The following is an 82,013-nucleotide window of genomic DNA, read 5'->3' as shown; positions in this document are numbered from 1 at the left end:
TCGCAGCACTCAAGCTTGCAGCGGTAAGAATATGGATCGCTTCATATAATGAGTCCGCGTCCTAGTCAGAGAGCGATATGCCGATTTCGGTCCGACCTTAGCTCGCGAGAAGCTGATTGAGCAACACCAACTGGCGATCGGCAAGGAAACGCTGCGCCAGTGGATGACCGAGGCAGGCATCTATATCTCACGGAAAGAACGCAAGAAGCGTGTCTTTCAACCACGCGGCCGACGCGACTGCTTCGGTGAGCTGGTGCAAACCGATGGATCGCACCACTGGTGGTTCGAGAACCGAGGACCAAAATGCGCCCTTCTCGTCTACATCGATGACGCCACCGGCAAGCTGCTGCATCTGCGTTTTGCCGGATCTGAGAACACATTCGATTATCTGCATGCGACAAAAGCCTATTTGCACCAATGGGGTAAGCCGCTGGCATTTTACAGCGACAAGCACGGCGTGTTTCGCTCTACGCATGCTTCGCAGAAAGATCGTACGAGTGGGCTGACGCAGTTTGGACGCGCACTCTATGAACTGAACATCGACATCATCTGCGCCAATACCCCACAGGCCAAGGGCCGGGTTGAACGGGCCAATCAGACCCTGCAGGATCGGTTGGTCAAGGAGCTGCGGCTTCGCGGTATCGACACGATAGAGGCTGCCAATAATTATGCTCCAGAATTCATTGTCGATTTCAACGCCCGTTTCGGCAAGCCACCACGTAATCAGAAAGATATGCACCGTCCCCTCGCCGCCCATGAGAACCTCGACAGTGCCATGTGCCGCAAAGAGGTTCGCACACTGTCGCAATCCCTGACGTTGCGCTATGACAAGGTGATATTCATCCTAGATCCAACAGAACGGGCAACGTCACTGGCGGGACAGAAAGTCATCGTTTGCGATTATCCTGACGGCCGCCTGGAGATCATGCACGAGAGCTTTACGCTGCCCTACAGGACGTTTGACACGCTTCGCTCCGTCCACCGGTCGCCCGTGGTTGAGAACAAGCGACTGGATGACATGCTGTCACTCGTTGCTCAGATGCAGGAAGGCCGAGATCTACAGCGGAGCAAACGTGGTCCGCGCCGAACCGGACAAACCAACAGTATGTTCGAGATACCCGATGGTAGCCATAGCAACGGTTATCAAAAGCGCGGGCGCAAGCCTGGGAGGCGAACGGATTTCATGAACGATCCGGAGGTGATTGCGAGACGACAGAAAGCTCTCGCTCGAATTTTGGCCCAAACCGGACATTAAGTTGCTGCGACTGGAAACCCATTGGACACGCTCAACAACCTACAGGCTGGGCTAGGGATTAGGTTGTAGCAGGCTCTAGGAGGGTGAGCGAAGCATTATCGGCATCGATTTGAGCCAAGCCCCCATAAGGCAACGTGATCATTGGCTGTGTGTGCCCAAACTCCATACCAGACAAAACGGGCAAATGGATTAGGCCTTCCTCCGCCAAAACATCGATGAAGACCTGTTCAAGGCGAGATCGATAAGTGTCATTCCCGGCGGGGTCAGGCTGCGCGACGAGGATGCCCGAAAGGCGCTTCAAAATCCCTTGGGCGGCGAAATTGCGTAGCCAGTATCTTATGAAATCAGGAGATGGGGCATCTTCGGAAGTCTCGTAGAACAAGATGGCATCCGACCAATCTTCAGGCTGCGGCCACCAAGGGGTGGCCTTCAGCATTTCCAAGACCTCCGCGCACCCACCAATTAACCTGCCAGTCACAACACCTCTGCCCTGAAGGAGCTTCGGCCTAAAAGCTGCCCGTAAAGGCGCAGGCGTCAGTTGGGCTGAGACGTCAGCCCAGTCCGTTTTCTCGCACGTCCAACCCTCCAAGTTCGGCTGAATTTCTCCCAACGGCTCGGCTCGAAACAAAGCCTTACGGACTCCATCAGCCGTGTACCCATGAACTCCACCGTTTTCGGCAAAGCCAGACATAATGCTTGGCCCATAGAAAGAAGAAACACCCGCTGCCATGCATGCAAAATGCAGGGCAGTTGTGTCGGAGTAACCCAAGAGAATTTTGGGGTTATCTCTGATCACTGAGAGATCGAGATGCGGAATGAGCCTGATCGCGTCACTGCCTCCGATGGTCGCGAATACAGCATCTATTGAAGGGTCTGCGAATGCTTGCATGATATCAGCAGCTCTAGCAGCCGGATTTGATGATATCCAAGCCGCTGCTGCTAACGTGTGCGGCATCTCGATCACCTCGACACCAAATATCTGCTCTAACTGCTGCTTTCCAAACTCATATCTCGCCGGAAATACCGATGGCCCGCCCCACGATGGCGATATTGCAGCAACTCGGCTACCGCGCATCAGATGCTTGGGCTTTAAAAGTGATTTAGTTGGCAAGAGATTCCCCAATTTGAACGTCGCGCGTAAAAGATAAGCATTCAACACTTTCGCACCTCGGTCAAACGATGAGGACCAAGCACCTCCTCCAGCTACGCGTAGATTCTGGCCTCCAAGTATCGATACAAGGGTTAGCCTTCGGCATTAATCGGTCCATGCCATGCGTGAAACGAACGTCCGCTATTGGCGCAATGTAGTCGTGAGGAGTGAGGAAGCTAAAGCCGAAGGGGTGTTCCATCACCCGCCCCCTCCCTACCCCTGCAACCCGGGCCAGTCGGTCCGGTCGGGGGCTAATCCTTGGTGCCAGTGTCGCATTTCTAACGGGCCAGCGGCGTTGCATCTCTAATCAGCTTTGACACTGGATGTAGGCTGCGACAATGGAATACGCTCATCGAGAAAGACAGATGCGACCTCCTTCTACCATGACTGGATCGATGGCAACAAATCTCATTACTTCTTGTTCTTCCCCTGATCGTAATGCCACTTGATGGAGAAAAACATGCCCGTGCCCAAAACGAGAATCTTCAACGGAAAGAAGACAATCGGAAACCAATCTACCCAGTCTGACATTTTGAAAATTTCCAGCCATTACGTTGCGCTATCGATTGTGAAAAGCACTACATCGTAATTGCGGCATGCAACATCAGCTATGTTGACGCAGAGGGCATCATAAATGGACCGAGGACCACCACGAATGAGCCACTGTCGCCTTAGTCAAATGGTGTTTCTGCTCGCCTTAGGATCGTCGTCGCCCTCCTGTGCCCAGACAGCAAATTCCGAGAGCCGTCATATACAGGCAGCAATCATGCTTGATGGCACCGCTGACCCATTTTTGGGAGCGGCCATGTGTCGGATGAATGAAGAGTGTGATGTCATTTCCAATGCTGAGCCTCGTATCAAACTTTCCATCACACTCAATCAACAAGATGGCGAGCTTGGCACGATGGTTATTGAATGTTCTTCGGACTGCTCGTTTGTGTCAGGTCGATCGCGGGTGAGTTTGCAGAACCAACGGTCATTTGAAATTTTCGATGGTGCCGAACGCGGGGAAATCAAACTGGTGCTGAAGCCTCGGCGCAAGATCGGCGATGTTTTCCTGATCGTTCGATAGCTTGAACACAATAAAGCTGAGTATTCAGAAATTTCAATGATATCAAACCATTGTGGCCTTCCGCATTTCGTATAAGTTGTTCTGATCCCTTTTCTACAATGGCTCATTTCATCTCCATGCAGTTTCGCGAACGCCTTATCCTTTATGCACTCCTGACATCCTTGACCTCGCTCAGCATCGACGCCCTGTTGCCCGGCCTGCGCGCGATTGGAGCTGAGCTGGGTACGCCACCGCCGCTCTCCACCCAACACGTCATTTCGCTGTTCATTTTCGGAATGGCGTTTGGCGAGCTGTTGCTGGGGCCGATATCCGATGCGATTGGGCGGAAACGCGCGCTTCTGTTCGGGCTCGGCATCTATCTCTGTGGCACCGTCATCGCGATGCTGGCGAATTCGCTGGAGATGGTCATTGTCGGGCGATTTTTGCAGGGCATCGGTGTGTCCGGCCCGAAGATCGCAACGCGTGCCATGATCCGCGATCAGTTCGAAGGAAATGCCATGGCGCGGGTCATGTCCTTCATGTTCACCCTCTTCATTCTGGTGCCGATGATTGCGCCCGCGCTGGCGCAGGTACTGATTTCCTTTGCGGGATGGCGCAGCGTCTTCGTCGCCTATCTGGTGATTTCTCTCGCCCTTGGCCTTTGGCTGGCCATTCGGCATCCGGAAACATTGCCTGCTGCGCGGCGCATTCCATTTCGCCCGCGTCTGCTTGTGGCCAATGGCATCCGCATCCTTTCCAACCGTCGTGTCACGTTGCTGTTTGTGGCAAGCGGCCTCGTCTTCGGCGCGCAACTCCTGTATCTCAGCACAGCTGCCGACGTCTTCTATGATGCCTATGGCGTTGCAGAGACCCTGCCCTTTTATTTCGCCGGGCTTGCCATTTCCATGGCGCTGGCCTTCTTCATGAATGCGAGGCTCGTTCAGCGCTTCGGCATGGAGGCCATGGCGCGTGGGGCTTTCATCGGTCTGGCCAGCATAACATTTGTCATGATGATCGCCTCCATCGCTTACGGAAACCACCTGCCCTTTCCCGCTTTCCTCGTGATGCTCTTCATCACCTTTTTCACCATGGGCCTGCTGTTCGGCAATCTGAATGCCTTGGCCATGCAATCTCTCGGACAGATCGCCGGCTTCGGCGCATCCATCATCGCCTCGGGGTCGAGCCTTGTTTCGACGCTCTTCGCCATTGCTTTCGGTCGGCTTTATGATGGGACGGTCGTATATCTATCCGTCGGCTTTTTCGTTGCGGGTATCAGCGCGCTTGCGGTAGCGGAAGTGGCTTTGCGCAGCGACGCCTCGGCGGTGCAAGCGGCTGACTGCTGATGTCATTATGAGAGGCCGGAATGATCACGACACATGACGTCGTAGCGAGCTTGTTCTTAGCCGGTATGTATTCAGGAGCATTCCTGTTGAACCGCTTTTTGTTTCCCAACCGCTTCATATGGATTTTCCCAACCTGGAAATCGAGTTATATCGCCGCTGCCCTCATGTTCGTTACTCTATTCGTGCTCTTGCTTTTCGAATGAGCGACAACCCGCAAATAGCTCTTGGGAAATCGCGGCTGCGCTTCTAAAAGACTGTCTGAGTTCGTTTGAGAAGAAGTGTTGATGCCGCAGATTTATGTTGATGCCGATGCGTGTCCGGTGAAACCGGAGATTTTGAAGGTGGCTGAGAGGCATGGGCTGGAGGTGACGTTTGTTGCCAATTCCGGGCTGCGGCCTTCGCGCGATCCGATGGTAAAGAACGTTATCGTATCCAGCTCTTTCGACGCCGCCGACGACTGGATTGCGGAGCATGCGGGCGAAGACGATATCGTCATTACCGCCGACGTGCCATTGGCGGGGCGTTGCGTCGCCAATGGTGCGCAGGTCACCGGGCCGACTGGCCGGATTTTTGATAAAAGCAATATCGGCATGGCAACGGCGATGCGTGATCTTGGCGCGCATCTGCGGGAAACGGGTGAGAGCAAGGGCTACAACGCTGCCTTCTCGCCTCGTGACCGCTCCCAGTTTCTGGAAACGCTTGACCGCATGTGCCGTCGGGTCAAGAAATAGGCCGGTTTGGAGAACATCAATGAAAACACCGCAGCAGAAGGTCAGCAATTATTCGAGGCATCGGCCCTTTCTGATCGCTGTTGCGCTCAGCGCGCTGGTGTTGGTGGGGCTGCTGGTCGCCATACCGTCTCTGGCGGTCGAAGGCGCGGCGATCGCTTTCTTTTTGACCTATCTCGGGATTATCTGTTTTCACCTCCCTCGCCTCACCGCGGCGCATATGAAAGCGCATGCCGACAGTGACGATCTGCCGGCGATCGCAATCATCGCCATAACGTTTCTGGCGGTGGGCGTTTCCGTCGCATCGCTGTTCATTGCGCTCAATCACACGGCTGGCGAAACCGCGTGGTCTCTCACGCTCGCGTTTTTATCGGTCTTGCTCGGCTGGCTGACCATTCATACGATGACGGCGCTTCATTACGCTCATCTGTTCTGGCGGCCCTCTAGAGCTCATGAGAAGAAGCAACCGCGCGGTGGCATGGATTTTCCCGATACCGACGAGCCGGCGATTTACGAGTTTCTCTATTTTTCCGTCGTCATCGGCATGACGGCACAGACATCAGACGTCGCCGTCACCACGACGTCGATGCGCAAAGTCGTGCTTCTGCACTCCATCGTCTCGTTCTTCTTCAACACCGTTCTCGTCGCTGCGGCCGTCAACGCCGCTGTCTCGCTGGCGGGCTGAACGCGTCTTCATACAAGGAATAGCTCCATGAAAATCATCTCTCAAAACTCCGCCTTTGGCGGCATGCAGGGCGTCTTTGCGCATGATTCCAGCGTCACCAATTGCGAGATGACATTTGCCGTCTACGTGCCGCCAAAAGCGACAGAAGAGCCCTGCCCGGTTCTGTGGTATCTCTCTGGCCTGACCTGCACCCATGCCAATGTCATGGACAAGGGCGAATATCGCCGTATGGCGTCGGAGCTCGGCTTGATCGTGGTCTGCCCCGATACCAGCCCGCGCGGCAATGATGTCGCTGATGAACTGACCAATTGGCAGATGGGCAAGGGCGCTGGCTTCTACCTCGATGCAACACAAGAGCCTTGGTCCGAGCATTACCAGATGTACAGCTACATCACCGAGGAACTGCCGGCGTTGATTGCGGAACAGTTCCGGGTGGATATGAGCCGTCAGGGTATTTTCGGCCATTCCATGGGTGGCCACGGCGCCATGACGATTGCGCTGAAGAACCCGGATCGCTTCAAAAGCTGCTCGGCCTTCGCCCCTATCGTCGCGCCCTCCTCCGCCGACTGGTCTCAACCTGCGTTCGAAAAATATCTGGGTGAAGACAAGGCCGCGTGGCGCCAATACGACGCTTGCGCGCTGGTGGAAGACGGTGCGCGTTTCCCGGAATTTCTGATTGATCAGGGAAAGGCCGACAATTTCCTCGAAAAAGGCCTGCGTCCATGGCTCTTCGAGGACACGGTCAAGGAAACGGATATTGCGCTGACGCTGCGGATGCACGAGCGTTACGACCACTCCTATTATTTCATCTCGACCTTCATGGACGATCACCTGAAATGGCATGCGGAGCGGCTTGGCTGACGTCTGAGCTGGCCTAAAAACGACCGGAAGACAAAGCTGTTGCCAAGGCGGCAGGACGGTTCAGACGGAACTCTGTGATTACACGCTCTGAAATACCATAAGCGAGTTCCTCATCGATGGCAGCTTTGTCAATACCAACAATGGTAGCGGTGAATTTCGTCTCTGCCACCACCTCACCCGTTTGCACCGCCGCCGCACGCACGACCACGCGGGCCGACGCACGCTCACCGAACATGAATGTTCCCTTGCTGACGGAAAGCAGGCGAATGGTCAGGACGACGCGTGGGCGGTTTCTGTCACGGGTCGTGGAGGTGATCGCATTCGAAATGTGATAATGAACTGATTGCATCAGTTCGGCGGGAACGTCCGGCTTTGCTGCTACGAATGCGCCGCGCACGTCATACATCAACCGCTCGCTCTCGCTCATTTCAGGCTCCAGCCTGAATGACATGAGCGTGAGGGACGCCAGCAAGACGATGCCAAGGCGCTTCAGCGATCGGTGCACGATAGACGCCTCCCCTTACGTTAGGATGTGCGCCCATAATCCGCATTTACGGTTAGAAAATCGTTAAGGCGTCAGGCGTTATCCGCTCTTGGCAGCCGTCAGCACGTCTGTGGCCGCGCGCATTTCCACGAGCCTTTTGGCGCGTCGTATCTGCGCGTCCTCGTCCTCTCCCCACTGCTCGGCGGTCCAGTCCTCGTCCAGATGCGCCAGAGCCCAGACCTCCTCGAGAGAACGTTCGCCCTCTGCCAGTGCAAGCGCCAGAATAGCCGAGCCGGTGAGCGTCGTCATTGTGTGCAGAGCCGCAAGTTCAATCGCCGTATCGTATTTCCTCAGTGTTACGGCAAACGCGGCAATGGCTTCACGCGGCTGCTCCTGATGCATCACACCTTCGACAAGAACGAACCTCGCGCCCAGCGAATACGTCGCCCAGTCGATGATCGGATCCCAATGTTCGGATTGACGCGCCACGAACGCTTCAGGCTCCCCTGCCCGGTAACACAGAAGATCGGTGGACGAAAAACGAAGGATGTCCTCGAACACTGCCTGCGTATCTGCGGCAATGCCATCGATTGCCGTGTTGATATGGCGCGACACCGGCATCAGTGTTGGGTCGATGACCTCGGTCTGCGCATCCCACTCGTCGCGCAATAACTGTGCCAGCGTTCGCGTCGGCACGGTCAGTGGGCTCTTGGCAGGTGTGCGTAGGGGTTTGCCGTCAAGAAGGATGTTGAAGGAACCCTCCTCCGTCTCACCCACGGTCACATCCTTGTAGAAACGCTTCGGCAAAGGTTTCTGCATCTGGATTTGCGAACGGCGGATGGGGTCGGGATGGCTGAGACCTTCGGTCAGGTCATTCAACAGGTCACGCATGATATGTCCTTATCAGCCCGGAATGTGACCGGGAATTTCACTGGGATGCTCAACGATAGCGTCGGCGCCGGCTTTCCACAGGTCGTCGACGGACGCGTAGCCCCAGGCAACGCCGACAGCCTTCGCACCGGCAGCCTTCGCCATCTGCATATCGTAAATCGCATCGCCGATGACAATGGTATCGGCCGGGACGATGCCGGTCTGGCTGCAACATTCCGTCACCATGGCCGGATGCGGCTTGGAGGGGCAATCGTCGGCGGTGCGCGATACGATGAAATGTTGGCGGAATCCGTGTGTATCCATGATGAGATCAAGGCCGCGACGCGATTTGCCGGTGACTGCACCCATCAACAGGTTTTCGCGTTTTGCCAGTGCATCGATCATGGCAGTGATGCCGTCGAACAAAGGCTCCTGAAAACCAGCCTCGGAACGGGTATCGCCGAAAATCGCCTTATAGTGCGCGGTCATTGCCAGAGCTTCGTCGTCCACATGCGGTTTGCTCTGCATGCGGGCAATAGCGATGTCTAGCGTCAGGCCGATGATCGACTTGGTCAGCGACACATCCGGTCGGCCATGACCAAAATGGACAAAGGTGCGCGCCATCACCTCATGAATGAGGCCGACGCTGTCCACCAGCGTGCCGTCGCAGTCGAATAGGACAAGCTTCATTCGTCGTCTCTGTCGCCGTCTGCCACATCAAGGCCGAGCAGATTCCATGTCTGCACCATGTGTGGTGGCAAAGGCGCCGTCACGCGCAGGCGCCCGCCGGACGGGTGGGGAATGTCAATCTTGCGCGCATGCAGATGCAAGCGTTTCTGGACGCCGCCAGGGAAATCCCAGTTGCTGTCCTCGACGTAATACTTGGGGTCGCCGATAATCGGGTGGCCCATATGCAGAGCGTGGACGCGCAGCTGGTGCGTACGGCCCGTATAGGGTTCCATTTCCAGCCATGCCAAGTTCTGCGCGGCTGTATCGATGACGCGGTAATAGGACACGGCGTGGTCGGCACCCTCCTCACCATGCTTGGCAATGCGCATGCGGTCGCCATCCGGCGTCTGTTCCTTGACGAGCCATGTCGACAGCTTGTCCTGGTGCTTGCGCGGAACGCCCTTCACCAGCGACCAATAGGTCTTCTTGGTGTCGCGTTCGCGAAAGGCAGCCGTCAGCTTTTGCGCAGCGCCTCTAGTGCGGGCAACGACGAGAACGCCAGATGTATCGCGGTCGATACGGTGAACGAGGCGCGGCTTTTCACCCTTGGAGCTCGTCCATGCTTCCAGCAGACCATCGATATGGCGGTTTATGCCGGAGCCGCCCTGCACGGCAATGCCGGCGGGCTTGTTGAAAACGAAAACCTTGTCGTCTTCATGCAGCAGCATACGCTTCAACAGATCGACATCGTCGGAGTTCTTGAGGTCGGTCGAGCTGATCGGCCCGCCCTTGACCTTTGAATCGACATCGAGCGGCGGCACCCGGACCATCTGTCCAGCTTCGACGCGCGCATCGGTTTTCACCCGGCCGCCATCAACACGAACCTGCCCGGACCGCATGAGCTTTTGCAGCGGTCCGAAGCCAAGGCCCGGATAGTGAATCTTGAACCAGCGATCGAGACGCATCCCGCCCTCTTCGGCCTCGACCTTGATGTGCTCGATACCTGCCATGGCAATTCCAGTCTTTCTTTTCTCAACTCCGCATCATCAGCGTGCGGTATTTTCCGTTGCCTTTAGAACAAAGCGCGGCCCAAGGCCAGCCCGGCGAAGATCGCGGCGAAAGAAACGAGAAGACTTGCGCCGAGATAAAGCGCCGAAAGTCCTATTTCCCCGCGTTCGAACAGCACCACAGCGTCAAGTGTGAAAGACGACCATGTGGTGAAACCGCCAATGACCCCGGTCACGAGAAGGACCCGCATTTCCGAAGAGGCATCGAACCGACGCGCAATGACCTCTACCGTGAGGCCAATCAGAAAGGCACCGACAACGTTGACAGTCAACGTACCCCAGGGAAAATTGGGACCAGCCAACCGGACGCTCCACACACCCACAAGATACCGCGCAATTGAGCCGATTGCACCGCCTATGGCAACAAGCGCAATATTCAGCATGAGAGTCCTCCGGTTGATATGCTTTTCTCTACGACAAAGAGACGCGAAGCGGAATTCCAGAACGCCTGGGCTTTGGTAAAAATTGCATTTTTCAAATTGTTAAAACTTCACTCAAACGCAACCACTGGATTTAATTGGGAATACATTCGCCGGTGATAGCTTGGTTCAATTCAGGCATAGGAGGGTGATCGTATGGTGCAAGTTTTGACAGTTTCGGCGACCACCGCCGGTTATGTCTCAGATAGCATCAAATCCGTACAGCGCCCGTCCAGAAAAACAGAGGTCGAGCAAGCGGTGCGCGAGCTTGCGCGCAAGACCGGACGAAGTGAAGAAACTCAGATAAATGCAATGACGGCTGTGGTGGGACAGCCAGCACTCTCGCTTCATTTTCTGACTGCCGGAAAACATCAAAATCCGCAGGCCACTCTCGAAGAGGTCATAGAAGCCTATGAGGAAAACAAGACCGCATCTGAGTAGAGCGTTCAGTCTGGTGTCAGCCAGTGGGTAAAGGCTTCCAATCGATGTCAATCGGGAGCCACCTTATGAAAATCGCTTCGACACATATACTCGCCGCAACAGCTGCCTTGTTTATTGCGGTGCCCGCCTTTGCGGCAACGACAATCAAAGTCACCGAAAACGGCGAGGCTGGACAGCCGATGACGCTGATCATCGACAAACCAACCGTCAAAGCTGGCAGCGCGACATTCATCGTGCACAACGATGCCATGTCGGAAGAGCATGAGATGGTTCTCGTGAAACTGAAAACTGCTGACGAGACGATTCCAGTTGATGCGGCTAAGAACCGCGTCGATGAGAAGAAGCTCAAAAGCCTCGGCGAGGTTTCGGATTTGAAGCCCGGAAAGAACGGGACACTGAAAGCCAAGCTCACCCCAGGTAGCTATCTTCTGTTCTGCAACATCAAAGGCCATTACGCGGCTGGAATGCAGGCCAAACTCACGGTCACGAAATAAAACGGATTTCGATCAATGACTGCCGGATCATGTCATGATCCGGCAGTCTCTTTTTTTAGTTATGATTATGTGTCTGATCCCCGCCCTTGGCCGATCCGACCTCGATCACGACATCCACTTTGCCAGCCTTCTCAAAGGTCAGCGTAGCAGGAACCTTGTCGCCTTCGGCAAAGGGTTTCTTCACATTGAAGAACATGAAGTGCAGACCACCGGGCGTAAGCTCCACAGTCTTGCCAGCGGGAATGACGATACCCTCATTCAGCTTGCGCATTTTCATCACATCATTGACCATGGCCATTTCGTGAATTTCAGAACGACCGGCAAGCGGCGTTTCCACCGATATCAACCGATCATCGGACGAGCCGTCATTCTTGATCGTAACGAAACCACCACCGACGGGCTGTCCAGGCAGCATGGCCTTAGCAATAGCGCCCGAAAGCTCGAGATCGCCCGCTTTTACGACATCTGCGGCATGCTCACCCGCACCGTGATTGTGAGTGGAATGATCGTGTTCCTGCCCCTCGCCCGTTGCTTGTTTCGCAACGATCTTGATCGTCGGTGCCGGGTTCTTCAGCGAATGTGCGTCCTGCCCCTTAGCGGCAATCTCATCCCAGTTTGCCGTGCCCTTGTCTCCGCAAACTTGCGTGACCTTGAATGGTAAGTCGGTACCGGCATCCAAGCCTGAAATTTTGCCCTGCACGTTGAACGTATCGTAAAAGGCATCCGGCAGATCGCCGCCGGTCCAGCGAATTTCAATCGGCCCGCTTTTTACTTCCTTGCCGTGGTTCATATAGCTCTTCTTGTAATCATCCTTGATGATCTCGATGTCCCAACCGGCTTTCGGCTGTGGCTTTGCGGAAATGAAACCTTCCGGCAATTGTATGCGCACTTCAGTCGTAGCAAGGCCGCCATCGCAGCCATGCGGCACCTGAAGGGCAGCAACGATGGTGCTTTCCTGCTCGGCGGTCGGGTTGACGAAGCTGGTATGGGCAAAGGCCGGGACGGCGGAAACGGATGCCAGCACGGTGGCGCAGAGTGTGACGTTACGAATATTCATTTTTTGATCCTCTCGACTGGTGCTCTTCAAGCATCGCCAGTCGCGTTTTGCGGTCGTTATACGGTTGAGGGATCAAAGAATGATAGGCGGCGCACGGGCTTTGGCGGGCTGGTCATCGACGTGATGCGCGAGTGAGACGTAGCGCGCTGGCCGATTATCCAGCCAAGCAAAATGCGCCCTCATCCACGAGTTCATATCCGGTGTGGGCAGAAGAATCGATGAGGCGAGAAGGCAGGCTTCGCAAAAGAGCGATGGCATGCCCGAGTGGTCAGTGTTGCTCTTCCCGTGCGTCGCTGCTTCGAGACCCGCATGTCCCTCGCAAATCTCGGCAAAACTTCCATCCGGAAGGCGATAGGCTTCTTCGAAAGCCATGGAAGGTGCCCCGACCGCTACCATCGGCTTGTGAGCAAAACCAAGCGACAGCATCAGCGTGGCACAGAAGATGCGCAGAAGGCCTGTAGCTGATATGCTTTGCTTGCTCGTGGAAACTCTCATGACACGAAGCGATATCCCGGTTTTTGCTGTAAATCAAAGTGCAATTGCAGGCGAGCGGAACCGCTGCAATCAAAGCCACGTTCTTTCCTCAGTCAAAGACAGTGAGGAGACCATCCCATGCCTGCAAAATCCAAAGCACAACAGAAAGCTGCCGGTGCAGCGCTGGCCGCAAAACGTGGCGACATGCCGAAGTCGCGTTTACAAGGAGCTTCAAAAACCATGGCTAAGTCCATGACGGAAAGAGAACTTGAGGATATGGCATCGACCAAACACAAGAAACTGCCTGAAAAGAAAGACGGGTGATGGGCTTCACAAGCCCGCCATTTTGGAGAAGCCCTGCCAAATCGTCCAATGGCGCAAGCTGAACAAAAAACTGTTTGACTGCGTCATTTGGTCCTTGCCAAGAAACTGGCTAAGCAGATAATGAACTTCCATCCCGCTGGGAGACACCGCCTTACGGCGGGGCCGAAGGAGCAACCGCCCCGGAAACTCTCAGGCAAAAGGACCAGCGGACGAGGACGGAACTCTGGAGAGAAGCCACCCTGTATAAGGACGGCTCGCCGAAGGGATAACAATCTCAGGCGACAAGGACAGAGGGGGCTCTTGAACCCGACGCTTTAAATAGCGTCATGACATGAGCCCGCGCGACATCGCGTAACCCTGGAGGCGTCCTTGGCCGATACAGCCGAGTTACAAGTCACCCCACTTCATTCTTTGCACGTGTCCCTTGGCGCTCGCATGGTGCCCTTTGCAGGATATGACATGCCGGTGCAGTATCCTGCAGGCGTGATGAAGGAGCATTTGCACACCCGCACGTCTGCTGGCTTGTTCGACGTTTCCCATATGGGTCAGGTCCTCGTGAAGGCGAAGTCCGGCAAGGTCGAAGACGCCGCATTGGCTCTCGAAAAGCTGGTTCCCGTCGATATCCTCGGCCTGAAGGAAGGCCGTCAGCGCTACGGCTTCTTCACGGATGAGAATGGCGGCATTCTGGATGACCTGATGATCACCAACCGTGGCGATCACCTCTTCGTCGTCGTCAACGCTGCCTGCAAGGACGCCGATCTTGCGCATATGAAAGCGCATCTTTCCGATAGCTGCGATATCACGTTGCTCGAAGACCGCGCGCTCATCGCTCTTCAGGGACCACGCGCCGAGGCCGTTTTGGCGGAACTCTGGGCTGGCGTTTCGGCCATGAAATTCATGGATGTGCGTGAGATTCCGCTGCTCGACGTGCTCTGCATCGTCTCCCGTTCCGGCTATTCCGGCGAAGACGGTTTTGAAATTTCCGTTCCATCCGACAAGGCCGAGTTCATTGCGAAGGCGTTGCTGGAGCATCCCGATTGCGAAGCCATCGGTCTTGGTGCCCGCGATAGCCTCCGTCTCGAGGCGGGACTTTGCCTCTATGGCAACGACATCGACACCACGACTTCCCCCATCGAAGCCTCAATCGAGTGGGCGATCCAGAAAGCACGCCGCACCGGCGGTGATCGCGAAGGCGGTTTTCCGGGTGCGCAGCGCATTCTGGGTGAGTTTGCCAACGGAATCGCCCGCCGCCGTGTTGGCCTGAAGCCGGAAGGCAAAGCCCCGGTTCGCGGCCACGCCAAGCTTTTTGCCGATGCCGAAGGCAGCAAAGAGATCGGTGAAGTCACATCCGGCGGCTTTGGACCGACGGTCGAAGGCCCGGTCGCGATGGGTTATGTTCCGAAAGAATTCGCAACGCCCGGCACAGCCATTTTCGCGGAAGTCCGCGGCAAGTATCTGCCAATGGCTGTTGCCGCCCTGCCCTTTATCACTCCCACTTACAAACGCTAATTTCCGGAGAGACCAATGCTGAAATTTACTCAAGAACACGAGTGGCTGAAGATTGAAGGCGATGTTGCCACCGTTGGCATCACAACGCATGCTGCCGAGCAGCTGGGCGATCTGGTCTTTGTCGAGCTGCCGGAAGTTGGCGCGACCTTCTCCAAGGACGGCGATGCCGCAACCGTTGAAAGCGTAAAGGCTGCTTCCGACGTCTATTGTCCGCTGGATGGCGAGATCACCGAAATCAATCAGGCCATCGTGGATGACCCATCGCTGGTCAACTCCGACCCACAGGGTGCCGGCTGGTTCTTCAAGCTCAAGCTTTCCAACGCGTCTGACGCCGATGCGCTGCTGGATGAAGCAGCCTATAAGGAGCTTATTGCGTAATGACGACTCCCACAGAGTTCCATTTCACCGACTACCAGCCCTATGACTTTGCCAACCGGCGTCATATCGGCCCGTCGCCGTCGGAAATGACGGATATGTTGAAGGTGATCGGTTACAACAGCCTCGACGCTCTCATCGACGCGACCGTGCCATCCTCCATCCGCCAGAAGGCACCGCTTGCCTGGGGTGCTGCGCTGACGGAGCGCGAGGCGCTGGACCGTCTTCGCGAAACCGCTAACAAGAACAAGGTTCTGACATCGCTCATCGGTCAGGGCTATTACGGCACCATCACGCCGCCGGTCATCCAGCGCAACATTCTGGAAAACCCGGCCTGGTACACGGCCTATACGCCGTACCAGCCTGAAATATCGCAGGGTCGTCTGGAAGCGCTGCTAAACTTCCAGACCATGATTTCCGACCTGACCGGTCTTGACGTCGCAAATGCCTCGCTGCTGGATGAAGCAACGGCTGCCGCCGAAGCCATGGCCATGTGCCAGCGCGTGGCGAAGTCGAAGGCGACGGCCTTCTTCGTGGACGCCAATTGCCACCCGCAGACGATTGCGCTGATCGAAACCCGCGCAGCGCCGCTCGGCTGGAATGTCATCGTCGGCAATCCCTTCACAGATCTCGACCCCGTTGATGTCTTTGGTGCGCTGTTCCAATATCCCGGCACGCATGGCCATGTGAATGATTTCACCGGCCTGATTTCCCGTCTGCACCAGACTGGTGCGATTGCCGCTGTTGCAACAGACCTGCTGGCGCTGACGCTTCTGAAATCTCCCGGCGAAATGAGTGCGGATATCGCGATCGGCTCATCGCAGCGTTTCGGCGTTCCCGTTGGTTACGGCGGTCCACACGCGGCATTCATGGCCGTCAAGGACGCAATCAAGCGTTCAATGCCCGGCCGTCTCGTCGGCGTATCCGTCGATGCGCGCGGCAACCGTGCCTATCGCCTGTCGCTCCAGACGCGCGAGCAGCATATCCGCCGTGAAAAGGCGACGTCCAACATCTGCACCGCACAGGTGCTGCTGGCCGTTATGGCCTCCATGTATGGCGTATTCCACGGCCCGCAGGGCATCAAGGCCATTGCTCAGCAGACCCACCAGAAGGCCGTGCTGATGGCCAAGGGTCTGGAGAAGCTCGGCTTCGTCATCGAGCCCGAAACCTTCTTCGACACGATCACTGTCGATGTCGGCCACATGCAGGCGCTGATCCTGCGCGCAGCCGTCGCCGAAGGCGTCAACCTGCGCAAGGTCGGCTCCACCAAGATCGGCATGAGCCTTGACGAGCGCACGCGCCCGGCAACGCTAGAATCCGTCTGGCGTGCTTTCGGTGGCAACTTCTCGATTTCGGACTTTGAGCCGGACTATCGATTGCCCAAAAACCTATTGCGCACAACGCAATACATGACGCACCCGATATTCCACATGAACCGCGCCGAAAGCGAGATGACCCGTTACATCCGTCGTCTTTCGGACCGCGATCTGGCGCTCGACCGCTCCATGATCCCGCTTGGTTCCTGCACCATGAAGCTGAACGCGACAGCGGAAATGCTGCCGATCACATGGCCGGAATTTTCCGACATTCACCCCTTCGTGCCAGCCGATCAGGCGCTGGGCTACAAGGAGATGATCGATGATCTCTCCACCAAGCTTTGCCAGGTCACCGGCTACGACGCCTTCTCCATGCAGCCGAATTCCGGTGCGCAGGGCGAATATGCGGGCCTATTGACCATCCGCAACTATCACCTTGCACGCGGTGATGCCCATCGCGACGTCTGCCTCATTCCAACCTCTGCACACGGCACCAACCCTGCCTCCGCGCAGATGGTCGGCATGCGCGTGGTGCCAGTGAAGGTAAGAGAGAACGGCGATATCGATATCGAAGATTTCCGTGCAAAAGCAACACAATATGCGGAAAACCTCTCGTGCTGCATGATCACCTATCCGTCGACCCATGGCGTGTTTGAAGAGACCGTTCGCGAGATTTGTGACATCACCCACGAACACGGCGGTCAGGTCTATCTCGACGGTGCCAACATGAACGCCATGGTCGGTCTGTCCCGTCCGGGCGATATCGGCTCCGACGTGTCGCACCTTAACCTGCACAAGACCTTCTGCATTCCGCATGGCGGCGGCGGTCCGGGCATGGGTCCGATTGGCGTCAAGGCGCATCTTGCTCCTTACCTGCCCGGTCATCCGGCCAGCGACGGACGCACGGGTGCGGTTTCGGCGGCACCTTTCGGCTCGCCATCGATCCTGCCGATCTCCTGGAGCTACTGCCTGATGATGGGCGGTGAAGGACTGACGCAGGCAACCAAGGTTGCGATCCTCAACGCCAACTACATCGCCGCAAGGCTGAAGGGTGCCTACGACGTGCTCTACAAGTCCGAAGCCGGACGTGTGGCGCATGAGTGCATCATCGACACCCGCCCGCTCAACGAGAGCTGCGGTGTGACGGTGGACGATGTGGCAAAGCGTCTGATCGACTGCGGCTTCCACGCACCGACCATGAGCTGGCCAGTTGCCGGCACGCTGATGATCGAGCCGACAGAATCCGAGCCCAAGGCTGAACTCGACCGCTTCTGCGATGCCATGCTGGCCATCCGTCAGGAAGCCCGCGATATCGAGGAAGGTCGATCCGACAAGACCAACAACCCGCTGAAGAACGCGCCCCACACGGTGGAAGACCTCGTTGGAAACTGGGATCGTCCCTACTCCCGCGAACAGGCCTGTTACCCACCCGGCGCGTTCCGCGTGGACAAATATTGGTCGCCGGTCAACCGCGTCGACAACGTCTATGGCGACCGCAACCTCATCTGCACCTGCCCGCCGATGAGCGAGTATGCGGAAGCTGCGGAGTAAAGGTTGATAATACAAAAGGCCCGGGGCGATCCGGGCCTTTTTATTTGAACTCAAGTTGATGTCTTTAACGCGTCAACTGAATGTCGGCGGTAACAACCGTTGGCCCACCAGCACCATCCTTATCGGTTGTGCGCAAACGCAGACCATTGTTACCAACCTTCGTGATGGTCATTGCCGCTGCCTTGTCACCATTGATGACGCGCTTCCATGTAATAGCGAGGTTGATGGAGTTGCCGCTGCGGCTGCCAGCTAGTGCCGAAGGTATCCCGGATGGTCCAACGTAATTCCCGCGGTAGCGCGTACCGGACGCGTTCAAATCGGCGGATATGGCGCGACGGATAACGAGCAGTCCACGGCATGTCCCGTTCATACGCAATGAGGCACCTGACGTGGTTGAGTCGAAGGTGCAGTTGACGTTGATGGGCTTGGAGCCGATCTTAGTCGTAACGGTACCAGAACCCTTCCAGCTGCCTTTCAGCGAAGAAAGAAATTGGCTTTCATCAGCCATGGCCGGCGGTGCCATCAATGCTGTCGCGAGTGCTACGATAGAAATCATTTTGCATGTCATTCGCGTGTTCCTTGTGTGTGGAAACCGAACGTCCCGCCTCGCCAATTGTTCCTCTGCGCAGATTGTTATGAGCCAAAGCAACCTAAACCGGGTCGGCGCGTTTCTCGCCAGCTTCAACCACCGTCCCGGAGAGCTTTCCATGACAACGCTCACAGCGCCTATCGATGCCAGCGGTCACTCTCTCGGGAAATCCCCGGGGAGCGGCATATCTGACCGCTCGCTTTTTGCACTTGCCATTCTCAACTTCTTTCTTGCGGATGCACGGGACGGACTAGGCCCGTTTCTGGATGCATTCCTCGCCACCAATGGCTGGTCGGCCATGCAGCTCGGCGTCATCGCCACGGTCGGTGGTCTCGTTGGGTTGGCAGCGACGCCGCTTTGTGGAGCGTTGGTGGATGGCTCAACCTGGAAACGAACACTGATTGCCGTGCCTGTCGTGCTGGTTACGATCGGCGCGCTCATAACGTTGATGTTCACAAACGAAGCCGTTGTCTGGACAGGCCAGATCATGACGGCCGTCGTGGGTGCCGTTGTTGGACCCGCACTCGCAGGTCTGACACTTGGGCTCGTTGGTGAACGACTGTTCTCACATCAGATTTCGCGCAACGAGTTCTGGAACCACGGCGGCAACTTTGTCTCGCTGTTCGCGACTTATGTTGCGGTAACAGCTTTCGGCGTTTCCGGTGTTATCGGCCTGATGGTCGTTACTGCGCTTGGAGCTCTGGCGGCAATCGCCGCGATTGATCCGAAGCGGATCGACCACAAGGTGGCGCGTGGGCTTGACGAAGATAAAGGCGAGCCTGGCCCGTCCGGCGTGAAGGTTCTCTTCAAGGAAAAGGGCCTGATCTTCCTGTCCATCATCCTGCTGATTTTCCACTTCGGCAATGCCCCTATGGGCCGCCTGATTGCCCAGAACTTCGCGATAGAACTGAACACACCGTTCCGCACCACGGCGATCATCACCGGCGTTGCGCAATTTGCGATGATCTTCGTGGCCGCCGCGGCGCCCTGGCTCATTCGCCGGTTTGGGCTCTCAACGGTCTTTATAATCGCGCTTCTGGCATTGCCAATCCGCGGCCTTCTCGCCGCGTCGTTCGATCAGTTCTGGGTGATCTATCCTGTGCAGTTGCTGGATGGTATCGGCGCTGGTCTGCTCGGCATTGCCACGCCGGTCGCGGTCGAACGGATACTTAAGGGAACCGGCCGTTTCAACGTGGGCCTTGCCAGCGTCATGACCGTTCAAGGTATCGGTGCGTCTCTCAGCAACGGTGTGGCAGGCTGGTTGACAACGCAAGGCGGTTACGCGCTATCACATCTCGTCGGCGGCGGTATCGCAGCCATTGCGATCGTCCTGTTCATCCTCTTCCGTCACGACATCGCACCAAGACAGGAAACAGACGGAACCTGACAATACAAAAGGAGGCCGGTTGGCCCCCTTTTGTACATTCGAGGGTGAGTATCAGCCGACAAAGGCGCGTTCGATAACAAACTCCGCAGGCTTGTTGTTTGCACCTTCCGTCAATCCCGCCTTTTCAAGCAGAACCTTCGTATCTTTCAGCATCGCAGTCGATCCGCAGATCATGCCGCGATCCACTTCTGGATCAAGCGCCGGTACACCGAGATCTGCAAACATCTTGCCGTTTTCGATCAGGTCGGTAATGCGTCCGGTGAAGGCATAATCTTCACGGGTCACGGTGGCATAATGCTTCAGCTTGTCACCAACGACTTCACTCAGGAACTCGTGGTTCTTGATTTCCTCGACCAGATCGAAGCCATATTTCAGCTCTGCGATATCGCGGCAGGTGTGGGTGAGGATGACTTCCTCGAACTTCTCGTATGTTTCCGGATCGCGGATAAGGCTTGCGAAAGGCGCAACGCCGGTTCCGGTCGAAAACATGTAGAGTCGCTTGCTGGGGGTGAGCGCATCCAGCACCAGCGTGCCTGTCGGCTTCTTGCGCATCAACACCGTATCACCTGGCTTGATGGCCTGGAGATGCGACGTCAGCGGGCCATCGGGTACCTTGATGGAGAAGAACTCTAGCTCCTCATCCCATGCCGGGCTGGCGATGGAATAGGCACGGTAGACCGGCTTGTCGCCAACCATCAGGCCAATCATCGCGAACTCACCGGAACGGAAACGGAAGCCTGCAGGACGCGTCATGCGAAAGCGAAACAGATGGTCCGTATAGTGTTCGACAGACAGCACTGTTTCGGCATAGACGCCGTCAGGGATTTTCACCGCAAATTCTTCCGTCTTGGCTGGAGCGTTCATTCTCTATCCGTCCATTTCACATGGTGTGCGACATTTTCAGGTGGGGCAATATACCATTTGCCCCGACTTTTGAAGGTATCGGAATGTCATTGGTGCTATGCGCGTAGAAATATGTATCAAAAACTCATATTTCTAGACAAGGCCTCAATTGGCTGCACGGCGGCGCCAGCTATAGCCCGGCCCATCCGCAGCAGGTTTTGCGGTCGGCTGGTAATAGACATCGATGCCCGGCAAGCGGTTTTCAGACAGACGCCGGATTGCGGTTTCATTCGTCACCGCAAAGCTGGTGAACCCGGTGCGTAGCATCAACGGCACCTGGTCGATCAGCACATCACCCACTGCCCTTACCTCTCCCTGGTAGTTGAGGCGTGAGCGCAACAGCGACACATGGCTGAAACCACGCCCATCGCCGAATGCCGGAAAGCTGACCGCGACGAGCGCGATGCGGTCGATATAGGGTCGCAGTTTCTCAACGTCATCCGCCGGTGTAACGAGAACACCAAGACCGACATCGTTGCTTTCCTCGGCACGCGCAATGAAGGCATCGAGGCCGAGGATGGCCTGTTGGCCGTCCTGCGCCTTCACCTCTTCGGTCTCGATAACCCAAGGATCGTTTTCAACGAAACCGCTCTCATTCCAGATTTTCGTCATGATGCGGTTTCCTTATGCGGCTGCGGCTGCTGCCGGATAGAGCGCTTCCTTGAAAGGCTGCGCACCAACACGGCGATAGGCTTCAAGGAACGTCTCCTCCTTCGACAGGCGCAAACCGAGATAGGTATCGACGATGGTTTCCACCGCGTCGGTCACCTTCTCGGGCTCGAAACCGCGACCGATGATCTCGCCAATAGACGAGTTCTCGTCGCCCGAGCCACCCAGCGTGATCTGGTAGAGCTCAGCACCCTTCTTTTCCACACCCAGCAGACCGATATGGCCGACATGGTGGTGGCCGCAGGCATTGATGCAGCCGGAGATCTTGATCTTTAGCTCACCAATTTCCGCCTGACGTTCCGGCGCTCCAAAACGGGTAGAGATTTCCTGAGACAGTGGAATAGAGCGCGCATTGGCCAGCGCACAATAATCCAGCCCAGGACAGGCAATGATATCCGTGATCAGGCCAGCATTTGCCGTGGCGAGACCAGCGCCGAGCAACGCACGATAGACCGGCTCCAGATCAGCCAGGGCCACATGCGGCAGAATGATATTCTGCTCGTGACTGATACGGATTTCGTCCAGCGCGTATTCTTCTGCGATATCGGCAACGATATCCATCTGCTCGTCGGACGCGTCACCCGGAATGCCACCGATGGGCTTCAGCGACACCGTCACCATGCCATAGTCCGGGTTCTGGTGCGGCTGCACATTCTGGTCCACCCATCGGGCGAAATCCGGATCGGCCTTCTTCCAGCGTGCGAGGCTTTCCCAACCTTCGGGACGCGCCTTGAGATCGGGCGATGCAAAGTACGATGTGATGGCTGCGATATCGGCATCCGGCAGTTTCAGTTCGCCGTTTTTAAGCTGAGCGAATTCCGCTTCCACCTGACGCGCCAGCTCCTCGGCACCCGTCTCATGGACGAGGATCTTGATGCGTGCCTTGTACTTGTTATCGCGGCGACCGTGCAGATTATACACCCGCATGATGGCGGTTGTGTAGGACAGCAAATCTTCTTCTGGAAGAAAATCGTTGATCTTCTTGGCGATCATCGGTGTTCTGCCCTGCCCGCCTCCGACGTAAACGGCAAAGCCGATTTCACCCTTTTCGTTCTTTTTCAGATGCAGACCAATGTCGTGGACCTGAATGGCGGCGCGATCCTTGGCGGCACCCGTAACGGCGATCTTGAACTTGCGTGGCAGGAACGAAAATTCCGGGTGAACGGACGACCATTGCCGCAGAATTTCTGCATAGGGGCGCGGGTCAGCCACTTCATCTTCGGCTGCACCGGCGAAGTGATCTGCAGTGACGTTTCGAATGCAGTTGCCGGATGTCTGCAAGGCATGCATTTCTACGCTCGCCAGCTCGGCCAGAATATCGGGCGTGTCTGCAAGGCGCGGCCAGTTATACTGAATGTTTTGACGCGTGGTGAAATGTCCGTAACCGCGGTCATACTTGCGCGCGATATGCGCCAGCATCCGCATCTGCTTGGCGTTCAATGTGCCATAGGGGATTGCGACGCGCAGCATGTAGGCATGGAGCTGTAGATAGACGCCATTCATCAAACGTAACGGCTTGAAGGCATCTTCCGCCAACTCGCCGGAAAGGCGCCGTGCTACCTGATCGCGGAATTGCTCCACGCGGCCTTGAACGAAAGCATGGTCGAACTCGTCATAGCGGTACATGGTATTCCTCAGACTGCGATAAAGTCGGCGTCGGCTGGCTTGAAACCTGCGGCGTACTGAATGGTTGGCCCTGCGGCACGGATGCGCTCACGAAGGCGCGTCGGCCATAGACGGCCAGCCTCCTCGGTCACGTCCACGATGTTCACGTCAACCACCTTATTGGCGGAAAAATCGCGCTTGCCGATTTCTTCCAGCGAGGCCTCAGCCTCTGCATGACGGGCAACAAGCGCCGACTGGAGGTCTTCGGTCCACTCACCATTGGCGTCCAGCCAAACGGCGATGCCATCACCAAGGCGATTGGCTGTGAGAACCTTGTCAACCATTTGCATACTCCTGTTTCAGACCCTGATACGTATCCGCGAGGGACAAGGCTTCGGATCTTTCGAAATTCGCACCGGCAACCGCATCGCCAATAATGACCATGACCGGACCGGTCAGTTCATTGCGATGCTCCAGATCAGGTAAATCCTTCAATGTGCCATGCATGAGGCGGCGATAGGATCGGCTGGCGTTTTCAATAACGGCAACCGTAGTGTCCGCATTGAGACCAGCATTCATAAGGCGCGTCGCGACGGATGCTGCCACGGAGCGGCCCATGTAAACAGCGATGGTGGCACCAGACACGGCAAGCCTTGCCCAATCCGGCAGGATATCGCCGGCTAGATCATGGCCGGTGGTAAAGATGAGCGACGAGGCGACACCGCGCAACGTTAGCGGTAATTCGAAATCCGCAGCAGCCGCAAAGGCCGACGTAATGCCGGGGACGATTTCATAACCGATACCCGCTTCGCGCAATGCGGACATTTCCTCTGCTGCACGGCCATAGACCAGCGGGTCGCCGGATTTCAGGCGGACAACTCTTTTGCCGTCTTGTCCGAGCGACACTAGCAGCTTGTTGATGTCCTCCTGCGACTTGGAGTGACAGCCTTTGCGTTTGCCAACGGACAGTCGCTCTGCGTCACGACGGCCCATGTCAACGATTTCCTGTGGCACCAGCGCGTCGTAAACGATGACGTCGGCCTGCATCAAAACGCGTTGCGCACGCAAGGTCAGCAAGTCCTCGGCACCCGGGCCGGCACCCACCAGCCAGACATAGCCTTCACGGCTCTCCGGCGATTGAAGAAGTTTTGCAGCTGCAATGTGGGCAGCATCTATGTCATTCAGCGCGACGGAATCCGCCACGCTACCGGTAAAGAACCGACGCCAGAAATTACGGCGAAGCGCGCCTTTGGGCACTGCCTTCTCCGCCGCGTCACGGTATTCGACCGCAAGCCGCGCCAAACGACCAAGCGACGGCGCAAGCATCTGATCGATCCGCGCGCGGACCATTTGCCCCAAAACCGGTCCAGCACCTTCCGTGCAGATCGCGACCGCCAGAGGCGCGCGAGCAACGAGCCCCGGCGTGTAGAAATCGCAATAACCGGGCTGATCGACCGCGTTTGCTGGAATAGAGCGTGCGCGGGCGGCATCCACGATTTGCCGGTCGAGCGCTTCTTCACCGGTCGCAGCAAAGACGAGAACCATGCCGTCCACAAGTTCCGGTGAGAAGCCAAGCGGATGATGGGTCACTTTCCCCTGCGCAAGCAAGGCGGCGTAATCATCCTGCGGAGCATCAGCAAAAGCACAAATTTGCGCGCTGGTATTGAGAAGAAGCCGAACTTTCGCAAAAGCTTCATCGCCATTTCCAAAGACCGCCACAGACCGTCCTTCAACCTTGAAAAAGGCAGGAAATGTCGTCAGCCGATGATCGGCTTTATCTGCGGGGTCTTTAAGCATGCTCATACTATGTCCGATCCGTTGCCCGTGTTGAAGGTACAGAAATTCGCTTGCTATATTGCAGTAGATTTTTATTTCCCGACAAGGGTAGATTTGGAGGAAAAGAGACTGACGAAGCGAAATCGTCACACTGTTGTAATTCCACCTATTTTCTACCAATTCTCTATACTTTTATCGTGATTCTCGCCTTGGATGCGACTTGGCCGCCAGCCCCTTAACGACAGGAAAATACCTTGACTGAACTGACAATAGCATCTCGACTGCTCCACGTCATCGAGAACGATATACTGCCGCTCACCACGCGCGGCGTCTCACTCGGCAACAAGGTTTTTGGCGCAGCTATTTTGCGCAAGTCTGACCTCTCGCTGGTCATTGCCGAAACCAACAACGAGCTGGAAAATCCGCTTTGGCACGGCGAGGTTCATACGCTGAAAGGCTTCCATGAATTGGGCGAAAAACCTGATACGAAAGACCTGATCTTTTTATCGACCCATGAACCCTGCACGATGTGCATGTCGGCCATCACTTGGGCGGGTTTCGATAATTTCTATTCCTTTTTCAGCCATGAAGATTCCCGCGATGCCTTCGCCATTCCCCATGATCTGAAGATTCTGAAAGAGGTGTTCGGTCTGGAGCCGGGTGGTTATCGCCGCAGTAACGCGTTCTGGAACTCTTATTTCATTTCCGATCTGGTGGAAAACGAAGACGCGCCGTTAAAAACAGAGCTGAAAGAGCAGACGGCGCGCATCAAGGCAGCCTATGATGCCCTGTCGGTAAACTACCAGTCGTCCAAGGCTGAAAACAATATTCCACTGAACTGAAAACGCGCCAGAAAGACACATCACACATGGAAGCCTCGAAAGACATTTCCCGCCTCATCGAGATCATGGAGGCGCTGCGGCAGCCGGAGACGGGCTGCCCATGGGATATCGTGCAGACATTCGAGACCATCAAACCCTACACGGTCGAAGAAGCCTATGAAGTTGCCGACGCCATCGAGCGCAACGACATGGACGATCTTTGCGACGAGCTTGGAGATCTCCTGCTACAGGTGGTGTTCCATTCCCGTATCGCGCAGGAGATGGGCGAATTTTCATTTGGTGACGTCGTTCATGCCGTAACCTCCAAAATGATCCGCCGTCATCCCCATGTCTTTGCCAAATCGGATGCCGATACGCCTGAATCGGTGAAAATACAGTGGGACGTCATAAAGGCGCAGGAAAAACGCGACCGGGCACAACGCCGCGCTCAGCGTGGCACCGGTGAGGATACCAAGGTGGGTTTTCTGGGCTCCATCCAGCGCACACAACCGGCGCTGACCGAGGCATTGAAACTTCAGGAACAGGCCGCACGCGTCGGCTTTGACTGGTCAGCGCCAGAACCCATTCTCGATAAGATCGAGGAGGAAATCAGAGAGCTGCGCGAAGCACTTGAGGACGGAAAGCCGGAAAAGGTTTCCGACGAACTGGGCGATCTGATCTTTGCGCTTGTCAACATCGGCCGCCATGTGAAGGTCGACCCCGAAAATGCGCTGAGAGGCACCAACACGAAGTTCCGCCGTCGTTTTCGCCACATAGAAACGACACTGGCTGAAAATGGCGAGACGCTGGAAGCGGCAACGTTGGACCGCATGGAGCAACTATGGCAGGCGGCGAAGGATATCGAACGGCAGATAGTCGACTGACGGGCTCGTCAGATCATCAGCCAGCGTGACGCGCAGGGTTCAATAATGCCGGATTTCTTTCAAAGTCTTCCGCATTGTAAACCGTCAGTCGATCACGCCCCGTCGCTTTCGAAGCATAGAGCGCCGTATCGGCCATTTTCATGAGAGCATGCGGAGTGCATGTTTTATCCGTGCACACCGCAAGCCCCATGCTCAACGTCGCGGCAACTTTTTGATCGTCGATGGAGTGCTTTATGGAGCTCACGAGCTGGCGAACACTTTCGGCGAGTGTGGAAGCTTCCCCCTCGCCCGTTGCCGGCATAAACAGGATGAACTCTTCACCGCCAAAGCGCGCAAAGCTGTCATTGGGTCGAACGCGCGCAGATAGCTCCTGCGCCACCCGCGCCAGCACTTCATCACCTGCAAAATGGCCAAAGCCATCATTGATGCGTTTGAAATGATCAATGTCTATCATGACAATCGCATCGCCCTGACGCATCTGCTGCGGCAGACGGGTGGAGAACGACCGTCTGTTGAGAACGCCTGTCAGCACATCGAGATCGGCAAGCCGTTTCAACCCCTCCTCCGCGCGCTCCTTGACCAAGGCGAGAACAAAGACTGCGATTGCGAAGTGGCAAACAATGGAGACAAAAAACGCGTTTCGCGACGAGACCAACGCCACATCAGGGAAAAGAACACCAAGGACGACGAGCGCGCTCAGTAGCGCCGCAAAACCAATTGTTGCTGCGAGAGCTCGTCGAACCGGAAGCGGTTCTATAACACGATCGAAGAAAACGGTGCAGGCAGCAGCGAGAAGCAACAAGGCGGCCGTGGACTGCATGGCGGTGGTTCGAGCTGTCGTAAACTCGTAAAGACCAGTGACGAATAGCGTAACACAGACGATCACCGGAAAACACAATATCAACCATTCGCGGCGTCGGCTTGTCTGCGTGCTGATACGGCACATTCCGATCCAAAATATCGAGTACCCCACCAGACCGGCGAAGGTGCCTGCGAGTGCCAGGCTATGCTCATAATCGGTAAAAACCTTGCCGATACTGACAAGCGTTGACGCCGTTGCAACCAGGAAAAATCCAACTGCTAAAAAACCCAGTCCGACGCTCTCGCGCGATTGAGAGCGCACATAGAGAAAGCACAGTGCAGCCACGAAGAAAGATAGCTTGTGGAGCAGCAGGACTGTGGGCAGATCCAAGGGTTGAAACATTTTAGCAAGCTCGTATGAATTAGAGGACAATATCACACGGCTCTGATTACTAAACCCTAACAAAAAGGGGGCTATCGGTTGCATAAAAACGCATAACCGATATGCGCAATCCAATTTATCTAAATCAGAGAAAACATTTTCGCGATTGATGGAATGCTTTTTTTAAAAGTGCACGCAGCCGAGGTTGGGTTATTCTTCCCAGTCCTCGACTTCCGACTTCTGCACCTTGCCCAAACGACGCTCAAGTTCCAGCGCCTGCGCTTCTGACAGCCGCACGTCCAACGTTACGGAGCCGTCTTCATTGTCTTCGCGCCCGTCTACGATCGCATTGTTGTAAACCCACGACAGAAATTGCAGTTGCTCGACATTCAAGACGATTGTCGTCTCCATCAGAACGCCGGAAAGACGCCGTGATATCTCATCCATGAGGACGTCGACACCCTCGCCGGTAATGGCAGACACAGCACGCACATTCGCACGACCTTCAGCATTATGAAGGATAGCATCGTGCGCCTCCAGATCAAGCCTGTCGACCTTGTTCCAGACCTCGATCAGCCGCTCGTCCGCGACTTTCTCATCGATGCCGAGATCGTTGAGAATACGCATGACATCTGCGGACTGCGCGCTGTTATCAGGATCGGACATATCCCTGACGTGAAGGATGAGGTCGGCTTCCAGCACTTCTTCTAGCGTCGCGCGGAAAGCGGCAACCAGATGGGTCGGGAGGTCCGAGATGAAACCGACCGTATCGGAAAGGATGACAGTGCGGCCATGCGGCAGCTTCATGCGACGAAGCGTAGGATCGAGAGTGGCGAAAAGCATGTCTTCGGCCAGCACGCCTGCACCGGTAATGCGGTTGAACAGCGTCGATTTCCCTGCGTTTGTATAGCCAACAAGCGCAACAATCGGATGCGGTACTTTGCGACGTTTGGCGCGGTGAAGCTGGCGGGTTCTAACCACCTGTTCCAGCTCTTTTTCGAGCTTTACGATGCGGTCTTGCAGCAGGCGGCGGTCGGCCTCAATCTGTGTTTCACCGGGACCACCCATAAAGCCCGCACCACCGCGCTGGCGTTCAAGGTGGGTCCAGCTTCTGACCAAGCGGCCCTTCTGGTAATTCAGGTGGGCAAGATCGACCTGAAGCGTGCCTTCCTTGGTCGAAGCGCGACGGCCGAAAATTTCAAGGATAAGACCGGTGCGGTCGATGACCTTCGCGTTCCATTCTTTTTCGAGATTGCGCTGCTGAACCGGCGTCAACGGATGATCAATAATGACCAGACCGGAATTGGTTTCTTCCAGCAGGTGTTTGATTTCCTCAATCTTGCCACTGCCGAAAAGCGTGGCTGGGCGCGGCTGATTGACGGGAACGATCAGTCCCCCGGAAATATGCAGATCAATGGCGAGCGCCAGACCTTTGGCTTCCTCAAGCTTGGCTTCCATCGAACGGAGTGGCGTCGTAGCCGAGGCTTCTTTCGGGGGGCGACCCTGCTTCAGAACGGGGATGATGACCACTGCGCGCATGTCATCCCGGTGCTTTTCCTGTTCCGGGATAATGGATTCGTTCGATGTGTCGCGTGTAGAAATGTGCCCGCACCTTTCGAGTGTCAGTTGAAACCGCCAGAAAATCTCATGGCGCATAGACTGCAAAACAACGGTCCCGTCCTACGGTTCCGTTGTCTGCTACAGCATAGTGTGAATGATGGCTAAAAGACAGCCGTGCCGCCTTAAGCAGCGCCCTCTTCCGACTCGAACATCTGCATCGGCTGGCCAGGCATGATGGTCGAGATCGCGTGCTTATAGACGAGCTGGGAGTGACCATCGCGGCGAAGAAGAACGCAGAAATTGTCGAAGGATGTAACAACGCCAGTCAGCTTGACGCCGTTGATAAGGAAAATAGTCAGCGAAATCTTCTGCTTGCGAACTGTGTTCAGGAAAAGATCTTGCAGGTTTTGAGAACGTTCCGCCATGGCGCCGATTCTTTCTTTTTTGCCCGGATGGGAGACCGGGAAATAAACAATCAATAATAGGATCGGTTGAACGTAGTCCCCCTGTCAGCCGATCAGCAACTCTGGTATCAAATCACGATCTGTTCCGCAATGTCGAAAAACTTACCCGGATTTACTAAGGCGAGCTTTTTCTGTTTCATACCCAATGTTTTAGAAATATTGAATAGATACACGGAATAGCTGTTCCACATCCCGCACTGCATCCGCCGACGCAAACAGGATGACCCGGTCTTTCGCCTTGATTTTCGTGCCTCCATCAGGACGGATGACGGTCTTGTCGCGGTAGATCGCACCGATGCGTACACTGTCCGGCAGGTCGATATCACGCAAAGCCTGCCCGACAAGCGGCGACGTATCCAGCGCCTCGGCTTCGATGATTTCACCATTGCCTCTCTGCACTGCGTAGACCGAGCGAATGCGACCTTTCCTGACGTGCTGTAACACCCGCGAAATGGTGACGGCGCGTGGGTTGATATAGGCATCGAGACCAAGCGACTTGGCAACGTCATGAAAAGACGGACCGTTCAGCAATGCAAGGTTCGATTTGCAGCCCAGCTGTTTTGCCATGACGGCACCGAGAATGTTTGTCTGGTCGTTGTTGGTCAGGGTCACGATCAGATCTGCGTCCTGGATATCCGCCTGATGCAGGATTTTCTGGTCCAGCACCGAACCACAAAGCACGATTGTGGAATTGAGTTTTTCGGAGGCGGCAATGGCCCGCTCTCTATCGAACTCGATGATTTTCACCCTTGTCTTGGGCTGAAACTCCTCGATGGAGCGCGCTACGTACTGCCCGATATTACCACCACCTGCGATAACGATCCGGCTTGCTTCCTGCTCCTCGTGGCCGAAAAGACCAAGCGTTCGGCGAGCGTGGTGCTTCTGGCAGATAACGTAGGCAAGGTCGCCAGCGCGCAGTTGCTCGGAGGAATCGACGGCTTTTAGATGGCCGCCACGATAGACGCCAACGACGGTCGCGACGAGATCCGGAAAGAGTTGGCTCAGTTGTTGCAACGGCGTGTTGATGACCGGGCAATTTTCCATGCACTCGATGGCCAGCATGAAGACATTGTCATCGGCAAAACGAACCACATCCGTCGCGCCCGGAAACGCGATACGGCGCAGCACCATCTTGCCGACCTCGATTTCCGGGGAAATCGTGACGTCGATGGACATGTTCTCGCGGCTGAAAAGATCGCCATATTCAGGCTGCAGATAGGCCTGGTCGCGAATGCGGGCAACTTTGGTGGGAACGCTGAACAGCGCATGCGCCACTTCGCAGGCAACGATGTTGATCTCGTCGTAAAGCGTCACGGCGATGATCATGTCGGCCTCATCGGCACCCGCCTTGGCCAGCATGTCCGGATGCGCGCCATGCCCGACATATCCGCGCACATCCAAAGTCTCGGTGATCGCTGCAATCAGTGCGGCTGACGTATCGATGACGGAGACTTCATTGTCTTCGCGCGACAATTGCTCCGCAATGCCGTAACCCACCTGGCCTGCGCCGCAAATGATGACTTTCATACGCTCTCTCTACGGGCCAGACGGCAATTTTGGATTGTTATACGCCGAGCGACTTCAATTTGCGATGAAGAGCGGAACGCTCCATACCGACAAATTCCGCCGTGCGGGAAATATTGCCGCCGAAACGGTTGATCTGCGCCACGAGATAATCGCGCTCGAACATCTCACGCGCTTCGCGCAACGGCAGCGTCATGATGTGCTGGTCACCCTGCGCCGCGATCCTTGGCAGCATGTCGCCAATATCAGCAGGCAGCATATCGGCGGAAATCGGTGTTTCGCCGCTTTCCGGGCGAGCGAGAATCATCAGGCGTTCAATGTTGTTGCGAAGCTGGCGGATATTGCCCGGCCAGTCATGCGTCTGAAGCACCGCCATCGCGTCATCACCGATCTTGCGGGGCCGAATGCCAGCCTGTTCGGAAATTTGACGCATGAACATGTCGACAAGAAACGGAATATCCTCACGACGTTCAGACAGCGCTGGCACCTTGACTGGCACGACAGCCAGACGGTGGTAGAGGTCTTCGCGGAATAGTCCGTCTGCGATCAACCCTTCGAGATTGTGCGCGGTGGAGGAAATGATGCGGACATCCACCTTCACGCGCTTGCCACCGCCGACGCGTTCGAACTGCTGGTCCACCAGAACACGCAAAATCTTGTTCTGCGTTTCACGCGGCATTTCGCCGACTTCATCGAGATACAGCACACCGCGATGCGCCTCTTCCAGCGCGCCGACCTTGCGCGGCTGGCCGGGTAAGCCTTCGGTACCGAACAGTGCGATTTCCATGCGGTCCGGGGTGATCGTCGCAGCGTTGAGCGCGACAAACGGACCTGTCGCACGCGACGACTTCTTATGGATCATCCGCGCCACCAGTTCCTTGCCGGAACCGGATGGACCGAGAATCATGATGCGGCTGTTGGTTGGGGAAACACGATCGATCGTTTGGCGAAGCTGCGAAACCGCAAGCGATGCACCAATCAGTTCAACCGCATCCCCTGCCCGCTTTTTTAGCTCGAATACCTCACGCTTCAGCTTGGAGTTTTCCAGCGCGCGCTCGGCGATCAGGATGAGACGATCTGCCTTGAACGGTTTTTCGATGAAGTCGAATGCGCCGCGCTTGATCGCGTTGACGGCGGTTTCGATATTGCCGTGACCGGAAATCATCACCACCGGAAGATCGGGATGGCGGTTCTTGATTTCATCCAGCAATGCCAAGCCGTCAAGCTTGCTGCCCTGCATCCAGATGTCGAGAAATATCAGCCGAGGAACACGCTCGGAGATCGCGGCCAGCGCACTATCGCTGTCGAATGCCATACGGGTTTCGTGGCCTTCATCGGACAGAATACCTGCCACGATTTCGCGGATATCCGCCTCGTCATCTACGACCAGAATATCAGACGCCATATGCAACTTCCTTATCAATTTCGCTGGTCACCACTTCGACATGCGGCAACAGCACTCTGATCATGGCGCCATGGCCCTGATCGAAATCGGCGGGCGCATCATGCAACTCAAGATGACCACCGTGCTCTTCAATAATCTTCTTGACGATGGCCAGACCAAGGCCGGTGCCCTTTTCGCGCATCGTCATGTAAGGCTCTAAAATCCGGTGGCGGTTTTCCACCGGAAGGCCTCGTCCGTTGTCAATCACATCTGCGATGAAGCGGTTGTGTTCCGCATCAAAGGATGCCCTGACCAAAATCTTTCCAGTGCGCGGGCTATCGCCCGTCTCGACGGACTCAATGGCCTCGGTTGCATTCTTGATGAGGTTTCCGAAAGCCTGTCCCAGCATGCGCGCATCGAACATGCCTTCAAGCGGTTCGTCTCCGAACTCGGTCGTGAATTTGATGTGCGCTGCACCCATTTCGCGCAGAAACGCCGCGTCCTTCAAAATAACGCGCAAATCCGACATCTCTTTGGTCGGCTTCGGCATCCGGGCGAACGCGGAAAACTCGTCCACCATGCGGCCGATATCGCCGACCTGCCGAACGATGGTGTCGGTGCATTGGTCGAACACGGCGCGGTCAGCCTCATCGGTAATCTGCTTGCCGAAGCGGCGCTTGATACGCTCCGCAGAAAGCTGGATCGGCGTTAGCGGATTTTTGATTTCATGCGCAATGCGCCGCGCCACTTCCGACCAAGCTGTCGAGCGCTGAGCGATGACGAGATCCGTGATGTCGTCCAGGGTGATAACGTAGGATTCGTGGCCATCGCGGGCGTCTTCGCGGGTGACCTGAACGTTCAAGGTACGTTCCTTGCCGCGTCTTATGATGTTGATCTGGTTGCGGAAATCCATTCTCGCGGACGCAGTCGCTTCGGCAACGACCTGCTCAATTTCGGGTGCAACCTCGATCAGGGGCGATCCGAGTAATCTGTCGGAAGACACGGCCAGAAACTCTTCGGCGGAAGGGTTGGCGATGGTGATATTGCGATGCTCATCGACGCCGATAACGGCAGCTGTGACACCTGAAAGCACGGCCTCGATGAAGCGGCGCCGGTTATCGATGTCGTCCTTGGCTTCGATGATCTCATCCTGCTGGCTGCGGATTTCGGAAATCATTTTGTTGAAGGTCCGCGCAAGACGGCCGACGTCACCATCCACGGCGCGGACAGGCACAAGCACGTGCATATTGCCCATCGCCACACTGTCGGCCGCGCTGATGAGCAGCCGGATGGGCCGCACGATACGGTCAGCAATGGCGATAGCCGTCCAGATGGCGGCGAGCAGAACGATCAGCGCAAAGCCGAGGTAGAGAATTGCGAAGGCAATTTGCAGCGGCGCACGCCCCGCCTCCATGGCCTTATATTCCGCGCGGTTCTCTTCCATCTGCCGCATTGCCGACATCACCTTGGGGTCGACGGCGCGCACAGTATAAAGGAAAGTCCCGCCAATACCCTCAAGCTTGATGATGGCGCCCACAAGGTTGGTCACACCCGGCGGGATAAGCGTCGGCTGACCGGCCGCCGCTTTTTCCAGCGCGTCGTGCGGAATGGCGGGGAGCGGCCTTTCGGTCTGGATGTCGGCCTGCACGACCGCATCGCCATCTTCCTGCACCAGAAACGCGCCCAGAAAGCCGCGCCCTTTTGCCTGGCGCGTCATCAACTCCACAAAACCGGTGCGATCCAGATAAAAAAGCGCCCTGTTGCGGTCGAGGTCGGTCGCCATGGAAAGCGTTTGGCCCTGCAGATAGCCAGCGTTTTCGAGCATGTAGGCCTGGGCGATATTGCTAGACGAATCCACGATGGATTGTGTGCGAAGTGCAAACCAGCGGTCCAACCCGACATTCAGCGTGATACTGGCGAAGATAGCGACGAGAACCGCAGGCGTGATCGCTACAATGGAAAACAGGGCAACGATGCGAACGTGGAGGCGAGCGGCGGCCCGGCCACGGCGCCGCGCCTTCATCAACCGGCCGATTTCACGACCGATCAAATACATCAACCCCAGAACAAGCAGTGAATTGATGACCACGGACGCAATGACGACATTCGTCGTCGGTGCAATGGGGGTAAGCCCCAGCAGCACGAAGAGAGTCAGCGTGGCGCAGATGAGCGCGACACCCGCCAGCACAAGTCCAGGGAAAGCAAAGGACATACGCCTATCGGCAATCACAACATCGCCCGATGTACGGTCAGATACCCTATCGGCGACAGGTTTGCGCATAGTTCAATTTCCCATGCCACATCTCGTGGCACCACAACCTTGAAAAACAGAAATGCTGGGCGAACGAGACGACTCCAGTTTCCTCGTGTTTTTTAAGCAACACATTGTGGCGAAAATGCAACGGCACGCAGAGGCTGTCAACCTCGTTTCCAATATATCCCGTGACAAGATATGGCCCGGACCTGACGAGACTTCAGTTACTGCAAGCGTCTTCGTCAACGCGAGTGTGAGCGGATTTTTCTGGGTTTCAGCCTGTGAGCAGACTTGAACCAATAACGGGGATTATGGCGACTGATGAGCAGCTGCGAATCATCACAATCGTGCTATCTGAGATTCAAAGTTTGGCCACTGAGCGACCTTTGCCGATCAGGTCCGCCGACACATAATGAGCAGGCCCTTGTTCCGCGTACAGACAACAGATGTAGACGCACGCTTCGGACAGTCTTTCAACAACGACGGAAATGAGATCGGCCATGCATTCACCAATCACGGTAGAAGACGGCATTAGAGCAGCAGGCGTCGGCGCGTTTCAGAAACGCCTGTTCGTTATTTTCGGCCTCGTCTGGGCGGCAGATGCCATGCAGGTTCTGGCGATTGGCTTTAGCGCGCCCTCCATTGCTGTCAGCTTCGGCATCACCGTGCCTCAAGCCTTACAGACCGGCACGTTGTTTTTCCTGGGAATGTTGATTGGCGCCTTTGTTTTCGGACGACTGGCAGACCGAATTGGACGAAGACCCGTCTTGTTCATCGCCATCATTCTCGACGCGATTTTCGGCGTCGCTTCCGCTTTTGCGCCGGATCTGCAATGGCTGCTCGTCGCACGCTTCTTGACAGGTCTCGGCGTGGGCGGGACGCTACCAGTCGATTACGCCATGATGGCCGAGTTTCTGCCGTCGGACCGGCGCGGTCGGTGGCTGGTTCTGCTTGAGGGTTGCTGGGCAATAGGCACCGTTGCACTTGCCCTGTTGGCACTTGTTGCTGGAACACACGGGGGCGAGGCATGGAGAACGATTTTCTTCGTGACAGGCATTCCGGCTTTGATCGGCATTTTGCTGCGGTTCTATGTCCCTGAATCTCCTTTTTACCTTAACCAGCAGGGCCGCTCCGAAGAGGCGCGGCAGGTTTTGCAAAGGGTCGCAAAGGAAAACGGTCGCACTATCGACATTTCGCCGCTTGCACCTCAGACACCACAGCCCAAATCGGTTAGCGCGCTATTTTCCACGACACTGCGAAGACGCACGATTTTTCTGATGCTGGCCTGGGTGCTGATTTCGGTCTCCTACTACGGGGTGTTCGTCTATCTACCGATAAAGCTCGCTGCCGATGGCTTTGGTTTCGTCCGCGGTCAGGTTTTCCTGGTTATTCTCGCGATTGCGCAACTGCCGGGTTATGCGCTGGCCGCCTATGGCGTCGAGAAATGGGGCAGAAAGCCGACGTTGATCGGGTTTCTGTTGCTGAGCGCGGTAGGCACGCTGGCATACGGGCTTGGACAGACAGTCGAAATCGCGGTGGCAGCGACCTTGCTCCTGAGCTTCTCACTGCTTGGCACATGGGGTGCCATCTATGCCTTCACGCCCGAGCTCTACCCTACGACACTTCGTGCAAGCGGCATGGGCATGGCGGGAGCAGTTGCGCGATTCGGTGGGTTGTTGGCACCCTCCATCGTCGCTCCGCTGATGGCATCGAATTTCGGCCTGGCATTGGGAGTCATTTCAGGCCTCCTCGTTATTGCCGCCATAAGCGTCTGGTTGATCGACGCAGAATCGAAAAATCAGGCTCTTGAGTAGGGTTTTGGCCTGAAATCGACGACGATTTGCAGTCGCTGCTCACGTTTCGATATAATCGGTTACTTTAAATGACTTTCCATCTGGAGCGACTGCGTTCAATTAGTGTTCAACACATGTCGGGTTCACGTCCCGATTCCCCTTATGAAGAACTGAGCACATGAAAAACCCTATTGCGCTGGAGAACATCTCCAAAAACACAGTGTTTCGAAAAGGCGATGTCTTCGTTCTGTTCGGCGAATTGTTTGGACGCGGTTATGCGACCGGCCTTCTCGATCAAGCCCGGAAAGCAGGAATGCAGATCGTCGGTATCACCGTCGGTCGGCGTGATGAGAATAATGCCCTGCGCCCACTCACGAGCGAAGAGCTTGTTGAGGCGGAAACACGATTGGGCGGAACGATCATCAACGTTCCCCTGATGGCGGGATTCGATCTTGATGCACCCGAGGGTGGCCCAACACCAACCGATCTTCTCGCCGGGCTGACACTCGAGAGCTGGGAGCGTGAAAAGCTCGACTGGGATTACATCGAGCAATGCCAGGCGATAGCGACGAAGCGGTTTACCGATTCTGCGGCTCAGGTCATGTCCATTCTGGATGGCATGATCCCTGCCGGTCGCAATGTATTTTTCGCCCATACCATGGCTGGCGGCATTCCGAAGGCTAAGGTTTTTCTGGTCATCGCCAACAGAATCTACAAGGGAACGGGCACCCGTCACATGTCGTCGCAGTCGCTGATCGACAGCGATATGGGCAAGCTCATCCTGAAGAATTTTGATGAGGTTTCGGCCAATACCTTCCGTCATCTTATCGACGCAAGCGCGGCCATCCGCGAGCGTGTCGAGGCCTCCGGCGGTCAAGTTCGGTATACGGCTTACGGCTACCACGGTACAGGCATCCTGATCGACGGTGAATACCGCTGGCAGACCTACACCAACTACACCCAGGGTTATGCCAAGATGCGGCTCGAAGGCATCGCTGAAGAGGCTTGGGCTCAGGGCGTCAAGGCATCCGTGTATAACTGCCCGGAAATCCGGACCAATTCCTCCGACGTATTCACGGGCATCGAACTGCCGCTCATTCCGCTTCTGCTGGCGCTGAAGAAAGAAAATGGCGGCCAGTGGGCCGACCAACAGTGGCAGGCATGTGAAAAGCTTCTGGCCGACGGATTTACGTTGAATGACGTGATTGCCAAGATCAGCAGCCTGCAAGCCAGCGACGTCATGGTACCATTCTACGACTTCTCGGCATGGCCGAAGCCTAACAGCCAGACACAGGCTGACCTGACGATCGGGACATCCAATGAAATCACGGCAATGCACCGTGATGGCAAAGCGTTGATCAGCGATCTCCTGAGCTCATTCGTGGTCGAGGCAACGGGCGCGCTGATCTTCGGTGCATCCTCCCAGCCGCGCGGTCCGGTTCAGTGGCTCAACCACGATATCGTCGCGCGTTGCCTGAACGCTTTGCATGAAGACCAGACGCGTGCTGCGGACAACTCTGTCGCAAGACAGACTGCCGTGGCTTAAAGTCGCCAACTTTCTGAACGCGTCAATTATAAAAAAGCCACCCGCATTAACGGGTGGCTTTTTGCATGTTTTGAACTCTGCTGTGTCCTATGCGGTTCGTGAACTACGATAGACGGATACGCCAAGCTCGCGGATTTTCTTGCGCAGGGTATTTCGGTTCAGCCCCAAAAGATCTGCCGCTTTGATTTGGTTGCCCCGCGTTGCTGTCAGCGCTGCGAGAATCAGCGGATACTCCATTTCACGCAAGACGCGATCATATAGACCGGGCGGCGGCAGGTTTTCACCGAATCCTGAGAAATAATCCCGCATGTTTTCTTCAACGGCCTGCGAGATCGTCAGCGAGCCGTTGCGCACGGCTGTGCGGTCGATCGGGCTATCGGGAACATCCGACTGAAGTTCCTGGTCGATGATCTCGCGCGTGATGACTTCCTGTGGATAAAGCGCCATCAAACGGCGGATCAGGTTTTCCAGCTCACGCACATTGCCGGGCCAAGCATAGGCCTTCATCAATTCCAGCGCCTCGGTCTCGAAACGCTTGCCCTCAAGCCCCTCTTTTTCACCTGTCTGGATGAAATGGCGAACAAGGTCTGGAATGTCTTCCGCGCGGTCACGAAGCGGCGGCAGACGCAACGGAACGACGTTCAAACGGTAATACAAGTCTTCACGGAACAGACCCTGATTGATCGAGGTCTTCAAATCCTTGTTGGTCGCAGCGACGATACGAACATCGGTGCGAATTGGAGTGCGCCCGCCGACTGTGGTGTATTCCCCTTGTTGCAAAACGCGCAGGAGCCTGGTCTGGGCATCCATCGGCATATCGCCGATTTCGTCCAGAAACAGCGTGCCGCCCTCGGCCTGTTCGAACCGACCCGTCGAGCGGTTCTGGGCACCGGTGAAGGCGCCCTTCTCGTGGCCGAACAGTTCCGATTCGATCAGGTCACGCGGAATGGCGGCCATGTTGATTGCCACGAAAGGACCGTTGCGGCGCTTGCCGTAATCATGCAGCGCCCGCGCTACGAGTTCCTTACCCGTGCCGGATTCGCCTGTTATCATCAGCGTCAGATCGGTTTGCATCAGACGCGCCAGTACACGGTAGATTTCCTGCATGGCGGCAGAGCGACCGACCAGCGGCATGCCATCCTGCATGTCGTCGTCCAGCTTGGCCGGCTTGCGCTTTGGCTCGGACAGAGCGCGACCGATGATGGCGATCAGTTCTGTCAGGTCGAAAGGTTTGGGCAGATAGTCATAGGCACCCTTTTCGGATGCCTTGATCGCCGTCATGAAGGTGTTCTGCGCGCTCATCACCAAAACCGGGAGGTCAGGCCGAGCTTTCTTGATACGCGGCAAAAGGTCGAACGCATTTTCATCCGGCATCACCACGTCGGTCACGACGAGATCGCCCTCACCCGCAGACACCCAGCGCCAAAGCGTTGCTGCATTGGATGTAATGCGCACATCGTAACCCGCCCGGCTGAGGGCCTGGTTGAGCACGGTGCGGATGGCCGCGTCATCATCGGCCACGAGAATCGTTGCTGTCATCGTTTAGATCCTGTCGGGTTCGGCAAAATGCTGTCGTCGGCCGCAACCTCGGGCGAAACGGGCATCAATACGCGGAATGTCGTGCGATGGTTCTGGCTGTCGCACTCCACGATGCCGCCATGCGCACCGATGAGTTTGGCGACGAGAGCAAGACCGAGGCCAGAACCGTTGGTCTTGGTGGTAATAAAAGGGTCGAAAAGATGCGGCACAAGATCCGGCGGCACACCCGGACCATTGTCATGCACGCAGAACTCCAGCGGCAGTGAAATACGCTCACGCGTGCCCGCCACGGATAGACGAATGCCGGGGCGATAAGCCGTCGTCAGAATGACCTCGCCATCCTGCTGATTGCCCACGGCTTCTGCGGCATTCTTCACCAGATTGAGGAACACCTGCACCAGCTGATCGCGGTTGGCATAAACAGGCGGCAAGGACGGATCGTAGTTTTCGCTGATCTTGATATTGCGGGCAAAACCGGCTTTCGCCACCGCCTTCACATGGTCCAGCACCGAATGGATGTTGATCGGCATGCGGTCCACGGGGCGTTCGTCGGAGAATATCTCCATGCGGTCGACCAGCGAGACGATGCGGTCCGTCTCATCGCAGATCAAACGCGTCAAAGCCCGATCCTCATCCGGAACGGATGTTTCCAGCAACTGAGCGGCGCCGCGTATGCCAGAAAGCGGGTTCTTGATTTCATGCGCCAGCATCGACGCAAGGCCGGTTACAGAACGGGCCGCGGCACGATGGGTCAGTTGACGATCGATCTTGTCAGCCATGGAGCGTTCCTGAAACACCACCACAACCGAACCCGGTTCGCTCACCACAGGCGCGACATAGAGATCGACCAGCTTATCCTGACCCAATCGTGGCGATGAAAGATCGACCCGGTATTCGTTGACGGGTGCCCGGCGCTCTCGCACCTGATCGATCAGGGCCAGCAGGGGACTTCCGAAAGGAATGAATGTCGAAATGCGGTAGCGCGCCAGATGGGTAGCGCTGGCCCCGAAAAAGGCCTCCGCCTCCCAGTTCGCAAAAGCGATGAAGCCTTCGCTATCCACCAGGATAACAGGGTTCTGCACCGCATTGAGAACGGCCATGGCGAGCACATTGTTGCCGCCGGGAGGGGCGAATTTGTCACTCATGCGGCCTTCCTCGCGGCAGAGTTTTCCGCACCCTGTTGCAGGGCGGAGCGCAGCAGCGCTATCACCTGCCCGGTGTTCTTGGATGTCATGATGTCAACCTTGTCATCTGTCTTCATGTCAGGCGCAAATCGATCCAGATACCATCCGAGATGTTTGCGCGCGTGACGAAGCCCGGCTTCAATGCCGTAAAATTCCAGCATCAATTCGTAATGTTCGACTGCGATGTCGACGATATCTTCAGTCTTTGGCGGTGCGTGACAGGCCAGAACGGCTGGCAACCACGGCTGCCCTTGAGCCCCTCGCCCGACCATGACGGCATCAGCACCCGAGCGACGCAGGATTTCCGCAGCATCCGCAGATGTCTCGACATCGCCATTGGCAATCAGCGGCACGGAGATGACATCGCGCACAGCCTTGATCGCATCCCAGTTTGCACGTCCCTCGTAAAACTGCATGCGCGTGCGACCATGAATGGTGATGAGTTGCACACCGGCAGCTTCGGCACGGGCAGCGATTTCCGGCGCGTTGATGGAATCATCGTCCCAGCCCAACCGCATCTTCAGCGTGACTGGGACATCCACTGCTTTGACCGTCGCTTCGATGAGGCTCAACGCATGGTCGGGTTCGCGCATCAAGGCAGAGCCGGAGTAACCACCGGTCACCTTCTTGGCCGGACACCCCATATTGATATCGATGATACCAGCGCCATTATCCGCGGAAATCTTTGCCGCCTCTGCCATCCAGTGCGCTTCGCGCCCGGCAAGCTGAACCATATGCGGAACCATGCCCGCATTCTTCAGCCGCGCCCAGGATTCGCCCCGGTTGGCGACTAGCTCCCGGCTGGCCACCATTTCGGTGACGACAAGGCCCGCACCAAACCGCCAAGCGAGCTTCCTGAACGGAAGATCTGTAACGCCAGACATAGGTGCGAGCACCGCCCGGTTACGAATGGTAACGGGACCAATGTCAAAAGTGTCTGACAGCGCCGGAAGAGCCAAATGGTGATCTTTCATGCATTTCTTATTGTTGCATTATTTTTAGACAGCGTTTGCGCACTTGCCAAGCACTTTCACTGACATATTCGCTTGTTTTTTATGATTTCTTGTTTGTAACGGGCGGTAAGCCTGAATGGCGGCATCGTAACGTCGACAGACCCTTTGCCGCTGGCCATTCGTTTTCTAAAACGATAGAGCAACGCTGTAAACCTTTGAAGAGATGCACAAACGGCATAGGTTCAATGCAGGAACTGAATATGAAAATCGGTATCGTCATTGTTGCGGCAGGGCGCGGAGAACGCGCAGGCTCACCGGAAGAAGGCCCCAAACAATACCGTCCTATCGGTGGCAGGCCGGTGATCGAGCATACGCTTGGGAAATTCCTGGACTGGCGGAAGGACTCGCCCATCGTTGTTGTCATCCACGCTGATGATCACGCCCTTTTTCAGCCTATCCTTGCGCGTCTCAATGCAGAGGATCGGATCACCTCGGTTATCGGAGGCGCAACACGTCAACAATCCGTTCTGGCAGGGTTGGAAGCACTACAAAGCCGAGACATCACGCATGTGATGATCCACGATGGCGTGAGGCCGTTCATAAACGTCGACCTGTTGCAGCGTATCGCCGATGCCTTGTCGGCTGGCGCGAAAGCTGTTCTTCCCGCTATTGCCGTTACCGATACGCTGAAGCGCGGCAAGGAAGGTTTCGTCGGTGAAACGGTGTCGAGAAGCGATCTTTACGCGGCGCAGACGCCGCAGTCCTTCGATTACGCATCCATTTTGGAAGCTCATAGGGCAGCGGCATCCTCCGGTCGCACGGATTTCACCGATGACGCCGCGATTTCAGAATGGGCGGGCACTCCGATCATACTGGTGGACGGCCTTGTCGACAACGTAAAACTGACTTTGAAACGGGATATCACCATGGCTGATGAAAAGCTTTCCGCCAGTTTACCAGATGTACGAACCGGCAATGGTTACGACGTCCACCAATTGGTAGCAGGCGATGGCGTGACGCTTTGCGGCATCTTCATACCGCATGATCAAACGCTGCTGGGCCACTCGGACGCGGATGTCGCGCTGCACGCTTTGACGGATGCGCTACTGGCCACCTGCGGTGCCGGTGACATTGGCGATCATTTCCCGCCCTCCGATCCGCAATGGAAGGGTGCCGCGTCGCGCATCTTTCTCGAACATGCAGCCAAAGTGGTGCGTGGCAATGGTGGCACGATCATGAACGCGGACATTTCGCTGATTGCCGAGGCGCCGCGCGTGGGGCCGCATCGTCAGGCCATGCGCGAAAATCTCGCCGATATTCTCGACATATCGCTCGACCGCTGCTCGGTGAAGGCAACCACCAACGAAACCATCGGCTTCGTTGGGCGCCGTGAGGGCATTGCGGCTATCGCCACAGCAACCGTCGTCTACCAGCGGAGACCCGCATGAGCGTATTTCCAGCGGATATAGAGGCACTCGCACGGAAAATCGTGCGGGACTTCACTGACCGGGGACATATGCTTTCGACGGCAGAAAGCTGCACCGGCGGGCTGATCGCCGGCGCGCTGACGGAGATTTCAGGGTCGTCTACCGTAGTGGACCGTGGCTTCGTGACATATACCAATGATGCCAAGATGGACATGCTGGGCGTCACAAAAGCAACGCTGGATACCTTCGGCGCCGTTTCCAGAGAGACGGCGCTGCAAATGGCACACGGCGCGCTGTTCAGGTCACGGGCGAAGCTGTCCGTGGCGGTTACGGGAGTCGCTGGACCGGGCGGCGGCTCAGTCGCCAAGCCTGTCGGGCTTGTGCATCTTGCGGCGAAACGGCGCGACGGGCGCGTCCTTCACCATGAAATGCGGTATGGCGATATCGGACGCGATCAGGTTCGGCTGGCGACGGTCAAGACCGCGTTGGAGATGCTGATCGAACTGTCTCAATCCGTATAAATCTTGTCCGCACGCGCCTCAAAGGCCTCGGCAAACATGCGGAAGGCACGGTCGAACATGGAGCCCATAAGCGCGCCTAAAAGGCGGCTCTTGAACTCGTAATCGATGAAGAAATAGACCGAGCACCCACCGTCTTCGGTGGGTTCAAAACGCCAGCGATTGTCGAGATATTTGAACGGTCCGTCCAGATATTTCACATCAATGGCCGATTCCTCGGGTTTTAGCAGCACCTGAGTCGTGAAGGTTTCACGAATGGCCTTGTAGCCCACGGTCATATCCGCCACCAGCAAGGTCTTGGTCTCTCGTTCTTTTCTCGAACGAACGGTCAAGCCATCGCAAAGCGGCAGAAATTCGGGATACTTCTCCACATCGGCAACGAGATTATACATCCGTTCGGGAGAATGTTTGACGGGGCGGCGCGTTTCAAATTGTGGCATGAGGCGCAGTTAATGCGCAGAGCCAATAAGATCAAGAAGCTGACGCGCCTGCGCTCTGGATTTCACCTGAAATATTGGCACCTGCGGCCCGTAAAGTTCGAAATTACGCAGGAATACCGGCGCGTGCCGCTTCTCAAAATTCCAGATGTAGCTGAGGAATTCCATATTGGGCAATGGTTCACGGCAACCGCTTGCCATATAGGGTCGCACAGTACCATAATATCTGGCTACCCTCTTTGCGACACCCATCAGGCAGGTCAGGCGCGGCAGCCTCATCCATATGACGATATCCGTTCTCGGCAAGCGCAATTCGAATGTGGAAGGACCGGAGCCATCCAGCAGCCAACGGTCACGGCGTACGATATCTTCGAGGATACGATGCTGCTCTCCAACCTCGCGCTGAGTCCAGCCGGAAATCCACCTTACGTCTCTATCAATCGAGAAGTATTCCAGGTTCCTGTACGAGGCCAAAGCTTGAGATAGCGTTGTTTTGCCCCCGCCCGAAGAACCGACGACCATAATACGAGATGCTTTGGAGACCAGAGATGCGGCCTGCCCGATATCTTCGATGACATTCATCCTCTACACCCTTGCATAGCAGTTTGCAGAAATTGACTATTGCAACCAAGCGGGGCTCGGCGCTATTTAACTGCAATAGTGATTGCAGCCTTGGGATGCAACCGAACAGCCGAGTGATACGATGGACGACTTTGCCAACATCATCAACCTTCTGGAATCCGCAAAACAGCTTGCTTCGATGAACAGCATGCCCATGCTGGCCTATCTTATCGATGTCGCCAAGTGTGAGGCACGGGAGAACAAGCCGGTTCTGCGCAAGCGCAAGCGTGGCGAATCGACCGTAAAGCAGGAAGCCGAAGCCTGAGATAGTGGCTGACGGCTTGCCTTCCGGCATGAGATCATCAAGATAATGACTGGCCGCGACGCGGCCATCTTTCGTTTTTGGGGACAAGGAGGAGGATCGCATGCAAAACGTGTCTGTCGATCTGAGGTCCTATCGTGATGAGACCCCCAACGAACGTCACGCTTTTGTGCAGATCGTTCTTCCCGTTGCCGGACAGCTGGAAATCGATGTCTGCGGGCGTCAGGATAGATTATCCCCTTCCAGAGGCGTACTCGTTCAAAAGAACGCCTCCCATACGCAGAAAAGTGCCGGACTGAACCGCTCACTGGTGGTGGATTTGGACGAGCAAATGTTGAGCGGGCAAATCCTCGACAAATTCTGCTCTAAACCCTTTATCGATCTCAGCCCACGAACGACTAGGCTCACGCACTATATGAGCAGCCTGATGCAGTCGGGTGAAAAAGATGCGCACGCGTGCGAAGCATGGGTGCCAATCCTGATCGCGAGCCTTGCAGACGAAAATCCAGATGTCGTTTCCAGACTTTCCGTTATGAAAGCGCTCGTTGAGATTGAGCCTTTGATGCCATGGAGTCTGGAGCGTATGGCAGACCACGCCGATATCAGCGTCAGCCGTCTGCATGCCATTTTTCGTGAACGGTTCGATGAGACGCCACACAGCTGGCTCACCGATATCCGCATGAAGAGGATCTGCGCGCTTCTCGCCACCTCTCCGTTACCGATTGCAGAGATTGCCGATAAGGCCGGTTTTTCCGATCAGACCGCCCTCACCCGCGCCATGAGGAAAACAATGGGAACGACACCCGCCGCCTACCGCCGCGAATTCTCAGGTCGGCCGCAGTAGTTTATGTCAAGACAGCCCGCCGCCGCCGTGGCAGATAGCGCCGGGCAACGAATGGACATGACATGAATAAGACCGGACTGGGCGTATTTTACGGCATGCTGGCGGGCGCGCTCTGGGGCGGGATTTTTCTGGCTCCGAAGCTGATTCCCGACGGGTTTACGCCATTACAGCTTTCAACCGCGCGGTATTTGACCTACGGCGTCTTCGCGCTGATCCTGATCGGCCCGAAAATCCGTCGCGTCGCGTCGCGTTTCGGCAAGGCGGAATGGATCGCACTCGGCTGGCTGAGCCTCATCGGCAACATCGTCTATTACGTCCTGATCTCGACAGCAGTGCAGCTCAGCGGCGTCGCCTTCACCTCCATCATCATCGGCTTCCTGCCGGTGGCTGTCACCATCATCGGTAGCCGCGACCATGGCGCGGTGTCGCTCAAACGGCTGTGGCCATCGCTTCTCTTTGGAGCCATTGGCATTTTCGGTGTTTCCTGGCAGTCGCTGTCGCAAGGGCAAAACGGGTTCGATCTCACGCGCATCATCGGCCTCGCCTGCGCCCTCGGCGCGCTCGCTTCCTGGACAGCCTTTGCTGTCGGCAATGCCCGCTGGCTGACGCGCCTGCACGATGTCAGCGCCGACGAGTGGAACCTGATGACGGGTGTCGTGACCGGCGCTCTCGCCTTGCTCCTCGCCATCCCCGCCTTCGGCTTCAACACAGACATTCACACCAGTTCCGATTGGCTGCAATTCACCTCCGTCGCCATCGGCCTCGGCATCTCCGCCTCCATCCTCGGCAACGCCCTCTGGAACCGCATGAGCCGCCTTTTGCCGCTGACCATGGTCGGACAGATGATCCTGTTCGAAACGCTGTTTGCGTTGCTATACGGATTTGTGTGGGAGCAGCGTGGGCCGACGCTGATCGAGAGCGCGGCAATTGTGTCTGTTGTGGTGAGTGTGCTGTTGTGCATGCAGGCGCATCGGCCGGCTAAGGTGTATGGTTGATATGGCATTCGGCCCGTAAGCTGCCTGCAATTACCCTCTGCTGGGAGCCCTCGGCATACTCCCCCTCATGCTGAGGTGCTTTGGCCGCAGGCCAAAGCCTCGAAGCATTCAGGTCAGAACTCAGCGCTCATGCCCGCAACCCACGTCCTTCGAGGCCCCTTTGGGGCACCTCAGGACGAGGGTTGCTGCGTTGTGCCCAGGACCGATTCAATCGAAAGGCTGCTAGAATAAGCACCTTCGAGTGACTGTTGTCTCACTCAGCCGCAGCCAGCAACTTCCGCTCACGGTTGGCACGCAATCGCTCGAAGTCATCGCCCGCGTGGTGCGAAGAACGCGTCAGCGGGCTGGAGGAAACCATCAGGAAGCCCTTGGTATAGGCAATGGTCTCGTATGACTTAAACTCTTCCGGCGTCACATAGGCTTCGACCTTGTGGTGCTTGCGTGTTGGCTGGAGGTACTGGCCGATGGTCAGGAAGTCCACGTCTGCGGTGCGCAGGTCGTCCATAAGCTGAAGCACTTCATTGCGCTCTTCACCAAGGCCGACCATGATGCCTGACTTGGTGAACATGGTTGGGTCCAGTTCCTTCACGCGCTGCAAAAGGCGTACGGAATGGAAATAGCGCGCGCCGGGGCGAACTGTCAGATAGTTGCCAGGCACGGTTTCCATATTGTGGTTGAACACGTCGGGCTTGGCGGCCACGACGCGTTCCAGCGCACCGGGCTTCTTCAAAAAGTCAGGCGTCAGGATTTCGATGGTCGTGTTGGGCGACGATGCGCGGATGGCCCAGATCACCTTTTCGAAATGTTCAGCGCCACCATCGGCCAGATCATCACGGTCCACGGAGGTGATGACGACGTGAGACAGGCCCATCTGCTTGACGGCCTTGGCGACGTTTTCGGGCTCGAACATATCGAGAGCGTTCGGCTTGCCGGTCGAGACGTTGCAGAAGGCGCAGGCGCGGGTGCAGATTTCACCCATGATCATGAAGGTGGCGTGCTTCTTTTCCCAGCATTCGCCGATATTTGGACAGCCAGCCTCTTCACACACCGTGACCAGCTTGTGAGAGCGCACCAGTTCGCGCGTCTCGTGATAGCCCTTGGATGTCGGCGCCTTGACGCGGATCCACTCCGGCTTGCGCATGACTTCGGTATCGGGACGATGCGCCTTTTCCGGGTGGCGAATGCGCTTTTCGTCCAGTGCTGTCCTGTCGAGAATAGTGACCATTAGAAACCTGCTTCTACCGCTTTGAACGGTTTAACGCCTGACCAGCTTGGCGAGGAATAACAGAAGGCTTGCGCCCAAGAAAGATGTGACGAAATATCCGAGCCTGCTGTCCTGCACGAACACGTCGAATGTGCGCAGCACGGCTACCGCCACGACCGAGCCGACGACGCCCAGCACGACGTTCATGAAGATGCCGAAACGCATATCCATGAGCTTGCCCGCAAGCCAGCCGGCCAAACCGCCGATGATGATTGCCGCTATCCAGCCTACACTTTCCATCCGTCATCCCTTCCGTCAGGCGATCAGTCTTGCGATGAGCGTCACGATGATGGCACCAACCGTCGCGTGAATGATCTGCACCACCAGCGCATTGTCGATGCCCAGTGATATGCCGAGTGCGTTGAACAGATAACCGCCGACGAATGCGCCGATCACGCCGCTCAACAGGCACCCGATTAAGCCACCACCGCCAACGACGAGGCTTGCAAGAAAACCGGCAACGAGGCCGATCAGCAGAAAAACAACCAAGGCTTCCGTGGCAATCGACATGATTGGCTCTCCTTTAACTCACTCTCTTAGAGATAGGGAGTGACCAAGGCATTTATCAAGCGTTGAGCGCACGCCCATAGGCGTCCAGCACACTTTCCTTGATCGATTCCGACAGTGTCGGATGCGGGAAGATCGTGTGCATCAGCTCTTCTTCGGTCGTCTCCAGGTTCATGGCAACGACGAAGCCCTGAATGAGCTCGGTTACTTCCGCACCCACCATATGCGCGCCAATCAGCTCGCCGGTCTTCTTGTCGAAAATGGTCTTCACCATGCCCTGATCTTCACCCAGCGCCACGGCCTTGCCGTTGGCGGCAAAGGAGAACCGGCCGACGCGAATGTCGCGCCCCTGTTCCTTAGCCTTGGCTTCCGTCAAGCCGACAGAGGCAACCTGCGGATTGCAATAGGTGCAGCCCGGGATCTTGCTTTTGTCCGTCGCATGAACATTCGGCAGACCGGCGAGCTTCTCAACGCAGACGACAGCTTCATGCTCGGCCTTGTGGGCAAGCAATGGACCACCGGCAACATCACCGATGGCATAGATGCCCGGCACGTTGGTCTTGCCGTAACCATCGATGACGATGAAGCCGCGGTCGGTCTTTACGCCTGCAGCCTCAAGGCCGATATTCTCGATATTGGCCTGAACGCCAACGGCGGAGATCATGCGATCCGCAGTGATATTCTCGGACGAGCCGTCCTTCTTTTCGATGGTGGCGGTAACCGAGTTGGCACCCTTTTCAACCTTGGCAACCTTGGCTTCCAGATGGATCTTGATGCCCTGCTTTTCGAACTGCTTCCTGGCGAAGGCGGAGATTTCCGCGTCTTCGACCGGCATGACCTGGCTCATGATTTCGACCACCGTCACGTCAACGCCCATCGTACGATAGAAGCTGGCGAATTCGATGCCGATGGCGCCCGAACCCATGACCAGCAGCGACTTCGGCAGCTCTTCCGGCTTCATCGCCTCGAAATAGGTCCAGATCAGCTTGCCATCCGGCTCGATGCCCGGCAACGCGCGTGGCCGTGCACCGGTGGCGACGATAATGTGCTTGGCCGTGTAGGTACCCTCGCCCAGGGTGTTCTTCGGCACGGGGCCTTGCGGCTGCACGACCGGCTTGGTGGATTTGCCGACGACGATTTCGCCCGGCTTGGTGATCTTGGCTTCACCCCAGATGATGTCGACCTTGTTCTTCTTGAACAGGAAGCCAACGCCATTGTTCATGCGCGCGGCGATGCCACGCGAACGCGCGACGATGGCCTTGACGTCCGGCTTGATGGAGCCTTCCAGCGTCAGACCGTAATCCTTGGCGTGGGTTGCCGTGTGCATCACGTCAGCTGTTCGCAGAAGCGCCTTGGTCGGGATACAGCCCCAGTTCGAGCAGATGCCGGCGAGATGTTCGCGCTCGACGCAAGCGACCTTCAGCCCGAGCTGCGCAGCGCGAATCGCGGCAATATAGCCGCCCGGACCGGAGCCAATGACGATGACGTCGTAGGATTGAGCCATTCTATTTCCTGCCTTTATCTTTTTGACGGCGACTTCGTGCCGCTCCGTCAAACGATTATCTTCAAAGTCCAAGCATCATGCGCACCACAGGCTCCAGCCCGCGACCAATCGCACGTGTGTTTTCAGCATCCAGATGAACGCCATCGACCGGTGTCGTCACCGCCACGGAGGCGGCATCGAAAAAGCCGCAACTCTTGTCATCAGCCAGATCGCGATAAAGCGAGCCCATCATCTGCGACTGCTCGATGGCACCGGCATACATGGCCGCGAACGTCTCATTGCCCGTTTCGCAGATATGCGGTGCAGACACGATCAGAATTTCCGGTTGCTCGTCATCGAACGACCAGACATGGCTGCGCACCAGATTGATGAGCCGCTCCACACCCTTCACCGCACCAACAGCGTTGCCGCTACCGATACCGCGCTTCAGATCATTCGTGCCCAGCATGATGATGACGAGATCGAGCGGGGCATGACTGTGCAATAATGTTGGCAAGATACGCGCACCATTGCGGTCGCAATCCGCCAGATGATCGTCGTAAGCCGTGGTTCTGCCGTTCAGTCCCTCGGCAATGACATTGACATCCGTTCCGAGCGCTTTTTGCAAAACGCTCGGCCAGCGGTCTTCAAAGGCATGACGTCCGAGATCTTCGGCGTCGAAACCCCAGGTCAGACTGTCGCCATAGCAAAGAACGGTTTTCGTCATGTCAGCCTCCCGGATGGAGCGAGCCGAAAACCGTTATCCGGCTTTCGGCTCCGCGTTTTTTACACCAGCATGCCCATCGGGTTTTCAATGTAGCGCTTGAAGGCAGATGCGAGTTCTGCACCGAGCGCGCCATCGATGACGCGGTGGTCGAAGGCGAAGGTTGCGCTCATGACCGTACCCACTTCGATCTTGCCGCCACGAACCACCGGCTTCTCGACGCCAGCGCCGATCGACACGATGGATGCCTGCGGCAGGTTGACGATCGAGGTGAAAGACGAGACGCCGAACATGCCGAGGTTGGACACCGATGTGGTGCCGCCCTGGTATTCTTCCGGCTTCAGCTTCTTGTCACGCGCACGCTTTGCGAGATCCTTGACCTCGTTGGAGATCGCAGACAGCGTCTTCGTTTCGGCATTGCGCACGATTGGCGTGATCAGACCGTCCGGGATCGACACGGCAACGCCGACATCGGCATGTTTATGCAGAACACGGGCCGTCGACGTCCAGGAAGCATTCGCCATTGGAACGTCACGCAGTGCAAGCGCCATAGCCTTGATGATGAAGTCGTTGACGGAAAGCTTGAAGGCCGGAACCTCGCCCTTTTCCGTCTTCTTCACCGGTGCAGACGCATTGATCTCGGCGCGCAGCTTCAGCATCGCATCGAGTTCGCATTCCATCGAGACCGTGTAGGAAGGCACAGTCTGCGTCGATTCCGTCAAGCGAGACGCAATCGTCTTGCGCATGCCGTCATGCGGCAGAAGCTCGTAGGAGCCTTCCGCAAACAGCTTGAGGACGTTTTCGTCCGCAGGACCCTTGGCAGGGGCCGGAGCCGAAGCACCAGCGGACTGAGCAGCAGCCGGAGCGGCCTTGGCACCGCCAGAAGTGACGGCTTTCTCGACGTCAGTCTTGACGATACGGCCATGCGGGCCGGAGCCGGACACGGCGGAAAGATCAAGACCGGCTTCCTTTGCCAGACGACGAGCGAGTGGCGACGCGAAGATGCGCTCACCATCCTTAGAGACAGATGCAGGCGTAGAAGGTGCCGGACCCTGATCCGCAACCGGCTTTTCAGCCTTGGCAGGAGCAGCTTTCGTCTTTTCTTCCTTCGACGCGTCAGCCTTTACGGCGTCCTGCTTCGGAGCCTCAGCCTTTGCAGGTGCGGCATCGCCGCCCTTGGCAGCTTCGCCCACGTCTTCGCCTTCGGCAGCAAGGATCGCGATCACGGCATTGACCTTGACGGCCTCGGAACCAGCTGGAACGACCAGCTTGGCAACGATGCCCTCATCCACGGCTTCCACTTCCATGGTCGCCTTGTCGGTCTCGATCTCGGCAATCACATCGCCGGGACCAACCTTATCGCCTTCCTTGACGAGCCACTTGGTGAGATTTCCCTCTTCCATCGTTGGCGAAAGGGCAGGCATTGTGATGTTGATAGGCATGACTAGCCCTCCCCCCAAACGAGATTATATTGTTCCAACTCTTCAGGATGTTCCGCTAACCAACTGACCTGCGATGGCTCAATTTCGATATAACCCGCAACATCGCTAAGCCATTCGCTAACGGCACCGATAACGCCGATATTCTCACGCGGAACACCGACTACGACATCGCCTTCACCATCGTTGACAATAGCCCAGAAGATCACGCGCTCGAACTGAGGCGCATCTTTAGACCCTAAAACCCGGTACCAGTTTTCTGTCGCTGGGAGGATTTGTTTGATTTTACTCACACTCTCCTCCTTCACTTGTAGCAGACGGTTTTAACGGCCTGAATGACTTCGTCGACGTTCGGCAGAGCCAGTTTTTCGAGGTTCGCAGCATAAGGCATCGGTACGTCCTTGCCAGCAATCGTCAGGATCGGCGCATCGAGATAATCGAATGCGGCGCGCTGAACGCTGTTGGAAATGAAGTCACCGACCGATGACTGCGGGAAGCCTTCTTCTACGGTCACCAAACGACCCGTCTTCTTGACGGATTCGATCACCGTCGGCAGGTCCATCGGACGGATGGTGCGCAGGTCGATCAGTTCGACATCGATGCCGAGCTTTTCGAGTTCCGCAACAGCCTTGATGGCGTAGGTCATGCCGATACCGAAGGACACGATGGTGGCGTCCTTGCCCTTGCGGTGAATGCGTGCCTTGCCGATTGGCAGCACGAAATCGTCCAGCTTAGGAACTTCGAAGCTCTGGCCGTACAGAATTTCGTTTTCAAGGAAGATGATCGGGTTCGGATCGCGGATAGCAGCCTTGAGCAGACCCTTGGCGTCAGCAGCCGTGTACGGCATGATGACCTTGAGGCCCGGAATATGGCTGTACCATGCGGCGTAGCACTGCGAGTGCTGAGCAGCCACGCGGGCAGCGGCGCCCGACGGACCACGGAAAACCATTGGTGCACCCATCTGACCACCAGACATATAAAGCGTCTTGGCAGCAGAGTTGACGATCTGGTCGATGGCCTGCATGGCGAAGTTGAACGTCATGAATTCAACAATCGGGCGCAGACCCGTCATCGCCGCACCGACGCCGATACCGGCGAAGCCGTGTTCGGTGATTGGCGTATCGATAACGCGCTTGGCACCGAATTCCTGCAACAGGCCCTGGGTAATCTTGTAGGCACCCTGATATTCGGCAACTTCTTCGCCCATGACGAAGACGTTTTCGTCAGAGCGCATTTCTTCTGCCATCGCATCACGAAGCGCTTCGCGAACGGTCTGCGTGACGAACTCGGTGCCTTCTGGAATATCCGGGTCGGCAGCAACTTCGATCTTCGGTGCGGCTGGAACCTTTGCAGCTTCCTTGGCAGCGGAAGGCTCTTCGCTGGCTTCACGGGTCTTGCCGCCAGCGGCGTCCGATCCGGAATTGGCAGCGTCTGCCTTCGGCTCTTCTTTCTTCGGTGCGGAAGAAGCGGACAGATCGTCAGCGCTTTCACCGTCCTGAAGCAGCACGGCAATGGCAGTGTTGACCTTGACGCCTTCGGTGCCGGCTTCAATCAGCAGCTTGCCGATCGTGCCTTCGTCCACGGCTTCGACTTCCATCGTCGCCTTATCGGTTTCGATTTCGGCAATCGCGTCGCCAGCAACAACCTTGTCGCCCTCTTTCTTCAGCCACTTGGAAAGCGTGCCTTCCTCCATGGTTGGGGAAAGGGCGGGCATGAGAATTTCTATAGGCATGTTATCTCCCTTCCCAAATCAGAGCAGAATGTCGGTGTAGAGCTCGGATACATCCGGCTCCGGATCGTTCTGAGCAAACTCCGCGCTGTCGGCAACGACGTCACGGACATCCTTGTCGATTGCCTTGAGTTCATCCTCAGTGGCCCAACCCTGTTCAATGAGTCGTGCCTTCACCTGCTCGATTGGGTCATGTTCCGCGCGCATTTTCTGCACTTCGTCTTTGGAACGGTATTTCGCCGGGTCGGACATGGAGTGACCACGGTAGCGATAAGTCAGCATTTCCAGAATGATCGGGCCCTTGCCGGAACGGCAATGCTCGAGCGCTTCATCCGCAGCTGCCTTGACGGCGCGTACATCCATGCCATCCACCTGCATGCCGGGGATGCCGAAACCAGAACCGCGCAGCGAGTAGTTGGACTGCGCCGTGGCGCGAGCCGTGGACGTACCCATCGCATAATGGTTGTTTTCGACGATATAGATGATCGGCAATTTCCACAGAGCCGCCATATTGAAGCTCTCGTAGACCTGGCCCTGGTTGGCCGCACCATCACCGAAATAGGCGACGGAAACGCTGTCATTGCCGCGATACTTGTTGGCGAAGGCCAGACCGGTTCCCAAAGAAACCTGCGCACCGACGATGCCGTGTCCGCCGTAGAAATGCTTTTCCTTGGAGAACATGTGCATGGAGCCGCCCTTGCCCTTGGACAAGCCGCCGCTACGTCCGGTCAACTCGGCCATAACGCCGCGCGCGCTCATGCCAGCAGCCAACATATGGCCGTGGTCACGGTAAGCGGTGATGACCTGATCGCCTTCCTTCTGCGACATGTTCATGCCGACAACGACAGCTTCCTGCCCGATGTAGAGATGACAGAAACCGCCAATGAAGCCCATGCCGTAAAGCTGGCCGGCCTTTTCCTCGAATCGACGGATCAGCAACATCTCGCGATACGCGTGCAGCTCTTCGTCTTTACCAAAGTCCGGCGTGTTCTTGCCGGTGAATTCCTTGGCGGCTGTTTTTGCCGTGGTCTTGCGGCCGGATACGGTCGCGGTTTTTCGCGGTGCCATACATCCCTCCCTGAGTTGCCATTAGAATGCTTGGATCGGGGTGCACCATATGCAAGAAAATGCGAAGCAGCAATGCCATAAACGCATGGCTCATATTCGCCCTAAGTCGCTGTGAATAAATTAAAAAAGTCGATTAACTGAAATTAGGTTAATCAGAAATATGTATTCATGATGACGATTTCGTCCGCACGCGACATATTGAGCTGATAACGCGAGATTTCATCGATCATGTCGCGCTCGAGCGAGCCATCGCTCATCAATTCCACCTGCCGCTCCAGCGCGACACGTGTCTTGGTCAGCTTCGCAAGGTCAGCAGTTCGGGCAATGCGCTGGCGCTCCAGCCGCTCAGTTGCCTGAAGCCCGAAGTCACCGTGAATGGAATGATAGCCGAAATAGGACAGAAAGGCGACCGTGATGGCCGGAACGACCAGACGGCCAAAACGTCTTTTCTTGTGATGCTTGGTCCACATACTCTGAAACAGCCTTCAAACGCGTTACTGGCATCACCATAACCGCATTTGTTTAACCATCCGTTGACCTTAACGCTCAAGCGACCGCAACGCACAAAAAAAGGCCCGCATGACGCGGGCCTTTCAATTTTAACCTTAGAAGCTGTCGAGGCCGCTGCCCCATGGGCCGTGCGGCTTGTCCACGCCATCAGTGCGCTCAAAACCATGCGCACCGAAGAAATCACGCTGCGCCTGGATAAGGTTGGCGCTGCCACGCGCGCGACGATAGGCATCGAAGTAGCCGAGTGCGGAAGCCAGAGCTGGAACCGGCAGACCAGAGAGAACGGCATGTGACACGACATTGCGAAGCGGCGCGTCCGTATCCTTCACCATCTGCGAGAAAGCAGGCGTGACGATCAGGTTGGCAACATGCGGGTCCTTGGTAAAGGCCGATGTGATTTCATCCAGGAACTGCGAACGGATGATGCAGCCCGCGCGCCAGATACGGGCGATGGTTGGCATCGGCAGGTCCCAGCCGAATTCCTTGGAAGCAGCTGCCATCACGGCAAAGCCCTGCGCATAGGCACCGATCTTGGCAGCCAAAAGCGCATTTTCCAGATCAGCAATAAAGGCCTTTTTGTCGGCAGGTGCAGGCAGTGCCTTTGGCAGACCAAGAATGCTCTCTGCAGATTCGCGCTCAGTCTTTTGCGAAGACAAAATGCGCGCGGCAACAGCGGCTTCGATGGCCGTTGCGGCAACGCCCATATTCTGCGCTTCGATAACGGACCACTTGCCGGTGCCCTTCTGGCCAGCCTTGTCCAGAATGAGATCGACCATCGGCTTGCCGCTAATCGGGTCTGCGGCGCGCAGAACCTTTTCAGTGATTTCGATGAGGTAGGAATTCAGGCGACCCTTGTTCCATTCACCGAAGACGTCAGCGATTTCCGCAGCGCTCAGCTTCAGGCCATCACGCAGAATACCGTAGATTTCGGCGATCATCTGCATGTCGGCATATTCGATGCCGTTGTGGATGGTTTTGACGAAGTGGCCTGCGCCATCATTGCCCAGCCAAGCAACGCATGGGTCGTTGTCGTACTTCGCGGAGATGGAGGTCAGAACCTTCTCAACGCGCTTCCAGCTCTCTTCCGTGCCGCCAACCATGATGGACGGGCCGTGACGCGCGCCTTCTTCACCGCCGGAAACGCCCATGCCGATAAAGGTCAGGTCGGTATCCTTGAGCGTGTCGAAACGGCGGATCGTATCGCGGAAATTCGCATTGCCGGCATCGATCATGATGTCGCCGTTTTCGAGATGCGGCTTGAGGATTTCCATCTGCTGATCGACGGGATCGCCAGCCTTGATCATGATGATGATCGGGCGCGGCGGGCGGATGGCGGCAATGAATTCTTCGATGGTTTCGCAGGGAATGATCTGGCCCTGCAATTCGCCTGCATCGGCATAGAATTTCTTCGTGACTTCCGGGGTTCGGTTGAAAACAGCAATCTTGTTGCCTTTTTCTGCGATGTTGAGCGCGAGGTTGGACCCCATTACGCCAAGACCGATCAAACCGATTTCTGCCTGTTCCACGGATGTATCTCCAAATTGCTTTTAACGGCGATGTTGTGGCACTCTAATATGAAAACGGCAAGGCTAGCGCGAACTGAAACGATTATATTTTGATGACGCAAATCAACTTTGCGACTAGCGCATGAGACATGTCGCCGTTGGCGGCGCAGGCCACGGACAACAAGGAGGCCGTAATGACCACCATGACTTCTCGCATTGTTCACCTCTCGATCACACGTCCGTGGAAAGAGGTTTATGCCTATGCGGCCGATCCAGAACGAATGCCCGAATGGGCCGCAGGTCTCGCCAGTGGATTGACGCAAGACGGTGATGACTGGATCGCGTCCGGAGGCCTCGGTAATATCAGCGTCAGGTTCGCAGAGCGGAACGATTTCGGTGTTATCGACCACGTTGTCGTTCTGCCGGATGGGCTGGAAGTCTATAACGCCTTACGCGTCACACCCAATGGAGACGGCGCTGAGGTGGCATTCACACTGATGCGCCTTCCAGGCATGAGCGATGCGGACTTCGAGCGTGATGCAGCGGCGGTGCTGGCGGATTTGACGACGTTGAAAAAGATATTGGAGAACGGATAAAGCTGACCAAGCTATCTTGCTAACGATGCATTTCACATCGCGTGCGGGATGATGTGACAACCGCATTAGGCAAGTTGCCAATCTACCCCTTCATCTTCAAGGGCAAGCCCGCTGCAATGAAATACACCTCCCGCGCCACCGCCGCGATCTGCTGGTGCAACCGTCCCGTATGGTCTCTAAACTGCCGCGCCATGCGATTTTCAGGCACGATTCCAAGCCCGACCTCGTTGGAAACGAAAACGATCTTCGCCTGCGCATTCGCAGCATGCTCAACCAAAGGAGCAAAGGCGGATTCGACATCACGCCCCTCCTCCATCATCAGGTTCGTGACCCAAAGCGTGAGGCAATCGACAAGAATGATGTTGTCTGGTTGGTCCAGCCGCTGCAACACATCGGTGAGAGCCAGCGGCTCCTCATGTGTCGACCAAACATCCCCTCGCCGCTCGCGGTGATGAGAAATGCGGTCATTCATCTCATCGTCCCAAGCGCGAGCGGTCGCAATATAATGCGCAGCTCCCTCAGTCGATAGAACCAGATTTTCGGCAAAGGCCGACTTGCCGGATCTTGCGCCGCCTAGCACGAGTACGGCGCGTGGTGCGTCAGCCATGAGAATGACCATAGAATATTATGAGAGACGATCCGGCAGCCTTTCCGATTGATCTCGCAAGCCTTGAAGCCATCTGCATGAAAAGAGAACGATTCGTAGATATGGAGGCGTTCTCCCGGTCAATTATGCCATGCTATCGCGGTAGTGTATCGAAGTTCGGTTACCCGCCCACGGAACGCGGACATGTCGGTAAAGTCACCCGATATAAAAGCGCCGGATCGTCTTGATGAAAATAGGTCTATGGAGTGCTCTTGTCAAATTACCAAAAGCAAAAACCGCGATGCACCCAAGCGCATACGCGGCATTGAACGCCCTTCAGAACATAAAAGGCAAGGGCAACACCGGTACGCAAAACTTCAATCCGGCGTGCACAGGAATTCATAGAGGCAGAGTATTACCGGATGGTTAGCATCTACAATTAAAACGGCCGACAACCGATTTTTTCAGCCAATTGCCATGCATCCAAATCGCATCAATATTGGGCGGGGAGATTCGGAACAGACAGGACAGGGTGAGACAGCCATTATGACGATCATCGATTATGTAGCTCTCGTCGTTTTCGTCGTGCTTTGGACGTCCTATACCTACGTTACAACAGCAACGACGCCTTTCTCACGCACCAGCCTCAACCAGGCCATGGCGGACCGGCGCCGCAAGTGGATATACAATTCGCTGACACGTGATCTGAAAATGATCGACACCCAGATCATGGCCGGGCTGCAAAACGGAACAGCTTTCTTCGCCTCTACCTCCATCCTCGCCATAGGCGGCTGTTTTGCGCTTCTGGGCGCGACAGACCGGGTGGAATCGGTCTTTCGCGACATGCCGTTCGTGCAATATGGAGGCCGCACCGCATTCGAGATCAAGGTCATTGGCCTGACCTGCCTGTTCGGCTACGCCTTCTTCAAGTTCGGCTGGTCCTATCGCCTGTTCAACTATTGCACCATTCTCTTTGGTGGAATGCCGATGCTGCACGAGGCAAATGCCAACCGGGAAGCGGCAGAACATGCGGCGGAAACCGTCATTCGCATGAACATCATTGCCGCCAAAAATTTCAACGACGGCCTTCGAACCATCTTCCTGTCCATCGGTTATCTCGGCTGGTTCATCAGTCCTTACGTCTTCATGGCATCGACGGTCATCATTACGGTGGCACTGCTGCGACGGCAGTTCTTCTCCGAAGCGCGGCGCGCCATCATGGACGATTTCTGATTGCCATGAAATTGCCGCACTTCGCAGGCGAAGCGCTGGCACCAGACTGTAACCGTTGCAAAGGACGGATGAATGAGTGACGCCCCGGCAAACGCAACGGTAACACAGGGCAAAGGCCGTATCGGTGCGCTGGATACACTCCGTGGCATCGCGCTCATTGCCATGGCCAGCTATCATTTCACCTGGGATCTGGAGATGTTCGCCTATCTCGATCCGGGCACGGCAACGCAAGGGTGGTGGCGGCTCTATGCGCGAGGAATCGCCAGTTCATTCCTGTTTCTTGCCGGCTTCAGCCTGTATCTGGCGCACCGGCGTGGCGTGTACTGGCCATCGTTCGGCAAGCGTTTCGCGATGGTCGCGGGCGCTGCTCTTCTGATCTCAGTCGCAACCTTCTTTGCGGTGCCAGACGGCTGGATATTCTTTGGAATTCTGCACAATATCGCCGCCGCAAGCCTTATCGGGCTGCTCTTCCTGCGGCTTCCCTCCGTCATAACATTGCTATGCGCCGCAGCCGCTCTGCTGGCACCAATCTATCTAAGCTCGGATGCCTTCAACCCCATCTGGTTGTCATGGATCGGCCTGTCTACCGTACCGCCGCGCTCCAACGATTATGTACCGATCCTGCCGTTTCTCGCACCATTTCTTCTCGGGCTGGCAGTTTCGCAAATCGTGACGCCGCGCGGCTGGCTGGATCGCTTCAGAAAGCCGAGCGCGAAACGGAATATCCTTGCCCTGTTCGGCCGTCACAGCCTGCTGTTTTATATCATTCACCAGCCTGTGCTGATCTGCATCGTTTATCTTGCCTCACTCATCGTGCCGCCACCACCTATTGATCAGGTCGAAGCTTACAAGAAAAGCTGCGAAGCGAACTGCATGCAGCAGCAAAACGGGCTGGAGCTATGCCAGGTTTTCTGTGGATGCACGCTGGAAAAGCTCCAGTCCGAAAACTTGTTCGACCCGATGATTGCAAATGCGTTGCTGCCTGACCAGCAGACCAAGATCGGCGAGATCGCTTCGCAATGTTCAGCAGAGATTCAGAGGTGATTACGTGCCGACGCCGATTTCGGCGAGGCGCGTCAGACAGGCTTCTTCGACATTATCGAGCTCTAAAAGCGTTTCCTCTATGTCTTTGCGCTTCTGGCGCAGATCGGCACGCTTTTCGTCAACCTTTTTCATCATAAGTTCGAGTTGCCCCGATTCGCCGGGCGGCTCCTTGTAGACCTGGATGATCTCGCGAATTTCAGCGATAGTGAAGCCGATACGGCGGCCACGCAATATTTCCTGAATAAGCCGACGGTCAGCCGTACGGAAAAGCCTCGTACGGCCACGGCGCTCAGGATGGATCAGGCCTTCGTCCTCATAAAAACGAAGGGTACGGGTGGAAACCCCGAATTCGCGCGTCAATTCCGTAATGCTGTAATATTTATTCAAGGCTTCATCCGATTCTGGAGCATCGGACCGAAACAGACAGACGGTTTTCGGAATATCCGTTGCTCGAACAACAAGATAGAATGACGAAGCGGCTGACGCTTCACACCCAAATCTCCATGAAAAGCAATATGATTGACCTTAACGTAAAAGTCAATTTTCAAGCGATCAGATCGGAACGCCGAACCACCACGTCGCAAGGCCAAGAAACGAAAAGAAACCGACGATGTCGGTAACAGCAGTCACGAAGACAGCGGAGGAAACTGCGGGGTCCGCGCCGTATTTATCCAACAACAACGGAATGATGATGCCAGCGATGGCGGCTGCAAACATGTTGATCAGCATCGCCGTTGCAATGATCCCGCCCAGATTGACATCCTGAAACCACAGACCGGCTATGATGCCGATTGCGCAGCCGAACAGGGCACCGTTCAGCAGTCCAACGCCTGCTTCGCGTCTGATGATGCGGGCGGCGTTGTGAATATCGAGGTTTTTGGTCGCAAGCGCGCGCACCGACACGGTCATGGTCTGAGAGCCTGCGTTACCGCCCATCCCGGCAACAATCGGCATCAGAACAGCCAGTGCCACGATCTGCTCGATCGTCGCGTCAAACAGACCGATGACGGAGGCGGCCATGAATGCCGTGATCAGATTGACCGCCAGCCAAGGAACACGTGAGCGCGAGGTGACAGCAATCGAGTCGGACAGTTCTTCGTCGCCCACACCACCAAGACGCAGCAAATCCTCTTCCGCCTCTTCCTGCATGACGTCCACCACGTCATCGATGGTGAGAACACCGACCAGTCGGCCGTTATCATCCACCACGGCCGCCGACAGAAGGTCATATTGCTCGAAAAGCTGTGCTGCCTCTTCTTGGTCCATCTCGGCAGCGATGGGATGGTTCGTCTCGTGCATGATCGTTTCGATCTTCACCTGCCGCTTGGAGCGCAGCAGGCGGTCGAGATCCAGCGCGCCGACAAGCTTGAATGTCGGATCGATGACGAAGATTTGCGAGAAAGATTCCGGCAACTCCTCTTCTTCGCGCATGTAATCGATTGTTTGGCCGACCGTCCAGAATGGCGGCACGGCCACGAATTCCGTCTGCATACGGCGACCGGCGGAGCTTTCCGGATAGTCCAGGGCGCGCAGTAGTCGCACGCGCTCCGTAAACGGCATTTGCGCAAGAATGTCCTCGCGGTCTTCGCGGTCCATGTCTTCGAGAATGTAGACGGCATCGTCCGAATCCATCTCGCCGATACCGGCGGCGATCTGGTCGTTCGGCATCTGATCTACGATATCGAGGCGGATGGCTTCGTCCACCTCGGTCAACGCGGTCATGTCGAAGTCTGAACCCAACAGGCGCACCATCGCGTGGCGCTGTTCTGGAAGGATCGATTCGAGCAGGTCACCAAGTTCGGATTCGTGGAGCCGGGCTACGTTTTCCCGCAGGAACAGCACGTCGCGATCCGCGATGCTCGCACCCACCATCGCCAGAAAGTCGGAGCGGATCGAACCGTCCTCGGCATAGATGTCGGCCATCACTTCCGGTCTTTTGACATGCTCAGGTGCGCGATGATCATCGTCGGCTTGTGTCAACTTGCGCCCCTTTTTCCGGCTGAGTGCCCTGCTTCGCGAAAGCGCAGGAGAATGGCTTTTAAAAGCACAATGTCAACAACAGGATAGGATAAAAGAAGTTGCAAAAGAATTAGGATGGAACGAGCATCTGCGCTCCCGAAACGCCTCAATAGTCGATGATGAGTTGCGGCTTCTCAGGCGGTCCGAACCGGGGGCGAACGCCCAGCATCGCCCCTGCCCTCGCAATGATTTCACGTACGATCGGGGCTGCCGTAAAGGCCGCTTGTCGACCGCCTTTCTCTCCTGTCAGCGGCGCATCGATGATCGACAAAACCACATATTGCGGCTTGTCCATGGGAAAGCTTGCCAGAAATGCGTTGAAGTTCATGTCCTTGGCGTATCGCCCGTTGATGACCTTATCAGCAGTCCCGGTTTTTCCACCAACATTGAAACCAGCCACCTGCGCTGAGCGGCCCGAACCGTTCTGCCCATTCCAGTTGAAGAGGTAGCGCATATCTGCACTGGTCTTCGTTTGTATGACCTGCTTTGCAAACACTCTCGTTGCTTCAGGAGTGCGTGGAATAAACGTTGGTGAGATCAGATAGCCTCCGTTCATCAGCGCTGCCGCAGCCACCGCCGTCTGCAACGGGGTCGTCGCGACGCCGTGCCCGAAGGAGATGGTCACGGAGTTGATCTTGCGCCAGTTGCGGGGCTGCGTCGGTGTCGCTACTCCCGGCATTTCCGTATCCATTTTCGACAGCAGTCCGAGCTTCGTCAGGAATGCCTGATGGCCCTCAACGCCGACCTTATCAGCCACCGCCGCTGTACCGATATTGGAGGAATACTGGAACACCTCCGGAATGGTCAGCGGACGGTTCTGCCCGCGGAAATCCTTGATCGTGAAGCCGCCCATGCGAATGGGTTGCGATGCATCGACAACGGAATTGAGTGTTATCTTGCCCGCGTCCAGCCCCATGGCAAGCGTGAAACTCTTAAACGTCGAGCCCATCTCAAACGTCGCATTGCTCATACGGTTGAACCAGCCCTTCTCGTATTCCTTGTCGATTCTGCCATCCGGCAAGGTTCGGGATGGTTCATTGGGGTCGTAATCCGGAACGGATGCCATTGCCAGAATTTCACCGGTCGTGACATCCAAAACCACAGCACCGGCAGCTTCAGCCTGATAGTCGCGCATCGCCCGTGATATCGCATCACGCACAATGTTCTGCACCCGTAGATCAATGGAGAGACGCACCGGTTCTAGCGGCACATCAGCGGTCATTCCTGCGTCTCGAAGGGCGGTGAAACCCTGCTGGTCGAGATATCGCTCCATACCTGCAAGGCCCTGATTATCGACATTCACATGCCCCACGATGTGGGATGCCGTTGGCCCACCGGGGTAGAAGCGCCGCTTCTCAGGCCGAAAGCCGATACCGGGAATTCCGAGTTCTAGAATGGCTGCCTGCTGGCGTGGCGTGATCTGCCGTTTCAACCACTGGAAAGCGGAATCGGACCGTAGACGCCTGTGTGTGTCGGCCCAGTCGAGACCCGCTATGACGGTATTCAGCTTTTCCACAGCCTCATCCGCATCAACGATGCGTCGGGGCTCGGCGTAAAGCGACACCATATCCAGATCAGTCGCCAGAACTTCGCCATTTCGGTCTAGGATATCGGGTCGCGATGCCAAGACGGGGCGATTGTTGCCGATCGTCTGTGTCAACTCCGGTTCTTTCAACCCGTAGTGGATCAGCCTCGTAGCGACGGTGACGTACATCGCGATGAAAGCAATGATCATCATTCCAAGACGATGGCGCGACCGACGCCGGCGCAGGCCACAGGTGGCGATGACGTGCCCGCTTCTGGCAAGTGTTTTCTGTTGCAGGGAAAAATGCGCACGGCTTCGCAGCCGCACTGCAAATGACATCAGTGTCATTCCGAACGATCCAAGTCAGGACGGCAGAACTCGACTGTTCAGCCGTCGATTAATAAAAATATATGCAGTATTTGTTCGCGCTAAAACCAAGACGCGTGATGTATTTAAAGTTGCAAATAATCCGTAAACAAAAGATTAACCTCGTGCTTTGTGCAGCGGTGTTTGAACCGGCAAGGTTAATTTCAAAAGCGCGTTCAGGTTAACCAATGACCGTCAGTGGCCATTTTTATTGAAATAAATGATCAAGCATTCTCGTTGAATTGATCGACATCGCCCAGCCGTCATGCAGTTACGAGTTGACATATGATGGTTATCCGGGAATCTGGAACAAAATGCTGCAATAACAATCGCTCCGGATGGCACCGGAGCCGAGCGGCAAGATAAGAATTAGATCAGAAAGAGACCTTTCAATGGGCAAGATGGATTTCATCGGTAAGGCTTCCAGCGCGGCTGGTGGCTGGGGCGCACTCAAGAGCGTGGGCAAGCGCCTTCTAGAATCGGGCGCGCCCATTTCCGGTGCTCGAGCCCTGTTGAAGGCCAACCAGCCCGATGGTTTCGATTGTCCCGGTTGCGCCTGGGGTGACCCTGAGCATGGTTCATCTTTCGAGTTCTGCGAAAATGGCGTGAAGGCCGTTGCGTGGGAAGCGACCGAAGCACGCGTGCCACCGGATTTTTTCGCCAGCCATAAGGTTTCCGAGCTTCGCACATGGTCGGATTACAATCTGGAAAAACAGGGTCGCCTGACAGATCCGCTACGTTATGACAGTGCAACCGACAAGTACCTTCCCGTCAGCTGGGATGATGCCTTTGCCGAAATCGGCAAGGTTCTGAGAAGCCTCGATAGTCCTGACCGCGCAGAGTTCTACACATCTGGCCGCGCATCCAACGAAGCAGCGTTCCTCTATCAATTGATGGTCCGCCTTTACGGCACCAACAACTTCCCTGACTGTTCCAATATGTGCCATGAGGCGAGCGGCGTCGGCCTCAAAGCCTCCGTCGGAGTTGGCAAGGGAACGGTTCTGCTCGAGGATTTCGAAAAGGCGGATGCGATTTTCGTCATCGGCCAGAACCCGGGCACCAACCATCCGCGCATGCTGGGTGATTTGCGCCGTGCCGCCATTCGCGGCGCACGGATTGCCGTGTTCAATCCTATCCGCGAAAAGGGTCTGGAGCGCTTTACCGACCCGCAGGACAAGATCGAAATGATCACCGGCGGCAACACCAAGATTGCCACCAACTACTACCAGCCGCGCCAGGGCGGTGACATGGCCGCGGTTCGCGGTATGAGCAAGGCTGTTTTTGCCGCCGATGACGCAGCCCGCGCCGCTGGCAAGCCTGCCATTATCGACTACGATTTCCTCGCAGAACATGCCGTGGAATTCGACGCGTATCGCGCGGCTGTCGAGGCCACCAGTTGGGAAACCATTCTCGACCAGTCGGGCCTCAGCCGCGAACAGATCGAAGAAGCCGCCAGCATCTACATGGCATCGAATGCGGTGATCGCCACTTGGGCAATGGGCATCACCCAGCACAAGCATTCGGTCATTACGATCCGCGAGATCACAAACTTCATGCTGCTGCGCGGCAATATCGGCCGCCCCGGCGCGGGTCTCTGCCCGGTACGCGGTCACTCCAACGTGCAGGGTGACCGCACGGTTGGTATCGATGAAAAGGCACCACCTTCCCTGCTCGACGCGCTGGAAAAGGAACTCGGCGTGCCGATGCCCCGCAATCGCGGTCACAACACGGTGGAAGCCATCAGCGCCATGCTGGATGGCAAGGCGCAGGCCTTCATCGCGCTCGGCGGCAACTTTCTGCGCGCCACGCCGGACAGCCCGCTCATCATCAAGGCGTTCGAAAAGCAGAAGCTTACGGTCAACATCGCCACCAAACTGAACCACTCGCATCTCGTTCCGGGTGAAACATCCTTCATTCTACCATGCCTTGGCCGTACCGAAATCGACCGCAACTCGCAGGGCAAGCCACAAATCGTAACCGTGGAAGATTCCATGAGCATGGTGCACGGTTCGGGTGGCATCAATGAGCCTGCCTCGCCGGAACTGCGCTCGGAAATCGCCATCGTCGCCGGTATCGCTCACGCAACATTGGGCAACGAACGCGTTCAGTGGAACGAACTTGCTGATGATTACGATCTCATCCGCGATATGATCTCGCGCGTTCTGCCGGGCTTCCAGGATTTCAACGAGCGTGTGCGCGTCCCGCGTGGTTTCCACCTGCGCAACGCAGCGGCGGAACGTGAATGGAATACGCCTGCCAAGAAGGCCACCTTCTTCACCGGTGCGCTGCCGGAAAAGACGGAGCATCAGGAAGCGCTATCCAAACATGGCATCTTCGTTCTGCAGACCTTCCGCAGCCATGACCAATACAACACCACGATCTACGGCATGGATGATCGTTATCGCGGCGTCTACGGCGAGCGGCAGGTTATTTTCATGAACCCGAAGGACATGGAAGCGCTGGGTGCGCATGCCAAGCAGCGCGTGGACGTCATCGGTGAATATGGCGATGGCGTCGAGCGTATCGCCGAGAACTTCCGCCTCGTGCCTTACAACATTCCAGAGGGCAGCGTCGGCGGCTATTATCCGGAGCTGAACGTTCTGGTGCCGCTGCACAGCTATGGCGAAGGCAGCTTCACTCCGACGTCGAAATCGGTTCTGGTTTCGGTTCGCCTACGCACAGAGGCAGAGGCCGCTTGACGGATGAAGATCAATCCGCCGCGCGCTTTATGGCCGTGGTTGAACAGATCAGCCAAACGGCCCCGGTTGCGATCGACGCCACCGGGGCCGCGCTTGTTGCAGCGGTTCATCTGGGCATCGGTACCGATAGCCGCAGCCTTTCCAACAAGCTGGGCATTGCCCATGCGCTCGTTTTGCGGGAAATCAACGCGTTGTCGGGCCGTATGCTCACCATCGTCAAGCGCGATGCCCGCACTCAGCGGACATGGGTGGAACTGACGGATGAGGCATCGTCTGTTGCGCTCTCCGCTTCCAAAAGCCTGCTGAAACGCTCGCTCTCAGCGGAATAGAATTGGAACGTCCCATGGCAACTCGTTCTATCGTGTCCTACCCTCATCCGGCGCTTGGCTCCCATTGCGAACCTGTCACAGAGTTTGGACCTGAACTGGCGCAGCTTGCAAAGGATCTGCTGGAAACGATGCGCGCAGCCCCCGGCGTCGGGATTACCGCTGCGCATGTCGGCATTCTCCAACGTCTGTTCGTGCTGGAACTGAAACCGGGTGTTGTCATGACCTATGTCAATCCCGAGATTCTGGAAACGTCCAGTGAGACCATGCGGCATATGGAAGGCAGCGTTTCCATGCCGGGCTTTACCGAAGAGGTAGAGCGCCCATCCAAGGTGACGTTACGCTTTCAGGATGTCTCCGGTCAGTGGCATGAAGAGCAGGCAGAGGGCTTCCACGCCATCTGCATCCAGCATGAGATCGATCAGTTGGACGGCATGTTCTGGCTAAAACGCCTGTCGAAACTCAAGCGCGACCGCCTCATCCGCAAATGGGAAAAGGCGCAGCGCTGATTAGTCGACCGAGAGATTGAACGCAGCATCGCCGCGTAAGGTGTTGCTGACGGTGCAAATCTCTTCGGCCTGATGGGCAATAGCGTCTCTCGTCTCCGCATCGAAATCGCCGGTGATCTTCAAGCGCATATCGAAATGCGTTATCCGTGCTGGCTCGCCCTCGGACTTCTCGCCGGTAACACGTGCTTCCACGCTCTCAAAACGGTCCAGCACGCCTAAGCGGCTGGCGGCGATGCGGGCACTCAGCGCCAGGCACGCAGCGAGCGAGGAATAGAGCAGGTCCAGCGGGTTGAAGCCGGGCTCGGACGCAGCGGTGACGACGGCGAGCTGACCTCCGGTCGGCGTTGCGATCTGCGGATGGCCATTACGCCCTAATGTAGCGGTGGCGCCCGTGTCGCGCTTTTTCACCCTGATTTCGCTCACACCAATATTCCTGATTTCGAATTCTCAAAAATTACATTTTGCACAATGGAACCAAAATACGAGCTTGTGCTTTTACTCACGGAACGGTGATCGACCGTTACAGATTTATAATAGGAGCTGGGACACATGGTTACAGGTACACTCGTTAGCATTCTGATCACATTTCTGGTCATCGTACTCATTCTTTGGCTGATCAACCGTTTGCCGGTTGCTGGCAGCGCAAAGCAGATCGCTCAGGTTATCGTCATCATCATCGGTATTATTTCGCTGCTGAAATATCTCGCAGTCTTTTAATTAATCCGACATAATATCCAAAAGCCCGACCCGGTTTGAAATCGAGGTCGGGCTTTTTGTATGTGGATCAAGCTGGGAAATATCTGACATAGGCGAACTCATCGCCGCCGGGTGACCAGTTGGGCGAATTCATCGTTCCCTGCCCGCCGAACAATTCAAACAACGTTTCCACATTGCCACCATCCGTGTCCATCATGCGCACGCGCACATTCAGATCACGCGGATGATCGAAGACATCCGCGTCATAGGAAACGAAGACCACCTTGTCACCGCTAGGTGACGGATGCGGAAACCAGTCGCCATATGGGCTGTCCGTCACGCGCTCTACAGCCGAGCCGTCCACCCGCACACGCCATATCTGCATTACGCCCGTGCGGCTGGAATTGAAATAAATCCACTGCCCATCTGCCGAGTAATCCGGCCCGTCATTGCGCCCCTCACCATGGGTCAGCCGCGTTTCGGTCGCCGTCTCGACGTCCATCGAATAGATATCGAACACCTGATCACGAATGCCGCAATAGGCAAAACTTTTGCCATCGGGAGACCAGCCATGCCAGTAAGAAGGCAGATTATGCGTCATCAGCCTGGGCTCACCACCTTCTGATGGCAGAAGATAAATCGTGCTTTTCCCAAATTCCACCTTATCGGAAATGGCGTAGAGCGAACCATCCGGCGAGATGCCGTGGTCGTTGTTGCACTCGCTGGCAAAGCCGGTATCGACCTTCTCGATTGCTACATCACCAGTAAGTGACAGGCGGTACAACAGGCCTTCGCTGTTCAGCAAAAGATACGACCCATCCGGCGACCAGTTGGGCGCTTCGAACAGTTCCGGCGTTTGCCAGACAACCCGGTTCTCCCGGGTGCGAATGTTGAAGATTTCAACGGAACTGCGCATCGTACCTCCCACTGCATTTCAAATCCTGACAGGCTGAGAACCATATTTCATTTGCATCAGCCGAGACCGTGGCTATGATCCTATTGTCGTAGGCACCGTCCTGCAAATTTAAAAAACGGAAGACAGCAGCGTTGCGGCACCGCCCGTATTCTCTGATCTGGCTTTTCCCAAGATTGAGGTCTTGCGATGACGATCATCGCTGATCAAGCCATTCGTTTTGGCCGAGTGGCGCCGACGCTTCCCGTCAAGGACATCTAAAAAGCTCACGATTTTTATGCCAAGATACTCGGCTTTCAAAAGACGTTCGAGAACGGAAATCCTGTAGGTTTCATGATCTTGAAGAGGGATGAGGCCGAGTTGCATCTGACATTGCAGCCGGCTTACAAACCTCCGCCGTTCAATGTCGCGCACATGCTGGTGAGCAGCGTGGATGAACTCCACCGCCTTTGCATTGACTACGGATTACGGATAATCAAAAGGCTGGAAAACAAGGATTACGGCCTGCGCGCATTCGTTTTCGAAGACCCGGACGGAAACCGGATTGATGTAGGCCAGGTCATCTAGGCAAGCAGGCGGCGTGATCTGTTCCGCGCCGCCTTTCCTCTACCGATCCCTGAAGCGGTTGGTGATCGGATAGCGACGGTCGCGACCGAAGTTCTTCTTGGTGATTTTCACACCCGGCGCGGATTGGCGGCGTTTGTATTCGGCCAGATAGAGCAGATGCTCGATGCGATGTACGGTTGCGATATCGTGGCCGCGTGCGACGATCTCTTCCACTGACATTTCCAGCTCCACCAGGCATTCCAGAATATCGTCGAGCGCCGGATAAGGCGGCAACGAATCCTGGTCGGTCTGGTTGGGGCGCAGTTCTGCCGATGGCGCTTTGGAAATGATGTTGGCGGGAATGACCTCACCAGAAGGACCAAGTGCCGTCGGCGGCACGTGGCTGTTTCTCCAGGCGGAGATCGCATAGACCTGCATCTTGTAGAGATCTTTGATGGGGTTGAAGCCGCCATTCATGTCGCCGTAAAGCGTGGCGTAACCCACCGACATTTCCGATTTGTTGCCTGTTGTGACCACCATGGAGCCGAACTTGTTGGAGATGGCCATGAGGATGGTGCCGCGGGCACGGCTTTGCAGGTTTTCTTCCGTAATGCCCTCTTCGGTTCCTTCAAACATTTCAGCCAGTGACGACAGAAAGCCATCCACGGGCTCGGCAATCGGGACGATGTCGTAACGGCAACCCAGCGCCTTTGCGCAATCTGCCGCGTCTTTGAATGAGTCTTCCGACGTATAGCGATAGGGCAGCATGATGCAGCGTACCCGCTCCTCGCCCAGCGCATCGACAGCAATCGCCGCGCAAATGGCTGAGTCGATACCGCCGGAAAGGCCAAGAACCACGCTCTTGAAGCCATTCTTGTTTACATAGTCGCGGAAGCCCAACATGCAGGCGCGGTAATCCGCCTCTTCTCCTTCGGGGATTTGCGAGAACGGTCCTTCGCTGCAATGCCAGCCTTTTTCCGTGCGCTTCCAGTCCATCACCGCAAGGGTGCTCTCGAACTGGCTCATTTGGAAGGCAAGCGTCTTGTCTGCATTGAAGGCGAAGCTTGCGCCATCGAAGACGAGCTCATCCTGACCGCCGACCTGGTTGGCGAAAACCAGCGGCAGGCCGCTTTCGATGACCTGTCGCAACGCCACCTGATGGCGCACATCGACTTTGCCGCGATAATAGGGCGAGCCATTCGGCACCAGCAGAATTTCCGCACCGCTTTCGGCCAACGTTTCGCAGACACCCAGATCGTTCCAGATTTCTTCGCAGATCGGAATGCCGATGCGAACACCCCTGAAATTATAGGGCCCGGAAATCGAGCCTTCGGCAAAAACGCGCTTTTCATCGAACTCGCCGTAATTTGGCAAATCCACCTTGTCGCGTAGCGCCGTGATCTTGCCGCCATCCAGAAGTGCAACCGAATTGTGCCGCCCCGTTTCGCCCTGGCGCGGGAAACCGATGATGACTCCGGGACCGCCATCAGCGGTTTCGGCTGCCAGTTCCTCCACCGCTTTCAGGCAGGATTTCAGGAAGGAGGGCTTAAGGACCAGATCTTCCGGCGGATAACCGGAAATGAAAAGCTCCGTCAACAGCAACAGATCAGCGCCCTGCGCCGCCGCATCGGCACGCGCTTCGCGGGCCTTGGCAAGGTTGCCCGCGACATCGCCGACGGTGGGATTGAACTGCCCGACGGCAATTCGCAAAACATTGGGATTGGTGTGTACTTGGCTCATGACTCTCATTTACCGTGGCTGCGCACGCCGCGCAACGCAGGCCGTTAAACTCACTTCAAAAAATGGCGGCCTTGAAGCGACAGTTGCCTCACGCAATGGTTATTCGGCTACCTTGTGAATTCCGCACAGTTCATATCGCATTCACTCCGCTTATGTGACAGTTACGTGACATCCTCATGACACCCGATTCACGGGGCGTATTACAGACTGCCGGAGTTTAAGATATTGCGGAATTCGGTGCCCAAGATAACGGCCGCCGGAAGAACGAAACTCGTTCTTTCACGCCCTTCCAGATGGAACCTTACCAGATTTCTGGGCGATGTCCGTCCCCTACTCAACCTGACGCTCGCAGCACTTTTGCTGATTGTCTGCATCGAGTGGATCGCGCGCGGCTCACTGCATGATGTCGGCACATTCCTGACCTCTCCGACCCGCCCCGGCCTCACGACGCTGGTAGCCGTTGTGTTGGTTCTGCTGGCACTCGATGCTGTGCTCGGCAGGCATTACCAATCGATACTCATTGCCGCACCTCTCCTTCTGGTGCCGGCCTTTATGTCTCATCAGAAACAACTGTACCTTTCCGACCCGCTTTACCCCTCCGACCTTCTGTTCGGCCGCCAGATTTTTCAGCTTTTGCCGGCAATGCTAAAAGCCCAGCCGCTAACGGCTGTTGCGCTCGCTATCGGCCTTATCATGGCCGCTGCCGCGGCTGTTCTTTTGTGGCGTTTTTGCCGTGATCATGCACCCGTTATTGGCCCAAGGCAGCGCGTCTTGTGGCTGGCGCTGACAATTCCACCGCTCGTCGGCCTCGGCTCCTTGATGGACTATTCGCAAAATTCCTGGATCCGAGATCGACTAAACATCATTCCGATGATGTGGGACCAGAAGGAAAACTACCGCCAAAACGGTTTCCTGATGGCGCTTGCGTTCAACATTCCCATGGCGAAAGTTTCAGCCCCAGCAGGCTACAGCGAAAACACTATTTCCGACATCGTCTCGGATGGTTCGGCTTATGCCGTCAATTACAGCACCCTGCCTGATGTCATCATGATCATGAGCGAATCGCTGTGGGACCCGACCAGATTGCCCAATGTCTCGCTTTCCCGAGACCCCATGCCGACAATTCGAAGCAGGCAATCCGGCCACGTCTTCTCTCCCGAATTCGGTGGCATGACGGCCAATGTGGAATTCGAAGCGCTGACGGGTTTTTCCAACGCCTTTCTGCCCTATGGCAGCATCCCCTATCAGCAATATGTGCGCCAGCCCGTGCCATCACTTGCCACGTTCTTCCGCAACGAAGGCTACTCGGCCATTGCCATCCATCCGTTTCAGGAATGGTTCTGGAACCGCCGCGAAGTCTACAAATCCTTTGGTTTCGAAGAGTTTCGATCGGAAAAAACACTCCCCGCCATGGAAAAGCGCGGCATCTTCGCGTCGGATGAGGCTCTGACATCGGAAATCATGCAGACGGTGGACGCGGCGGAAAGCCCGTTGTTTCTGTTCAGCGTCACCCTTCAGGGACACGGGCCTTACGAACCGAACCGCTATGCAGCCAACACCGTTTCGGTCAACGGCTCCCTCTCGGAAGGCGCAACCGAGGCGCTCGCCACCTACACCCAGGGCGTATCGGAAGCGGATGAAAATTTTGCCCGCCTGATCGAATGGGCGAAGAACCGCGAGCGCGATACGGTGATTGTTCTCTTCGGCGATCATCTGCCGCCGCTTGGTCAGGTGTATGTGGAAAGTGGTCATATGGCCGATATGGTCGCGACACGCCGCGCGCCTTTGGACACCATGAAAAAAGAGCATGAAACGCCGCTGGTCGTGTGGTCTTCGAAGACCGGCCTGCACAACAGGATCGGCACGATCAGCCCATCTTTATTGCCTTACCATGTCCTGAAGACAGCCGGCTTCGATGATCCCTTCTACACCGGTATTCTCGGTAAGGTGCAGGCATCCTACTCCGTCATCGACCGGCACATGCTGATGGAAAAGGATGGATCAGCCGTGCCGGACTGGGCAACGGGCTCAGTGGCTGTACCCTCTGCCATCAACGAATATCGCCAGCTGCAATTCGATATGATGTTTGGCAAACAATTCGGCAAGGACCGTTTCTTTCCTGGATTTGCCTGGGTAAATCCGGCTCAACCATCTAGCTGATCGCGATGATCACAATACCGAATTCGTTTGAATTCGGTATTGGTGCCGGTTACTCGTCAAGAATATCGGACCGTCGTCCCCGGCGGCTCCGAGCCTTGGCTGGAGATCGAAAAATGCCCGCTATCCCCGATTATATCGCTTCTCATTTCAGAAGATCGTCCAAAGAGATTGGAGAGGTGGAGCGACGCATTCTCGACGTCGCGCATCAGCGGAAACTCATTTCGACAGATACGAACGCCGCCTTTTCAAAGAACTCCACATTCGGAGAGCGGCTTGCAGATGGCATAGCCCGCGTCGGCGGCTCCTGGGGCTTCATCATCAGCTTCTTGGTGTTCTTGGTCGTTTGGGCCATCATCAATACGGTGGTGATGACGACGCAGGCTTTCGACCCCTACCCCTTCGTCTTCCTCAATCTCATCCTGTCCATGCTGGCGGCCATTCAGGCACCCATCATCATGATGTCGCAGAACCGCCAGGGAACGCGCGACCGTTTTGAAGCGGCCAAGGATTACGAGGTTAATCTCAAGTCGGAACTCGAGGTTCTGTCCCTGCACGAAAAGATCGACGTGAAGGTGCTTGCAGAGCTGGTAGCGTTGCGGGAAGAGATCGCAAAGCTTCACACACGCCGGGAAAATGGCCCCGACGTACCGTGACTTGCACGCGCGCAACAGCTCTTTCGTAAATCGATATTCATTTTGCGCCTTTTTCTGCATTGGTTACGAATCCGTCAGATTCTTCCGCTACAGATTGACGCGGGCATTTGTTGCATTGCACTCTTGGTGCAGCGACGCGGGAATCACTTCCGTATCAGAATGGCATCACGCTTTTCCGAGCAGCGACGCCTCCGCGCTGGAACCATTCAGTCCGGAAATCGAATTTCTGTTCCGAGGTCTTTTTCATGAACCAATATGATCTTGTTGTTGTCGGTAGCGGTCCCGCTGGCAGACGTGCTGCCATCCAAGCCGCTAAACTGGATAAAACAGTCCTGGTCATTGAAAAAGGCAGTCGTGTCGGTGGCGTATCGGTTCACACCGGCACCATTCCGTCCAAGACCATGCGCGAAACAGCACTCAACCTTTCCGGTTGGCGCGAGCGTGGTTTTTATGGCCGCTCCTACCGTGTGAAGCAGGAAATCAGCGCGGAAGATCTGCGCCGCCGCCTGCTCATCACGCTTGATCATGAGGTCGAGGTGCTGGAGCACCAGTTCGCGCGCAACCGCGTGACCCATATTCGCGGCAAGGCAGCTTTCGTCACTTCCGACACAATGGAAATTGCCAAGGACGACGGCGAAGTCGTTCTCGTCAAGGGCAAGAGCATCCTGCTCGCAGTCGGCACCCGCCCCTTCCGCCCAGATTATATGCCGTTCGATGGCAAAACGGTCATCGATAGCGACGAGATTTTGGAACTGCAAAAACTGCCCCGCTCCATGGTCGTCATCGGCGCGGGCGTTATCGGCATCGAATATGCCACCATCTTCAGTGCGCTGGATACTGCCGTCACCATCATCGATCCGAAACCGACGATGCTGGATTTCATCGACAAGGAAATCGTCGAGGACTTCACCTATCAGCTGCGTGACCGCAACATGAAGCTGCTTCTCGGCCAAAAGGCCGACAAGGTCGAGCATACGCCGGAAGGCAAGGTCATGCTGACGCTGGATAGTGGACGGACGCTGACAACGGAGATGGTGCTGTTCGCCGCTGGCCGCATGGGTGCCACGGATACGCTCAACCTCGCCGCCGCAGGTCTGACGGCAGACAATCGCGGACGCCTTACCGTCAATCCGGAAACCTTCGAGACGTCAGTACCCGGCATCTTTGCGGCAGGCGACGTGATCGGCTTTCCAAGCCTTGCCTCCACCTCCATGGAACAGGGGCGGATTGCTGCGCGCGTAGCCGTCGGTGCTATCGGCATGGAGCCGCAGAAGTATTTTCCATACGGTATCTACGCCGTGCCCGAAATCTCCACCTGCGGCCTGACCGAAGAGGAAATGAAGGAGCGCGGTATTGCCTATGAATGCGGTATCGCCCGCTTCCGCGAAACCTCACGCGGCCATATCATGGGGCTCGATACCGGCCTGCTGAAGCTGATCTTCTCGCTGAAGACGCGCAGGCTTTTGGGCGTTCATATCGTCGGTGAAGGTGCGACGGAGCTCGTCCACATCGGTCAGGCCGTTCTCAACCTCAAAGGCACGGTCGAGTATTTCGTGGAAAATACCTTCAACTATCCGACACTTGCCGAAGCCTACAAGATTGCCGGCCTTGATGCATGGAACCGGATGGGCGACATCAACAACGAGATCGCTACCGAGTAGAACTCTCCAGCGCCCCTACCAGCGAATGTTGTAGCGGGCGCTGACCGAGGGGCGAAAGCGGTCCTGATAACCTTGGTCGAGATTACCTGATACGGTGAGATTTTCACCGAGCTTCTGTTCCAGACCAACTTTCGACGTGAAATCATCGAAGGTGTCACGGCTCGCACCTGTGAGGACGAACGCCGTTCCGGTGGCAGAGCGCGTCAGCCGCAGCGATTGCGAGACGTCGAGCCCGCTCCACTGCTGTGCGGTGCCATCATAGCGCACCGTCATGTTGCGATTCGATTCAAGATCGAACTCCGATGTCGCGATGCGTTTCTGAGACGTTGTCATCGTCCAGGCGCTTGAACCGGTCAGGGCATTCATCAGCACGGCAATATCACCTGCAACCTTCGCACCCGGCAGGTTGGAGGACAACAGCGTGACGTTGCCCCAGAATTTCACCGGCGTATCCACCAACGCACCGCCCTCAGATGCATTCATGCCCATTTCCAGACCGGCGCGAATGGGCGTATCGGTCGGCAGTTTCGCACCGATACGCGCGGAATAGGATTGGTCAGAATTTTTTGCAGGTGCCCAGATGAGGCCCTTTTCCTGCGCATTCGCCAGCCCGGATGACAAGCCGATAGCGACGGCGGCAATGAGGGGGCCGCGTTTCGTTCTTAAAAACATGTCTCTTCCTCAAGCTTTCATAAAGCGCACCGCCCTTGGGAGAGACGGTCCACCTTGTTTGGCTATCGACGATTGCTCCAGAGGATCAACCGCATTGAGTTTTTCGATGACGCAATCACGCCTGTGCTTCAACGCTTGCCTATCGCCAAAACATTCATTGTTTCAACATGCGCGTCGAAGATCATCGGGCGTACCGACCACGAAGGCGACGCCAGATGCAGAGCTGAAACTAGAGGCTATATGCCAGGCCGCGCATGTCGCGCAGCAGATTTACTCTATGCGATGCACAGCAAATCAATGACCCAAGAGTGCCAGATGAACGGTAGATGAACAAGAGCAAATGCAGCAAAAACACATTGTGCGCTGCAATGTGATCAAAACGTTACAGAGGTTAACAGACGCCACAAATGCAAAAGGCCGCAGCGAATGCCACGGCCTTTCGGAAATGTGTAGAGAAAAAAGCTTACTCTGCGTCGCCTTCAGCGGCCTTCTTCTTTGCAGGAGCCTTCTTCTTTGGAGCGGCTTCTTCGCCTTCCGCAGCGTCGGCCTTTGCAGCAGCCTTCTTCTTGGCAGGCTTCTTGTCAGCCTTTTCGCCTTCTTCGGCGTCGTCAGCCAAAAGCTCTTCCTTCGTAACAGTCTTGTCCGTTACAGAGATTTCTTCGAGCAGCTTGTCGATGACCTTCTCTTCGAAGATTGGAGCGCGCAGCGAAGCGGAAGCGCCTGGCGTGTTGCGGAAGAAATCAAGGATTTCCTTCTGCTGGCCTGGGAACTGCTGAAGCTGTGCGAAAAGTGCACGCTGCATTTCTTCTTCGGTGACTTCAACGCCAGCCTTCTCGCCGATTTCGGAAAGAACGAGGCCGAGACGAACGCGGCGTTCAGCAAGCTTGCGGTATTCTTCGCGAGCTTCTTCTTCTGTCGTGTCTTCGTCAGCGAAGGTCTTGCCGGACTGGGCAAGATCGGTGTTGATCTGGCGCCAGATGTTGTCGAATTCTGCGTCAACCAGACCAGCCGGCGTTTCGAACTGGTAAACTTCGTCCAGCTGATCGAGAATCTGACGCTTCACCTTCTGGCGAGTGACGTTCGTGTACTGGCTTTCGATCTGACCGCGAACGATTTCCTTCAGCTTTTCAGCCGATTCGAGACCAAGCTTCGTTGCCAGTTCGTCGTTGATTTCAACGTCCGCCGCGGAAGCAACTTCCTTGACGGTGATGTCGAACACGGCTTCCTTGCCAGCGAGGTTCGCCGCAGGATATTCAGTCGGGAACGTAACGGTGATGGCCTTCTCATCGCCAGCCTTGACGCCAATGAGCTGGTCTTCGAAGCCAGGAATGAAGCGGCCGGAGCCGATCACGAGTTCTGCATCTTCAGCAGCGCCGCCATCAAAGGCTTCGCCATCGACCTTGCCGAGGTAGTTCATGGTGACGCGGTCGCCTTCAGCGGCCTTGCCCTTCTTGGTTTCGTAGGTACGAGCGCTTTCGGCGATCTTGAGGATCTGCTCGTTGATTTCCTCTTCAGTCACTTCAACGACTTCACGGACAACCTTGATGCCTTCGTTGGACTTCAGCTCGATTGCCGGAATGACTTCATAGGCAAGCGTGAATTCCAGATCGCTTTCAGCGGCGAGGATCTTTTCAGCTTCGTCCTGATCTTCCGTCATCGAGATCGCTGGCTGCGTTGCGGACTTTTCGCCACGGCCGGAAATGATTTCGGAAGGCTTGTCACGAACCAGTTCGTTGACGAGGTCTGCCATGATGGACTTGCCGTACATCTTCTTGAGATGAGCAAGTGGCACCTTGCCTGGACGGAAACCGTTAATGCGAACCTTGTCCTTGGCATCGGCCAGGCGCTCGTCAAGGCGAGACTTCATATCGGCGGCCGGAATAACGACCTTGATTTCGCGCTTCAGCCCTTCAGCGAGCGTTTCGATAACCTGCATTTTAATACCTTCACATCATGGCGGCGGTGCTCAGACAGCCGTTGGTTCACTTTCGAGCACAGCGCCGGAATCTAAATTCACCGGCCGTGGCTATATAAACTGCATGCACAAGCATTTTGCCGAGCAAAAACTGCGCTTGAGCCAGAGAGGCGGCGAAGCAAAAGCATCACGCATACCTCTCGGCGATTCATGTGGTGCGGGTAGAGGGACTCGAACCCCCACAACTCTCGTCGCCAGAACCTAAATCTGGTGCGTCTACCAATTCCGCCATACCCGCGCTCTTGAATCCTGCATAAACAACATCTGGCACATGAGGCCTTCTGGAGCGCGCGTCTCTATATCACCCGTTTCCGAGAGCGCAAAGGAAAAATGACGGTTTTACGATGCTATTTCACGCTGTTTTGCCGGGCCGACGACCTATTTGACGTCATCAACACGCGTTTATCTATCCAAGACATCCTCCGATCGACGCCGGCGAATGCGCAATGACAGGAATCAGACCAAGCCGCTTACAACGCGATCAAGCGCCAAAATCTGATTGCATCTCAAAAAAACACCCCCATAAGAAGAAAACGCACATACGAAAGGCAATAAATGCCGCGCAATTATGCAATCCTTAACAAACTAAGCCCGAAATTAACGATTGCTATGCGATCAGCGCATAGGTGGCATACTTCATTGTCTGTTTTTGTTCCTGTTAAACCGATTATATTCGGCATCAGGAAATGAGTTGAGCGCTGACCCAAGCGGTGCCACAAACGAAAAGGACACGATCATGAATATCACTCGCTCGCTGAACAACTGGCGCAAGTATCGTCAGACAGTTACCGAACTTGGCCGCATGAGCGACCGCGAACTGACTGACCTGGGCATCGGCCGTAGCGACATCCGTCGCGTTGCACGCACTGCAGTTGGCGTCTAATATATAAACCACAGGCGGTCTTTTCCGCCTTGTTGGTATAATCTCAAAAAGGTCTCGAGCTTCGGCTCCGGGCCTTTTTCTTTGTTTTGCAGGTGATTTCCCAATCTTCACCTTGGTTCTTTCGCGATTTCTCGTTCAGCCTAAAAAATACCCAGCAACCGTCAAAAGATGCAAAATTAGCCGACGCATTGCACAAATGCATGGCAGTCGCCTAAAATCTGCACTCCACATCAGCACTCTGCATATGTATATACACATCAACAGCAGAGAGCGCAGGCAACTGGCCTCGGCAAACAAGTTCAGAAATCAAAGACAACAAAGATTGAGGAAACGACCATGAACCCTATCCGTATAGCAAAGAACTGGATCTCTTACCGCCGCACTCTGAACGAACTGGGCAGCCTGTCCAGCCAGACGCTCAGCGACATCGGCCTGACACGTTACGACATTCGCAACGTAGCTTCCCGTTCGTTCCGCTAATCGGCGTAAAACGTCACCCCGCTGACCGACCTCCCATGGACGCGGGTGACCGAGCGACAGGAAATAAAAACGGCGCCTTGTGCGCCGTTTTTGATTCTGGGGTGAGCACAACCTCATCGCCAGTTTCAGACACGATCGACCCCGATCAAGATGTCTGCTGGGATGATCCTAGGCTATAGGCATCATCCGCATTTCTCCATGATTTTCCCTAGCGCAACTAAACCACTTGATTCGCTTGACAAGAACACCTAAATATTAGAACATAAAGTGAACAAATGGAGTTGCAGCAATGCCAGCAGCAGATAAAACCATTGAGCAAGCCCTCACCCTCGTTGCCCAATCTCGCAGCCTGCGTGAAAGAGCGCTTGAGCGCCGCCGCGAATTGCAGAGACGAACGGAATATATGACCGCAAAGCCGGTTTATATTTTGAAGAAAAATGGCGGCAGGCAATTGTCACTACGTCTCGACAGCTAGCCCAGAGTAGCTAAAGTCGCATGGCGTTGAGATTGAACGCTCAGACCAACCAGTCGAATGTCACAAAAAATCCCGTGCCGGAGTTTTTCCGCACGGGATGTTTTGGAACAATATCTGGCATTGTTTCACTGTATTACTGCATGCGGGCAAGCGCTGACTGTGGGGACGCAGTCGCTGTTTCGGTGTTGCCGGGCAGGCGGTTGGTCTTTTTCAGAACCAGAACCGGCTTCTGTGCCTGCTCAGTTGGCATGGCAATGCTTGCTGTTTTGAATTCGCGGTCGACAGGAATCGACGTATTGATAGATGGCTGAACAATGGGATCGGCGAATGCCGCTGATGCGGAGATGCCAACCATGGCTGCGATGATGAGAACTGCCTTCATGTCATTCTCCCTTCGTTTGTATATTAGCAACATTGCTATTTATATTCGTCATTTGAAATTGTTCTTAAGGATTANTCATCATCGTTTGTATATTAGCAACATTGCTATTTATATTCGTCATTTGAAATTGTTCTTAAGGATTAGCTGACTACGAAATCAGGCTAATTCTTTCTCGTATCAAGTCTACTCTGGAGAGAGCGGCGAAATATCATCGCAACATACGTTCCTCTTAGCGGTATGATGAGAGGTTTGTATGTAGAGGCCGAGGTATTATTGGCCGCCTCTATCGTGCGTCTGCTATCGGAACTGTTTTGCGACTTCATGCCACTTCTCCTTCGCGAAATTAACGGAAGGTGAGCGCTTTTAGTTCCTTGACAGCCGGCCAAAGGTTAAGATTCGC

Annotated in this window: 80 protein-coding genes, 1 tRNA gene, 2 pseudogenes and 1 riboswitch; of the genes and pseudogenes, 36 read left to right on the top strand and 47 right to left on the bottom strand. The window is 55.9% G+C overall.

Annotated elements, in window-relative coordinates; translation table 11 throughout:
* Nucleotides 1-61: 61 nt before the first annotated feature.
* Nucleotides 62-1,255: pseudogene (locus CPJ18_RS15925) on the top strand (ISNCY family transposase); the annotation flags it as partial.
* A gap of 58 nt (nucleotides 1,256-1,313) precedes the next feature.
* Here the strand turns inward: CPJ18_RS15925 and CPJ18_RS15920 are convergent.
* Nucleotides 1,314-2,411: a S66 family peptidase gene (locus CPJ18_RS15920; protein ID WP_245445421.1), complete on the bottom strand. Its 1,098-nt coding sequence runs from the start codon at nucleotides 2,409-2,411 to the stop codon at nucleotides 1,314-1,316.
* A gap of 760 nt (nucleotides 2,412-3,171) precedes the next feature.
* Here CPJ18_RS15920 and CPJ18_RS15915 point away from each other — a divergent pair.
* From CPJ18_RS15915 to fghA, 5 genes are all read left to right on the top strand, one after another.
* Nucleotides 3,172-3,477, top strand: coding sequence for a hypothetical protein (locus tag CPJ18_RS15915; RefSeq protein ID WP_146258692.1), 306 nt, complete (start codon nucleotides 3,172-3,174; stop codon nucleotides 3,475-3,477).
* 98 nt (nucleotides 3,478-3,575) lie between these two features.
* Nucleotides 3,576-4,799, top strand: a complete 1,224-nt coding sequence (locus CPJ18_RS15910) for a multidrug effflux MFS transporter (protein WP_245445420.1) — start codon at nucleotides 3,576-3,578, stop codon at nucleotides 4,797-4,799.
* A 284-nt stretch (nucleotides 4,800-5,083) separates the two neighbouring features.
* Nucleotides 5,084-5,530 carry a YaiI/YqxD family protein gene (locus CPJ18_RS15900; protein ID WP_103584058.1) on the top strand — a complete coding sequence of 149 codons (447 nt, stop codon included), beginning with the start codon at nucleotides 5,084-5,086 and terminating at the stop codon, nucleotides 5,528-5,530.
* Between the two features lie 19 nt (nucleotides 5,531-5,549).
* Nucleotides 5,550-6,212: a DUF1345 domain-containing protein gene (locus tag CPJ18_RS15895; protein ID WP_103659315.1), complete on the top strand. Its 663-nt coding sequence runs from the start codon at nucleotides 5,550-5,552 to the stop codon at nucleotides 6,210-6,212.
* A 27-nt stretch (nucleotides 6,213-6,239) separates the two neighbouring features.
* Nucleotides 6,240-7,073 (top strand): S-formylglutathione hydrolase, encoded by an 834-nt coding sequence (fghA, locus tag CPJ18_RS15890; protein WP_103659314.1) that lies wholly within the window; start codon nucleotides 6,240-6,242, stop codon nucleotides 7,071-7,073.
* A gap of 13 nt (nucleotides 7,074-7,086) precedes the next feature.
* On the opposite strand, the gene CPJ18_RS15885 is transcribed toward fghA, so the two are convergent.
* The 5 genes from CPJ18_RS15885 to crcB form a co-directional block, all read right to left on the bottom strand.
* Nucleotides 7,087-7,524 carry a hypothetical protein gene (locus tag CPJ18_RS15885; RefSeq protein WP_153366984.1) on the bottom strand — a complete coding sequence of 146 codons (438 nt, stop codon included), beginning with the start codon at nucleotides 7,522-7,524 and terminating at the stop codon, nucleotides 7,087-7,089.
* A 132-nt stretch (nucleotides 7,525-7,656) separates the two neighbouring features.
* Nucleotides 7,657-8,448, bottom strand: a complete 792-nt coding sequence (locus CPJ18_RS15880; protein WP_103659312.1) for an ATP12 family chaperone protein — start codon at nucleotides 8,446-8,448, stop codon at nucleotides 7,657-7,659.
* A gap of 12 nt (nucleotides 8,449-8,460) precedes the next feature.
* Entirely contained in the window at nucleotides 8,461-9,117 is a 657-nt protein-coding gene (locus CPJ18_RS15875) for an HAD-IA family hydrolase (protein WP_103659311.1), read from the bottom strand.
* Complete coding sequence (locus CPJ18_RS15870; RefSeq protein ID WP_077100819.1) at nucleotides 9,114-10,106, bottom strand: RluA family pseudouridine synthase; 993 nt, start codon at nucleotides 10,104-10,106, stop codon at nucleotides 9,114-9,116. The genes CPJ18_RS15875 and CPJ18_RS15870 overlap by 4 nt, the downstream gene beginning before the upstream one ends.
* Before the next feature lie 62 nt (nucleotides 10,107-10,168).
* On the bottom strand, nucleotides 10,169-10,546 hold the full coding sequence (gene crcB / locus CPJ18_RS15865) for a fluoride efflux transporter CrcB (RefSeq protein ID WP_103584051.1): 378 nt from the start codon (nucleotides 10,544-10,546) through the stop codon (nucleotides 10,169-10,171).
* Between the two features lie 192 nt (nucleotides 10,547-10,738).
* Here crcB and CPJ18_RS15860 point away from each other — a divergent pair, with 192 nt between their 5' ends.
* Together CPJ18_RS15860 and CPJ18_RS15855 are read left to right on the top strand one after the other, a co-directional pair.
* Nucleotides 10,739-11,023 (top strand): hypothetical protein, encoded by a 285-nt coding sequence (locus tag CPJ18_RS15860; RefSeq protein ID WP_103659310.1) that lies wholly within the window; start codon nucleotides 10,739-10,741, stop codon nucleotides 11,021-11,023.
* A 65-nt stretch (nucleotides 11,024-11,088) separates the two neighbouring features.
* The gene (locus tag CPJ18_RS15855; protein WP_103659309.1) at nucleotides 11,089-11,517 is read left to right on the top strand and encodes a plastocyanin/azurin family copper-binding protein; all 429 of its coding nucleotides are present in this window, start codon (nucleotides 11,089-11,091) and stop codon (nucleotides 11,515-11,517) included.
* A gap of 55 nt (nucleotides 11,518-11,572) precedes the next feature.
* Here CPJ18_RS15855 and CPJ18_RS15850 read toward each other — a convergent pair whose 3' ends face one another.
* On the bottom strand, nucleotides 11,573-12,574 hold the full coding sequence (locus tag CPJ18_RS15850; protein WP_103659308.1) for a copper chaperone PCu(A)C domain-containing protein: 1,002 nt from the start codon (nucleotides 12,572-12,574) through the stop codon (nucleotides 11,573-11,575).
* A gap of 72 nt (nucleotides 12,575-12,646) precedes the next feature.
* On the bottom strand, nucleotides 12,647-13,069 hold the full coding sequence (locus tag CPJ18_RS15845; RefSeq protein WP_103659307.1) for a DUF2946 domain-containing protein: 423 nt from the start codon (nucleotides 13,067-13,069) through the stop codon (nucleotides 12,647-12,649).
* Nucleotides 13,070-13,186: 117 nt separating this feature from the next.
* Between CPJ18_RS15845 and CPJ18_RS15840 the strand changes: the two genes are divergently transcribed.
* From CPJ18_RS15840 to gcvP, 4 genes are all read left to right on the top strand, one after another.
* Complete coding sequence (locus tag CPJ18_RS15840) at nucleotides 13,187-13,372, top strand: DUF3008 family protein (RefSeq protein WP_103659306.1); 186 nt, start codon at nucleotides 13,187-13,189, stop codon at nucleotides 13,370-13,372.
* Between the two features lie 127 nt (nucleotides 13,373-13,499).
* Nucleotides 13,500-13,587: riboswitch (glycine riboswitch) on the top strand.
* 154 nt (nucleotides 13,588-13,741) lie between these two features.
* The gene (gcvT, locus tag CPJ18_RS15835; protein WP_103659305.1) at nucleotides 13,742-14,881 is read left to right on the top strand and encodes a glycine cleavage system aminomethyltransferase GcvT; all 1,140 of its coding nucleotides are present in this window, start codon (nucleotides 13,742-13,744) and stop codon (nucleotides 14,879-14,881) included.
* Between the two features lie 15 nt (nucleotides 14,882-14,896).
* Nucleotides 14,897-15,259 carry a glycine cleavage system protein GcvH gene (gcvH, locus tag CPJ18_RS15830; RefSeq protein ID WP_045230457.1) on the top strand — a complete coding sequence of 121 codons (363 nt, stop codon included), beginning with the start codon at nucleotides 14,897-14,899 and terminating at the stop codon, nucleotides 15,257-15,259.
* Nucleotides 15,259-18,123: an aminomethyl-transferring glycine dehydrogenase gene (gcvP, locus tag CPJ18_RS15825; protein ID WP_077100801.1), complete on the top strand. Its 2,865-nt coding sequence runs from the start codon at nucleotides 15,259-15,261 to the stop codon at nucleotides 18,121-18,123. Before gcvH ends, gcvP begins: the two co-directional genes overlap by 1 nt.
* 64 nt (nucleotides 18,124-18,187) lie before the next feature.
* On the opposite strand, the gene CPJ18_RS15820 is transcribed toward gcvP, so the two are convergent.
* A complete protein-coding gene (locus CPJ18_RS15820; protein ID WP_407026470.1) occupies nucleotides 18,188-18,679 on the bottom strand; it encodes a hypothetical protein in 492 nt (163 codons plus the stop codon).
* 151 nt (nucleotides 18,680-18,830) lie between these two features.
* On the opposite strand from CPJ18_RS15820, the gene CPJ18_RS15815 reads away from it, so the two are divergent.
* Nucleotides 18,831-20,099 (top strand): MFS transporter, encoded by a 1,269-nt coding sequence (locus CPJ18_RS15815; protein ID WP_103659353.1) that lies wholly within the window; start codon nucleotides 18,831-18,833, stop codon nucleotides 20,097-20,099.
* Nucleotides 20,100-20,150: 51 nt separating this feature from the next.
* On the opposite strand, the gene CPJ18_RS15810 is transcribed toward CPJ18_RS15815, so the two are convergent.
* From CPJ18_RS15810 to cysG, 5 genes are all read right to left on the bottom strand, one after another.
* Nucleotides 20,151-20,963, bottom strand: a complete 813-nt coding sequence (locus tag CPJ18_RS15810) for a ferredoxin--NADP reductase (protein WP_103659303.1) — start codon at nucleotides 20,961-20,963, stop codon at nucleotides 20,151-20,153.
* A gap of 144 nt (nucleotides 20,964-21,107) precedes the next feature.
* Complete coding sequence (locus CPJ18_RS15805) at nucleotides 21,108-21,614, bottom strand: DUF934 domain-containing protein (protein WP_103659302.1); 507 nt, start codon at nucleotides 21,612-21,614, stop codon at nucleotides 21,108-21,110.
* A gap of 12 nt (nucleotides 21,615-21,626) precedes the next feature.
* Nucleotides 21,627-23,297, bottom strand: coding sequence for a nitrite/sulfite reductase (locus tag CPJ18_RS15800; RefSeq protein WP_103659301.1), 1,671 nt, complete (start codon nucleotides 23,295-23,297; stop codon nucleotides 21,627-21,629).
* Nucleotides 23,298-23,305: 8 nt separating this feature from the next.
* A complete protein-coding gene (locus CPJ18_RS15795) occupies nucleotides 23,306-23,620 on the bottom strand; it encodes a DUF2849 domain-containing protein (protein WP_077100790.1) in 315 nt (104 codons plus the stop codon).
* Nucleotides 23,613-25,073, bottom strand: coding sequence for a siroheme synthase CysG (gene cysG, locus CPJ18_RS15790; protein ID WP_103659352.1), 1,461 nt, complete (start codon nucleotides 25,071-25,073; stop codon nucleotides 23,613-23,615). The genes CPJ18_RS15795 and cysG overlap by 8 nt, the downstream gene beginning before the upstream one ends.
* A 233-nt stretch (nucleotides 25,074-25,306) precedes the next feature.
* Between cysG and CPJ18_RS15785 the strand changes: the two genes are divergently transcribed.
* Both CPJ18_RS15785 and mazG read left to right on the top strand, forming a co-directional pair.
* Entirely contained in the window at nucleotides 25,307-25,894 is a 588-nt protein-coding gene (locus tag CPJ18_RS15785) for a tRNA-specific adenosine deaminase (protein ID WP_103659300.1), read from the top strand.
* Between the two features lie 26 nt (nucleotides 25,895-25,920).
* Complete coding sequence (gene mazG / locus CPJ18_RS15780) at nucleotides 25,921-26,757, top strand: nucleoside triphosphate pyrophosphohydrolase (protein ID WP_103659299.1); 837 nt, start codon at nucleotides 25,921-25,923, stop codon at nucleotides 26,755-26,757.
* 16 nt (nucleotides 26,758-26,773) lie between these two features.
* Here the strand turns inward: mazG and CPJ18_RS15775 are convergent, their stop codons facing one another.
* From CPJ18_RS15775 to CPJ18_RS15750, 6 genes are all read right to left on the bottom strand, one after another.
* A complete protein-coding gene (locus CPJ18_RS15775) occupies nucleotides 26,774-28,045 on the bottom strand; it encodes a GGDEF domain-containing protein (RefSeq protein ID WP_103659298.1) in 1,272 nt (423 codons plus the stop codon).
* Between the two features lie 105 nt (nucleotides 28,046-28,150).
* Complete coding sequence (gene hflX / locus CPJ18_RS15770) at nucleotides 28,151-29,596, bottom strand: GTPase HflX (RefSeq protein WP_167397921.1); 1,446 nt, start codon at nucleotides 29,594-29,596, stop codon at nucleotides 28,151-28,153.
* An 86-nt stretch (nucleotides 29,597-29,682) separates the two neighbouring features.
* Nucleotides 29,683-29,925: an RNA chaperone Hfq gene (hfq, locus tag CPJ18_RS15765; protein WP_003496145.1), complete on the bottom strand. Its 243-nt coding sequence runs from the start codon at nucleotides 29,923-29,925 to the stop codon at nucleotides 29,683-29,685.
* Between the two features lie 189 nt (nucleotides 29,926-30,114).
* Nucleotides 30,115-31,491, bottom strand: a complete 1,377-nt coding sequence (gene trkA / locus CPJ18_RS15760; protein ID WP_103659297.1) for a Trk system potassium transporter TrkA — start codon at nucleotides 31,489-31,491, stop codon at nucleotides 30,115-30,117.
* Nucleotides 31,492-31,528: 37 nt separating this feature from the next.
* Nucleotides 31,529-32,893, bottom strand: a complete 1,365-nt coding sequence (gene ntrX, locus CPJ18_RS15755; protein ID WP_077100780.1) for a nitrogen assimilation response regulator NtrX — start codon at nucleotides 32,891-32,893, stop codon at nucleotides 31,529-31,531.
* On the bottom strand, nucleotides 32,883-35,153 hold the full coding sequence (locus tag CPJ18_RS15750; protein ID WP_103659296.1) for a sensor histidine kinase NtrY-like: 2,271 nt from the start codon (nucleotides 35,151-35,153) through the stop codon (nucleotides 32,883-32,885). The genes ntrX and CPJ18_RS15750 overlap by 11 nt, the downstream gene beginning before the upstream one ends.
* Before the next feature lie 473 nt (nucleotides 35,154-35,626).
* On the opposite strand from CPJ18_RS15750, the gene CPJ18_RS15740 reads away from it, so the two are divergent.
* Both CPJ18_RS15740 and CPJ18_RS15735 read left to right on the top strand, forming a co-directional pair.
* Nucleotides 35,627-36,940 carry an MFS transporter gene (locus CPJ18_RS15740; protein ID WP_103659294.1) on the top strand — a complete coding sequence of 438 codons (1,314 nt, stop codon included), beginning with the start codon at nucleotides 35,627-35,629 and terminating at the stop codon, nucleotides 36,938-36,940.
* 157 nt (nucleotides 36,941-37,097) lie between these two features.
* Nucleotides 37,098-38,465 carry an enoyl ACP reductase FabMG family protein gene (locus CPJ18_RS15735; RefSeq protein WP_103659293.1) on the top strand — a complete coding sequence of 456 codons (1,368 nt, stop codon included), beginning with the start codon at nucleotides 37,098-37,100 and terminating at the stop codon, nucleotides 38,463-38,465.
* An 87-nt stretch (nucleotides 38,466-38,552) separates the two neighbouring features.
* On the opposite strand, the gene ntrC is transcribed toward CPJ18_RS15735, so the two are convergent.
* The 3 genes from ntrC to dusB are packed head-to-tail and all read right to left on the bottom strand — an operon-like array spanning nucleotide 38,553 to nucleotide 42,162.
* The gene (gene ntrC, locus CPJ18_RS15730; RefSeq protein ID WP_067643079.1) at nucleotides 38,553-40,004 is read right to left on the bottom strand and encodes a nitrogen regulation protein NR(I); all 1,452 of its coding nucleotides are present in this window, start codon (nucleotides 40,002-40,004) and stop codon (nucleotides 38,553-38,555) included.
* Nucleotides 40,001-41,149, bottom strand: a complete 1,149-nt coding sequence (locus CPJ18_RS15725) for a two-component system sensor histidine kinase NtrB (RefSeq protein WP_103659292.1) — start codon at nucleotides 41,147-41,149, stop codon at nucleotides 40,001-40,003. The genes ntrC and CPJ18_RS15725 overlap by 4 nt, the downstream gene beginning before the upstream one ends.
* Nucleotides 41,146-42,162 carry a tRNA dihydrouridine synthase DusB gene (dusB, locus tag CPJ18_RS15720; RefSeq protein ID WP_103659291.1) on the bottom strand — a complete coding sequence of 339 codons (1,017 nt, stop codon included), beginning with the start codon at nucleotides 42,160-42,162 and terminating at the stop codon, nucleotides 41,146-41,148. The genes CPJ18_RS15725 and dusB overlap by 4 nt, the downstream gene beginning before the upstream one ends.
* Nucleotides 42,163-42,401: 239 nt before the next feature.
* On the opposite strand from dusB, the gene CPJ18_RS15715 reads away from it, so the two are divergent.
* On the top strand, nucleotides 42,402-43,589 hold the full coding sequence (locus CPJ18_RS15715) for a bifunctional 2-C-methyl-D-erythritol 4-phosphate cytidylyltransferase/2-C-methyl-D-erythritol 2,4-cyclodiphosphate synthase (protein ID WP_103659350.1): 1,188 nt from the start codon (nucleotides 42,402-42,404) through the stop codon (nucleotides 43,587-43,589).
* Nucleotides 43,586-44,089, top strand: coding sequence for a CinA family protein (locus CPJ18_RS15710; protein WP_103659290.1), 504 nt, complete (start codon nucleotides 43,586-43,588; stop codon nucleotides 44,087-44,089). The genes CPJ18_RS15715 and CPJ18_RS15710 overlap by 4 nt, the downstream gene beginning before the upstream one ends.
* Here the strand turns inward: CPJ18_RS15710 and CPJ18_RS15705 are convergent.
* Entirely contained in the window at nucleotides 44,077-44,526 is a 450-nt protein-coding gene (locus CPJ18_RS15705; protein WP_077100767.1) for a type II toxin-antitoxin system RatA family toxin, read from the bottom strand. The genes CPJ18_RS15710 and CPJ18_RS15705 overlap by 13 nt on opposite strands.
* Before the next feature lie 9 nt (nucleotides 44,527-44,535).
* On the bottom strand, nucleotides 44,536-45,105 hold the full coding sequence (locus tag CPJ18_RS15700) for a P-loop NTPase family protein (protein ID WP_103659289.1): 570 nt from the start codon (nucleotides 45,103-45,105) through the stop codon (nucleotides 44,536-44,538).
* A gap of 121 nt (nucleotides 45,106-45,226) precedes the next feature.
* On the opposite strand from CPJ18_RS15700, the gene CPJ18_RS15695 reads away from it, so the two are divergent.
* The 3 genes from CPJ18_RS15695 (at nucleotide 45,227) to CPJ18_RS15685 (ending at nucleotide 47,245) form a co-directional block, all read left to right on the top strand.
* Nucleotides 45,227-45,409 carry a hypothetical protein gene (locus CPJ18_RS15695; protein ID WP_045230436.1) on the top strand — a complete coding sequence of 61 codons (183 nt, stop codon included), beginning with the start codon at nucleotides 45,227-45,229 and terminating at the stop codon, nucleotides 45,407-45,409.
* Between the two features lie 100 nt (nucleotides 45,410-45,509).
* Complete coding sequence (locus CPJ18_RS15690) at nucleotides 45,510-46,250, top strand: AraC family transcriptional regulator (protein ID WP_103659288.1); 741 nt, start codon at nucleotides 45,510-45,512, stop codon at nucleotides 46,248-46,250.
* A gap of 62 nt (nucleotides 46,251-46,312) precedes the next feature.
* Nucleotides 46,313-47,245, top strand: a complete 933-nt coding sequence (locus CPJ18_RS15685) for a DMT family transporter (protein WP_103659287.1) — start codon at nucleotides 46,313-46,315, stop codon at nucleotides 47,243-47,245.
* A 253-nt stretch (nucleotides 47,246-47,498) separates the two neighbouring features.
* Here the strand turns inward: CPJ18_RS15685 and lipA are convergent, their stop codons facing one another.
* From lipA to gndA, 11 genes are all read right to left on the bottom strand, one after another.
* On the bottom strand, nucleotides 47,499-48,470 hold the full coding sequence (gene lipA / locus CPJ18_RS15680) for a lipoyl synthase (protein ID WP_077121025.1): 972 nt from the start codon (nucleotides 48,468-48,470) through the stop codon (nucleotides 47,499-47,501).
* 30 nt (nucleotides 48,471-48,500) lie between these two features.
* Nucleotides 48,501-48,749 carry a GlsB/YeaQ/YmgE family stress response membrane protein gene (locus tag CPJ18_RS15675; RefSeq protein WP_103659286.1) on the bottom strand — a complete coding sequence of 83 codons (249 nt, stop codon included), beginning with the start codon at nucleotides 48,747-48,749 and terminating at the stop codon, nucleotides 48,501-48,503.
* 15 nt (nucleotides 48,750-48,764) lie between these two features.
* Complete coding sequence (locus tag CPJ18_RS15670) at nucleotides 48,765-49,019, bottom strand: GlsB/YeaQ/YmgE family stress response membrane protein (protein WP_103659285.1); 255 nt, start codon at nucleotides 49,017-49,019, stop codon at nucleotides 48,765-48,767.
* A 55-nt stretch (nucleotides 49,020-49,074) separates the two neighbouring features.
* The gene (gene lpdA, locus CPJ18_RS15665) at nucleotides 49,075-50,520 is read right to left on the bottom strand and encodes a dihydrolipoyl dehydrogenase (RefSeq protein WP_103659349.1); all 1,446 of its coding nucleotides are present in this window, start codon (nucleotides 50,518-50,520) and stop codon (nucleotides 49,075-49,077) included.
* Nucleotides 50,521-50,581: 61 nt separating this feature from the next.
* Nucleotides 50,582-51,226 (bottom strand): SGNH/GDSL hydrolase family protein, encoded by a 645-nt coding sequence (locus tag CPJ18_RS15660; RefSeq protein ID WP_103659284.1) that lies wholly within the window; start codon nucleotides 51,224-51,226, stop codon nucleotides 50,582-50,584.
* Nucleotides 51,227-51,285: 59 nt separating this feature from the next.
* Nucleotides 51,286-52,665 carry a pyruvate dehydrogenase complex dihydrolipoamide acetyltransferase gene (locus tag CPJ18_RS15655; protein ID WP_103659283.1) on the bottom strand — a complete coding sequence of 460 codons (1,380 nt, stop codon included), beginning with the start codon at nucleotides 52,663-52,665 and terminating at the stop codon, nucleotides 51,286-51,288.
* A gap of 2 nt (nucleotides 52,666-52,667) precedes the next feature.
* On the bottom strand, nucleotides 52,668-52,955 hold the full coding sequence (locus CPJ18_RS15650) for a hypothetical protein (RefSeq protein WP_077100750.1): 288 nt from the start codon (nucleotides 52,953-52,955) through the stop codon (nucleotides 52,668-52,670).
* Nucleotides 52,956-52,966: 11 nt separating this feature from the next.
* Nucleotides 52,967-54,394, bottom strand: a complete 1,428-nt coding sequence (locus CPJ18_RS15645; protein ID WP_077121016.1) for a pyruvate dehydrogenase complex E1 component subunit beta — start codon at nucleotides 54,392-54,394, stop codon at nucleotides 52,967-52,969.
* Nucleotides 54,395-54,412: 18 nt separating this feature from the next.
* The gene (pdhA, locus tag CPJ18_RS15640) at nucleotides 54,413-55,459 is read right to left on the bottom strand and encodes a pyruvate dehydrogenase (acetyl-transferring) E1 component subunit alpha (protein ID WP_077121014.1); all 1,047 of its coding nucleotides are present in this window, start codon (nucleotides 55,457-55,459) and stop codon (nucleotides 54,413-54,415) included.
* Nucleotides 55,460-55,611: 152 nt separating this feature from the next.
* Nucleotides 55,612-55,929 (bottom strand): FtsB family cell division protein, encoded by a 318-nt coding sequence (locus CPJ18_RS15635; RefSeq protein ID WP_077100744.1) that lies wholly within the window; start codon nucleotides 55,927-55,929, stop codon nucleotides 55,612-55,614.
* Nucleotides 55,930-56,064: 135 nt separating this feature from the next.
* Entirely contained in the window at nucleotides 56,065-57,495 is a 1,431-nt protein-coding gene (gene gndA / locus CPJ18_RS15630; RefSeq protein WP_103659282.1) for an NADP-dependent phosphogluconate dehydrogenase, read from the bottom strand.
* Between the two features lie 173 nt (nucleotides 57,496-57,668).
* Here gndA and CPJ18_RS15625 point away from each other — a divergent pair, with 173 nt between their 5' ends.
* Nucleotides 57,669-58,070 (top strand): SRPBCC family protein, encoded by a 402-nt coding sequence (locus tag CPJ18_RS15625; RefSeq protein WP_103659348.1) that lies wholly within the window; start codon nucleotides 57,669-57,671, stop codon nucleotides 58,068-58,070.
* Nucleotides 58,071-58,152: 82 nt separating this feature from the next.
* Here CPJ18_RS15625 and cobU read toward each other — a convergent pair whose 3' ends face one another.
* Complete coding sequence (gene cobU / locus CPJ18_RS15620) at nucleotides 58,153-58,677, bottom strand: bifunctional adenosylcobinamide kinase/adenosylcobinamide-phosphate guanylyltransferase (RefSeq protein ID WP_103659347.1); 525 nt, start codon at nucleotides 58,675-58,677, stop codon at nucleotides 58,153-58,155.
* A 525-nt stretch (nucleotides 58,678-59,202) separates the two neighbouring features.
* Between cobU and CPJ18_RS15615 the strand changes: the two genes are divergently transcribed.
* The gene (locus CPJ18_RS15615; protein ID WP_103659346.1) at nucleotides 59,203-59,889 is read left to right on the top strand and encodes a DUF599 domain-containing protein; all 687 of its coding nucleotides are present in this window, start codon (nucleotides 59,203-59,205) and stop codon (nucleotides 59,887-59,889) included.
* A 72-nt stretch (nucleotides 59,890-59,961) separates the two neighbouring features.
* A complete protein-coding gene (locus tag CPJ18_RS15610) occupies nucleotides 59,962-60,933 on the top strand; it encodes an acetyltransferase domain-containing protein (RefSeq protein ID WP_103659281.1) in 972 nt (323 codons plus the stop codon).
* On the opposite strand, the gene CPJ18_RS15605 is transcribed toward CPJ18_RS15610, so the two are convergent.
* The 3 genes from CPJ18_RS15605 to CPJ18_RS15595 form a co-directional block, all read right to left on the bottom strand.
* Complete coding sequence (locus tag CPJ18_RS15605; RefSeq protein ID WP_077100736.1) at nucleotides 60,934-61,320, bottom strand: MerR family transcriptional regulator; 387 nt, start codon at nucleotides 61,318-61,320, stop codon at nucleotides 60,934-60,936.
* Between the two features lie 165 nt (nucleotides 61,321-61,485).
* Nucleotides 61,486-62,913: a magnesium transporter gene (mgtE, locus tag CPJ18_RS15600; RefSeq protein WP_077121007.1), complete on the bottom strand. Its 1,428-nt coding sequence runs from the start codon at nucleotides 62,911-62,913 to the stop codon at nucleotides 61,486-61,488.
* Nucleotides 62,914-63,058: 145 nt separating this feature from the next.
* Complete coding sequence (locus tag CPJ18_RS15595) at nucleotides 63,059-64,825, bottom strand: peptidoglycan D,D-transpeptidase FtsI family protein (RefSeq protein ID WP_103659280.1); 1,767 nt, start codon at nucleotides 64,823-64,825, stop codon at nucleotides 63,059-63,061.
* Nucleotides 64,826-65,235: 410 nt separating this feature from the next.
* On the opposite strand from CPJ18_RS15595, the gene CPJ18_RS15590 reads away from it, so the two are divergent.
* Genes CPJ18_RS15590 through CPJ18_RS15580 form a run of 3 tightly spaced genes read left to right on the top strand, consistent with a single transcriptional unit; the run spans nucleotide 65,236 to nucleotide 68,377 of the window.
* Nucleotides 65,236-67,542 (top strand): FdhF/YdeP family oxidoreductase, encoded by a 2,307-nt coding sequence (locus CPJ18_RS15590; protein WP_103659279.1) that lies wholly within the window; start codon nucleotides 65,236-65,238, stop codon nucleotides 67,540-67,542.
* Nucleotides 67,539-67,871: a hypothetical protein gene (locus CPJ18_RS15585; RefSeq protein ID WP_245445419.1), complete on the top strand. Its 333-nt coding sequence runs from the start codon at nucleotides 67,539-67,541 to the stop codon at nucleotides 67,869-67,871. Before CPJ18_RS15590 ends, CPJ18_RS15585 begins: the two co-directional genes overlap by 4 nt.
* Nucleotides 67,872-67,885: 14 nt before the next feature.
* Nucleotides 67,886-68,377 (top strand): peptide deformylase, encoded by a 492-nt coding sequence (locus CPJ18_RS15580; RefSeq protein ID WP_103659278.1) that lies wholly within the window; start codon nucleotides 67,886-67,888, stop codon nucleotides 68,375-68,377.
* On the opposite strand, the gene CPJ18_RS15575 is transcribed toward CPJ18_RS15580, so the two are convergent.
* Nucleotides 68,378-68,800: an OsmC family protein gene (locus CPJ18_RS15575; RefSeq protein ID WP_103659277.1), complete on the bottom strand. Its 423-nt coding sequence runs from the start codon at nucleotides 68,798-68,800 to the stop codon at nucleotides 68,378-68,380. It lies immediately after the preceding gene.
* 126 nt (nucleotides 68,801-68,926) lie between these two features.
* On the opposite strand from CPJ18_RS15575, the gene CPJ18_RS15570 reads away from it, so the two are divergent.
* A complete protein-coding gene (locus CPJ18_RS15570; protein WP_103584017.1) occupies nucleotides 68,927-69,094 on the top strand; it encodes a Thivi_2564 family membrane protein in 168 nt (55 codons plus the stop codon).
* Between the two features lie 67 nt (nucleotides 69,095-69,161).
* Here CPJ18_RS15570 and CPJ18_RS15565 read toward each other — a convergent pair whose 3' ends face one another.
* A complete protein-coding gene (locus CPJ18_RS15565) occupies nucleotides 69,162-69,989 on the bottom strand; it encodes a TolB family protein (RefSeq protein WP_103659276.1) in 828 nt (275 codons plus the stop codon).
* A 186-nt stretch (nucleotides 69,990-70,175) separates the two neighbouring features.
* Here CPJ18_RS15565 and CPJ18_RS15560 point away from each other — a divergent pair.
* Nucleotides 70,176-70,553 (top strand): annotated as a pseudogene (locus CPJ18_RS15560) (glyoxalase superfamily protein).
* Between the two features lie 39 nt (nucleotides 70,554-70,592).
* Here the strand turns inward: CPJ18_RS15560 and CPJ18_RS15555 are convergent.
* Entirely contained in the window at nucleotides 70,593-72,272 is a 1,680-nt protein-coding gene (locus CPJ18_RS15555) for an NAD+ synthase (protein WP_103584015.1), read from the bottom strand.
* 225 nt (nucleotides 72,273-72,497) lie between these two features.
* Between CPJ18_RS15555 and CPJ18_RS15550 the strand changes: the two genes are divergently transcribed.
* The 3 genes from CPJ18_RS15550 (at nucleotide 72,498) to sthA (ending at nucleotide 76,746) form a co-directional block, all read left to right on the top strand.
* Nucleotides 72,498-74,432 carry an LTA synthase family protein gene (locus CPJ18_RS15550; RefSeq protein ID WP_103659275.1) on the top strand — a complete coding sequence of 645 codons (1,935 nt, stop codon included), beginning with the start codon at nucleotides 72,498-72,500 and terminating at the stop codon, nucleotides 74,430-74,432.
* A 113-nt stretch (nucleotides 74,433-74,545) separates the two neighbouring features.
* A complete protein-coding gene (locus CPJ18_RS15545; protein ID WP_103659274.1) occupies nucleotides 74,546-75,085 on the top strand; it encodes a DUF1003 domain-containing protein in 540 nt (179 codons plus the stop codon).
* 245 nt (nucleotides 75,086-75,330) lie between these two features.
* Nucleotides 75,331-76,746, top strand: a complete 1,416-nt coding sequence (gene sthA, locus CPJ18_RS15540) for a Si-specific NAD(P)(+) transhydrogenase (protein WP_103659273.1) — start codon at nucleotides 75,331-75,333, stop codon at nucleotides 76,744-76,746.
* Nucleotides 76,747-76,761: 15 nt separating this feature from the next.
* Here sthA and CPJ18_RS15535 read toward each other — a convergent pair whose 3' ends face one another.
* The 3 genes from CPJ18_RS15535 to CPJ18_RS15525 form a co-directional block, all read right to left on the bottom strand.
* A complete protein-coding gene (locus CPJ18_RS15535) occupies nucleotides 76,762-77,418 on the bottom strand; it encodes a hypothetical protein (RefSeq protein WP_103659272.1) in 657 nt (218 codons plus the stop codon).
* A gap of 463 nt (nucleotides 77,419-77,881) precedes the next feature.
* Nucleotides 77,882-79,354, bottom strand: a complete 1,473-nt coding sequence (gene tig / locus CPJ18_RS15530; RefSeq protein WP_103659271.1) for a trigger factor — start codon at nucleotides 79,352-79,354, stop codon at nucleotides 77,882-77,884.
* A gap of 192 nt (nucleotides 79,355-79,546) precedes the next feature.
* A tRNA-Leu gene (locus tag CPJ18_RS15525) sits at nucleotides 79,547-79,631 on the bottom strand.
* A gap of 498 nt (nucleotides 79,632-80,129) precedes the next feature.
* Between CPJ18_RS15525 and CPJ18_RS15520 the strand changes: the two genes are divergently transcribed.
* From CPJ18_RS15520 to CPJ18_RS15510, 3 genes are all read left to right on the top strand, one after another.
* On the top strand, nucleotides 80,130-80,276 hold the full coding sequence (locus CPJ18_RS15520; protein WP_077101415.1) for a DUF1127 domain-containing protein: 147 nt from the start codon (nucleotides 80,130-80,132) through the stop codon (nucleotides 80,274-80,276).
* Between the two features lie 336 nt (nucleotides 80,277-80,612).
* Nucleotides 80,613-80,756, top strand: coding sequence for a DUF1127 domain-containing protein (locus CPJ18_RS15515; RefSeq protein WP_077100706.1), 144 nt, complete (start codon nucleotides 80,613-80,615; stop codon nucleotides 80,754-80,756).
* 289 nt (nucleotides 80,757-81,045) lie between these two features.
* A complete protein-coding gene (locus tag CPJ18_RS15510) occupies nucleotides 81,046-81,231 on the top strand; it encodes a hypothetical protein (RefSeq protein WP_077100704.1) in 186 nt (61 codons plus the stop codon).
* Nucleotides 81,232-81,364: 133 nt separating this feature from the next.
* On the opposite strand, the gene CPJ18_RS15505 is transcribed toward CPJ18_RS15510, so the two are convergent.
* Nucleotides 81,365-81,613 carry a hypothetical protein gene (locus CPJ18_RS15505; RefSeq protein WP_103659270.1) on the bottom strand — a complete coding sequence of 83 codons (249 nt, stop codon included), beginning with the start codon at nucleotides 81,611-81,613 and terminating at the stop codon, nucleotides 81,365-81,367.
* Nucleotides 81,614-82,013 lie beyond the last annotated feature (400 nt).

This window comes from Agrobacterium rosae, from assembly GCF_002915175.1.
Lineage (GTDB): Bacteria > Pseudomonadota > Alphaproteobacteria > Rhizobiales > Rhizobiaceae > Agrobacterium > Agrobacterium rosae.
Note: the sequence above shows the minus strand (reverse complement) of the source record. Positions and strands in the feature narration are given on the sequence as shown.

Excerpts from the sequence above, each read along its gene's own strand:
- CPJ18_RS15915 (WP_146258692.1), top strand. The coding sequence starts at position 3,172 with ATGCTTGATGGCACCGCTGACCCATTTTTGGGAGCGGCCATGTGTCGG.
- CPJ18_RS15910 (WP_245445420.1), top strand. The coding sequence starts at position 3,576 with ATGGCTCATTTCATCTCCATGCAGTTTCGCGAACGCCTTATCCTTTAT.
- CPJ18_RS15900 (WP_103584058.1), top strand. The coding sequence starts at position 5,084 with ATGCCGCAGATTTATGTTGATGCCGATGCGTGTCCGGTGAAACCGGAG.
- CPJ18_RS15895 (WP_103659315.1), top strand. The coding sequence starts at position 5,550 with ATGAAAACACCGCAGCAGAAGGTCAGCAATTATTCGAGGCATCGGCCC.
- fghA (WP_103659314.1), top strand. The coding sequence starts at position 6,240 with ATGAAAATCATCTCTCAAAACTCCGCCTTTGGCGGCATGCAGGGCGTC.
- CPJ18_RS15885 (WP_153366984.1), bottom strand. The coding sequence starts at position 7,524 with ATGTCATTCAGGCTGGAGCCTGAAATGAGCGAGAGCGAGCGGTTGATG.
- CPJ18_RS15880 (WP_103659312.1), bottom strand. The coding sequence starts at position 8,448 with ATGCGTGACCTGTTGAATGACCTGACCGAAGGTCTCAGCCATCCCGAC.
- CPJ18_RS15875 (WP_103659311.1), bottom strand. The coding sequence starts at position 9,117 with ATGAAGCTTGTCCTATTCGACTGCGACGGCACGCTGGTGGACAGCGTC.
- CPJ18_RS15870 (WP_077100819.1), bottom strand. The coding sequence starts at position 10,106 with ATGGCAGGTATCGAGCACATCAAGGTCGAGGCCGAAGAGGGCGGGATG.
- crcB (WP_103584051.1), bottom strand. The coding sequence starts at position 10,546 with ATGCTGAATATTGCGCTTGTTGCCATAGGCGGTGCAATCGGCTCAATT.
- CPJ18_RS15860 (WP_103659310.1), top strand. The coding sequence starts at position 10,739 with ATGGTGCAAGTTTTGACAGTTTCGGCGACCACCGCCGGTTATGTCTCA.
- CPJ18_RS15855 (WP_103659309.1), top strand. The coding sequence starts at position 11,089 with ATGAAAATCGCTTCGACACATATACTCGCCGCAACAGCTGCCTTGTTT.
- CPJ18_RS15850 (WP_103659308.1), bottom strand. The coding sequence starts at position 12,574 with ATGAATATTCGTAACGTCACACTCTGCGCCACCGTGCTGGCATCCGTT.
- CPJ18_RS15845 (WP_103659307.1), bottom strand. The coding sequence starts at position 13,069 with ATGAGAGTTTCCACGAGCAAGCAAAGCATATCAGCTACAGGCCTTCTG.
- CPJ18_RS15840 (WP_103659306.1), top strand. The coding sequence starts at position 13,187 with ATGCCTGCAAAATCCAAAGCACAACAGAAAGCTGCCGGTGCAGCGCTG.
- gcvH (WP_045230457.1), top strand. The coding sequence starts at position 14,897 with ATGCTGAAATTTACTCAAGAACACGAGTGGCTGAAGATTGAAGGCGAT.
- gcvP (WP_077100801.1), top strand. The coding sequence starts at position 15,259 with ATGACGACTCCCACAGAGTTCCATTTCACCGACTACCAGCCCTATGAC.
- CPJ18_RS15820 (WP_407026470.1), bottom strand. The coding sequence starts at position 18,679 with ATGATTTCTATCGTAGCACTCGCGACAGCATTGATGGCACCGCCGGCC.
- CPJ18_RS15815 (WP_103659353.1), top strand. The coding sequence starts at position 18,831 with ATGACAACGCTCACAGCGCCTATCGATGCCAGCGGTCACTCTCTCGGG.
- CPJ18_RS15810 (WP_103659303.1), bottom strand. The coding sequence starts at position 20,963 with ATGAACGCTCCAGCCAAGACGGAAGAATTTGCGGTGAAAATCCCTGAC.
- CPJ18_RS15805 (WP_103659302.1), bottom strand. The coding sequence starts at position 21,614 with ATGACGAAAATCTGGAATGAGAGCGGTTTCGTTGAAAACGATCCTTGG.
- CPJ18_RS15800 (WP_103659301.1), bottom strand. The coding sequence starts at position 23,297 with ATGTACCGCTATGACGAGTTCGACCATGCTTTCGTTCAAGGCCGCGTG.
- CPJ18_RS15795 (WP_077100790.1), bottom strand. The coding sequence starts at position 23,620 with ATGGTTGACAAGGTTCTCACAGCCAATCGCCTTGGTGATGGCATCGCC.
- cysG (WP_103659352.1), bottom strand. The coding sequence starts at position 25,073 with ATGCTTAAAGACCCCGCAGATAAAGCCGATCATCGGCTGACGACATTT.
- mazG (WP_103659299.1), top strand. The coding sequence starts at position 25,921 with ATGGAAGCCTCGAAAGACATTTCCCGCCTCATCGAGATCATGGAGGCG.
- CPJ18_RS15775 (WP_103659298.1), bottom strand. The coding sequence starts at position 28,045 with ATGCAACCGATAGCCCCCTTTTTGTTAGGGTTTAGTAATCAGAGCCGT.
- hflX (WP_167397921.1), bottom strand. The coding sequence starts at position 29,596 with ATGCGCCATGAGATTTTCTGGCGGTTTCAACTGACACTCGAAAGGTGC.
- hfq (WP_003496145.1), bottom strand. The coding sequence starts at position 29,925 with ATGGCGGAACGTTCTCAAAACCTGCAAGATCTTTTCCTGAACACAGTT.
- trkA (WP_103659297.1), bottom strand. The coding sequence starts at position 31,491 with ATGAAAGTCATCATTTGCGGCGCAGGCCAGGTGGGTTACGGCATTGCG.
- ntrX (WP_077100780.1), bottom strand. The coding sequence starts at position 32,893 with ATGGCGTCTGATATTCTGGTCGTAGATGACGAGGCGGATATCCGCGAA.
- CPJ18_RS15750 (WP_103659296.1), bottom strand. The coding sequence starts at position 35,153 with ATGCGCAAACCTGTCGCCGATAGGGTATCTGACCGTACATCGGGCGAT.
- CPJ18_RS15740 (WP_103659294.1), top strand. The coding sequence starts at position 35,627 with ATGCATTCACCAATCACGGTAGAAGACGGCATTAGAGCAGCAGGCGTC.
- CPJ18_RS15735 (WP_103659293.1), top strand. The coding sequence starts at position 37,098 with ATGAAAAACCCTATTGCGCTGGAGAACATCTCCAAAAACACAGTGTTT.
- ntrC (WP_067643079.1), bottom strand. The coding sequence starts at position 40,004 with ATGACAGCAACGATTCTCGTGGCCGATGATGACGCGGCCATCCGCACC.
- CPJ18_RS15725 (WP_103659292.1), bottom strand. The coding sequence starts at position 41,149 with ATGAGTGACAAATTCGCCCCTCCCGGCGGCAACAATGTGCTCGCCATG.
- dusB (WP_103659291.1), bottom strand. The coding sequence starts at position 42,162 with ATGAAAGATCACCATTTGGCTCTTCCGGCGCTGTCAGACACTTTTGAC.
- CPJ18_RS15715 (WP_103659350.1), top strand. The coding sequence starts at position 42,402 with ATGAAAATCGGTATCGTCATTGTTGCGGCAGGGCGCGGAGAACGCGCA.
- CPJ18_RS15710 (WP_103659290.1), top strand. The coding sequence starts at position 43,586 with ATGAGCGTATTTCCAGCGGATATAGAGGCACTCGCACGGAAAATCGTG.
- CPJ18_RS15705 (WP_077100767.1), bottom strand. The coding sequence starts at position 44,526 with ATGCCACAATTTGAAACGCGCCGCCCCGTCAAACATTCTCCCGAACGG.
- CPJ18_RS15700 (WP_103659289.1), bottom strand. The coding sequence starts at position 45,105 with ATGAATGTCATCGAAGATATCGGGCAGGCCGCATCTCTGGTCTCCAAA.
- CPJ18_RS15695 (WP_045230436.1), top strand. The coding sequence starts at position 45,227 with ATGGACGACTTTGCCAACATCATCAACCTTCTGGAATCCGCAAAACAG.
- CPJ18_RS15690 (WP_103659288.1), top strand. The coding sequence starts at position 45,510 with ATGCAAAACGTGTCTGTCGATCTGAGGTCCTATCGTGATGAGACCCCC.
- CPJ18_RS15685 (WP_103659287.1), top strand. The coding sequence starts at position 46,313 with ATGAATAAGACCGGACTGGGCGTATTTTACGGCATGCTGGCGGGCGCG.
- lipA (WP_077121025.1), bottom strand. The coding sequence starts at position 48,470 with ATGGTCACTATTCTCGACAGGACAGCACTGGACGAAAAGCGCATTCGC.
- CPJ18_RS15675 (WP_103659286.1), bottom strand. The coding sequence starts at position 48,749 with ATGGAAAGTGTAGGCTGGATAGCGGCAATCATCATCGGCGGTTTGGCC.
- CPJ18_RS15670 (WP_103659285.1), bottom strand. The coding sequence starts at position 49,019 with ATGTCGATTGCCACGGAAGCCTTGGTTGTTTTTCTGCTGATCGGCCTC.
- lpdA (WP_103659349.1), bottom strand. The coding sequence starts at position 50,520 with ATGGCTCAATCCTACGACGTCATCGTCATTGGCTCCGGTCCGGGCGGC.
- CPJ18_RS15660 (WP_103659284.1), bottom strand. The coding sequence starts at position 51,226 with ATGACGAAAACCGTTCTTTGCTATGGCGACAGTCTGACCTGGGGTTTC.
- CPJ18_RS15655 (WP_103659283.1), bottom strand. The coding sequence starts at position 52,665 with ATGCCTATCAACATCACAATGCCTGCCCTTTCGCCAACGATGGAAGAG.
- CPJ18_RS15645 (WP_077121016.1), bottom strand. The coding sequence starts at position 54,394 with ATGCCTATAGAAATTCTCATGCCCGCCCTTTCCCCAACCATGGAGGAA.
- pdhA (WP_077121014.1), bottom strand. The coding sequence starts at position 55,459 with ATGGCACCGCGAAAAACCGCGACCGTATCCGGCCGCAAGACCACGGCA.
- CPJ18_RS15635 (WP_077100744.1), bottom strand. The coding sequence starts at position 55,929 with ATGTGGACCAAGCATCACAAGAAAAGACGTTTTGGCCGTCTGGTCGTT.
- CPJ18_RS15625 (WP_103659348.1), top strand. The coding sequence starts at position 57,669 with ATGACCACCATGACTTCTCGCATTGTTCACCTCTCGATCACACGTCCG.
- cobU (WP_103659347.1), bottom strand. The coding sequence starts at position 58,677 with ATGGCTGACGCACCACGCGCCGTACTCGTGCTAGGCGGCGCAAGATCC.
- CPJ18_RS15615 (WP_103659346.1), top strand. The coding sequence starts at position 59,203 with ATGACGATCATCGATTATGTAGCTCTCGTCGTTTTCGTCGTGCTTTGG.
- CPJ18_RS15610 (WP_103659281.1), top strand. The coding sequence starts at position 59,962 with ATGAGTGACGCCCCGGCAAACGCAACGGTAACACAGGGCAAAGGCCGT.
- CPJ18_RS15595 (WP_103659280.1), bottom strand. The coding sequence starts at position 64,825 with ATGACACTGATGTCATTTGCAGTGCGGCTGCGAAGCCGTGCGCATTTT.
- CPJ18_RS15590 (WP_103659279.1), top strand. The coding sequence starts at position 65,236 with ATGGGCAAGATGGATTTCATCGGTAAGGCTTCCAGCGCGGCTGGTGGC.
- CPJ18_RS15580 (WP_103659278.1), top strand. The coding sequence starts at position 67,886 with ATGGCAACTCGTTCTATCGTGTCCTACCCTCATCCGGCGCTTGGCTCC.
- CPJ18_RS15570 (WP_103584017.1), top strand. The coding sequence starts at position 68,927 with ATGGTTACAGGTACACTCGTTAGCATTCTGATCACATTTCTGGTCATC.
- CPJ18_RS15565 (WP_103659276.1), bottom strand. The coding sequence starts at position 69,989 with ATGCGCAGTTCCGTTGAAATCTTCAACATTCGCACCCGGGAGAACCGG.
- CPJ18_RS15555 (WP_103584015.1), bottom strand. The coding sequence starts at position 72,272 with ATGAGCCAAGTACACACCAATCCCAATGTTTTGCGAATTGCCGTCGGG.
- CPJ18_RS15545 (WP_103659274.1), top strand. The coding sequence starts at position 74,546 with ATGCCCGCTATCCCCGATTATATCGCTTCTCATTTCAGAAGATCGTCC.
- sthA (WP_103659273.1), top strand. The coding sequence starts at position 75,331 with ATGAACCAATATGATCTTGTTGTTGTCGGTAGCGGTCCCGCTGGCAGA.
- CPJ18_RS15535 (WP_103659272.1), bottom strand. The coding sequence starts at position 77,418 with ATGTTTTTAAGAACGAAACGCGGCCCCCTCATTGCCGCCGTCGCTATC.
- tig (WP_103659271.1), bottom strand. The coding sequence starts at position 79,354 with ATGCAGGTTATCGAAACGCTCGCTGAAGGGCTGAAGCGCGAAATCAAG.
- CPJ18_RS15520 (WP_077101415.1), top strand. The coding sequence starts at position 80,130 with ATGAATATCACTCGCTCGCTGAACAACTGGCGCAAGTATCGTCAGACA.
- CPJ18_RS15515 (WP_077100706.1), top strand. The coding sequence starts at position 80,613 with ATGAACCCTATCCGTATAGCAAAGAACTGGATCTCTTACCGCCGCACT.
- CPJ18_RS15510 (WP_077100704.1), top strand. The coding sequence starts at position 81,046 with ATGCCAGCAGCAGATAAAACCATTGAGCAAGCCCTCACCCTCGTTGCC.
- CPJ18_RS15505 (WP_103659270.1), bottom strand. The coding sequence starts at position 81,613 with ATGAAGGCAGTTCTCATCATCGCAGCCATGGTTGGCATCTCCGCATCA.